Genomic DNA, 114,184 nt, shown 5'->3' on the forward strand with positions numbered 1-114,184 from the left:
CGGGCTTAACTTTCTTGTGATAGCTTTCTCTGAGCTGATCAACTTGCTTTAGCTCAGTTTGCAGTGTTGCCAGGTTTGCCTCGGTTGCTTCTGGCAGTTTACTAACAATGCTTTGTACCTTGTTCAGGCCTTCCAGAGATAATACTTTGCGTTCGGGCGAAAACTCAAAATTTCGGGCGGTTTGCAGTTCGACTAAAAACAGCTGGATATGTTGATTGAATTGCTCCGGCTTGTTGGTTTCAATCGCCTCTTTGTAGTGCAGGCGAATCTCTTTCATGGTTGGTTTAAGCTTACCTGCTGATGCAGGGGTTGTGAGTAACAGGCCCAGCAGAAGAACGGTTAATGGTGTTTTTAACAGAGTAAACATCGACATCTCAAATACCACAACGTCCGGGACAGCCACCACCGGTCATGCAAGGTGGGGCTTCAGCGTTTTTAAGGGTTTTATTGCTAACAACACCACTGGTGCTGAGCAGTTTAGTGACTGGCGTATCAGCAGGGGTCGTACCGCTATCGAAGCCGCCGACATCACAGAGGTCGGCCCAGGTTGAAAGCTTTAGCGCCATCGGGTGGCGTACTTCAAAAACTTCACCGGTGGTGTCGCAACGGTAATCGTAAGTAGGCATAAGGTTTTTCCTGCAATATCTCTTTTTTACACCAGCCTCTAGTTGGAATGTGGGGCTGGTTTATCCCCAGTTTTTGCGGAAGAGTTAACCGATCAACTTTGGTGCAGGGGAATATAGCTTAAACAAAGCGAGTAGCACAGGTTATCTTTCGACAACCCTGCATAAGGGGCCGTCTATACTGTATTTGCTGAGTATACTTATTATAAGTCCAGTTAGCCTAACAAAGCCGGGCCTGAACGGGCATACGACATAGTGATAAAAAACTGAGGGCCTGAGAATGAATGAAGAATCGTTGACTAATCGTTCCTGTCTTCCTTGCGATGGAGGTATGGCGGCGCTGAACCATGATGAAGTTATGCAACTGTTTACCCAGCTGGATTCAGGTTGGCAGCTTGATGCTCAGAATCGTGAAATATTTAAAGACTTTAGCTTTAAAGGGTTTTATCGGACTATGGCGTTTGTGAATGCGCTGGCCTGGATTGCCAATAGTGAAAATCATCATCCCGACTTTGAGGTTGGTTATAACCATTGTCTGGTGCGCTTTAGTACCCATTCGATTGGAGGCTTGTCCGTGAATGATTTCATCTGTGCGGCTAAGGTTGATGCGCTTAACCCCTAAACGTAAGGTTGTTCCTCGTAAGAGAGGGTTGCTTGTTCTCTATTTTGTTTTGGTTCAGTTTGTTTCTGCGATAATGACCCCAGACGTAATTCCTTCATAACGGCGTTCCAATTTCGATAGAGGGCTCATCGGGATATATGAAAAAGACTTTTAAATTATTGCTTAGCCTGGGGCTGAGTTTGAGCTTGGTGGGCTGTGCGACTCTTGACCGAGAAAGCTGCCTGACGGCTGATTGGGAGCTGATCGGGTTTAATGATGGGGTGGTTGGGCGTTCTGCTGAACGGCTAGAGCAACACCGTGAGGCCTGCTCTGACTATGGTATCGTGCCGCAGATGGAGGAATACCTGCAGGGCTATGATCGGGGTATTGTGCGTTATTGTACTGCCACTAATGGTTATAAAAGGGCCCGCGCCGGACAAGCTTATCCACAGGCCTGTACCACTAACTTGTTTCCTGACTTTGAGCGGGGTTTTGAATTGGGCGGTGAGGCTTTCGAGCAGGTTGACCGGCTGAGACGGGCTACCAAGGAGCTTCAGCGATTGGAGAAACAACAGCGTGCGGATGAGCGCGAGGTCAGTGAAAAACGTGATCAACTGATAGCGGATGGGATCTCTTCTGATCAGCGGGCCGGATTATTATTAGACATTGATGAGCTGCAACAGCAGGTCGCTGCCCGCTCTCGGCAGATTAAACAGCACAAAAACAAAGTCGGAATGGAGCGCCGCTACCTTCGACAGTTAGAAACTGATCTTCGACAGCAGTTGTAACGGGATAAAAAAGCCCTGTCGGGGGGACAGGGCAAAAACTTTACTTAAGAGTAAAGGTTCGATGAAAAAGGGGTGATGAAGGTGAAGTTAAATCTTGAAAATGCTCTCCATAGTTAGGTCCAGCTGGAGCCTGATTCAGCCGGACCTCTGGTGTTCATAGTTGTTTCCCTATCTATGTTCGTTTGAGTCTTGAGAGACTATCGACGCATCTCTTGATATTTCTCCTGCTGTTCCGGAGTCAAAATCTCAAACATCGCTTTCTTCTGTTGCGCCCGCATCTGTATCATTTCTGCGGTTTTCTCTTGAGCCTGAGTTACCAATGTAGCAACCTGCTGGTCGTAATCTGAGGCATTTACATCCAGATCACGAAAGGCGTTATGCATGCCTTTCATTCCGCCACGCTGATCTTTCATCTGACCGCGCTTATTTTTCATTAGTTCCTGCATCTGGCTTTTTTGCTCGTCGGTTAGTTCCAGCTTGTCAGCCATTTTGGACATTCGCATATGATGCTTGCCTTCCATCTGCTCATACTTGCCGTGGCGGCCTTCTCCTCCATCGCAACGGTCCCAATCACCTTTAGCTGAAGCGACACCAGCGGTCAGAGCGCCTGCACCTATAATTGCTGCTGTGATACCAATAATGAGTTGTTTACGCATGATCGTTCTCCTGAACATTGTTCGTTTTGATGGATGCAGTATGCGTCGACTCCCTGCTAAGTTGGGTAAAGAGGGTGTAAAGTTTGGTAAAGGCTGTAGTAGGTAGGTGAAATTTATCCGTTGCTTCATTACTCTGACACTATCTGAACAGAGATCTTAATTATGAATGAAACCGTAAAGCTATTACTTGTTGATGATGATCAGGAGCTATGTGAGCTGATGGGCCAGTATTTAGAGTCGGAAGGCTTTAAGGTTACCTTTGCCCACAGTGCCGAGCAGGCACTGCCGTTGCTGCAGGATACAGGTAGTTATGATCTACTTATTTTTGACATTATGATGCCCGGTCAGAGCGGTCTGGATCTGCTGCAGCAGGTGCGACCTCGTATTACCACGCCAGTGATTATGTTGACGGGAAGAGGAGAGGATATTGATCGGATTATCGGCCTTGAGATGGGCGCGGACGATTATTTAGGTAAGCCTTGTAACCCACGGGAACTGGTTGCCCGGATTCGTGCGGTGCTACGACGTAGTGTGCGCCTTCAAGTCGCTGAGTCGGGGCCCGATCATCTTAGTATCCATGGTATAGAGTTGGATTTTGGTAAGCGGCAGGTGCTTATCGCTGATACGGAACTAGAGCTTACCAGTGCTGAGTTTAATGTCCTGGCTGAACTGATGCAGGCAGCAGGCTCGATAGTGAGTAAAAATGATCTCACCGAAAAAGTATTACATCGAAAACTGACGGCTTATGATCGGGCGATCGATGTCCATGTGAGCCGTGTAAGGCAGAAACTGGCAGTAGTGCTTCCAGATAGCGAGCTGATTAAAACCGTGCGAGGAGCCGGCTATATGCTGGTGAAGGCTTAATGAGGTTATCCGACTGATGAAAATTCGCTGGTATAAGCGCCTGTTTCTAAAAATATTTATGACGGTTTGGCTGACTAGTTTTCTGGTTATCGCCCTGACAGCTTTTGTTATTGGACATCTGTCTGAGCAGGAGCGTTACCGTGATGTCCTCAGTGCTAAGGCTTTAGGGCAGGCAGAATTGCTGGTTGATCGTTATGAGCGTACCGGACGGCTACCTTCTCCTAAAAGACCAAAGGACTGGCGGCGCTTCTATAAGGACCGGGATGATCATCACGAAAGACGCTTCTATCCGCCTAAGCTGCAGATTCAGGAAAAGTCGAGTGGCCAGATAATTTATGGGGTTAAGGATGATAGGGGGTTTCTTAACCCACTGATTCTGGGCTTAGTATCAGATAATGGGAAAGAGTATCGCGTCGTTGTTGAGGCGGATATTCGTCCGACATTGGCTGCCAGGTTATTCGGCTTTTTCCTATCGGTACAGGTTATATTGCTGATGTTCGTCGCAGGAATCACTGCCCTGCTGATCAGTTTGATGGTGGTGCGCCCCGTTAATCGGCTTCGCCAGTATACCCGCGATCTCTACACGGGAGATCTTAGCGCCCGAACCGATGATTGTTTGAGTCGCCGAGGTGATGAAATTGGTGAGCTGAGCCGGGAATTTAACCGGATGGCAGAGTATGTAGAGCATACGCTGCAATCGAATCAACACTTGTTACAGGATGTGTCTCATGAGCTGCGTGCTCCTTTGGCGCGGTTGCAGATGGCAGCGGGCCTGGCGGGTCAGCAGGTGCCTGAGGAGGGACAGGAGTTTATCGAGCGGATTAATCTGGAGTGCGATCGGATAAACCGACTGATCGATGAGATTCTTAGTCTGTCACGGTTGGAACAGATGGAAGTGTCTGATCAGGATTTTGCGTTGAAAACCGTCGTGGATACCCTGGTGCATGATTATCAGTTTAGCGCGCCACAGCACCCTTTAATCTGGACGTCTGTGGATTATCGTCTCAAAGGCAATCCAGCACTGTTGGAGAGAGCGCTGAATAATATCCTTGGCAATGCGGTTAAACATACTCCGGATGGCACAGAGATCCGCATTACCGCTGAGCAGTCCGACGGTAAGTTGCGACTATCTATTGTCGATAACGGGCCCGGACTGAATCAGGAACAGCTGGATAAAATGTTTAAACCTTTTGTTCGATTTACCGGGCAGCAGAATGGCTATGGATTGGGGTTAAGCATCGCTCAAAGAGCAGTGCAGCTGTTGGGGGGAACACTGACAGCACAGAGTAAACCCGGTGCTGGGTTGGTGCTGTTACTGGAGTTCTCGCTCTGACTCCTGTTTTGCTTGAGGCGAGCCTTTGAGAATGCTGTCTATGGGCTCAGGGCGACTTATCGCATAACCCTGAGCATAGTCTACGCCGAGTCGCTTCAGTCGTGCCATGATCAGATCGTTCTCTACAAATTCAGCAATGGTTTCCATTTTCATAATGTGGCCTATCTCGTTGATAGAGCGAACCATCGCCTCATCAATGGGATCGGTAATAATATCGCGAACAAACATACCGTCGATCTTAAGTAGATCGACCGGCAGGTTTTTCAGGTAGCCAAAAGATGACAGACCGCTGCCAAAATCATCTAAAGCAAAACGGCAGCCAAGCTTCTTTAATGATTTTATAAATATTTGGGCGTCTTTGAGATTGGCGATCGCGGCGGTTTCAGTGATTTCAAATTTGATCATGCGGGCGGGAACAAGGCCCTGTTCAATACTACGAATAATATATCCAAGCAGTGCATCATCCCCTAGAGACTGGCCTGAAAGGTTGATCGCAAGGGCATCTATATGGTCCAGCTGATCAATATTTTTTGTCATCCATTCAAGCGTATTCCCTATGACCCAGTGGTCGATTTGCACCGCTAGGTTGTATCGTTCTGCGGCTGGCAAGAAAGCACCAGGGGGAACTAGATTTCCTGAGGGGGTTAACAGGCGAATGAGCACCTCGTAACCGATTTTCTTATCCTCTTGCAAAGGAACAATAGGCTGGGCATAAAGTCTGAACCTATTTTCATCCAAGGCGGTATGAATTTCACTGGCCCATTGAATGTACCCTTTATGAATTAGTTGTTGTTCGTCATTGTCATTATGGATATGAATTCTGTTGCGGCCAGCATCTTTAGCGGTATAACAGGCGGTATCGACTTCCTTCATCGCTTCAACGGCCGATTCTGTGTTGTGGTCAACGGCGGTGAGTCCGACACTAATCTCTACCGAGAAGCTATGATCCTCCCACTGGAACCGAAAACCTTTTAAGTTTTTCATAATGGACTGAAGAACACGTTCAGCCTGAGCAAGACTGGCATTCTCGAAAAGTATTAAAAATTCATCGCTACCTGGTCGAGCGAGGATGTCCCGGCTACGTATCTTATCCCGAATCAGGTTACTGACCTGTCGCAGCAATTCATCCCCGGCGATGCGTCCACAAGTGTCATTGATAACCTTGAACTGATCGACATCGATAAAACCGAGGGCATGATGAGAGCGATGCTGCTGCGCCTTTTGTACTGTTAGTTCAAGTTCGTTTTCAAATTGGCGACGATTGAGTAATCCAGTCAATAGGTCATGGGTTGTCTGGAAATTCATCTCGTCTGAAATGCGCCGAACTTCGGTGATATCTTCCTGCTGGGCAATAAAATGAGTGATTTCCCCCTGGGTGTTGGTAATAGGGGAGATGATCTCCTCTGCCCAGTAGAGCTCGCCGTTCTTTTTCTTGTTATGGAAGACCCCCCGCCATTCCTGACCAGCGAGTAGTGTTTCCCAGAGGTTTTCGTAAATTTCTGAAGTGGTTTCGCCAGAGTTTAGTATGCGAGGGTTTTTGCCAATGACCTCCTCAGGGTCGTAGCCGGTTATATCGGTAAACCGATGGTTTACATATTCTATCTGCCCCCCGACATCGGTTATTACTACTACATTCGGACTTTGCTCTACGGCCATGGAAAGTTTTTTAAGGGTGCTGGTGGTGCTTTGTTGCTCCGTGGCATCGTTGAATACCGCCACCCCCCCGCTAACGTTGCCCTGATTATCCCGCATAGGCACAAACTCGGCGATCAGGTAGATCTTTTTATGGCCGGTTACCGTGGTGTAAGGGCCTTCAAATTGGCCTATTTTTCCCTGTAGTGATTTTTGTAACGCGCTGAGGAGTTGCTCGTCCTGTAAGTTTTCGAGCATATTAAAACCGGTCAGAACATCTTCTGTGCTACCTAATATCTCCAAAAACCGCTGATTCATCATGGAAATGACAGAATTCTTGTCGTAGTGAAAAATTCCGGCAGGAGAATGTTCAATGATTGAACTAAGCTGTTTTTCACTGTCGTGGAGCTGTTGCGTTCGTTCGCCAACACTTTTTTCGAGTTCTTTTGCCCAACGCCGTTGGGCCGAAGAAAAGGTGAACATTACCGGGATTAGAAAGAGTAAAAATATGATCGCCAGTCCCATTTGTTGAGTCAGGCGTTGATTTAGCAGGGCTTCAATATGACTTATTTCAATGTCTGCTGCGGTTACATAAAAAGTACCATCAGATGAGTATTTAGGGATAAATACACTGCGGAATCTTCCCCATCTATCCGTGATCTCAAAAAACATCTGCTGACGTTTGGAAAATACGTCTTCTATTCTGGGGTCGACATCATCATAGAGGAGGTAATAGTTGTATAGATCTTTGCTCGCTTCGAGCTCGGTGTTAGTAACATTGGCGCTGGAGAAATAGATTTTATCTTCCTGTTTTACCAGGGTATAGATGTAGATAGCCTCGGAGTTACGGGTGTATTCCGTTAATTTAAGGGTGTTTTCGAGGTCGTCAGCCGGATCAATATCGCCCGGTTGCATGCCTTTGTGATGAAAACCATCTGGTAGTAGAAGAGGGGCTGCCAGAGCATTTGAAATTAACGCACTATCAATCTTTTGATAGATCCGTTCTTTCTCTCGTTGATAATCCCAGGCGAGAAAAACCAATATCCAGGCTATATAGACCAGGACTGCGATGTAAACCCGGTTGCTCATTTTAAAAGTCATAGACGCAGTATAGATTTTAATACAGCAAAAGTTTTCACTCTTATACCTGAAACGGGTAGAGTTTTGGTAGGTCGATAATATTAGTCAGATCATCTAAAGCTGTTTCTATCTCGAGTGGCAGGTTTGGGTCTGCAAGATCATCAGGTTTTAGTTCTTCTCTGTAGTGTTTATTAATCCAGATTTTTAGCTGGGAATAGAGGCTGAAGTCTAGCAGTACAGCAGGATGCAGAGTGCTTAACTCCGCGTCATTCATCGGTACTCGCAAGCGAAGGCAAGCAGGCCCTCCACCGTTATTCATGCTCTGGGTCAGGTCGACATACTCAACGTCTGAAACCGGATTGTCGCCCTGTATTAACCACTCTATAGAGGCTAGCACCCGGCTAGATTGCAGGCAGTTTGTAGGCGCGAGTAGGCGCATGTTTTGATCACCCTGGCTGATCAGCTGGCTATTAAAAAGATAGCTGGATACCGCTTCGCTGACGGTTAATATTTTATCGCTGAATTCGGTAATAATTAGAGGCTGATCGGTACCAGGGTTTAATTGCCGCCATTGTTCCCTAAGCGTTCTCAGAAGTTGTTCTTGGTCAATCAGAGTCTGCTGATGCAGCATTAGAAAGTTTCGATGACCCACGCAAATAACATCATTGTGGAATACGCCTTGATCTATCGCTTCAGGTTTTTGTTGTGCCAGTAGTCGATTGCCAGAAGGTAACAGGTGTTGACGAGCTATAGCCTCACAAGCTTCGCGGGTCTGACGGGCAGGGTAAACCCGAGGTGCGATGTTGCTGTTGTCCCGCCCGTATACGAATAAATTTATACCGGGATGGCTATGATCCGGGCAGAGCCGGGTGTGGTTGGCGGCCCCTTCATCGGCAAAGTTGCTCTGGCTGGGAAGCGGCGGGTGGTGGCAGAAGTAGGCCGGATCATTGAAGATACGCTGTAGCATAGGTGCGGTATAGTTCGCTTCAATTGATCGGTGCAAAGAGGTCGTCAGGTTTGCTGGGGTAAAATGGATTCGGCCGTCTGTGCTGTCTCTACTGGCGGTTATCGTGGCAGCATTGGCCGACCACATGGTCGATGCCGAGTAACAGGCGGCTAATAAGTGCGGAGCTGTTCGGTACGCTTGTCTGACAATATGATCGATAGAACCTGAGAACCCGAGATTGCGCAGTGTTGCTATATCTGGTCGGGGAGCGGGGGGCAGTACGCCCTGAGGTTGTCCGAGTTGAACCAGATGCCACATTTTTTCCAGGCCCTGTAATGCAGCCAAGCGGGGAAAGGCGACCTCTCCTTTATGTTTGTCTGAGGCGATATTCCCCAAAGATAGTCCCGCGTAGTTGTGGCTAGGGCCGATCAGTCCATCAAAATTAACTTCCTGATAGTGCATGGCAAGGCTCCATCATTTCGGCTTAGAGTTTTAGTCCGGGGCTGAGTGTTTCAGGCATTATTAGCGAGGCACTTTCTATGGAGGAAACCGGGTAACTACAGTAATCCGTTGCGTAATAGGCGGAGGGTCGGTGATTACCGCTAATGCCGCATCCCCCGAATGGAAGACCGCTGCTGGCACCGGTCAGTGGTCGATTCCAGTTTATGATTCCTGCAGATATCTGGCGCTGAAAATGCTCATATTGTTCGCGATCATCGCTGAATATCCCAGCTGAGAGGCCAAATGCGGTATTGTTTGCATGGCTTATGGCTGCATCAAAGCTCTGATAGCGGATAACCTGCAGCAAAGGACCGAAGTGCTCAGTATCCGGAGATTCTGAAATGGATGAAACATCCATAATAGCTGGAGACACAAGAGTTCCTGCACTATTGCGGATCTGGCCTTCAAGCAGCACTGAACCTCCGGCCTCTATCATCTGCTGTTGGGTCAGGAGGATAGAGTCAGCAGCTGTTTTGCTAATGAGGGTTCCCATAAAGGGTTGTGGCTCGGCGTTATACTCTCCAATAAGAATCTGGCTACTGGATACTGTGAGCTGTTCAACAAATTGATCGCCCCAACTACTATCAGGCACGAGCAAGCGTCGGGCGCAGGTGCAGCGCTGCCCGGCACTGATAAAGGCAGAAATAATAGTATCGTGCACTGCTGCCTTCAGGTTTTCTACCGGGGTTATCAGCAGCGGATTATTACCGCCCATCTCCAGTGCTAGAATTTTCTCCGGGCGCCCACCAAATTGGCGGTGTAATAGTTGACCCGTGGTGGCACTGCCGGTGAAAAACAGGCCATCAATGTCAGGATCTGAGGCGAGGGCTTTACCGGTTTCACTGTTTCCCTGCACCAGATTCAGAACCCCATCAGGCAGTTCTGCTTTTTGCCAGAGGTGGAGCATGAGTTCGGCGCACCGGGGGGTTAGTTCACTGGGCTTGAAGACCACCGTATTACCGGCCAGCAGCGCCGGAATAATATGCCCATTAGGCAGGTGCAGGGGGAAATTATAGGGGCCGAATATGGCGACGACACCGTGGGGCTTATGGCGTAAGACCAGATCGCCCATGGCGCTATGTTCTATCCGGGTACCACAACGCTCCTGGTGGGCTTTGATAGAGATATCTGCTTTGGCTATCATCGCCGCTATCTCAGTACGGCTTTCCCAGAGGGGTTTGCCGGTTTCCTGACCTATAGTGTCTGCCAACAGCTCTGAATATTTAGTAATCAGTTCTGTGAAGCGTTTAACGTAACTCTGGCGTTGTTCGAAGGCCATTTCTTTCCAGCGGATTGAGGCCTTTTTAGCAGCAGCGATGGCTTGTTCTACCTGAAGTTCGGAAGCGCAGTAGCCCTCCCATATTCGCTGTTTTGATGCAGGGTTAAGTGAGGTGAATTTTTTACCAGTGCCCTGCACCCAGCGACCATTTATAAAGAGTGATGCTGTTGATTTCATCATTCAGCTCCTGTGCTTTAAAGGCACTACCCGTAGCTGGTCACCATCACTCACTTTCAGTCGATGGCAAAGTTCAGCTGGGAGGGTTATTTTTCCTTCAGAGGGCGCGATCTGAACTACAGTGCAGCGAAAGTCTTGCAGTTGAGTGTTACAGACTAGATATGCACAGTTGTGTTCCAGTACCGGCCCTGTATGTACAGAGACAAAAAGGCTTTTTCGTATCGCCCTGATATCTTTTATTTCGCAGGCCAGGGTTGGACCGCCATCGAAGATATCGATATATTTTTCATATCGAAACCCCTCAGTTTCGAGGAGCTTCCTGGCCGGAACTGTATTTTGATGGACCTCACCGATCACCTGCTGAGCTGATTCAGGCAGCAGGTGGATATAGATTGAATGCTTTGGCATCAACTCAGCTATAAAGACCTTGTTACCGCTGCCGGTCAGATAGTCGGCTTCTGAGAACTCCATACTAAAGAAATGTTTCCCAAGGCCGTTCCAAAAAGGTGATCTGCCCTGGTTATCACTGACTCCCCGCATTTCAGCGATGACTTTATCGGGAAAACGTTCTCTGAATTGAGCCATAAAGAGAAAACGGCAGCGAGACAGCAAGGCACCGTTGTTATCCCGCCGGTATTCCGGATCCAGGTAGAGAGTACATACCTCGGCGTAACCGGTGAAATCGTTGCAGAGATAGAGGGTTTGGAAGCTGTTATGTACGCCCAGTTCGCGGGAGGCATGCACAACCGTGCCCAGGCGATAGTGATAGAAGGGTTCACGAAGCCCCACTGCAGATTCAATACCACAGATGCCGATCAATCTTCCACTACAACTCTCTTCCAGAGCAAACAGGTAACTGTCTCCACGGGGATCGGGTGATGCTTGGCTAAAGGCTGTTTCTGAGGCTGAGATCTTTGCTTCTAGCAATGTACGGTTGCTGGGTAGGGAGGTAAATCCAGGTCCGCTCTGGTGCGCTATTTCACAGAGCCGATCCAGATCGGACAGTTTGATTGGGCGAATGATATTGAGGTCGTTCATCCGTCAACTCCTTTGCCTATCAGTACTTTGAAAAATCTTATCGGCTGACTCAGCTACAAACCCATGAAATAGAGCTCCATCCGCCTGTGGATAACGATAGGCAAATTCATAGTAGCAACCGGGTATTCTCTGGATGCCGTCTTCAAACTCAACGGATATAAGGTTTGCCCGGGTGGACGATTGAGCCAGTAACTCAGAGGGGCCGCCTTTGATTAGTCCGCCGCTGTCGTTCAGTTCGAACCCTTGTGCCAATAGAAATTGATTAACCGCACTGAGGTTAGGATGGGATTTCAGACCATTGATCAGCAGCGTAAAGTGATTTGGCTGAAACCCCATCGCATAGACCCAGGCGGCGTAGTCGCTTTCCACTTCCAGTTGTTGATAAGTATGGTAGCTGATTGGCCAGTGACGGCCGGAGTAACTGAATCCTGACTGCCGTGACTCTGAGCTATCAATGTGAGCGGTAAATTGGCGGACTGTTTCTTGTAGCGAAGGAGAGAACTGCCCGGTGAGTAGTTGGGAGATAAAGAGCTTAGGTTGGGCTGGATCAGGATGTAGAAAGTGCTGCGCAAAGAGTTTCTTGTGGGGGAAGTGATACTCACCGGCAGCAACATAACCCCTTTTGATAAAAGGATCTGCAATCCGATGAATATCAATCTGTGGAAGATCAAAGGTGCGCAGAGCGATATGATCATTGATCAACTGAGGGTTACGTTTGGCAAAGAGTTGATAAATCTTCTGGGCATCAGGATTCAGCTGTAGATAATTCTGCCACATCATCTTTAGCGTCTGATTCAATGATTCAGGTTTCATCGGACTGCTCCTGTGCTGTTGCCCTTGGTGCTTGCTTTCGATGCCTGATCCAGCGATTCGGTTGCTTGGCCAGTTGCAGTAGAATCAGTGTGCTGAGTTGGGCTCGGTGAACCAGACTTTCAATTTCGATGAACTCCTGGCTGCTGTGAATCTTTCCTCCCAGGACGCCTAGAGTGTCAACATTAGGTAACCCGGCTGCAGTGAGATTATTGCCATCGCAGCAGCCTCCGGTTGCTTCCCATACTAGCGGGGTACCTAACTGTTTTGAGCAGTCGGTCACCAGCTGAAAAAGAGACAGGTGTGGGTCATCTAAAGACTTAGGTGGGCGGCCAAAATCGCCGTGCAGGTTAAGGCTGATACCTTCTTTGAGATTGATCTGTTGCCGAATTCGTTGTAATTGCAGCTTACACCACTGCTCATCGTCGCTGATCCGGGTGCGGATATTAAAGCGACATCTAGCCTGATCGGGGACCTGATTAGTGGTAACACCACCATTCACTATGCCGACATTAAGAGTGACGCCTTCGCGTTGACCATTGAGTTTGTCTACCTCGGTGATGAATTCAGCTAGAGCGCAGATCGCATTGCGGCCCAGATGATGCTCCCGACCGGCATGGGCGGCAACTCCTTTGACGACTACTGTGAAATTGCCACTGCCTTTGCGCTCTCCGGCAAGCTGGCCATTGGGTAAAGCCGGTTCATAGATCATTCCCAGATCATGATGTGCTGCTTGTTGAGCGATAATGGAGGCAGAGCCCGGTGAGCCGATCTCTTCGTCGGGATTCAACAGGACGGTCCAACCTAAATGCTTTGTCAGAGAGGATCGCTCAAATGTTGAGAGGGCTTCTAACATAACCAGAAGTCCACCTTTCATATCACTGACCCCCGGTCCTCCCAAGGTTCGGTTATCAAGCCAGTCGCACTGTTGAAAATCGGAATCAGGTGGGAAGACGGTATCCAGATGGCCTGTGAGTAATATTTGCAGCGGGGCTTCTGGACGTTTACTCAATAAGTGAAGATTGCCGAGTGGCTGTTTAGTTTCATTGCCGTTGGTGCCGTACATAATATAGGGAGGCAGTTGAATCTGTTTATGTGTGCAATTAAGCCTCTCTTGAAAGGCCTTTGCTAAAATTGCTCCAATGTTATCAACCCCTGCTTTGTTTAGGGTCCCGGAGTTGATCAGAGCCAGTTTAATCAGCGACTCAGTTAGGCTGGTTTGTTGCTCGATTATTGAGCTCAGCAGGGCGTTCATAGAGCAACCACCGGTCAGTAACCTAATTTCAGGGCCAGCATCGCCTGAGCCAAGTGTTGTAGACCTTTATTCATATCAGGGTAGGGAATAATTAGCGAAGGGGCGAGGCGTAATACATTTGGGCCAGCGATAAGCACCATGACCCCCTGTTCTTCTGCCAGCTTTTGCAGTTCTCGAGCTTTACCCTGCCAGGATATTTTTAGTTCACAACCGATAAGTAGTCCTTCAACTCGAATATCGCGGAACAAACCTATTTTTTGATTTAGTTGCGTCAAACCGCTAAGAAACATTCGCTGACGCTGCTTTACACCGGCAAACAGGGTTGGATCATTAATGAGTTCGAGAGCTTTAGAGGCAACCGCGCAAGCCAGCGGATTGCCGCCGTAAGTACTGCCATGGGTACCAACGGTAAAGCTTTCAGCTATCACCTTAGTTGTTAGCGTAGCGCCTATAGGAAAACCACACCCCAGTGCTTTAGCAGACGTCAGGATATCCGGAATAACCTCATAATTCTGGTAAGCGAACAGGCTGCCTGAGCGGCCCATACCTGTTTGAATCTCATCAAAAATAAGCAGGGCGTTATGTTTAGTGCAGAGTGCTCGTACCCCTTCCAAAAAAAGCGGTTCAGCAGCAATAATACCGCCCTCTCCCTGAATAGGTTCGATAATCACCGCACAGGTATGGTCGGATATTTTATATTCCAGAGCGGCAAGGTCATTAAAGGGCAGGTGTGTTATATCACCGGGCAGAGGTTCGTACCCTTCGCAGTACTTAGGCTGGCCTCCGGTTGTAACGGTAAACAGTGTGCGTCCGTGGAAACTGTTATCGAAGGCGATTATCTCGGTTTTATCAGCTCCGAAGTGATCTTTTGCATATTTACGGGCAAGCTTAAGGGCTGCTTCATTGGCTTCAGCACCAGAATTTGAAAAATAAACCTGTTCAGCGAAGGTTGCCTTCGTCAACTGACTAGCAAGTTGGATAGCGGGTTCGTTGGTCCATGCATTGCTCAGGTGCCAGAGCTGCTGGCTTTGTTCCTGAAGCGTTTTGACCAGCTCCGGATGGCAGTGCCCCAAAGCATTAACTGCGATACCCCCAGCGAAGTCGATATATTCCTTTCCTGCTTGATCCCAAAGCCGGGAACCTGAACCACGTACTGGGATTACCTGGCTAGGGGCATAGTTAGGTACCATGACCTCGTCAAACAGCTTTCGGTTAATCGTTTTGTCCATATCCACAGCCTCATAAAGCAAATATATAGACAAGTTTAGACGCTGGAATGGATAGAGCTGTAATTTTGTGGGTTTTTGAAGCAAAAAAAAGCACCTATATAAGGTGCCTTATCACTGAATTAGAGCATCGCTTACAAAGCGTCAGTGCCGGTTTCGCCGGTACGAATACGGATTGCCTGTTCCAGCGGCGTAACAAAAATTTTGCCATCGCCGATTTTACCGGTATTTGCTGTTGCGCTTATCGCTTCAATAACCTGATCGACCAGGTCATCTTCAATAGCGGCTTCAATTTTTACTTTAGGAAGAAAGTCTACAACGTACTCAGCGCCGCGATAAAGCTCAGTATGGCCTTTTTGACGGCCAAAGCCTTTAACTTCAGTAACGGTAATGCCCTGAATTCCTATCTCTGACAGGGCTTCACGCACATCATCCAGTTTGAACGGCTTAATTACCGCGCTTACCAGTTTCATAATTATTATCCTCGCTTGGGTCTGTTATTTCTGCAGGTTATTCCCACAATTAACAGGCAGTTGGAGATCAATCTAATAAACTGGGTCTAGTATACCTAGAATCAATGACTTAATAAAACGGCAGAAGGGGAGCCGAAGCTCCCCTTTAGTTGTAATGTGTTTGCTCTAAGTGGGTAGGATTACTTACCAGACGTGAATTCTGGGTAAGCTTCCATACCACATTCAGCGATATCAACACCTTCGTACTCTTCCTCTTCGGTAACACGAAGCCCGATAACTGCTTTAATGATGCTCCATACAACCAGGCTGGTTCCGAACACCCATCCGAAGATAGTTGCCGCACCGATCAGCTGGCCGCTGAGGCTTACGTCACCGTTGGTAATAGGTACCAACAGCAGACCCAGCAGACCACATACACCGTGTACAGAGATCGCACCTACAGGATCATCAATGCGCAACTTGTCCAGGGTAATGATAGCGAATACAACCAGAACACCACCGAACGCACCGAATAGCGTTGCTTGCAGAGCCGTTGGCGTAGAGGGTTCAGCAGTGATGGCAACCAGACCGGCCAGTGCACCGTTCAGCAGCATTGTCAGGTCAGCTTTACCGAAAAGCATACGAGCGGTAATCAGGGCTGCAATTGCACCACCTGCGGCAGCAGCGTTGGTGTTAAGGAAAACCATTGCTACGGAGTGCGCGCTTGAGATATCGCCCAGTTTCAGAACAGAACCACCGTTGAAGCCGAACCAGCCCATCCACAGGATGAACGTTCCTAGTGTCGCCATTGGCAGGTTAGCACCTGGGATAGCGTTTACGCCGTTCGCAGTGTATTTACCTTTACGAGCACCCAATAGCAGAACACCAGCCAGTGCAGCAGCAGCACCTGCCATGTGAACAATACCGGAACCTGCAAAGTCAGAGAATCCAAGGTCACCCAGGTTGTACATACCGAAAACGTCATCGCCGTTCCAGGTCCATGCACCTTCCATTGGGTAGATAACACCAGTCATGACTACAGCGAAAGCCAGGAAAGCCCAAAGTTTCATACGCTCAGCAACAGCACCGGATACGATAGACATAGCGGTTGCTACGAAGACTACCTGGAAGAAGAAGTCAGAAGCACCAGAGTAGACAGCGCCACCATTGAAGCCTTCTTCAGCAGAATCGGCCAGAACCTGTTCTACATCTATTTCTTCGATGCCGCCTAGGAAGATACCGCCACCGTACATCAGCTCATAGCCGCAAACCAGATACATGATGCAGGCGATAGCATAGAGAGCAACGTTCTTTGTCAGGATCTCAGTGGTGTTCTTAGAGCGTACTAAGCCCGCTTCTAACATGGCGAAACCAGCCGCCATCCACATAACTAATGCCCCGCACACCAAAAAATAAAAGGTGTCCATTGCATACTGTAATTCAAAAATTTGGTTTTCCATCTTTCCCCCTGAAGCCTACGCTTAGAGTTATTGTAAGGTTGTAAAGGTTCTTACAGTGCGCTGTCGCCAGTTTCGCCGGTACGAATCCGGACCACTTCTTCAATAGACATCACGAAAATTTTTCCGTCGCCGATCTTGCCGGTCTGAGCGGTTTTGCTAATCGCTTCAACTACCTGATCAACGATGCCGTCCTCCACAGCCGCGTCGATCTTAACTTTGGGTAGAAAGTCGACTACGTACTCTGCGCCCCGGTAAAGTTCTGTATGACCCTTCTGACGGCCAAAGCCTTTCACTTCGGTAACAGTTATTCCCTGTACACCAATTTCGGAAAGCGCTTCACGAACGTCATCCAGCTTGAATGGTTTAATAATTGCTGAGATAAGCTTCATGGATCTGAATCTCCACTAAGTAAAACTGTTTTAAATAACTGCGCTGACTAAGCCGTGCAGCGGTAAATGGTATGGGCAATACAAAGCACTGCGCGTGCCAATAATTTATTAATCTTTTAACATCAGTGGGTTATTTTGATTTTTTGGTATTTTCTATGACGAATATAAGATTATTATCTATTTCAGGATGATGGGAAGGTGCACAAATTTTGTGCAGGCACTGTTTTGGTGCGAAGGTGTTGATGCTGTTTTTCGGTGCGAGCTAAAAAGCTGGCCATGTTGTTGCTATAGTTTATGTTAATGCTGCAATAACCATTTTTATGGCGGCTTTTAATATGTAACCGTATTAAAATCTTCCTCTCAAGAAATCTGTTGGATTATAAAGTTATATGATCAACCCAAAGTTACTGGAAGGTATTAGCGAACAGATTGGTCAACTGTTTGAACAGACTAAGCAACGCTCAGCTGAAGCTGAGCTTCAGCCTCAGATAAATGCTCTACTTCAGGGGGCCTTTAGACGGATGGAGCTGGTTACCCGAGAAGAGTTTGATGCGCAAAGTGCAGTTTTGGCCAGGACTCGGATTAAGCTGGAACAGCTGCGGCAGCAGTTGGAACAGTTGGAAAATTCCGCCAAACCGGATAGTTAGTCGCTTAAGGACAAACCATGAACCAGCCGATGTATGCCTGTATTGAGTCCGATTTAAGCTATCAGTTTGCTACTCAGGAATACCTGAATATGCTGGGCTGGCAGAGTGATATTACGGGTATTCAGTTGGCACAGGTCCACTCCCGTGAAACGCTGTTTGAGCTTCAACATGGCATGATGCTGGCCAGATCTAATGGCGCATCGACTTTGACCTGGCAGCCTTTTGAAGAGGATAACAGCCTGTGGCTACAGCTTGAAATATGCTGGAATCCGGTTGCTGAACTTTATATTGTCAATGCGATGCGAACTCAGCAAGCTGCTGCCCGGGAGTTAGCGCGGGATCCTGATGATGGATTATTTTTCTATACGCCACAGGCGGTGATGTTGCTCGATGATGAGAACAGAATTTACCGAGTTAACCAGAGTTTCTCAGAAATTAGCGGTTTTTCTCTTGAAGATGTCGTCGGACAGGGGCCGGGAATAGTCACTAATCGCGATATAGCGCCAGAGTTGTTTGACCATCTATGGCAACAGCTAATGCTGCGCGGCTATTGGGAAGGAGAGCTATGGAACCGACATAAAGACGGTCATAGTTACCCGGCCTGGTACAGCCTGATGGCGCTGCGGGATGACAGCTCAGAAATAACCGGATTTGTTGCTCAGTTTTCCGATATAACCAGTTGCTATAGTGATCAGCATCGCTTTACTCACACCAGTTATGATGCCCTTACCGGACTACCTGATGAACTGATGCTGCTGGATCGCCTGAATCAGCAGCTGCTTAAAGGCAACCTGTATAACCAAAGTAGCGGCCTTATTTTGCTGCAACTGGATAGTGAGGGTTGTGAAACCGAACAGGTGATAACCGCTATTGCCGCCAGACTAAGTGCCCAGGTGCGGGAATCAGACCTGTTGGCGATAGATCAGGCGAATAACTTTGTTATGGTACTAGAGCACTGTCCTGATGAGATGATTATGGAACAGTTTGCTGACCGTGTGACGGCTGTTTTACAGGAAGAGATCGACGTGTCCGGTGAGTTGGTTGCGTTTACTTTCTCCTTGGCAGGGGTCTTGGCGGATAGTTCAGGCCTAAGTGCAGAGCTGATGCTTGACCGAGCCAGACTCGTATTAGATTCTTCTGAGGGCGATACCGGCTTCCGGTTGTATGACTCATCGCTGGGCAGCGGAACAGTTCTAAGCCGAGAGGCATTAATAGCGGGTGTCTCCGATGGCGGATTGCAGATACGTTTTAATCCTGTTTATGCGTTAGAAGGACATCATCTAACGGCGGCTGAAGTGACTTTGTCGATGAACCACCCTCAGCAGGGGACTCTCTCGCCGGAGCAATTTATTCCCCAGCTGTCCCGCTATGGCTTGTTGGATGAGTATCATCAACAACTAGAGCGGCAACTGTCTCCCATGATTAAACTTTGGGGGGGCTTTGATCAATTTCACAACCTCTGTATTCGGTTGCAGGATGAAGAGCTATTCTCTGTAGCGGTTATTGGCAATCTTATTCGCTTAATGGTCAAAGCGGGACTGCCTCCGCAACGGCTTATGGTGATCTTAAATTCCACACAGGTTCATCTTTTTCCTGATGAAATTGAAGAGATTAAGGCCAAAGGTGTGCTGCTTCTACTGGATCTGCAAGAAGACTTTTTAGAAGGGCTTCCAGATCAGCTTTTTCCTGATATGTTGCTGTTGAATGCAGAACTGGTTGAACAGCAGATGCGTGATAATAAGTTCATGCGAAATGTTGAACACCTGATCTTTTTGGCCAGAGAAAATGGTCTGGAAGTTATGGCTGAGGGTGTTCGCACAACTGGGCAGATGACCCGGTTAACGCTGCAGGGATGTAGTCGTATGAGTGGTAAATACGTCGGCCGTGATCTCTCATTAGAGCAGCTGATCGAACGGTTAGATCTGGAGCATTAACTCGCCTGGATAAGTTCAGGCATAATAAATAAACGTATTCAAAATTTCCTTAATCCATGGACGGATTATTATGACACTGGCAATAGTTCACACCCGAGCTCAACTCGGAATTCAATCACCTCTGGTTGCAGTAGAGGTTCATCTGTCGGGCGGTCTGCCTAGTTTTGCAATTGTTGGAATGCCTGAAACCGGTGTAAAAGAGAGTCGGGAACGGGTTCGCAGCTCTCTGTTGAATAGCGGTTTTGAGTTTCCTGCACGCCGTATCACCGTGAATCTGGCGCCAGCCGATCTACCAAAAGAGGGCGGCCGTTATGATTTGGCGATAGCGATCGGTATTCTTATCGCCAGCAAGCAACTGCCAGAGCACTGCGCTGATGACTTTGAGTTTCTGGCTGAACTGGCGTTGTCAGGTGCTTTACGTTCTGTTTCTGGTGTTCTTCCGGTTGCTCGTAGCTGTCGGGCGGCGGGACGAAGCCTATGGCTGGCAGTTGAGAGTCTGCAGGAGGCGCGGCTAGTTAATGGGCTTCAGCTGTTTGGTGCAGACTCGCTTTTGGCGGTTAGTAATCACCTTTCAGGTGTCCAGCGGATTGAGCCGGCGGTCGCAAATGAACCAGTAGCGATTGCGTCTTCCGGCTCAGATATGTCTGATGTAAGAGGACAATATCAAGCTAAGCGGGCATTAGAAATAGCGGCGGGTGGAGGGCATAACTTACTGCTTTGTGGCCCGCCAGGTAGTGGGAAAAGTATGCTGGCAAGTCGTTTGCCGGGCATTCTTCCACCACTGGAATCCGATGAATTACTTGATATAGCCGCTATTTATTCTATAGCGGGGGTTAAGGATGTGAGGCTATTTGCCGGTATTCGACCGTTTCGTAATCCTCATCATACGGCCTCGGCAGTGGCGCTGGTGGGTGGTGGGAGTAATCCTCGCCCCGGTGAGATATCTCTGGCGCATCAAGGGGTTTTATTCCTGGATGAATTGCCGGAATACAGTCGTCAGGTGCTGGAAGTAATGCGTGAACCCTTAGAATCCGGCGAGATACATATCTCCCGGGCTGCGTTGCAAGCTAGTTTTCCCGCGCGCTTTCAATTGATTGCTGCGATGAACCCTTGCCCCTGTGGCTATAGAGGGGATCAGAGCGACCGGTGCCGCTGTACGACTGATCAGGTTCAGCGTTATCAAGGTAAAATCTCCGGCCCGTTGCTGGACCGGATAGACCTGCAGAGCTGGGTGCCGGGGTTAACTCCGGAGCAGTTGATGGGACCGGTTGAAGACAGTGAGAGTAGTGTTCAGATAAGGGAGAGGGTTATAAATGCCCGAGTCCGCCAGTTGCAAAGACAGGGGTGTGTCAACGATCAGCTTGGCGTTAAAGAGCTGGAACGATACTGTCCATTGGGTGCAGAGCAGGAGACTCTGTTAATGCAGGCGATGAGCCGAATGGGGTTGTCTGCCCGGGCAACGCATCGGGTGTTAAAGGTCTCAAGAACAATTGCGGATCTGAATGACGAATCAGACATTGGCAGTGCAGCGCTTTTAGAAGCTATTGGTTTACGGCGGTCTCCGCTGTGATCTGATAGCCGTTCTTCAGAAGCTCTTTAAACTCTTCATAGGGGACGGGCTTACTGTATAGGTAGCCCTGGGCTTGGTGACAACCAAAGCTGGCGAGGAAATTAAGTTGCAGCGCGGTTTCTACCCCTTCAGCAATAACTTCTTTGTTCAAGCTGTGAGCCAAGCGAATAATCGCTTTCACTATCTCTCGGTCATCGGGGTTTTTACTCACACCTGAAACAAAAGAACGGTCAATTTTCAGGCTGCTGATAGGCAGTGTTTGCAGTAGCGAGAAAGAAGAGTAACCGGTTCCAAAATCATCCAAAGAGAAGTTTATACCCAGTTTATGAAGCTCTTCGATACCTTCCCGAACATGCAGTTCATTATTGAACAGAGCAGATTCTGTTAATTCAAATTCCAGGATTGAGGTGTCGATAGAGTATTTTTCGATCAGGCGCTGGATTGTTCTGCAGAGATAGCTGTCCTGGAACTGCCTGAAGGAAAGATTGATACTGAGCCTTTCAATCTCTAAACCGCTTGCCTGAAGCTTTTGAATATCTTCGCCAGCCTGCTGAATCACCCAATAACCAATAGGTACAATCAGGCCGGTGCGTTCTGCCGTTGGAATGAAGGCATCCGGGAAAATTAGCCCTTTTTCCGGATGTCTCCAGCGAACCAATCCTTCAGCTCCAATAATTTTGCCACTGGTAATATCAACTCTGGGTTGATAGAAAAGTTCGAACTCATTACGGCGAATAGCGCTGATTAGCTCGGGTTCAATGGCAACCTGAGACTCGTCGGAATGCCGCTGTTTCTGATCAAAAATTACATAGCTGCAACTGCTGGTTTCTTTTGCCTTAACTCTGGCTTGGGTTGCCTGATGAACTAATGTGTCTATTTCGCAGCTGTGCTCTGGTGCCAGAGCGACCCCGATACTACAGGGAAGAATGTTTTCCAGCTCATTGTAGAGGTAAGGTTCAGTTAGACTGTGAAGTATCTGATAGCAGAGCTGGGTCGCCTGATGGGTCAGGTTCTCTTCGACTGGTGATTCTAGTAGCAGAACAAATTCATCATTTCCCAATCGTGATAACTGGCCAGGGATAAGTGCTGCAAGTCGTTGGCTCATCTCTTTAACGATGATATCGCCTGCAGAATAGCCGTTGATATTATTAAACTGTCGGAAACCGTCCAGATCGACGCTAATCAAGGCTAAATGGGTAGACGTTTTTCCATTTCTGATCAGTTTCAGCTTTTGTGCTAGTTGTTTATAAAATTGTTGCCGGTTTTTCATACCGGTTAGCGGGTCGAGCTGGTTCAGCCGGGTTATTTCGCTATTGTACTGGCCAACCATAAGGTTATAGCGAATCACTCTCTTAAGCGTTTCATCGGTCAGCTCTGAAGTGATAATGACGTCATTGGCACGCCAGAGCATAAACTCATCGATACGGTCTGAATTAAATTGATGATCAAACAGAATAACGGGGATAAGGGGGTATTGCTGTCGCAGGAAATGTAATTCTGAAAGGGCGTTAGTATCAGTAAAACAGGTATGTAGGAAAATAAGTTTTAAGTCACCTTGCTCTAGCTTATCGGAGGCTTGGTCAAAACTACAGAGTTGAACATTACAGCGATTTTGTTCCAACCGATCGACGAGCGCAGCGGCGTCAAAGCCACAGCTATCGATGACCAGGCATTGTACTTGTTCTGTATCGCTGCGAGTTACAGATAACATATTTAATATACTTGAGTAAAAACAACCATGTTTATACTCGTTTATTTCTACTGATAAGACAATTCAATCCATGCGATAATTGTCACCCGGTAGGCCTCTTAAGAGTAACACGTCACACCATTCAGTCAAACAAGCGTTCCACTGATTTTTCTAATTAAAACAATGAATTAGTGGTGTTTTGTGTGCGTTATCTTGGGCTTTAACTATATTGTATCGGCTGAATGATAATAAAACTTTAGCTGTATAGGTTTTTATTTTAATGGCAAGACTTAATCCCAAGCAGCGTGAAGCTGTGGACTATATCAGCGGGCCTCTTTTGGTTCTGGCAGGCGCTGGCTCGGGGAAAACCAGCGTTATTACCCGCAAGATCGCCTATCTGATTGAAGTTTGTGGGATCAAAGCACATAACATTGCGGCGGTAACTTTTACCAATAAAGCTTCCAGAGAGATGAAAGAGCGGGTTACCTCGCTGGTTCAAGGCAAGGCTACCCGGGGATTGACGGTTTCGACTTTTCATAATCTGGGACTAACGATCATCCGTAAAGAGCATAAAACGCTGGGCTTTAAAGCGGGCTTTTCGCTGTTTGACGATCAGGACACTAAAGCCCTGATAAAGAGCCTGTTGTTACATGAAGGGGAAGAGACCGATCAGCTGGACTTTGTTCAGAATACCATTTCTAACTGGAAAAACGATATGCTGGGCCCTAAACAGGCTTTAGCGCAGGTCGATGGGCCTGATGAAGTGTTGGCTGCAAGAACTTATGCCGCCTATGAACAGAGCTTGAAAGCTTATAATGCAGTGGACTTTGATGATCTGATTCAGCTGCCGGCTCAGTTGTTTATTAATCACCCTGAGGTGCTTGAGCGTTGGCAGAATAAGATCCGCTATCTGTTGGTTGATGAGTATCAGGATACTAACGTTAGTCAGTACCTGTTGGTTAAGATGCTGGTGGGTACCCGGGGTATGCTGACTGTCGTTGGCGATGATGATCAGTCAATCTACTCCTGGCGAGGGGCTCGCCCGGAAAATTTGGTGCAGCTGCAAGAAGACTTTCCCTCTCTGAAAGTCGTGAAGCTGGAGCAAAATTATCGTTCCACCGGACGTATTCTTAAAGCGGCGAATACGGTTATTGCCAATAATCCACACGTGTTCGATAAAAAACTATGGAGCGATATGGGCTTTGGTGATCCGCTACGGGTCGTTTTTACCCGTAATGAAGATGCCGAGTGTGATCGGGTCGCGACAGAGATATTGGATCTGCACCTGCGCAAACGTTACCCCTTCAAAGATTTTGCCATCCTTTATAGAGGTAACTACCAAGCCCGGTTATTGGAGCTAAAACTAAAAAGCTACCAGGTACCCTATAAATTGAGTGGCGGGACGTCATTTTTTTCTCGTGCAGAAATTAAGGATGTGATGTCCTATCTGAAGGTGTTGGTTAATCCGGATGACGATAACGCTTTTCTGAGAATCATAAATCTACCCAGGCGGGAGATCGGTCCGACCACGCTGCAGAAACTGGGTGAATACGCTTCAGAGCGTGATACCAGTTTATTTAAGGCTTGTAGCGAGCTGGGCCTCGAACAGTTCCTTAAGCCTGCACAGGTAGAGCGCTTACGCCGATTTAATCATTGGTTATTAGGTATCTATGAGCAGTGCGAGCAGGGTAATCCGATCGATGGTGTGCGGAAGATGATCGATGATATCGATTTTGCCGGCTGGATCGCTCAGAACAGCTCCAGTGATGCAGTTGCTGAGCGGCGCATGCAGAACGTCTGGATACTGGTTGAGTCCTTGCAAAGCACATTGGAGCGACTGCAGGAAGATGATCCGGATGCGGGGATTCGTGAAGCGATAGCCCGGCTCATTCTGATGGATATTATGGAGCGCCAAGAGGAAGAAGACGATTCTGACCGGGTGCAGTTGATGACACTACATGCCTCCAAAGGGCTGGAATTCCCCCATGTTTATCTGATAGGTATGGAAGAAGAGATTCTGCCCCACCGTAACAGTATTGAAAACGGAGATATTGAAGAAGAGCGTCGTCTGGCCTATGTAGGCATTACCCGGGCTAAAACAACTCTGACTATGACGCTGGCACGGCAGCGTAAGCAATATGGAGAACTGATTGACTGTCAGCCAAGCCGTTTTCTCGATGAGCTACCAGAAGATGATTTAGTGTATGAAGGTCGGGGCGAGGTCTGCGAAGTAGCCAATAAGGCCCGGGGAAATGCAACGCTAAGTGGATTACGTGGGTTGTTAGATGATCTTTGATTTATACAAGACAATAAAAAGGCCGCGAAAGCGGCCTTTTTTAATCAGTTGAACTTACTTAGCGCTGCTGATCATGTGCTCTATTGACGCTTTGATCTCATCATCTGAACAGCTTGCACAAGTGCCGCGTGGTGGCATTGCATTGATACCGTTGATAGCGTTGCTCACCAACGTCTCAAGGCCTTTGTTGGCACGGTCAGCCCAATCGCTAGTACCAAACTTAGGCGCATCCAGAATACCTGAAGCGTGACATGTTGCACAGCTGGCAGCGTAGACATCAGCACCTGAACGCGCACCACCTCCAGCAGCAGGCGCAACAGCCCCTCCGCAGTCGTCACCTTCTACACAGACAGAACCAACCGGCTTGATACGCTCAGCAATAGCATCGTTATCAGTGTTGGCCATAGTAGAGGTAGCCAGGAAACCCAATGCAACAGCAAACAGGGCAGAAATAGCTTTGGCAGCAAATTTACTCACAGTCACGACCTCATCATCGCTAATTATAGAAAAAGGGTAGCTGTAGGGATGGCCTCAGCAGGCCTGTTACAGCATCAATAAATTAATGTCGGGCGGGATTATAACGGTAAATAGGCACAACGAAAATGGGTGTAGTGCTTATCAGGACTAAATAATTAGTCAAAGGCAGAGAAATATTCTGAAAAAAGACGGAGTGGATCCGTATTTTTGGGGCATATCGGATAGATTTTATGTTGCCGGATAGCGACGTAAAGAGTATTTTGTTCGTCTGTATTTCTTTTCTTTTGCAGGACTGCAAGCCAGTCAGATGTCGCGTGACTTCAATACCGTAAAGGGACTTATTATGGTAACCAGTTACTTTTTGCTTTCTGTTGATACTTCATCTGTCGAATCGGGGCTGAGTGAAGAGGCTGCAAGGGGCTTTTGATGAGTCAGAGGCCTTTTCTTTCTGTTACGCGTAGACTTCACGGTTTATTTGTTACTTCAGCCGCTGTTGTTTTGTTAGTGACTGGGTTAGTGGTGCTCAGCGTCGAGTTGGTCACTAGTCGGAATCACTTGATTGAACGGGCCGGGCTGTTCTCTGGGCTTACATCCCCTCACCTGGCCAATGTGTTGGCAATAGATTCGCCAGTTCTTGCACATAAGCTGCTGGAAAACTATTTTTCAGAGCCGGACCTTTTGGGGATCTATGTTTATCGCAAGGATGGTAGCTTACTTGTAGACCTGAGTCGGCCTGAGTTAATTCTGCATCTTCCTGAGCCTTCTTACGTGCTTAGGTCTCAGCTTCAAACTTCCCATCGTTTTAGTTTTGAACTATTTGAATACAGTACGCCGATCAGGACCAATCTAGGCTTGGAGGGGCAAATCTATCTGCAGTACAGCCTTGCTGGTGTAAAGCAAAAGATTTTGTTTTATCTGTTGTTTGGTGTCGCCTTATATCTGTCGTCGCTGCTGGGTGTGTATTTTCTATCTAAACGTATACAAGCGAGTCTGGCGAAACCGGTTGATCAACTGCTTGATGCGATGGAGCAGGTAAGCGTACACCAAAATTTTGACTTAAAGATTCCTGAAAGTAGAAAGCAGGGTGAGTTAAGTGTTCTTGTCAGTGGCTTTAATCGAATGCTGGGGCAAATAAATAAAAACGCCAGCGAGCTAAAGTCTCACCAGAAAACTATTGAACAACATGTTTATTTTGATCCGCTGACAGGATTGGCGAATCGAAGATTGCTTATTCAGAATATGGAGAGGGAAGTGATACGCGCACGACGCACCAAACAGTTTGGTGCGCTTGTCTACATGGATCTGGATCACTTTAAAACGATCAATGATTCCCTGGGCCATAGTGTTGGAGATGCAATACTCAACAGTGTTTCAGCCAGAATACGACAGGCCATCCGGCAAGCTGATACGCCTGCTCGTCTAGGGGGAGATGAGTTTGTCGTGCTATTACCTGAGCTTGGGCAAAATGAATCGTCCGCTAGTCATAATGCTCTGAGTGTTGCGGAAAAAATTCGCCAGTCGATCTCTGAAGCGCATCCTATCGCCGGGAAGTCATTGCATGTCACGCCCAGTATCGGTATCGCCTTGTTTGATGGTAATAATGATCAATTTGAAAATCTGATTATGCAAGCTGATCTGGCGATGTACCGGGCAAAGGAGGAAGGGCGCAACCAGGTCCAGTTTTTCCTTAAACAGATGCAAGAACATGCGGATCATCGGCAACAGATTGAAGAGCGCCTAAGAGAGGCGATTGATAAGGATAGTCTTTATGTCAGTTATCAGCCGTTAGTCAGGGGGACTGGTAACATAGTAGGGGCCGAAGCGCTGGTTCGCTGGTTAGATGGAGAAAATGGACTGATTAATCCATCTGCCTTTATCCCTATAGCCGAGATGACCGATTTGATCTGTTATCTGGGTAACTGGGTGTTGACCGATGTCTGCCGACAGATGGCAGAGTGGCAGACTCAAGGTCGAAAACTGGTGGTTTCGGTTAATATTAGTCCACGCGAGTTTCAGCAGGAACACTTTGTCGAGCAGGTTCAGGAAGTCATCATTTCAACGGGTGCTAATGCAGAGCATTTAGTCTTTGAGCTGACCGAGGGCGTACTGTTAACTAATATTGATAAGGTACGCACAAAAATGCAGCGCCTGGCTCGGTTAGGCATTCGCTTCTCTCTGGATGACTTTGGTACCGGCTATTCGTCGTTACAATATCTCAAGCAGTTACCGATCGATACTTTGAAGATTGACCAGTCTTTTGTCCGGGATATAACCACGGACAGTAATGATGCTGCGATTGTCGCAACCATTATCGCCATGGCACGTAGTCTGGATATCAATGTTGTTGCAGAGGGGGTTGAGAAGAAAGAGGAGCTGGAGTACCTCTGCAAGTCCGGTTGTAACCTGTTTCAAGGGTTTTACTTCAGTCGCCCGGTAAGGGCGAAACGGATGACAAGTCTGATTCATCCAGTAGTGCAAGAGTCGACGCGAAACGAGCGAATACAGGTGCTACCCACGCACCAGTTTTCCGACTGAAGAGCGTCTATGAATATATTGATCTAACGCTGGAAATATAGGTTGAAAAAAAATGCCTTAGCGATAGACAGTTCATGGTTAGATCGGTAGTATACACGCCCTCGTCATATCAGATGAGTTGCGCGCCTGTAGCTCAGCTGGATAGAGTAGCAGGTTCCGATCCTGTTGGTCGGGGGTTCGAATCCCTCCAGGCGCGCCAAATAAACGTTATTTATAACGTTCTGATTCCATACGGAATTTGCTACACATCCAGCTGAGCTACAAGCGCGCATAACTAGCTTGATGTTCACGAGAATGTGTAGCCGGTCACAGTATGGTCACAGTGCCGCTATAGCTCAGTTGGTAGAGCAACTGACTTGTAATCAGTAGGTCCCGAGTTCGACTCTTGGTGGCGGCACCATTTCTTCTTCTTACATCCTCCGAAATTTTTTGATTGTTCGTCTCCGGTGGAGTTGTGCCTCTGTTGTGCAGTTCATGCTCGCAGTTTGCTTCGTTTTTATTCCTAGATGTCTCTCAGGCTTTGAGCTCTTCGCATCATCGTTCAACAGGGTAGTTATGCTAACCTGTGAAGTATGTGCGGCTTCTTTGAATTCAATAATCATTCTCCTCAGGGAGAGAGTCTGATTCGATCACTTGAGATCGATGAGCAGTCTGACTTGTTTCGAACGAACAGCGGCTCTGGGCCTGCTTCAGTCATCGATGTTGTACTGTCTGACGGAGGCAGTCGATCAGTTGTTCCTGCAGTGTGGTGGCTGCTGTTGGACAGGCAAACTCTCAAGCCTTCACGTTACACCTCATTCAACACTCGGTCAGACAAACTCAACGTTCGTAACTCAGCTGGCTACCAAGCGTACCGGCATCAGCGCTGTATCGTTCCTGCCACAGGTATCGTTGAAGGTGATGGTCCGAAGGGACAGCGTAGTTATCATCTGATTGAGCCTGAGAGCACTGGGTTTGCTTTAGGTGGGCTTTATAGAGAGTGGGTGAGCTCTGAGACAGGTGAGCACGTCTACTCATGCTCCGTCATTACACTGCCGCCTCATCCTGAGTGGCAGAACATACACTCTAAATCGACACCTTTGTTCTTGCCGCATGATGATCCGGAGATGCTTGAGCGATGGTTAGACCCGCACTGTGATGATGTTAGTCAGTTTGACGAGTTGTTGAGTCCGGTGTTTCGCGATCGATTGAGAGTTATACCTGTGGATAGGCCGTTGAGTCGAGCGCAAACAGGTGCTTCTTTCTTCATCTGAATGACAATGAGTGTTTTAAGGTGTTGTCAGAGGGGCTGTGTGTCTCTGAATCAAAAATGGGCCCTTACGGACCCATTGTTAGCGAAGCTAAGCTATTTCAAAAACACCTGCTTCTGGTGCTGCGCGCTTAACTGCGTCAGTGCCAGCCTTAGCCCCTTGGCTCGTCGCATAGCCTTGGCTTGATAGGATCACCTCGTGATTACCAGCCTTAAGATTAAAGTACCACTTCCCGTTTTTTCCTTCGAAGACAGTATAGCGTTCATCCAAAGGCGCGTTTTTGCGAACTGACTCTATACCATTGTTTGCGCTAGCTTTGGCCTTGTAGCCCTCAGAAGCTCCGATGTTCTCACCGTTGCCTGCCTTTAAACGAAAGCGAAACTCTCCAGCTTTGTCAGTGTACAACTCAAATTTTCCGGACATCTCAACACTCCTTGTATCTATATATTGTGGTTTGGTTTATTAAACTTCAGCTGTTTCTTCAGTCACTTCAGGTTCAGAGTCTTCTTGCGAAGATCTAGTAACTGGCTTCGGTGGCGAGGGCTGCCATTGCTTGAGATTCTGACCGACTAAATCATAGAAGGTGACAGCTACCTCTTCGACATCTTCGATGAAGGTGCGAGAGCCTGAAAAGCGAACTGCAGAGTCTTGTTCGAGAATGACTTCAAAGGTATTCGGGGCGTGTTTGGGGTTGTCGCACTGAATCTTTGCTGGGTCGTCGCGCAGCTCTTGGAGTGTGCAACTAGTATCATCAATGATGGATGGCCAAGATGCTTGAACTCGAATGCGGCTATGAACGTCGTCGTCTTTAAGCATTCTTAACAACCAGTTGACGCGAGCTGCAGTAGATTTTTTGTCTTGTGGGGCTTTTAGCTTCATCGACGCGGTAATTGAGCGTGTGGCTAAATTAGCTTCAAGACGAAGATCTGATGCTGCGTCTGGGATTTGAAGAAGAGTAAAGAGTTTGTTTGTGTCACATAAGTCAGATATCCGGTGCTTTAATCTAGCGACTGGATCATCCTTCAATTTGCGATCCATCTTGATCTGAATATTCTTGCCGATGTGCTTCGAGAGTCGCAATGAAACATCTCTTTGTTCTTGTAGCCACGAACCGACTGTCTCTTCTACATCTTGATTGGTCTTCTGTAACTTGATCTGAGATACAGCGTCTTTAACTACAGCCTTCCAGCCTTTGTTCATTTGCTTGAAGCCTTCGACTCCGGTAGATGGGTGTTCGAGGAATCGGATGAACTCATTGAGCATGAATGATTGCTCTTGGTCATCTACGTGGTTATTTGATCGAAGGATTTCAGCTTCAGAGAGAATCCAAGCCCATGGCCAATGATAGAGCTCAATTTTTTGTAGATGCTTCTTGGAAATTGTAATGGGGTGATGGTCGGCTCTGGCAACCATCTGATTGGATACTGTGATAACGGCATCAATATTATGCTGTTTGGCCAGAGTGACATACCGGGATACTTGTTCTTCAGATAGAACGGCTTTACCGATCTTGGCTTCGATTAAAGCAGTCCAGGTGTTCTTGCCGTTAACGACTTGAAGCAAGGCGTCAGGTCTATCTTTACTCGAGTCAGGTGTCTCGAGGGTTACTTCAGTCCATGCGTTGAGTTTGGCGCGTGCTCCAAGACGATAGTTGCAGCTGGCGAGTAAGTTTTTTGATAGGGCTGGAATCTGAGTCATCATTGCAAGACCCACTGACAAGATTCTGGCTTCTTTGTTACTTTCAGCGCCGACGGGGATCAGTCGGACTTCTTCACCTTGAATGAGGTAATCAGGCTTCATAACATGCGGCTCCTTTGCATATTTCCAAACCAGTATATAACCAGATTTTACGATTTGTCACATTGATGATTGAAATATCGGGAGCTGTGATTGGTGAACAACGTAGTTTTACCTGAGCAACAGACTCTTAACCTACGGCTCATCTCTTGAAGAACGAGAGGTCAGCCGTCGATTTATTTTGTGTTGTAGGGGGCGTCTATTTGATTAACTGCACTATGGACTGCATGTGGTTTTACCACGGAGCCAAGTAGGAATGGTTGCATGTGTTAAGTATATGTAATCTGGGGTGGTGCCAGTCGTCGTGATTAATGTTTTATGATCTCTCTGTTTGATCGTCACTGTTCTGCTGAACATGGAGTCTTCAGGCTTTTCTGCTCCGGCGAAGCCAACATAATATACCTCGACTCTTGCTTCTTTTGCGTGAGAGTCAATTTCAGAATAAACATCGTAGCCGTTTCCGAAAAGCCCTTTTCCTGCATAGCAGGCTTTCATTTGTTTAGAAATAATGCGGAATGCTTGTTTATAGCTTATATCAGCCTCTTGTGAGAAAGCTTTATCGTTTTCCATGCCGACTGGAGGTTTAACTGGAGTACAAGCGGATAGAATTGTAGTTGTTAAGAGGACGGAGACGGAGAGAGAGGTTTTTCTAGACATTACTCGTCCTTATATAGGAAATGTTCCATATTTCAATGGGTTAATTAAATCATGTTCATTGTGTTTCTGCCAATCTAAATGTCTGAAAAACTATGCGAATCTGGTTGCCGTTTTAGTTTGAATCCTTAATCAGAAGCTTATTCTGATGGCTTGGTATCTGAGCAACAGAGTTAGACACCGTTGCTCATCTGCTCTACAAACAATGAGGGGAATCAGTAACCACGCTGCTTCCCCTTTGTTTTGTTTGTCACACGATCACTGTGCCGGACGCTCTGGTCACAACCTGATCACATTCAATTCAATTTCTAGCCCGACACCGCATCACCGGCGTCCTATGATCGACATCATACTCAACAACCTTATAGATGTCGGTGATGATCATGGCAACAATCCGCAAACTCAGAAGCAAGTGGCAAGCACAGGTTCGTATCAAAGGACATCAGCCACAAGCCAAATCATTCACCCTGAAGTCAGATGCAGTTGCGTGGGCTCGTCTGCTCGAAGCTGACATTCAGAAGGGTGTGTTTGTTGATATATCTGAGGCTGAGCGTATGACCGTGAGCGCTACGATTGAACGTTATCTTCAGGGTATTGATGATCAGGCTAAACAAGCTAAGGAACGTTCTACAGCGCGTCCAGTGTTGGCGGCATTAGGGGCAGTATCTTTGTTCAATCTGACTAACCAGCACCTTGCAGAATTCCGGGATGAACAACTTAAACAAGTAGGTTCGACTACGGTGGTTCACCGCCTCTCTTTGCTCAACAAAGTACTCAGAATTGCGTACCAAGAGTGGAGCGTACCTTTCCCGAAAGGCATCCCGTCAGTTCGGAAGCCTAAACGCCCAGCCGGACGTGATCGTCGGTTGCAGGATGGCGAATATGATTTGTTGTTAGATTCACTATCAGAGACTCCGGTCGTCCAAAGTGTCGTTATCTTTGCTGTAGAGACAGCCATGCGTCGTGGTGAGCTCGTGAAGGCTAAGTGGGAGCATATAGATTGGCAGAGTCGGATACTTCACATCCCTGAAACTAAGACGGGTGTTCCGCGTGATGTGCCGTTGTCTGAGCGCGCGTTAGCGTTGCTTGAACGTATGGAGCGATCAGAAGAACGGATCTTTGGTGTTCGTCCTGACAGCGTGTCTCAGGCGTTTGAGCGTGCTTGTAAGCGTGTTGGGATCGAAGGTTTGCGCTTCCACGACCTACGTCATGAATCCACCAGCCGTTTCTTCGAGAAAGGCCTGAACACGATGGAGGTAGCGACGATCACCGGACATAAAACTTTGGAGATGTTGAACCGGTACACGCACCTTCGAGCGACAGATCTTGTTAGCCGTATAGGTTGATAGGTGGTTGTCGAAGTGTTGCTGAGAAGTTGATGAAACGGGCGTCTAATGTTGACGTAAGTACGCTTAAATTGTTGATTACAACATAACTAGAAAAATAGAATCCAGCTGCCATACGGCTTTGCCGGGTATCTTGAACTGATATAAGGGGATCTGGCGCCGTACGCGTAAAGAGAGTGAGCCGATCAGGATTCTAACTTAATTCTTATACTAAGAACTCATCCCGTATGTTGTTAAAAAGCCTAAATGTCGACAACATTATCAGACAAAAAACAACATGAGCATGCCGGCTGCTTACTATAAGGGCTTATTAAAATAGTCTCTGACTCACAGGTTTGATCCGGGTCGTTATAGATGTTCTCTACCTAAGACATTGACAGATTGACTTGGGTTTATTGTTTGTCGATTCTCGTGTGGTAGTCTCCCATTATTGTCGGGGGATAAAATGGACTTTTTTGCATCTGATCCAACACTAGAGAGTTATTGGCGTTCGATCATTCTGTTCGGCCGGAACTCTGCATCGTACAAATTCGCATTGGCGAAGTCTTTGATTGAGCTGTCGAGCGAAAACGATAGTGATTTAATTACGCTTGAACAGCTTGCCGAGCCATTCAGTCGGCATCTATGTGAACACCTTCGCAGCGTTGATACGCAAGGTACTCGTTCATCCGGGAAGTTCCTCAATGTATGTCGTGAATTTAATAGCGATAGACTCTCTAAAGATGAACTTCTGGCCCAGACAGCGAAGCTTGGTTTCGTCAATGTAATTGATGCCTTTCATGTTGTGAACAACAGTGATGTGCCGGCACGATTTTTTGTAGATGAGCGTCGAGTTAATAAGGGCGTCAGAGTGACAGAGGCGCTGTATGAACTGTTCTCCAAAGATGGTAACAAATCCCTAATTGATGAGGCTGAGTCTCGCTGGAGGCTTGTGGAGACGGCTTGGGAGTTAAATATTTCCCGGAATCTTATTAGTGTTGAACATGATGACGAAGCCGGTCGATTGATTACTCAGACAAATAACAAGCGAATTGATATAACCAGTAGCCGTGATGCACTGAATGGCTATCAGCGGGGTAAATGTTTGTACTGCTTCGGAGCTATCTCTTTGAGTGCCGGAACAGACGACCTTGCCGATGTAGATCATTTCTTCCCTCATATGTTGAAACATACGGGTGAGTTTCATAATTTGGATGGTGTGTGGAATCTAGCGCTGGCATGTCAGTCGTGTAATCGAGGCGAAGACGGTAAACATGCTCGTTTACCGGCTGTAGCGTTGCTGAAGCGTCTCCACCAGCGAAATGAATATTTAATCACGAGCCATCACCCATTGAGAGAAACACTGATCCGTCAAATTGGCTCTGATGAGCAGAGTCGATCTCGTTTTTTGCAAGACTGCTATGATCGTGCTTGTGGATACTTAAACCCCAGTACATTCTGGGAGCCGGAGTTAAGAGGAGAGCCGTTCGGTGGTTAATTCGACAGATTTTTATGAACAGAATGCGCAGAGCTTTTTCGATAGTACTGTCGATGTTGATATGTCTGAGTTGTATGACCGTTTTCTGCCGTTAGTGCCTGACGGTGGTTTAATTCTGGATGCTGGATGTGGATCAGGTCGTGACTCTTTAACGTTCCAGGATAGAGGCTATAGTGTCATTGCAATTGATGCGTCTGAGAGTCTCTGTGAGCTCGCCTCAGTGCTTCTAGGAAAATCTGTAGATTGTATGAGATTCAATGAGATAAAGCTTCAGGGGGTAGTTGATGCAGTCTGGGCATGTGCCTCGCTTCTTCACGTGCCCAAAAATGAACTGTCGGGCTCAATTTTAGCTTTAATTCGATCTCTGAAGCCTAGTGGTGTGATGTATTGTTCGTTTAAGCTCGGAGATCAAGAACGGCTCGTCGATGGACGATTTTTTTCTGATATGACTGATGAGAGCTTCAGAGCTTTGATGAGAGATGTAAGTCCGGGTGTTGAAGTTGAGACATGGGTCACCGAAGATCAACGACCAGATCGAAATGAGAGCTGGTTGAATGTGTTGATCAAACTAGATGATTAAGAGAATCGCCCTGCTATATCATCACCTTCAATGATTTCAGGAGTTGCGATGGCTTGTGTGTGTACCGGTTCAACCAAAGAGTTGTAACGTTTTATAACGTTGTCCACTGCGTTGCGTGACCACTGAGCACCTTTTTGGGTTGGCACGCCCTCTTCGATTAATCTTTTTGCAATTTGATTGAGGTTTAGTCCAGTCTCAAGATGTTTGCTGATCTCCGGGTATACTTTCTTAGCAAAATCATCGGCCTGATTTTTTACTGCTTTAGCGCCCTGCTGTTGAGCGTTTAAGATGTCTGGATTGCCCATAATTTCACCACGATCTCGCTTTTTCTGGTATGCACTCTGTTGACTGACTCGCTTCTGCTGACGCTCAGCATCGGTTCTATTTAGGTATGAAATCGCACGCTCTTTATTGATGGTGTCGTTGTTCTCTGCTTCATGAATTGTAATGCCCGAATCAAAGATATCTACAGCAACCTCTAGGTCACGTGTAAGACGATCAAGGCGAGCCACTACAATGGGTCGGCCTTCGTCTTTAGCTCTCTGTACAAGCTCTCTCAGAGCTCCGTCACGTGTAAGCTGATTAGGTCTTCTTCCTGAAGCTACTTCAGAGTAACTGTCTGCATGAGACACGTCCCATTCTCTTTGTCGTGAGTATCTATCTATGATTTCTAGTTGAGACTGAAGAGATGTACCTTCGGTCTGTTTACCGGAAGAGACTCGTGTGTAATAAAGAGGCTTAATGAGAGATGACATTGTGTAATAACCATGAGCATGAACTATAGGTTATTATCATATTGTGTCGAGATGGTTAGAGTCAAGATATACGCTGCATATTGAATCTTTTTAAGATTTTGATTTGGGTGTTGATTCAGTTATTCTTCGGCCCATTGATATGGACGAATCAAGGAATCGATATGTCACGGAAACGACGCACAAGCCCCTTCGAAGATCTCATTGAGGTCGCATCATTGCTACCCTACTGGGTTAGCCTCATTATCGCTGTCATCACTTATGTCTTCTTTCATAGCTACGCGGCAGCAGACGCCCAAGCCGTCATTCAACCCGGATCAGCGATGCCTCAGAATTTAGGTGGCATGATGTTCCGAACGTTCTCAGTGTTCTTGCAGTACATCGTTCCAGGAGCTTTCGTGTTTGGGGCGCTGATCTCTGGCTTCAAGGCATTCTCTGGTAAACGTTTAGCCAAGCGATACGTGGAAGTGCCTGAATTCAAAGAACCGTCTCAGGAGTCCTCTCAGAGCGCTCAGAAAGTTATTAAGCCGACAGATGAAATGAACTGGCAGCAGTTCGAATTGCTGGTTGGTGAGGCGTTCAGACAGGCTGGGTACAGAGTCATCGATGGTGGTGATGCCGGTGCTGACGGTGGAGTTGATGTGCATCTGAGCAAAGACGGAAATAAGTACTTCGTGCAGTGTAAACATTGGAAGACTCGTAAGGTTGGCGTGGCTATTGTGCGGGAGCTGTTCGGTGTTATTGCGGGCGCTGGAGTGAAGGGTGGGTTCGTTGTGACATCCGGTGATTTCACAGAAGAAGCCAAAGCTTTTGCTAAGGGTAAACAGTTAGGCCTGATCAACGATACGAAGCTAGATAAGATGATTCGAACCGCACAGAAGACGTTGCCCGAAAGTGCTCTCAGAGAGGCTCAGAGCCCGCCTGAGACGCCGGTTTGCCCGAAGTGTGTATCTACGATGGTTAAGCGCAAAGCGCGGCAGGGGGCACGAGCCGGACAGGAGTTCTGGGGCTGTTCCCAGTTCCCGAAATGTCGTGGAATTGAGCAGGTTTAGTGAGGGATATGATTGCATGAAAAGGTTTCTTAGATGAAGACAACAGTATTTACTTTGACAGACATGACCTCTGAGATGGTTGATCCTCAGTTTCAGATCTTTGATGGCATATTTAAAGTACCCTCACTTCCTGCATATGCTGTTCTTCACCATCACTTGGATTATGATCATTCGGTGTTTGGAGAATCAGCTGAAAAGCCTCAGTTTTATATAAAATATGATGTTGTTCGCATCTGCCGGGTTCCGTCGTTGTGTGTCTCTTTCAATAAAACAGCGACGCTGACAGTGTCGTATTCTGGGATTCGTGATTACGCGATGCTGTTCCCCCATATTAAAAATGAAGGCTTGCAGCAGAGGCTAGGGCAGTTTGCCGAAGAGGCTGAAAAAGCTTTCGATGCATGTGCGTGGATGTCATTTGTTTTGATGGCGGGAGCAGTGATTGAAGGCCTTCTTGTAGGCCGGTTCGGTAATAACAAAAACTTTAAGACACTGATCCAGCTTGCTAATGAAGCCGGAGTGTTGGGCGTAGATGATTTAGAGAGCATCCAAGAGGTGCGAGAAGCTCGTAACCGAGTTCACGCTGAGAGGTTTGATGAGCCTTTTATCGAAAGGTTGCTTGCGATGGATGTGTATGTGATTTTTGACCGGCTATTAAAACGCAGATGGGATTTGGATAAATAAGGAATTAACTATGGATTGGACTTCAAGTGGGCCCTATATAATCGTTTTTCTGGTACTTATCTTCTGGCAGCTACGTAAAATTTCCAACCAATTAGATGCAGCGCATGAGCGACATCGGGCTAATGGTTTGTCTCTCGGAGGCTTGGATCGAAATTGGGAGCCGCATTAAGGCATTATGATATTGATCCTTGGAAATGAATGAATTGGCACGCTCTGGACACAGAACCACTGCATAAATCGTTGTGACAGCCCCAGAGTCGTATTCGTCACTAACAGCCTAGTCGAGAGTTAATTTCTGTGCTGTGCTTCAAACGCGAGGGCAGTTCAAATCCCACAGATGCGTTGACCTGTTCCAGTGATGCTGTTGTCTGGCAATAATCATCATTACGTCCTGCACTTTGTTGCATGATGAAAGCAGCTGTCTTGCCTGACTTATCATAAACAACTTTGAAGTAAGCTGATGGAACTTGATGCTCTTCATCGGCACCGGGCATTGTTGTCATCTGAGTCTCATAAATCGGCCCAGTGATCACGAAGAGAGACTTTCTGAAGCTCACGGCATCACGAACAGCTTCTTCTAAATTCTTCCATGGGCCTTGATTCAGGTCTTTGTCTTGCGGTGTGATGTTGCTCAGATAATTAAGCTCTGACCAGTGGCGGGAGCCTGCAAACGATGCCAGTGGTGCTTGATGGCCACGATCCGCTTGAAGTGCTGACGAGCTTGCTCCCTTATAATCTGAGGCTTCGAGTGTTTCAGTCTTGTCGAGCAGAGGATCAACAGCCCACTTCCGGCCCGGAGTGTCACCAAAGTTAACAACATCGACTTCGTACGAGACCCAGTCAGCAAACTTCGTTTGTGGGTTGTTAGAGAACGCATACAGGTGTCCAAACACCAGATCATTGTTTGTTTGGTTTGACGGACAACCAAGTGGACAGTGAACAGAGAGCACATCAGCTGATGCGTTGAAGGTTACAATTGCGAAGAGTATGGCTGTGTTGATGAACTTCATTAGTGTCTCGGTGTATGAGGTCAGTCGATGTGGGGCGCGCAATCCTGAAGGGCCGGGAGCTAAACGTCAATAGTTGTTTGTGGCACATGTGGGTCGCAGTTTTTTTCCCCAGTTGCTGTGCTCGCTTTATCTTCTGACTGCTGTGTGTTTATCTAAGCTTGATGAGGTCTGGATCGTTGCTGAGAGTACTGCTAGAAAAGGCTCAGGAAGTACCTGAAACGCTGGTTCGCATCTGTGATGGTTAAGCGTAAAGCGCGGTAGGATGCGCGAGCCGAGCAAGAGCCCTGGGGATGCTCAGGGTACTCTGCACGTCATCTTCTTCTCTATGTTCGTTAGTCGATTATATTCATCACCTAAAGCATCCGGCGATGATGCATCGTACGGTTGGTCGATCTTTTTTTGCAGCTTTTGCAGTGCTTCCCGTACCCTGACTTCAACTTCGAATCAGCGAACATCTTTTTCGGTTTGATCTTGTCACACTTCGAGCACTTTTTGTGTGTTCCTTCTTTCAGTCCTTTTATGTTCTCAGTGGACTGCGCCTGAATATGCTTTACTACTTTGTGGCTTGCATCTTTGGCGTCCAGCTCTCCAAATAATTCAGATAAGCGCTGATCGAGGGTTGTGATCGGGTCTTTACCAACGTTAAAGCGATTGATGCGTAGCATTTTGTAGCCAAAGGACTCCAGCACGAACTCACGTTCAACATCACCATCAGTGAGATAACTGCGCCAGTTAGCTGCTTCAACGCTATCTCGATTATCGAAGTGGTACTCAAATCCATCGTATTCGATGATGCACTGCTGGACGCTATCCGCTGTCTGTAAGCGCACAAGGAAATCTACCTTGTAAGCGGGATGTGCATAGGAAGGGTTTAGGGCTTTGAGGTACGCCCCAAGCTCAAATTGGGGGATGATCTCGATAGTACCAGCATGAGTGTTCACAAAGCTCGTCGCCTTGATCCACTCAAGCACTCTCGCCTCCATTGGAGAGGATTGGTCGGTATCCTCTGCTTTTGGCATGTTTGTGGCGCTCTCAAGCACCTGGCTGTAGTGCAGTAGTACCCGCTTGATCGCTCCTCTATATTCTTCGATCGGTTTTGAGAGAACAAATACAAGTTTCTCCTTGCCACGAGAAAAGCCGACATTGAGGCGCTGGAATTTCAGGCTGCCATCGACTTCATCCTCGGACAGTTCGATGTCTTTCGGGAAAATGTAGTTGAGGCTGTCTTGCTGGCGCGTACCAACCATCGAGTAGAAGATCACATCACGCTCTTCACCCTGACAGGTATCGAAGGTAAAGACCGCCAGTTTTAGCCGTTTGAAAAGTTCTTCACGTTTCGAGTCGTCACTCAATCGTTTCTGGATGGATGTTACCTGCTCTCGATGCGGAGTAATAATTGCAACTGATGGCGGCTCATCCATCTCTAACATCGTGTGCAGGCGTTCGATGATGACATTGGCCTCACCCGCATTCGCATTACGTGTCACTTCGAGACGGTCAGGCTCTGGCGTTTCGACAAACTCCAGAACATCTGACAGCGGTTTTCCCCGAATTTTAAGTGCCTGTAGGCCGCCGTCATACATATACTTGCTGGAGAAAGAAATCATCTCTGGATAACCACGGAAATGCTTTTTCAACTGGATGCTAAAGTTTGCGTTGTACTCGAAGAAATCCATCACTGAAGACTTGATGTTGAAGTTTTTTGCGCGGGTACGTTGACTGATATCCTCACCCACCTCAGACTCGAATACGTCCATCACCTGCTTGAAGTAACCGGTATTGATCTGCTTCGACGCATTAGCGGTTTTTACGTTACCAAATTGGCGGCGGTCTCCAAGAACTAATACCTTTTTAGCACGCAGGATCGCGGGTAACGCTTGGGCGATAGAGACTTGTGAAGCTTCATCGATGACCACAAGGTCAAATAGGTCGCGCTCCAACGGGATAAACTCCGCAAAGTCACGAAGGCCGGCGATCATACACGGGAATGCTTCGCGCAAAACATCGAACTTATCGACAGGAAACTTCGCCTTGCTGCGAATAATTTGTTGTAGCGTCTTAGCGTCTGCTTTCTTGTTGATCGCAAAATCGGTCACGCGCTCATCGATGCGATTTACCAGCTTCAGCGTATTCATCGATTCAAGCTGAGTTTTCTCCTGCAGATAGTCGAAGTCAGGAATCTGATCAAACTTCTCCTTGAGTAGTTCTTTGCGCGTCATCAGGTCTTCAAAGTTCTTGAGTAGACTCACTGCACGATCGTTTGCGCCCAAGAGCTCTTTTACTGTTACCGGGAACAGTGATTTTACTCCTGCACTCCACTGTGTTTCGGAGAAATTTCTAACCACTTTTGCAGACGCCTCATCAAGGGGAGTGCCTACTCTCAAAAAATCATAAGTCGTTTGCATGTCGAGATCCGACGAACCGCCAAACGAGTCGATGACAGAGCTCAACGTGTTTGGCAAGTGCGCCAGTGATCGAAGCTCTTCGAGGTTCTGATGAGGCTTGGGGTTAAAAACACAGGTGACTTCCTCAACCCGACGGCCATAGTCCATCAGCATACGTCCTGAAAACAGGTAGCCAATGATCGGTCTGCGAAGCTCAACGATAGAGCTACACAGTTTATTTAGACTGGTTGCAGCATCGAGCTTGAGTTCGGGATAGGCTTTGGCGAGCTTAAACAGTGGTTGTGGAACTTCGCGCAACACGGGTAGCAGACGCAGGTACTCACTGAGTGTGCGATCATTTTTACCAATCTCCGCATATCTAGCTCGATCACTAACAAGCAGGCCATATGCCTTAGCCAGCAAGAGAACCTGTTGGTTGTCTTTCTCATCGATGCTTTCCAGATTTTCAAGACTCTCTAGCAGCTCACGCTCTGCGTTATGAAAGCCGTTAATTTCCTCGAAGGTGATTTTAGCCGTTGAGTTGATTGTGGCCTTAACTCGCGATTTCAGACCTGTCTCCAGTTCAGTGAACTGCTTGTTGAAGTTGTTCTCATTTTCTCTGAACGTGCGGACACTGGTCTTTAGCTTATCGATCGAGTCCTTCTTAGTGATCTTGGAAAAATTAGAGTCAGCTTTTCCCAATCGTAGGATCGGGTTTACAAACACTGTATCGGTACCACGGACTTTGGTGATGACATCATTGAGCTTGCCCTCAACAACATCTAGCGCTTCCTTTTTGTCAGATAGAACTAGTACATTGCGACCACTCAGAATCAACTCAAAAGCAATTGCTGTGATGGTGTGTGATTTTCCGGTACCAGGTGGGCCTTCGACGATAATAAATTTTGATTTGTCGTTTCGGATAGCCGACAAAACCTTGCGCTGCTCTTCGGCTAGCGGCAACGGGCTCTGAAACACTACGCGATCGGATGTCTCTGTCGCATCCCACTCTTTATCGGTTTCAATCTCGATCGAGACGGGGTTCTCGGTAAGAAATGATTCGACAATCTCACGGAACGAATCGAGTAGTGGATTGCCTTCTTCCAAACCGACCATCAGTGCTTCGTAGTCGTTGACTATCGACTCGTCTGACTTATCAAATAGTGAGAAGGTGAGCTCGTTAGTTACAGTGATGCCATGGGCATGTGCTTTGGTTACGGCAGAGCTCAGCAAATCTACATCACCCTCTACGTTTAACGCCGCGAGGACGCTATGAAACGTTTGCATTACCACATTGAGATAGGTTTCATCCTCAGCTTTGTGGAAGATGCGCTCGATGATGGGATTGGTGCCTTGAAGTTGATGCTCTTTTTTGAGTTTCGAGAGTACGAAATCAACCGCCTTCTTATTGGCATAGATCAATGAGCTGAATTCTAAACGAATAGAGTCGCCGTCCACCTCAACCGATACGGGTATGTAGTACATCGGGAACTTAGAACAACCTGAGATTATTTTGCCAACGTTCAAATACACCTGGCTGTTCTCAGTGACCTGGTGAGTCGAGATGATTTCGCGCAGCTCGACGAACGCATCTTTGGCGGCAAAGTCGTTGAAATAGGTGGTTAGTGCTGTTTGGATACGCGAGCGATCGCTCAGAGTAGAGAGTGTTTTAGTCAGCGTATCGGTCGACTTCTCATAAACAGTTTCACTTACGGCCTCGACAAATGTGCTCATCTGATCATTAATCAGAATGGATACGATTTCGTCGGTAAACGTTTCGATTTCTTCGAGCGCAGCAGCGGCTGTGTTATTTTTCAGCACTGGCTTGATGATTGCCAGTACCTTAGAAACAACCGAAGTCTCCACCATTGCCCTGATGTCCAACTCCAGATCATCGAAAAATATTTCGAAGTCCAGAGAGTCTCGTTCACTCGCTGCGACACACTGTTTCTCTATGTCGATCAGGTCGTGTACCAACTCATCCGTGTTGACTGACTTAATGGCTGAGTTGATACCCGTCTGAATTGTGGGAGATAGTCTAGCTGTGTATTTACCGTACTTGATGCTGAATGATGCTGGAGTTGTCTGTTCTAATTTCTCGACAATGAGATGCTTTAACGTTGGGTACGTACTGAGTTGGATGCCGACACGAATGGTTTTGTCGCGCTCTGTGAACCTCCGCTTTGGCTCGCGTGAGGCTTTAAAGTCCGTTTCCAGAAATTGGCTATAGTAACCCGCTAGGCTTTGTAAGAAGCCTGATAGCCCTGATACATTATCGCTTTCTTCCGTTGTTGCTATATCTAACCTATCATCCATTGATCCGTCTCAACACGTAAATTTACGTAGCTATCCTACAATCTTTGCAATGGATTAATAAGGATTTAATTACCGTTTTTACAGTGAGTTCAATAAGTTAATGCGCCACGCTCTGGTCACAGTGCCGTTGTATAAATCGCTGTGGCCGCGTATCCTCCGGTTTTTGGTGTGATCACGGAATAGTGATGAGGTCTGGAGATCGTTGATCTGACGGCTTCTTAGAGCTTTTGATACCCGGTTTCCGATCCTGTTGGTCGGGGGTTCGAATCCCTCCAGGCGCGCCAAATAAACGTTATTTTTAACGTTCTGATTCCATACTGAATCTTTCAGCATGGTCACAGTGCCGCTATAGCTCAGTTGGTAGAGCAACTGACTTGTAATCAGTAGGTCCCGAGTTCGACTCTTGGTGGCGGCACCATTTCTTCTTAAGCTTCCCGTATAAATGACAGTGATTGCTTAATGTCATCACCGGTGGAATGTCTTCATCAGTTCACTCACCAGTTCCATTATCTTCACGATCGTCTCAGCCTGATTTCTGTTGCCCGTTTTTCTGAGAAAACCCCTTCGATGAAAACGAACGGCTGCTTCTTAGTGTTGTTTGTCTTCAGTGGAGGCTTATCGATAAGTGCTGCCTTAGTGAGCTTGAAGCTTTTTGGCTGTGTCTAGGAGTAATAGGTGGGACGTCCTTTGGAATCGATAAGACAGCGGGTTGTTGATCCTGTGCCGCATTTATAGCCTAAGACTGAATGATAGGAGTTTAATGTAGAGTATTAGCTAGAGTGGAGAAGTACCTCACCTAGACGTATAAGATACAGGGTGTCATTTCGGTCGTTCTATCAAGTCTTTGGTTATTTTTATCTGACTATTTGTATGATAATTAAATGTAAGGCTTATGACTTCGTGATCTTGTAATTTAGCTATTTCAAATTCCTTGTAAGGAATTAATCTGTCTTTAGCTTCTGTTTGCAATAGAACGAGCTTAATCGGCGGATTGTCACTGTCATATGGAAGCGCGCAAGCTGGATGGCTGTCATATGGAAACGTATAAGGTGGGTGGCTGTCAGGGGAGAGATTATGTGAGCTTCGGATTACCCAAAACTTCTGATTATGTAATAAGAAGAATAACTGGAATGAGTGTGGCAGTGCGAGTTTAAGGTCCAGCGATTCAGGTACTGTAAGTAGTTTTTTTCGCCCATTTTCACCGTAGTGTGCAAATAAAGTAAGGCTATGGGGTGAAATATCGATCAGGACATAATCCTTTTTATCTCCATTGAGAATAGCGTTCATGCATTTGAGTCCGGCATCAGCCGGGACGTAATTCTTCATCTGGGTTTGGTCAAGGGGTGTTTGTGAAAAACACCCATCAAGCTGGTTATGTAGGAAATCAACCTCGCCATAGATGAAGCTGTGTTTTATATCTTTAGCGTTGAGCTTGTGGGCTGTTAACAGGGTTTTAAGTTGAGAAGCTAATTGATATTTTTCCAGATCCAGAGCGCATGAAATAATCTCAATATACCCTTCAGTGGAGATTTCTCCATGATCATTTTTTTCAGTGTAATCGGAGATTTCTGCAATACAGACATGCACCTTCTCCTGATAGCAGCCGATGATGATGAGAGGGTATTCTCCCTCTCCGAACCAGAGGTGGGCGCCTATTGCTGTTGCGACATTTAGCGACAAGGGCTTTAAACGTAAACTAAGCTCTTCAGCGGCCTGTAATAGTTGATCTAACGCCGCCAGAGAAAAGTCATTTGGTACAAGTACGCTTTGGTTTTTATGCCCGGTGAGCATGGCCTGTTGGAGGATAGGGTACCAATCGTTTGGGTCCTTAAAGAGGTATTCAAACTCCTTCATCTTACTTCTGCCGGCGCTTTGAAAAAAATGGGCGGCTTAACGCGAGGGTGCTAAGTGCTAATGCGATCGCAGGCAATCCAGTACTAAACATTAAGCATCCTTGTCGTTAGATAGGGTAAGTGAATGAAAAATAATGAATCATTAGAACTTAAAGTATTAGTTTAGTTATAGAGCACTTTGGTTGAGATGAAAACAGTATTGTTCTCTTCAAGTGATTATGACTAAAAAGAATAGGCGTACTTAATTTGTTGTAGTGATATGAGAAATCAGATCTGGATAGGTGGGTGGTTTTAGAAGATATGTGCATGAGGAAAAGTCATTAGGAAGAGAGCTTTTGGGGTTGTTTTGCACTCAATGTTTTTAATGTGTTGGTCGGGGGTTCGAATCCTTCCAGGCGCGCCAAATAAACGTTATTTATAGCGTTCTGATTCCATATTGAATTCTTACAGTCTGGTCACAGTGCCGCTATAGCTCAATTGGTAGAGCAACTGACTTGTAATCAGTAGGTCCCGAGTTCGATTCTTGGTGGCGGCACCATTCTTTCTTCTTAAATTCCTCGTATTAATGACAGTGATTGCTTATATCGCTATTGGAAGAATGTGGATAACAATATCTCCCTTTAGGATTGTTGTTGCTCATGATCCCGATTATGATCGCACTAATAAGCCGTGAAAGAATCACTGCGAGCGTGCAGCGACTTTAATCAAACCATGATTAACTCTCTATCCTTAAATAGAACACGATCTTTTTGAGAGAAAAAGTAGCTTACAGACTTGAGTGTATCTTCTACCGCAGTATTCCACTCACACTAGCGATGATGAGCTTATATCCACGCCTTAGGATTCGATGATGGCCATTGCAAAATCCCCGTCTAAATTGACCCTGCCGCAGATCAACCCCGGCGTGACGACTGTTTTAGACTATCTGATAGGCAAGTTCCCGCAGGTCGATGCCCAGGTGTGGCGACAGCGAGCTATCGATGGAAAGCTGCATTGGCATGATGGCACCGTCATCACCTCAGAGTCGCCCTATCGACCGCAGCAGCGTGTCTATTACTATCGCGAAGTCGATCGTGAACCAGTGATTCCGTTCAACGAAACGATCTTATTTGAAGACGCGAATATTCTGGTGGCTTATAAACCGGCCTTCCTCCCCGTCACGCCCGGTGGAGCTTATGTGAATGAATGTCTGCAAAATCGATTGCGGGTGAAAACGGGGATGGAAACTCTACAAGCTGTGCACCGTATCGATCGAGTCACGACGGGGCTGGTGATGTTTTCGGTTAATCCTGAAACCTGCCATCTGTACCACCAGTTGTTTGCCACCCGACAAGTCAACAAAACCTATCAAGCGATCGCCAAGATTGATGCCGGTTGTGACGAGCCTGTGAGTGGTCAGCAATGGGAGGTTATTAACCGACTGCAGCCGGCTGATCCGCGTTTTCTGATGCGGGTGGACGATGGGGCTCCGAACAGTCATTCACGGATTCGCTGTGTAGACCGAATTCAGGACAAGGCACTGTTTGAATTAGAGCCGGTTACAGGCAAAACCCATCAATTGCGGGTTCATATGCAGACGCTTGGATGGCCAATCTTATACGATCGTTATTACCCGGCGTTACAGCCCGAGTCTGTTGATGATTTTGATAAGCCTTTGCAGCTATTGGCTCAACAACTACGTTTTATCGACCCGGTGACGTCGCAGTCCAGATCGTTCCATTGCGGTTATGCATTGAATCTGACAGATTGCTCATTTGAGCAGGTGTGATCTCTAGTTCAAAACTATGGACTGCGCTGCCAGAGGAAGACTGAAAAGATTATGGATTCGGACTTCTGCTTAATGGATGTTTGAAGCCAAGTGTCGCTCCCAGCACTGAGATAACAAAATAGACAGCCCAGAAAGCAAACAAGGTGTCACTGAAGAAGTGTCCTCCCTGAATGATGCGGGTGAAACTCAATACCACTCCGACCATGCAACCCGCCCAGAAGGCTCTGGGTGAAGCAAATAACCATCCCAGAATCATAAAGTAAAACCCCATTGCTGCGTGGCCACTGACAAAAGAACAGTTCTTTTCACACACGCCGGAATAAACAAAGGCTGGCGTAAACTGCTTGTTGCCGCCAAAGTTTTCGACCTGTATTGGGCGGGCGCGGCCAATGGAGTTGTCTTTTAAGACGGTATTGACCAGTAAGCCAGGGCCGATGACTAGAGCCAGCAGCAGAAAGGTGATGCTCCATTTCTTATAATGCTTCAAATTAAGTTTTTTAAATTTGATCAGCACGCCTGCGATAATCAGCCCTAGCAGAAGTGGAAGATGTATCACCGCAAACACCCAGTATATGAGTTTGAAAACTGGGTTATTTTTATAGATAAACTTCTCTGTCAGCGGGTCATAAAACAGCCCAGTTACAAACAGATCTATCTGCGGGAAACTTACTAACAGTACGGCACAGATCAAGAAGAGAAGCACAGCTCTGCTCTGCTTTAACACGGAGAACGTTTTTGTCGTAGGCATGGGTTTATTGCTCAACCTTGCTTGAAAATCCCTTGAATCCGCTAACCTTGTAGAGCTTGGCTGAACGGGCAAAGTTGCTATACAGCTGAAGCTTTTGTTCTGTTAGTAGAGTCACTTCACTGAAATAACTATTTAGTTTTACCTCAATATCTTCCTCAGTGACAAATAGGAATTGCTTCTCTGTGCTCTTGGATAAGGGGTATTTTAGTTCGTAGTGGTCTTCGATATAACTGTCGTCACTCAGCGCTACGCCTTTGAAATCCTGCGGAGAGATGTAATAACCAAAATAAGCCAGTAGTTTGCGAGAATCGCTGGCGAGTTTATAGTCTGGGTTTTGATCAAACCAGGGCTGAAACTTGTTAACAAATTCGGGCCAGCCAAGCAAACGTTTATAAGGATCAGTGCCATGTTTTCGCTCAATGCCCAAAGCATCAGTGACAGCGGCATAATGATAGAAAGAGACCGCCAGCAGAAAGTTAGCCAGCAGTCCGATAATTAATATTCGATAACCTTTTATCTGGCTCAGGTAATAGCCGGTGAGTAGGGATGCGCCGATATAGGCGGGTCCCGCCCAGTTGACGTTAGCCCGGGCCATAAGAGCCTGAATTGATAAAACAGCAAAGGTTGGCCAGAAAAGGCTCCATAAGAGCTTTTCGGTATCACTTCGAGGTTGGCGTTTAAGCCCACGGATGACCATATAGATAAGCAGAACCGGCCCGAAGACGAATAACTGTCCACCCCAAAATTCTACTAGTCGGCTGAAGCTCAGTGAACTGCTGGTCTGATGGGATATTTCTGCGGTGTGTTGGAAACTGATGAAATCATGCTGGTAGTTCCAATAGAGGTTGGGCAGTAGAAAGCTAAGTGCCAGCAGGCAGGTTATCCAAAAACGGGGATTCAACAGTAATTGACGTCCGACAGGGCTGATAGCACCGTAGAGCAGAAATGTTGCAGGCAGCAGAACAAAGGTATATTTCGATAGCAGGCCCAATCCGCCAGCCACGCCGGCCAGTAACCACCAGGCCCAGTTATTGTGAGTTTTAGCCTGGAGAAAAGCGTAGAAGCAGAGGCACCAGAAAAAGATCAGCGGCGCATCGGTAGTGATAAAGAGGCTATTGAAGCCCACCAAAGGCATTAACAGGAAGATTGCCCCAGCGGACAGCGCTGCTTTAGCGCCCGCGAGAAAATCGGCTGTACGGTAGATCAGGACAGCGGCGCTGGAATAAAGCACCGGTGCAGCCAGCTTTACCGCCCACTCTGCGTTGCCAAAGATCGATGTTGTCAGGGCGATTAGCCAGCCAACCATAGGGGGTTTGGAATAATACCCCCAATCAGGAGTTTGAGCCCAACCAAGGTAGTAGGCTTCGTCATAGAACAGTGTTATGGGACTGTCGATAACGACCCAGCCACGGTAAATAAACAGAACTGCAAGCAGGGCTAAAAACCACCTGAATGGATAGGCAGTAAATAGCTTGGAGGATTCTGGCGACGCTGCAGACATTCTGTTGTTCCGGACTGGCGGGTTGGGTGTCCGGCAATCGGCCGGTGCTTACTTAACTTTTAGGGGGCCAAGTTTAACAGACCCCTATAAGCAAGGAAATGTCCGTCGCAGTAAAGGGTAAGGGCGGGATTTAAACCGCTTAAAGCAAACCTTTCGCCAGTAGCATCAGGCGGAGCCGCTCTGAGATCTCTACTTCCAGATGGTGCAGGGCTTAAGGCCCATCTACATGCTGGAAATTCCAGCGAATATGTTGTTGAGCAGACTTTATTTCGGGCAGTGCTATATGGTTTTTATCACGGAGGGTGATGAGGGTATAGCGTAAAATAGGTATGAAAACAGTTACCGCAACAGCAAACAACTACGGTATTAAGCTACAAACATCTATTAGGCAGATTGAGCGGGTTGATCATCAAACTTTTCAGCTACTCCAATGACACTCCATTCATGGGGAACATGGGATAAACAGATCAGGTTATGGCAGCTATTACATACATAGACTGTATCGTTATGAATATGGTTTCGTTCAACCAGGTTGCCATGGCGGTTAATCAATTGCCCGCGAACTAATATAAAACAATCACTGCAAAGACGTTTTTGTTCCATCTATCTACTTCCTTGTTATGTTGAGTATGCATCATGCAATAGAGTCAATAATAGTAGATGTTGTTGCGGGACCGTCAGCGGTTTTTTGGAAAGGAGGCACAAGTCTCTTATGTATTAACACTCTCTCTGGTACTGGCTTTTAGAGAAGTTTTATTAACTTGGGTGGATCATAAGGCTATCTCACACTGGCCCTTACTCAGTTCAATCTTCTGAATCGAAGCTGACTCAGTTGCGGGGAACCACTCCAAAAGAATCGTTGTTTCGGTGACTGAGCTGCTGATAATACGGGTGTTGGTGAGTTCATAGAGTGCTTGGTTCTTCTGACTGTCAGTCGTAAGAGTCGTTGCTGAGCAGACGACTTTGAGCTGTTCGCTATCGTTACAGCTGTTTGCCAGAGAAAGCTTAAATAACAGTTGGCAAGACTCATACCCCAGTGTATTGAGGTTTTTGCGGCAGGTCTTGCTGGATGAATCAATGGGGAGCGGACTATTAACTTTATGCTGAATGCAAATTTGCTGAGCGTTTTTAGTGAGACTTTCTGATAGCCGAGCGTTGTTTGCCTCAGTAGGGGATGGAATCTGTGATTCTATCTCTTCAGGAGGCGCTAATAGCACAGGTGTTTCAGAGAGCACATATACGTAGTTAATTGAGATGAACCCCCTGCCATCATCCAGGTTTAACCAATCACGCATATCTGTTGTTGTAGCGGTGAGTCGGTCTCCCTGATTCAGTACTCCGACCACGGGGCTGATGGTAGATCTGGTTTCTCTGATATTCAGAATGGTGGAGCGGATCTCAACTTCTAGCCGTTCAGCTGCCGATAGCTGATAGGATAGGGTTGTTATCAGTAACAACATAAAGATAATAAAACTGCGTGCAATGATCATAGATTATCTAAGTTAATTAAAGACTATTTTTAGTTATCCCTGCATTGTTTTAATTCTTGTATACAATGCTTTGAGGGCGTAATCAGAATATTGTGCATCAATAGCATGGTCAAACGATAACTACCTAAACTGAGACCTGAGTCATAATTGATTAGTTTTTTATGTAAAGATGGGAATATTAGTTTTTTGCATTGTCCGTTCTTATAGCGGGGCAGGTTGAGTTATACTGACGTAAGTATCTGATTAGGGGATAAGTAGTGAGCAATGTGCTTGATGAGCAGCTGAAAGATGGTTCAGTTTTATTAGCTAGGCAACCTGTCTTTAATAAGAACCAGGATGTAGAAGCCTACAGCCTTCTGTATCGGTCGGATGACGGGACCTTGCCCGAGGAGTTTTCTGATGAACAGGCAACTGCATCGGTAATTCTGAATAACTATGCGGTCGCCTCCTCTGATGGAAAATCCAAGCACTTGCCGCTCTATGTCAAGCTCACTCAGAGTATGTTGCTCTCTGATATGCTGCCGAATTTACCGCGGGATAATGTCATTTTTGAATTGTTGCGCGAAGATGGGATTTCAAAAGAGTTGCTGGCGGTACTTCGTGATCGTAAACAGCAGGGTTATCGGTTTGCACTGACCCACTTTACCGGTGATAAAGCGCAGACCCCGCTGCTGGACTTGATGCATGTTGTTAAAATCGATATTCAACGCCATGACGATGCAGAGCTGAAACAGCTGGTTAACTTCTGTAAGCCATATCATCTGGACCTACTGGCCGATAAAGTCGAGAGTCAGGATGATTTCCGCCGCGCTATTGGCTTTGGTTTTAATCTCTTTCAGGGCTTTTTCCTCTGTCGCCCTGTTTCAATCAAAGGTAAGAGCTTTACCAGTTCTAAAGTATTGCTGCTGCAACTATTAGCCGAGCTAGATAGTTCTACCTCTACAGCTGATTCAGTTGAACAGATAGTGATCAATGATCCAGTGATGGCCTATAAGATCCTCCGATTGGTTAATTCAGCGGCTTTTCGTACACCGAAACAGATTGAATCGATCTCCCATGCCATATCCATGATCGGTATGGATCAGGTGAAGAAATGGGCAACCCTGTTTCTGCTGAGCGGTCAGTCTGGTAAGCCGGTTGAACTGACCCGGATGATGCTGATTCGTGGTCGGATGTGTGAGCTACTAGCGGAAATGCTTAGTTATCCACAGCCGATTAATTTCTTCATGGTTGGGTTGCTGTCGCAGTTGGATGCGATGATGGACATGGAGATGCAAACGTTGATGGATGAAATTCCTCTGAATGATGCGATCAAGCAGGCTATCCTGACTCGGGTTAATCAGATGGGTGAAATTCTGACAGAAGTGCAACACTATGAGAGAGGCGAGTGGGATGATTTGAGTGGTCTGCTGGACCGCCCTTTTTATGAAGTCGCCTATCGCCACAGCTTGCAGTGGGCGGATCAGGTGCTCTCTTCGCTTAACGAATAGGCGCTTCCCAGGGATATGAGACACCGTAACGACGGTGCCTTTTAGTCTCAAATATATAGATCTCCTTCATAAGCCAGATGGCAGGAACATTGATGAACTGGTTACCTGAACTTGTTGGTCTTGATACTGCCCTGTTGCTTATTCTTACCAGTACCCTGACTTCGATGCTGACTGCCGCTATGGGAATAGGCGGTGGTGTGTTATTGCTTGCTGTGATGGCCACGGTCGTTCCAGCTGCCGCTTTGATTCCGGTGCATGGGTTAGTGCAATTGGGGTCAAATGGGAATAGGGCAATACTGACCCGTGAGCATATAGACTGGTCGCTTGTTCGCTTGTTTACGGCCGGTGCAGTGATAGGTGCTTTGATCGCCTTCTTTGTGGTTGTTCAGTTATCCGTTGAGGTGATTCAGCTCTGTGTTGCAGGATTTATCCTGTTTCTGGTCTGGGGGCCAAAACTGGGTAAACAGGAGATGCCGCCAATGGGGCTGGTTCTTGCCGGGGCGGGTACAACGCTGGTAACTATGTTTGTCGGAGCAACAGGCCCTTTGGTCGCAGCGTTTGTCTATCGATTAAGTTATGAAAAATATCGTACGGTTGCCACTTTCGCCGCCTGTATGACGGTGCAGCATCTGCTGAAAATGTGTGTTTTTGGTTTGATTGGTTTCGCCTTCACCGACTGGTTACCGCTGATTTTTCTGATGATTGTCGGAGGCTTCGCCGGTACCTGGGTAGGTTTGCATATTTTAAAGAAAGTGCCTGCTGATCGATTTCAGATAATATTTCGGTTACTAGTGACAGCACTGGCGTTGCGGCTTATCTGGCAAGTATACAGTGGGCACTGAACACTTGATTAAAAAGAACAGGTATAAAAAAGCAGCCAAAGATGGCTGCTTTTTTGTTTCAGGTCGGCGTTTATTTCAGTTGATCCAGATCTCTGACAGCACCTTTATCAGCCGATGTTGCCAGTAACGCATAGGCTTTCAGTGCGGCAGATACCTTGCGAGGACGAGCTTCTACTGGTTTCCAGCCAAGAGCATCTTGCTCAGTACGGCGTTTAGCTAGCTCTTCGTCGGACAGAAGTACGTCAATAGTACGGTTAGGGATATCAATACGGATGCGATCACCGTTACGTACCAGACCGATAGCGCCACCAGCGCCAGCTTCGGGAGATACATGGCCAATTGATAAGCCAGATGTGCCGCCGGAGAAGCGGCCATCGGTTAACAGCGCACACTCTTTACCCAGTCCCTTGGACTTGATGTAAGAAGTCGGATATAGCATCTCTTGCATACCAGGCCCGCCTTTTGGTCCTTCGTAGCGTACGATAACTACATCGCCAGACTTAACCTGATCGTCAAGAATATTGGCTACAGCCTCATCTTGAGATTCAGTAATATGTGCAGGACCTTCAAAGACAAGAATAGAGTCGTCTACACCGGCGGTTTTTACAACACAGCCATCCAACGCGATGTTGCCGCGCAGTACGGCCAGACCGCCTTCAAGTGAGAATGCATTTTCCAATGAGCGGATGCAGCCGTTGGCACGATCACCATCGAGAGTTGGCCATCGTGTTGCCTGACTGAATGCGACCTGAGTTGGAATGCCAGCAGGACCTGCCTTGAAAAATTCCATTACCTCGGGAGTGGGGTTGCGCATAATATCCCACTTATCCAACGCGTCTTTCATCGTTGGTGCATGAACGGTCGGTGCATCGGTATGCAGATTGCCAGCGCGATCCAGCTCACCCAAAATCGCCATAATGCCACCGGCACGGTGCACATCTTCGACATGGTACTGAGGTGTATTAGGTGCGACTTTACAGAGCTGTGGTACGACTTTGGAGAGCCGATCAATATCCTCCATAGTAAAGTCGATCTCAGCTTCCTGGGCGATTGCTAGCAGGTGCAGGATGGTATTAGTTGAGCCACCCATTGCAATATCCAGCGTCATCGCGTTCTCAAAGGCTTTAAAACCCATTGAGCGAGGCAGAAGAGAATCATCATCTTGCTCATAATAGCGCTTAGTTATCTCAACGATGCTGCGACCGGCCTGAAGGAATAGCTCTTTACGGTCTGCGTGGGTCGCCAGCATCGTACCGTTACCTGGTAGAGCCAGTCCTAGCGCTTCCGCCAGACAGTTCATTGAGTTAGCGGTGAACATACCTGAGCAAGAGCCGCAGGTAGGACAAGCCGAACGCTCTACTGCATCAACCATCTCGTCAGAGGCGGTTGGATCAACTGCCATTACCATGGCGTCAACCAGGTCCAGTTTATGCTCAGAGAGCTTAGTCTTACCGGCTTCCATTGGGCCACCGGAAACGAAGATCACTGGAATGTTGAGGCGCATAGCAGCCATCAGCATCCCCGGGGTGATTTTGTCACAGTTAGAGATACAGACGAGTGCGTCGGCACAGTGAGCGTTGACCATATACTCAACAGAGTCTGCGATGAGATCGCGGGAAGGTAGAGAGTAGAGCATCCCGTCGTGACCCATGGCGATACCGTCGTCGATCGCAATGGTATTAAACTCTTTAGCCACGCCGCCTGCTTTTTCTATCTCACGGGCGACCAGTTGGCCCATATCTTTCAGGTGTACGTGCCCTGGAACGAACTGGGTAAATGAGTTGGCGACAGCGATGATCGGTTTTTGGAAATCGTCATCTTTCATGCCTGTGGCGCGCCATAGTGCACGGGCACCGGCCATGTTACGACCTGCGGTGGAGGTCTTGGAGCGATATTGTGGCATGCACAGATCCTCAGCGGCTTCATGTAGTGGTTTTATATAAGACCGGGGATTATAGCAAAACTCTCAACCGGAATACCTACTATTCCGCTGAATAACAGCAGCGATATATGAAATCTATTCAAGGGGGCGGTTTAGTTATCTTATTGTCGGGCTATTGTTTGGCTAATATAAATCGTATTCTTACGCAGTTCATATTTATGGAGGCAGAAATGACAGTCGATAAAAAACAGATACGGGCTGATCGTTGGTTAAAAATGATGGCGCGTACCGGAGTGCCAGTGGGCATTGTCAGTATTCTCTGTCTATGGCTTGGGCACCTTCTTTCTACGCCAGCCTTTGGTAGTGTTTTTCTGATTACGATGCCGATCGCACTGATTTTGGGATTTTCCTACAATATTCGTTATGTGATGTTGGCGGTCAGAGCACAGCGAACGTCTACAGATAACCCGTCTGATAATGAATGATATAAAACAGTTAACAGATCAGTTTCCGGTACTCAGGCAGCTAGATGATACAGGTCTGGCAATACTCAGCCGTGCCAGCAAAGTAGAGCTGCCTGCAAATCAGATGGTGTTCTACCAGGGCGATCCTTGTACCCATTACATCATCGTTGTCTCTGGTGTTGTGAAAGTGCTGGGGCGTAATGTGAATGGTCGGGAGTTGCTGTTATACCGTATCGAAAATCAGGGTTCCTGCGTACTGACGACTTCCTGTTTGCTAGGCGCAGAAGCCTATCCCGCCGAAGGCATCACTGAAACTGATGTCACGGCGTTTATGATTCCGCTGGTTGAGTTTCAACAGGCGCTGGCTGAATCTGAAGGCTTGCGTCGGTTTATTTTTGACTCATATGGAGAGCGGTTAGCTAAGCTGATTGGTCTGGTACAAGATATCGCTTTTGAGCGAATCGAGAAACGGCTGGCCCGTTACCTTATTAAAAATGCAGGCTCGGGGTTTATTTTGTTACGTTCCCATCAGGAAATTGCCGATGAATTGGGCACTGCCCGAGAGGTAGTGAGTCGACAATTAAAGGCTTTTGAGCAGAAAGAATGGGTTGCCCTGAGCCGTAATCAGGTGATGTTTGTAAATAAGGACGCGATACGCGCTGCTGCCCGAAGTGAATGAGTTGTCTTCTGTGTGACTTTGTCACAGACAGGGTTAGCAGGCATCTTCATAATTAGTCTCAATGGTTAATCATATTTGAGGACGGGAAGATGGGAAAAAATATTGGGTCTGTAGATAAAATCATTCGCGTACTGGTTGGTCTGGTGCTGATCGCTTTGGTCTTTGTTGGGCCTCAGACTGTTTGGGGTTGGATCGGTGTGCCGGTGATCGCTATCGCTCTATTCGGCTGGTGTCCGTTGTATCGAATACTGGGTGTGAGTACCTGTAAAAAGTGCGCAGCTGAGTAGCGGATTATAAAAATGCAAAAGCCGGCCCCTGGGCCGGTTTTTTTGTGTCTATAGAAAGCCACACTGAGTGTAAAGATAGGTAAAGTCCTGGTCGGTAGAAGGCAGTTCAGGATCGGTTCAGTCCAGTGGCACGAGAATAGGCTACATACTCCAAAGAATAGAGAAGGGAGAGTAGTCATGAAAAAGATAATTGCAGCTAGTTTGATCTCACTGGGACTTTTTTCCGGTATGGCTGAAGCGGATTCCCGCAATAAGAAAGGCAACCATCACCGTGATTTTGCTAAGGTGACTCATGTTCAACCTATTGTTGTTCAGTCTGAGCGTCGCACACCCCGCCGTGAATGCTGGGATGAGGAAGTGCGTTATGAAACGCCTCGTCACCAGCGTAAATCTTATACAGGGCCTATACTTGGCGGTATTATCGGTGGAGCCATCGGTAATGAATTAGGTGCAGGGCAGGATAATAAAAAAGTTGGAGCGGTTGTCGGTGCCGTACTTGGTGCTTCAATTGGTAACGATATCAGCTATAACCGTACCCATCGTGAGAGCAGAGTGCAGTATCGGACAGAAACACGCTGTAATGTAGAACACGATGTCGAGTATTATGAGCGAGTAACGGGCTACAACGTAACTTATCGTTATAACGGTCGTACTTATCACACCCGGATGGATAATCATCCAGGCAAGCGAGTTAAAGTACGGGTGAATGTTGTGCCGGTCTCCTGATTAGTAGTAATTAAAAAGCCGTGGATTATAAGCGGCTGTTATAAAGGTGATAACAATGCTCAAAGCTTTTTCTCATATGCTCCTAGCCCTGTTGATACTATCTGTAGCCGGTACGGTTACTGCGGCGAGGTTATCGGTTGAGAGAATGCCCGAGCTCAGAATTGAGTCCATGGTGCTTGCCGCAAATAAAGTATCGCTGCAACAGGCCGCAACAAAAGTTAAGCAGAGCCATGGTGGAAAAGTTGTTAAAGCGGAAACGCGGAATCGTGGTAGTCGACAGATACATCATATCCGGTTGATCAATAATGGCCGGGTAAAAACAGTACTGATTGATGCAACCACGGGTCAGGAAGTTTCCCCTTAAAGAGGTGGCGATAGCTACCCAAAGTAATGGAGTAAGGAATGAAACTGCTGGTTATTGAGGATGATATGGATCTGCGCCGTCAGCTGGTGACGGCGTTGACCGATAGCGGTTATACCGTAGAGGAAGCTGAAGATGGCGAGGAAGGGCTCTATCTTGGTAATGAGTTTCCTTACGACCTGGCGATAGTTGATATTGGTTTACCCAAGCTTTCGGGTGTTGAGGTTATCCGCCGCTGGCGGGAGAATGATATTAATTTCCCCATTATTATCCTCACAGCCCGGGGAGATTGGCAGGATAAAGTAGAAGGCCTGGAAGCTGGTGCAGATGATTACCTGGTTAAACCGTTTCACATAGAGGAGCTGATGGCGCGTTTGAACGCATTGCTGCGACGGGCGGCAGGACATGCCAAACCGATGTTGGAATTTGGTTCGATAAAACTGGATAGCAGCGGTCGTAACGTCTTTCTTAATGAGGCGCCGGTAAAACTGACTAGTTATGAGTACCGGACTCTGGAATACCTGATGCTGAACGCTGGCAAGGTGGTCTCTAAGAGCGAGCTGACCGAGCATCTTTACCATCAGGACTTTGACCGAGATAGTAATGTATTGGAAGTCTTTATCCGTCGTCTGCGTCAGAAACTCGATCCGGATCAAACGCTGCAGCCGATAGCGACGGTTAGAGGGTTGGGGTATCGTTTTGATCTGGCAGCCGGAGCTGTAAATAACGCATGATGCCCCGCGCCCTTAGAGCTCGTCTTCTTCTCGCTTCACTGCTTCTGCTGCCGGTTTTCTTTGGCCTGACAGGCTTTGCCCTGCAGCAAGCATTTCACCATAGCCTGGAGGCAGCAGAAGAGGAGCGGCTTAAACTGCAGGTCTATCTGATTCTGGGTGCAGCAGAGTTGAAGGGGGATCGGATAATGATCCCTGATGACATACAGGAGCCTCGTTACGCTCAGGTTGAATCCGGTCTGTATGGTTTTCTGCATGAGGGTGACGAGATGCTGGTGTGGTATTCGGAATCAGCCAAGTTGATCAGTGATACTTTGCTGGAGCAGTTGGCATTTGATGGTCTGAGTACCGGTGATTCCCGATTTGATCAATTGCCAGAGCAGGGGCTTTTCGTTTATCAGTTTGCTCTGCTTTGGGAGATTGCCGGGAAAGAGCATAATTATGTATTCACTGTGCTGGAGTCCGATAGCTCGGTTAAAACGGAACAAAAAGCCTTTAATACCCGTCTCTGGGGTTGGTTGGGCGGGGCAATCTTTTTCTTTTTATTGATAGAAACCGCATTGATTCGCTGGGGGCTTAAGCCGTTGACGCGATTAGCTGAGGATTTGAAGCGAATTGAGATGGGTCAGAGTGATAAGCTGACCGGAGAGTACCCCACGGAGGTTCAGGCGGTCACCGATAATCTTAATCTATTGATACACAATGAGCGTCAGCAGCGAGAACGCTATCGAAATACGTTGGGAGATCTGGCTCACAGCCTGAAAACACCCTTGGCAGTGATCCGCGGTGCCGGACAAGAGAAACTTGATTTTAACGGGTATCAAACACTGGTAACTGAGCAGGCTGGGCGGATGGATCAGATTGTTCAGTACCAGTTATCTCGAGCCGTAAAGAGTCAGGGGCGGACTCTGGCTAAGAAGACACCGGTTGCACCATTGATTCAGCGGATGGTCACTGCGTTGAGTAAGGTTTATCGAGATAAAGATGTTGAGGTAGCACTTGATCTGCAAGGAGAGTATCAGCTTGCAGCAGATGAGAGAGACCTGATGGAGTTACTGGGTAATGTGCTCGAAAATGCGTTTAAATATGGCCGTAGTCAGGTTGCCGTCAGTTTTAGTAATGGCTCTGGCATGCTGCAGATCGATATTGCCGATGATGGGGAGGGAGTCTCCCCAGAGCTACGACAGACCATTCTGAAGCGGGGTGAGCGAGCTGATACTTCCGCTCCGGGGCAAGGTATCGGTCTCTCTGTTGCGGTGGATATTCTCAGTAGTTATGACGGCGAATTGGAGATAAGTGAGTCAGCTTATGGGGGGGCGTTGTTTTCAATAAGATTTCCCTTAAACTGAGCAATAAAAAGCCCTCAATAAGAGGGCTTTTTAGTTAAGTTTTACCTTTAAATGGATTTAGAGAACGCTTTAGAATTTCGCTGGAAGTTATACAGTGCTTGCTTACCATTAGGCAGATTACTGACCTCTGTCTCGACAAAGCCCCGTTCGATAAACCAGTGAGCCGTGCGGGTTGTGAGCACAAATAACCGATTCAGCTGCTGACGACGGGCTGATTCTTCAATCGCCATAAGCAGTTTGTCACCTCGGTCTCCGCCTCGATATTCCGACGCAATAGCAACGCAAGCCAGTTCTGCGGCCTGCTCATCGCTGAATGGATATAGAGCGGCACAGCCGACAATGGCCCCATCAAGGTCGATAACCGTAAAGCAGTTAATTTCAGCTTCCAGCAGCTCCCGAGAACGGCGTACCAGAATACCCGCTTGCTCCATCGGTTGAATCAGCTCGAGAACGCCGCCGACATCTTCAATAGTCGCCGGACGAATTTGCTCGTAAGACTGCTCGATCACCATGGTGCCGATACCATTACGGCTAAATAGCTCAGAAACTAAGGCGCCGTCTTCACGGTAGCTGATAAGGTGGCTGCGGGGTACACCGTTGCGTGAAGCTTCTACCGCTGCCTTTAGGTGGCGTGAAAGCTCAGAGGGAGGCTGGTCAGGATTGTCATGCTTAGCCATATACTGACTAACCAGGCGTTCTGCCGTATCGGCCAGAATTTCAGAGCGCAATGCGTCATTGCTGTCACGAACACCACCATCCTCGCCAAACATAATGAGCTTATCTGCCCCCAGGCTGGCTGCTACCTGAGTGGCAACATCCTCTACGGCGAGATTGAAGATCTCGCCGGTGGGTGAATAGCCCAGGTGTGATAGCAGCACAATGTTATTAATGCTCAGCTGCTGGCGTATCGCCTCGCTATCTACCCGACGAACTTCGCCGGTGTGACAAAGATCAACGCCTTTGTAGATTCCCACAGGTCGTGCGCTAACAAAGTTTCCACTGCAAACTCTGATTTTGGCCCCGTGCATCGGTGAATTTGCTAAGCCCATGGATAGCTTGGCTTCAACCTCGGTACGCAGGCTGGCTGCCGCTTCAATGACACACTGCAGTGTCTCGCTATCGGTTACCCGTAGGTGATGATGAACTTTGTCACTGATGTGCAGTTGCTCAAGTTTGGCTTCGATTTGCGGCCGCGAGCCGTGAATCAATACCAGTTTCACGCCGAGGCTATTGAGCAAGGCGATGTCGTGAATGATGTTGCCAAAATTGTCATCGGCGAGCGCTTCCCCTCCTAACATCAGGACGAAAGTTTTCCCCCGATGCGCATTGATATAGGGAGAGCTGTGACGGAACCAGTTTACGTATTGGTTGTTATCATTAATCACGATTAAAAACAGTACCTTGCAATCAGTTGTTCTAATACTGCTACTGTAGGCTTAATCTGGTCAAAAGCCAAATATTCGTCGGGCTGGTGGGCTTGATCGATTGATCCAGGACCCATGACAATCGTATCCATACCCAGTGATTGCAGGAAGGGAGCTTCGGTGCCAAATGCCACTGCCTCAGCCTGATAGCCCGTTAAACGCTCTGCTGTTGTGACCAGCTCTGAGTGCTTATCGTTGTTGAACGCGGGTATGCCTGGAAATAGCGGTTCTGTGGATATAGACACGCCGAACTGCTGCTCAAGCGGTAGTAATCGCTTATGGACACTCTCACGCAGCAGATCGGCAGACATCCCGGGAAGCGGACGCAGATCATATTCAACTTCACAGGCGCCACAGATCCGGTTGGGGTTGTCGCCGCCGTGGATACATCCCAGGTTTAGTGTGGGTACTGAAACCTTAAAATCACTGTTCTGATAATCGCGCTGCAGCTCTTTGCGGAAGCTGATCAACTCGCCAAGTACTGAATGCATTGCATCGAGGGCACTGGCTCCGAGGCTGGGGTCGGATGAGTGGCCGGCACTTCCCTTCACCTTTACCTGCTCCATCATCATCCCTTTATGCATATAGATTGGCCGCAGGCTGGTGGGCTCTCCAATAACCGCATAGCGGGCTTTAGGATAACCGGCCTCAGCGAGCGCCCGGGCGCCATTCATTGAGCTTTCTTCATCGGCGGTGGCAAGAATGATCAGCGGTTGTTTTAGCGTTTTGTCAGTGAATTTACGGGCCGCTTCGATCGCAATAGGAAAGAAGCCTTTCATATCACAGGTGCCTAAGCCGTAAAAACGGCCATCTTTCTCTGTCAGTTTGAAGGGGTCACTGTTCCAAAGTTCGGCGTTGAAGGGGACTGTGTCGGTATGACCGGACAGAACTAGTCCACCGGGGCCACTGCCAAGTGTCGCGATCAGATTAGCTTTTTCCGGATGGCCGGGGATCGGCATCACTTCTGTCTGAAAGCCTAAACCGGATAGCCAGCTTTCCAGCTTCTCGATTACGCCCAGATTACTCTGGTCCCAATGGGCAGCGGTGCAGCTTACGGAAGGGGTGGCGATAAGCTCTGTCAGCATGGTGAGCAGATCAGGTGGGGAGGATTGCATAGAAAGGTCCGGTTTTTATACGTTATCCGGGTATTGTGCAGCTTTCGAGGGAAATAAAAAAGGCGATCATAGGATGATCGCCTTTTTTTGCCGAGATTTTATTTAACTGAAAATAGCTTTCAGTGAGAAGAAAATGATAATCGACAGGAAGGCGCCGGCAGGTAGTGTGACTAACCAGGAGATGAAAATGGTGCCTACAACTTTCAGGTTAAGGGCTGAAAGTCCCCGTGCGAGGCCTACACCCAGAATCGCACCGACCAAGGTATGGGTTGTCGAAATTGGCAGGCCGGTGCCCGACGCAAATACAACGGTAGAGGCTGCCGCCAGAGTTGCGGCAAAACCACGGCTTGGGGTTAGTTCGGTAATGTTGTTGCCCACGGTTGCGATAACTTTATGACCGTACATAACCAGACCCGCAACAATGCCGCTGCCGCCAAGTAACAGGATCCAGACCGGCATTGCAGACTTTTGCGCTACTTCACCTGCTGACGCAACTACACCAACAACTGCAGCCAGCGGGCCGACGGCATTGGCAACGTCGTTAGAGCCGTGAGCAAACGCCATAGCGCAGGCGGTAAACATCATTAGGACGCCGAAAACTCTTTCTACGCTGGCGAAATGGTAGTCACTGTTGTCTTCAGTTTTTGCGTGGATCTTGCGCAGCATGAAAATGCCCAGAAGCATGGTTATAAACGCGATAGCAATTGAGATCAAAGCGCTGTTGGCAAAACCAGGATTGAGTCCGATATGCTTCAAGCCCTTGGTAAAAGTTACCATTGAGATCATGAAGCCAACGAGGAATATGTACATCGGGACATATTTTTTAGCATTCTTGAATGGGTCTTCAGTATCAAGAATTAATTTTTGTACACTACGGAATAAAAAGAAGGCGATTAAACCAGCAGTCACTGGCGAAACAACCCAGCTGGCAACGATCTTTCCTACTTTTGCCCAGTGAACAGCATCGACGGAAATACCGACTGCAGCGAAGCCGACAATCGCTCCGACGATGGAATGGGTAGTCGATACCGGCCAGCCCATAGCGGTTGCTGCCATTAACCAGATGCCCGCAGCAAGCAGGGCCGAGAGCATGCCGTATACCAGTAGTTCAGGAGAGCCTGACAGTATCGCCGGATCTATAATTCCTTTACGTATTGTTGCGGTTACCGCCCCTCCTGCCAGGTAAGCACCGGCAAATTCAAAGATAATAGCGATTATAATCGCTTGTCTTAAGGTTAACGCTTTGGAACCTACCGAGGTTCCCATAGCATTAGCCACATCGTTAGCGCCCACACCCCAGGCCATAAAGAATCCAAACACACACGCCATGATGACAAGGATATTGCCATATTCCGCAATGATGCTCATGATAACTACCTAATTTTAAGATTCAGAAAAGTTTATTTGAGGTTTATTTCGCTAGCAGCAATTGCAGGCGGCTACCCACTTGCTGTGCTTTGTCAGCGAGATCACCAATCCAACGGATAACCTGGTAAAGGAACATCGCATCGATTGGGTTCAGATCTTGTTCCACTACAAACAGTGCAGAGCGTACTTCGCGTTCCATCTCGTCAGCGTCGTGTTCCATATCATCCAGGTCATGGATCATCTGCTCGACGACCTCAACTTCATGGCCTCGGAAACCTGCAGTAATAAGCTCATCAAGCTCATTCAGGGCGGTCAGTGCCTGGCCTGATGTTTTCAGGGAGGCGCGGATATATTCCGAAATAATCGGCTGTATCTGGGCGGGAATGGACATTTTACGGCCTAGCATTAGACCGGCAATGTCTTTAGCTCTGTTGGCAATTTTGTCTTGCATGCGCAACAGTTCGAGAAGATCGGTACGGGGTACTGGCAGGAAGATACTGTTCGGAAGATTCATACGAATCTCCTTCTTCATGGTATCGGCTTCACCTTCGAGTACCGCAATGTCGTGTTGAATTTTTGCGGCCTGCTCCCAATCCTCTGTCATAACGGCGTCAAAGAAAGGAATCAGTTGAATCGCACAGGCATGAGCTTTAGCAATATGTTCCTGCATAGGCTGGAAAGGCGATCGTGCAAACATCTGCAAAATCGGATTATTAGTAACCATAAAAATCACCGGTCTTAGTGCAAAATTTTCGCGAGTATACGTCGGGCTGACTTCTGTTTGTAGTCAAAATGAAACATAAATGTAACTAATTTGGCATAAGTGGAATTTGTATCCTTGGTAAATTGCATAGGGGGTATTGTAACTAGCTGTTTTATGGCTTTTTTATATATTTAATTTGGAATTGTTAAACTTTTGTTACAGAAGAATCTATCGAGACGAAAAGCACTTTTTGCTAAGCTGAAGGAATATATCGGCCACCGACAGAGTACTTCAATATATGCTCAGCCAATTGATCAAGAAACTTCCATCTCTTATTCAGCCTTGTGTAACACTTAATCTTGAAAAAGTTATAGATTCTGTTGGAGCTCTGACTGAACAGTCCGATAGCTTTCAGGATGATTTGATTCGAGTCCTGACAGGTAGTGATTACGTTGCTGAACAGTTGAGCCGCAAGCCTCAATTACTCGAAGACTTACTACACAACAACGATCTTTATAGTACTTACGGTGCAGGAGAGTACACCGGACGGTTAGCCCAGAGCTTGGCTTCGGTAGAGAATGAAGAGCTGCTTCAGAGTGTGTTGCGTAAGTTCAGACAGCGGGAGATGGTCAGAATCATCTGGCGTGATTTGACCCGTGCTACAGATATGCGAGGGACAACCGCTGACCTTTCTGCTCTTGCGGATGCCTGCATCGATCAGGCTTTACAGTGGCTTTATCGGGATTGTTGTAGCAAATGGGGGACTCCGCATTCTACTGCAACGGATGATATACCTGCGCGGCCCCAGCAATTGGTTATTGTGGGGATGGGTAAATTAGGCGCTTATGAGTTGAATCTGTCGTCAGATATTGATTTGATTTTTGCTTATCCTGAAAAGGGAATGACCGAAGGCGGAAGGCGTGTGCTGGCCAATCAGGATTTCTTTAGTCGACTGGGGCAGAAACTGATTCAGGCGCTAGATAATATAACCGCTGATGGATTTGTCTTTCGTACCGATATGCGGCTGCGTCCCTATGGTGCCAGTGGCCCGCTGGTATGTAGTTTTGCTGCGATGGAAGAGTATTACCAGGACCAGGGACGTGACTGGGAACGCTATGCCATGATTAAAGCCCGTGTAGTCGGGGGTGATCAACAGGCGGGATCTGAGCTTCTGGAAATGTTGCGGCCTTTTGTGTATCGGAAATATATCGACTTTAGTGCGTTTGATTCTCTGCGTTCAATGAAGGAGATGATCAATAAAGAGGTGCGACGAAAAGGCTTGCATGGCAATGTTAAGTTGGGCGCTGGAGGCATTCGTGAGGTTGAGTTTGTTGCCCAGGCGTTTCAGTTGATTCGTGGTGGGCGTGATCCCCGGTTACAGCAGCGCGAACTGCTGAATATACTTCCTTTGTTGCCTGAAACTGTTGGGGTTCCTGAGCAAGCAGTTAGTGACCTGACAGAGGCATATACCTTCCTGCGTAATGCAGAGCATGTGATACAAGCGGTGGCTGACAGGCAGACTCAGGAACTGCCTGTGGATGAAATTGGTCAGGCGCGTATGGCGTATAGCATGGGGTTTGATCAGTGGGATAGCTTTATGGTCGAACTGGACCGCCAGCGAAGTCGGGTTACAGAGCACTTTGCCGATGTTATTGCGCCCGCAGAAGAAGTTGTGGATGAGGATGACTTGAGTAGTGACTGGTTGTTTCTTTGGAATAGTGAGTTCGACGCCGATGAAGGGGAGGTCTTCTTTGCTGAGCATGGGCTGGATAATCCCCAGTTGGCCTGGAAAGCGTTTAGTAATCTGAAGTCCAACCGTTCAGTTCAGGTGATGCAGGCTGTCGGGCATTCGCGTTTGCTGGCTGTGTTGCCGAAACTGATGAATGAAGTGATATCGGTGGAAAATTCAGGCGAAACTCTGGAGCGGGTTTTGTTGCTGATTCAGGCGGTGATACGTCGTTCTGCCTATCTGGTGCTGTTGGCCGAAAATCCAGGTGCGATGCAGCAGTTGGTGAAGCTTTGTTCTGCCAGCGCCTGGTTTAGCGAAACCCTGGCAAAGCAGCCGGTACTGTTGGATGAATTGATTGATCAGCGTACTTTATATGCACCGCCTACCAAAGAGGAGCTGCAATCTGACTTGCGACAGCAACTGCTACGAATTCCTGAAGAGGATGAGGAGCAGCTGATGGAAACTCTGCGCTATTTTAAGAGTGCTCATGCATTGCGGGTTGCCGCCTCTGATATAACCGGAGCGCTACCCTTGATGAAGGTCAGTGATTACCTTACCTGGTTGGCCGAAGCGATATTGGAAGCGGTATTAGAGATTGCATGGCGACAGCTAACTGAAAAACATGGCGTGCCGCAGAAGTCCCCCGGTGTGCCCTGCGATCCTGACTTTATTATTGTTGGCTATGGAAAAATGGGGGGGATTGAGCTCTCGTATGGTTCTGATCTTGATCTGGTGTTCATTCATGATGCCGAAGCGGGTTTGTATACCGAAGGTAAGAAGCCGGTTGCAAACTCAGTGTTCTTTACCCGGTTAGGACAAAAAATTATTCATATTCTCAATACCTTTACCCCAGGTGGACAGCTTTACGAGGTTGATATGCGCCTACGGCCTTCAGGTAATTCGGGGCTACTGGTCAGCTCTCTTAAAGCGTTTACTGAATATCAGGAAAAAGAAGCCTGGACTTGGGAGCATCAGGCGCTGGTACGGGCGAGGGTGATTACGGGGTCAAATACGTTAAAGCAGGCCTTTGAACAGGTGCGTGGAAATATTCTTAGTAAAACCAGAGAGCGTGCAGGGTTAGCCGAAGACGTGGTTAAAATGCGGGAGAAGATGCGCGAACATCTGGGAACCTCTGAAAAAGATAAAGATGAAAAATTCAACCTGAAACAGGACAGAGGCGGTATTGTCGATATCGAATTCTTAGTGCAATACAGCGTGCTTGCTAATGCTGAAACTTATTCGGAACTGATGGAGTTTACCGATAATATTCGCATTATTGATGCGATGCAGACTACTGGAGTGATATCAGCTGATGATGCTGAAACGCTCAGGGAAGCATACAAGAGTTATCGCTCTGTGGGCCATAGGCAGGTGCTTCAGGATCGCTCTGCGACGATTAGCGCTTCTGAACAAGAGGGGAGTCGTCAAGAGATAACCCGGATCTGGAAAGCTAGCTTGAAGGCTTGAATACGGGCAATAAAAATAAAAAAAGCGCCTTAAGGCGCTTTTTTTATTAAGAGTCTAGCTTCAGATACGGGTTAACCATCCGTGTTTATCTTCTGCTTTACCCCATTGAATATCGTTCAGCGCCTGACGCAGTTTAACGGTTGTTGTGCCAGTCTCACCGTTACCGACAGGGTATTCTTTACCGTTATGGATCAGAGTACCTACCGGTGTAAGTACCGCTGCAGTGCCCGAAAGAGCCGCTTCACAACCCGGTTTGGCAGCTCGTTCCAGTAGCTCTTCAATAGTTAACTGACGTTCCTGTACATCCATACCCAGATCGCGGGCGATGGTTAGTATAGAGTCGCGGGTTACCCCGTGTAGGAAACTTTCATCCAGGGCTTTAGTGATTACTTCGTTGCCATCGATCAGTAGGAAGTTGGCTGCGCCGGTTTCCTGTACATCGCCGTCTGGGCAAAAGAGAACCTGGTCAGCGTTGAGCTCTCGTTTGGCTTTCATGATGGGCTGCAGAGCACTGGCGTAGTTACCGCCACTTTTGATCATGCCCATATGGGCGGCACAGCGGGCACCATTTTCTTCTAGCAATAAGCGCAGTGGAGCACCGCCACCGGAGAAATAGTCACCTACAGGGGATAGCAATATATACTGGCAGGATGTCACAGATGGAGATGCCGCCTTACCAATTGCAGGCTCAGTACCAAAGTGAGTCGGGCGGATGTACATAGAGCCTGGAGGCTCAGGTACATCGTTTTTAAAGCGGGTGACGATATCGATGATCATCTTGCCAGTGGTCGCTTTATTGATCTCTGGAAGTGACAGCAGCTCGCTGCTCTGAGTGAAACGATCAATATTACGATCCATCCGGAAAATATTGATCGAGCCATCTTCATGACGAAACGCTTTCAAGCCCTCAAAACAGGTGCTGGAATAGTGCAGTACATGTGCTCCTGGATGCAGTTGCAAGCTGTCACTGCTGACTACTTCAGCATCGCTCCAACTAGTGCCATCAAACCAGGAGATTGCCATTTCAGGCATGAACACAGTTCCAAATGCGGCCATTGAGTACCTCGAAAACATATAAAGTTGAATACTCTGTTACACGTAGCGCGATTCAGAGATTTTTTCAGGTCAATGATTGTAATCAGCTCTGGCTGAAAAGGGAATCCGCTGTAGTAATTAAAGGTTGATAAGCACTAAGAAAATAGCCATTTTGTTGAAACAGTTCAGTGGATGAAGTGTAAATCAGAAATGTTATACTGCGGTCTTAGTTTATTTCCCTCTGGCAGAGATAGGAATCCCCTTGAAAGTTCTGATCGTTAAAACCTCATCCATGGGGGATGTTATTCATACCTTGCCGGCACTGACTGATGCAGCAAAGGCTATTCCAGGTATCAGTTTTGACTGGGTTGTAGAAGAAGGATTTGCAGAAATCCCAGGCTGGCACTTTGCGGTAGACCGCGTTATCCCTGTAGCGATAAGGCGTTGGCGGAAAAATCTCTGGGAAACCTTCAAGAGTGGTGAGTGGAAGCGGTATCGGACGGCTCTCGCTGAGTCTGATTATGATTTGGTTATTGATGCACAGGGCTTGTTGAAAAGTGCTCTATTGGTAACTCGGTATAGCCGGGGTGTGAGTTGCGGCTATGATAAATCCTCTGCTCGGGAACCTCTGGCTGCTCGATTCTATCAACGAACCTTTCAGGTAGATAAACAACAACATGCAGTAGAGCGGACCCGTCAATTGTTTGCCCAGGCATTAGGTTATCAACTGGAAGGTCGAGGCGATTTCGCTATTCGCAACCACTTTATCCAAGGTAGTGATGCAGTATCCGACTATCTGGTGTTTCTCCACAGCACTACGCGCTTTGATAAACACTGGCCGGAAGAGTATTGGCTGGAGTTGATTAAGACTGCGACGGCAGAAGGGTGGAAGATTAAATTGCCCTGGGGGAACCCAGAGGAGAGAGATAGGGCTGGCCGGTTAGCGCAGAAAAATGATGCTGTTGAGGTACTGCCAAAGCTGAATCTGGCAGAGGTTACTACGGTATTGGCTGGCGCAGCTGGCTGTGTGTCAGTGGATACAGGCTTGTCTCATATGGCCGCTGCATTAGATCGACCCAACGTTATTTTGTTTGGATCCACCGATCCCGGACTTGTCGGTGGCTATGGTAAAGATCAATTGTGTCTGGAGGCCAAAGAACAGTCGGAAAGTGGCAGTTCTTTTGAGCCTGCTGTGTTTGCTAACCTGACTCCAGCGATAGTGTGGCAAGCTTTAACCGCTCAGTGCTTACCAGTAAAGGATTAGAAAATGCCTTGCTCTGTTTATTTTGTATCAACGCTTTTGCATCTTTTTACCGCTACGGCAATTTCGGGTGAACGAAAGAATGAACAAGCAATTCTAGTATTCATTGATCAGCCTGAGGGGAAGCCTTCACAGATATTTAACTTGGTTGAACAATGGAAATTATCTCCCTTTACAGAGCAGCACCTATATTATGGGCGTTTGAAAGGTGGGTTGGGAAAACTTAAAAAAAGACGACAACTTTTTCGGGATATTGGTGCACTTATTACAAGGTTACAGCCTGACAATATATTTGTAGGCAATGATCGCCGAATTGAGTTTCAGTATGCAATGCACGTAGCACAAAAATCGAGGAAGCCAGCAATCGGTCATTATATGGATGAGGGTACCTTTACCTATGTTGGCCGGGAAGCATCCAGTGGGTTTGGCGATGTTGTTGTGGATAACTTGCTGAAAAAAGTATTTTACGGCGTCTGGTGGAAAAACCCGGCGACTGTTGGCGCTTCTGCCTGGATAAGCGAGATACATGTCGCATTTCCTGAATTGATTAACCCTCTTCTTCGTCTCAAGTCGATACAATGTCTTAAGGCTTCAAGCTTCCAATCGGCACCCCTGAAACAGCTATCGAAGATGATGCTTCAGGTTAATGCTGTATCAGAAGAGCAAGTGCTGGCGCTAGATGTATTAATAACGCTGCCCCATGAGTCGTTGTTTGAGAAGCAAGCGGGATACAAAGAAAAAATACTAAAGCTCATTGCTGAACTAAAAGGGCGTGTTGCGGTGAAATATCATCCTCGTAATAGCTGTGAAGATGCGCTTGGTATACAGCAGTACGGGGTTGAACTTTTGCCCTCTTCCGTTAGTTATGAAGCTCTTCTTCCTTTGTTAAGAGCTGATGTTGTAGTGATAGGAGATGTCTCTTCTACACTGCTGTTAACCCGTTGGCTCAGGCCTGAAATTAAAACCATTTCTTATCGAAATGGAACGGAAAATAAAAAGTTCGAGCAACTGTTTCGCGATCTTGATATACAGATTCGATAACTTTATAGAGCGCTCTAAGGAAATTCTATGAAACTGGCTATGAACTATCTTATCAAGAATGAAGCCGATATCATTCTTGATAACATCAAGGTGCACTCTCAGCTCGGAGCCGACTGTTTTGTAATTATTGATAACGGCTCCACGGATGGTACCCGTGAGCTGCTCGATTCAGTCAAAGATCAATACGAGATGATAGTGATCGATCGTCCACTTCTGGATTATCAGCAGAGTAACTGGAAAACAGAGATGGCCAAAACTGCTGCCAGGAAATTGGGGGCAGACTGGAGCATCGCTAATGATGCAGATGAGTTTTGGATTCCGAAAGATGGGAACTTGAAAACAGAAATGGTCTCATCGGGGTCAATCCTTGAGTGTCCCCGGTATAACATTCTTTTTGATCGTGAAGCGTTTGATGCCGAAGCGCCTTATTATACGCAGACTAACAGAGTGCAGTATCCTATAAACTATCCTAAGGGGATTCAGTGTGCCCAGCCCAATCTTTCAATAATGATGGGCAATATACACGGAAAAGTGGCGGTCCGTTCGAGAGGACTTCTTCGTGTAAAAGGGGGTAACCACAGAGCATGGCATGCCTTAGGTTGGTTGAATTCAAAGAAGTCTGAAAATATAGAAATATATCACTACCCTATCCGCTCGAAAGAAAAGTTTATTCAGAATATTGAGAATCGTAAGGCGTTGCTGGATGCCGGTGTCTCTAAAATGGGCGATCACTATCGGCGTTGGGTAGCGATGTATCAGGATGGTTCGATTGAGGCGGAATTGGATCGTTTAACCGTAACAGAGAAGAGCAGAGACACTCTGTTTGGTTTGGGCGTTTTAGTAGATGACAGATCGGCGATGGACGTTATCAGTAATCTGTTAGAAGAGACCGCAGAATGATTATCATCGGTTATTACACGACTGACTCCGTTTATCAGGATAGCTATGAGCTACTAGAAAAGTCTCTGGTGCGGGTCGGACATCGCTTTGATTATAAGGCGATACCTCCTTCTGACTGGAAAAGTGTCACCGATCTAAAGCCCCGGGTCGTACTTGAGAAATTGCAGCAGTATCAGGAGCCAGTTCTCTATCTTGATGCGGATGCTTTTGTACATGAGAATCTGGATAAGTATTTTGAAGATAAAAGCTGTGATATTGCAGTTAATTTTCTAAAAAAGAAAAGCGGTGAAGAGGAACTTCTGTCAGGGACTGTGTATTTTGATTATAACGACAAAGTTCTTCAACTCGTTCAGTTATGGATTAAAACCGGACTAGATAATCCTGAATTAAATGATCAGCAGTCATTACAAAAAGCGGTGTCTGAATATGAGGGTGAGCTAAGTGTATTTCGCTTGTCATCAGCTTTTACTTATATATTTGATTGGCAATATCCTGATGTTGAAACCCCCATTATTGAACACATGCAGGCGAGCAGAGAAATCTACTGCCTTAGAAGGATGAGTAGCCTGAAAAATAAGTTAAAGAAAATGCTGGGTCTCAAAGTAAGTAAGGAAGAGATGCTTACACGTCGAAGAAAAAGAGTGGCCGAGTTACAGGGGCTACTCAGTGGAGAATAGTAAAAATATCTATGGTTTGAGAAGTGTAGATTATAAGAGAGTGATTTTATGGGGAATATTACTGACTATTCCTTTATACCTTGTTGCAAATGAGTTGGCAAAAGGGTTATTAGTTGTTTTTGGAATAATAGCCCTGTTTGCTGTTATTTATAGCCCCATACGAAATTTTAAATCGTTAAATGGCTCCGAATTGCTACTGTGCTTTTCTTTACTTTTTTTTCCTCTTTGCTTTGCTATTTCATACTGGAATTTTGGTGCGCCGCGTGATTATGAGTTATCAATTGAGTTTTCTAGGGTGTCGCTGTTAATTGTAGTTTTATTTATGTCTATAAAACGGGTTAATGATCTAGGTTTTGATACGGTAAAAATATCTATCTCTGCTTTTGGTATTCTCAGTGGGCTTGCTGGCCTCTGGTACTTTATAGGAGATGGTAGACGTGTAACAGTAGGGACCGATCTGATTAATATGTACGGGGCAATAATGTCTTGTTCTGCAGGTCTGGCTTTTTACTACCTTTTTAAAGAGCTGAAAATTCGGCTGATGGTCCTTTTCTTTATTGCCGGATTTTTATCGCTGATAGGAGTGATGACATCAGGCTCAAAAATAGCAATTATAGCGGCAGTTTCAGTACTCCTTATTAATATGGTTCTGGTTGCTAGAACTAGGAAAAGATTACTGTTGATAGTTCTATTACCAACCATTGCTATTATGATTTTGATTGGACCTGTTAATCGTTTTGTTGAAATGTTGAGTGTGATCACAGAGCAAACTGCTTATCAACAGGCTGATGAAAACCAGAAGTTAAAACGCAGTTCTGACTTGCCTCGAACAGTCGATGCTTCGGTTGGAGTGCGGGTTCAGATGTACATGGCGGCAATCGAGGCTATTAAGGAAAAGCCTCTGCTAGGCCATGGCTCGTGGCGCTTTAAAGATCTATTTCCCGATGAGCTAATGTCCGGGGAGTTATTGCTAGAGAGTCGGCGGTTTACGCATGTGCATAATGAAATTTTGCAGGCTTGGATGGCTAGGGGGCTGCCTGGCTTATTGTCCCTTGTATTGTTATTGGCTACGCCTATTCTTGTAGCAAGGGGGGCATCGAGCGATATTAAAGTTTCTGTTTGGGTAGTTGTATACACTTTCTCTTTAGTTGGTATGTTTGAAGCCCCCTTTAATGCGAACGTATCCTACGTGTTCTATCTTTTGCTGCTTACCTTAATTTTGTCATTTAACATCAAAAGGCAGCCTGCGGCTGTAGGTGAATCGTAGATGGTTATTGTTCGATTGATTGGTGGCCTCGGAAATCAGCTATTTCAGTATGCATATGCGTTGTCTTTATTAGAGCAGGGGTATGATGTGAAGCTGGATGTATCGGAGTTTGATACCTATACACTGCATGGAGGCTACAGCTTGCAGGAGTATATTGAGCGACTTGAACTTGCTACTGTTGAAGAGGTTGTAGAGACTTCTCGTGTAGGGCTGTTGTCGACTTTGCTGCGTAAACTTCAAGGAAAAAAGAGCAAGCGAGTTATTAAAGAATCAAATTTTTCGTATGATGAAAAGATGCTGACTCCTAACGATAACCACTATCTGGTAGGCTACTTTCAGAGTGAGCAGTACTTTAAAAATATTAGAAGTAAACTGCTGAACAATCTTTCCTTGGAGCATAAGCTTTCCGTTTACTCGGAGTCCGTAGGCTCAGCCATTTCCAGTTCATCTGTGAGTGTTTCAGTACATATAAGGCGAGGGGATTATGTCAGTGATAAGACCGCATCTATTACTCATGGTGTTTGTACACTCGACTACTATTATGCTGCTTTAAAGTTTGTTGAGGATCGTTATTCGGAGGCTGATTTCTATGTTTTCTCTGATGATATTCAGTGGGTTAAAGAGAATTTAAGGATTAAGCGCGCGCAGTACATATCATCAGAGGAGAAACGCTTTGCCGGAGAAGATATTTATTTGATGAGTCAGTGTGATCATAATATCGTCGCTAACAGCTCCTTTAGCTGGTGGGGCGCCTGGTTGAACGATAATGAGCGCAAAGTCGTTATAGCTCCTAAGCAGTGGTATGCGGACTCGTATATGCAAGAGTTGAGCAAAACACTGGTACCGGATAGTTGGATCAGACTCTAGGAGAGCGAAGTGGCAGATTTTCCTCTGGTTTCAGTTATTCTTCCGGTTTATAACGGTGCAGACTACCTTCTTGAAGCGATAGAATCTGTCTTACATCAGACTTATCCTCATGTTGAAATAATTGTCATTGATGACTGCTCTACTGATAACAGTGTTGAGCTTATTGAGAGCGTAGATGCCGATAACCTTACCTTGATAAGGAATAGTAACAACCTGGGTGTAAGTGCTTCTCGGAATAAGGGCATCTGTTCTGCAAAAGGCAAATATATTGCATTTATGGACGCAGATGATGTGAGTTTACCTCGCCGTCTTGAGTGCCAGGTCGACCTTCTGGAAAGAAACTCGGAGATTGGCCTAATTAGTTCTGCCTATGAAACATTTGAAGAAGATCTGAGTAAAGGGAAGCGAAGTTTAAAGAAGCTACCGACTGATCCTGAGGACATTGCTGCACGTCTGTTATTTCAGTGCGTCATTTGCTGTCCGGCTGCTATGTTGCGGGCAGCGCTTATAGAGCCGCATGGACTTTACTTTGATGAATCGTTGTCTATGTGTGAAGACTGGGATTTATGGTACAGAATCAGCAAGGTTTCAAAGGTTTCTAATATCGAAGATGTACTGCTTTACTATCGCAAACATTCCAGTAACTCATCAAAAAAGAGAGCTGAAATGTACAGGAGTAAAATCAGGTTGATACAAAGAAGCCTAAGGGATTATGGAGTGAGTACCGAGGGTCTCTTTAGCGATGAGTTTTATTTGAAAGGAGAGTCTGAATTCTGCTTGTTTGTTGAGAGGGTTGAGCTCTTTGCTAAAAGTAGTGGAACAGTTGCACGGTTTAGTGAGAAGGAAATTGTCAGGGCCTGTGCTTATGCTTTATATGAAATATATAAAACCAATATCCAAATATTGGGGGGTAGCGCGTATGATGTTCTGCGAAGCTCGTGGCTGTACAAACATATGGATATTAGTTGGAAGAACCGGATCAGGTATTTTCTGCGTTGTAAGCTTGCCCGACTGAATTCTTAGTCAGGCTTAGTGGCTTTATAGATATTTTTTTCTCCTGGTGGCGCAGTTTTAAAACGTTTGTGCACCCACATATATTGTTCAGGTGCTTTTCTAATACCTTCCTCTATTACTCTGTTAATCAGAGTCGCATCCTCCTCTTCAGAGCCGGAAGGAAAATTGTCTATACTGGTAATCTCCAGAATATAGCCTGAATTATCCTCTTTTCGCCAGCAGTCCAGCTTTACCAAAGGGGAACCATTCAGTTGATGCATTTTCGTTGTTGCTAAGGTTGTAGCCGCAGGGTGTCCAAAGAAAGGCACAAAGGCTGTGCCTTTGCGGCCTAGGTCTTGATCAGGGGCATACCAGATACAATGGTTATTTCTCATTGCTCTGAGCATTTGACGGGTTTTTTGTCGTTCTACAGGGTGGCTGAACCGTTTTCGGCCATTGGTAAAGAACCACTCAAGCATTGGGTTATCATGTTGCCTGTACAGAGTGCTGCATGGCTTTCCGTGAAGAGAAAAGAGTAGTCCTGCAAGGTCCAGGCAGGAAAAGTGCCAGCCCATCAAAATTACGCCGTTGCCTTTCTCTAACTGCCGATCAAGCAGGTCGAAGTTACGGAACTCGGTTCGGCTACGAAAAAAATTCTCATTTTTCCAGTAGGAAAAGCCTGTTTCGATTAAGCCTATGCCGTTGTTTTCAAAAACTTCTTTTACACGTTGGCGTTGTTCATCAGGGGTGAGTTCAGGAAAACAGAGCTGAATATTGACTGTTGTGACATGCCTGCGTCCGTTCATCAAACGGTACAGAATTCTACCCAGTTGCTTGCCTACCCACAAACCCCAATGATAGGGAAGTGCGCACAGTAGGCGAAGAATCCCAATACTGATCCATAAAGGCCAGTACTTCGGTGTAAGAAAATCTGACCAGTGTGCTTCTTTGTTGTCCACAATTAACCCAGATGCTGTAAAATCAAGCAATTATAGTATCCGTTAGCTTGGAACTCTAGGGTATAGCTAGGTTCAGTTGTCGGGTCTGTCCAAAAAAAAACATTGAGAGTTTTTTCTCTAGTGAAAAATCAGAGCAGTATGCAGGTATATATTCGCCTGCTTCAGTATGTGAAAAAATATTGGCCGGCTTTTCTGGTCAGTGTACTTGGCTTTGCTATTTATGCCGCTTCGCAGACCGCTTCTGCCAAGTGGCTTGAGGCTTTCATTGACTCGGTTGAATCGGGGGAGCTAGATAACCGGGCAGCCCTTGCTTTGGCTGTACTTGGGATCTTTTTTGTTCGTGGTGTCGGAACATTTTTGGGCAATTACGGGCTTTCTTACGTCGCCCGTTATGTGGTGCACAATCTACGCAGTGATCTGTTTCGCCAGCTGATGTTTTTACCTAGTTCATTCTTCCATAAGAACTCCAGTGGAGAGCTCTTAGCAAAACTGACCTACAACGTGGAACAAGTAACGGGTGCCGCGACTAATGCACTAAAAGTTGCGATCCGTGAAGGCTTCACCGTGATCGGTCTGGTTGGCTATATGTTGTATCTTAACTGGAAACTCACCCTGCTTTTTTTGGTTATAGGGCCTGTCGTTGGTGCTGTTGTCGGTATTGCTGCTCGCCGAATGCGGGGTATCAGCCGAAATGTGCAACAGAGTGTGGGAGATGTTACTGCGTCGGCATCCGAGGCGATTAAGGGTTATCAGGTGGTGCGTATTTTCGGTGCAACAGAGCTTGAAACGGACCGGTTTATTAAAGTTAGTCAGCAAAACCGCCGTCAGGTAATGAAAATGGTGGTGACGCAATCAGTAACCACACCTCTGGTTCAGATGATGGTTGCTGGTGTTATTGCTCTGATGACTTTTCTGGCAATGGACCCTGATCTGATACAGTCTATGACTACCGGTCAGTTTATAGCATTTATATCTGCGGCGGCATTGATGGCGAAACCTGTACGCTCGTTAACTGAGATCAGTAGTATGATTCAGCAGGGGTTGGCAGCTTCTGAAAGTGTTTTTGAAGTGCTTGATACCGCTCCTGAAAAAGATAACGGTGAATATCAGGTTGACCGCGTGCAAGGTGCTTTGCAGATTAATCAACTCAGCTTCAGGTATGAGGCTGATGGTAATCAGATTCTTGAAAATATCAGTTGTAATATCGCGTCGGGCGAAACCATTGCTCTGGTGGGTAAGTCCGGTAGTGGGAAATCAACTCTGGCGGGTTTGTTGCCCCGGTTCTACGATGCTACCGAAGGTGAAATTCTACTGGATGGATATAATATTCAGGATTATAAACTGGCGAATCTGCGCAGTCAGATCGCATTGGTAAATCAGCAGGTCATTCTGTTTAACGGGACCATTGCTGAAAATATCGCTTACGGGGCGATGGCCGGTTGTTCCCGGGAGATGATTGAAACTGCGGCGGAAGCTTCCCACGTTGCCGAGTTTGTCCAACAACTGCCAGATGGTCTGGATACCATGGTGGGTGAAAATGGTGTATTGCTCTCAGGTGGGCAGCGTCAACGAATTGCGATTGCCAGGGCAATACTTAAAGATGCGCCGATTTTGATTTTGGATGAAGCGACTTCTGCGCTGGATACCGAGTCTGAACGTCATATCCAGGATGCACTGGAAAATGTTATGCAGGGGCGGACTACCTTAGTCATCGCGCATCGACTTTCTACCATTGAGAACGCTGACCGTATTTTAGTGATGGATGGGGGGCGGATTATTGAGCAGGGTAATCATGCTCAATTGCTTGAACAGGCAGGTGTTTATGCCAATCTGCATAAGCTTCAATTTTCAGAAGTTGCGGCCGAGCCAGCGAGCGAATCAACCACCGATCAGGAACAGAATCTATGAAATTGGTAATGCCCCGCTTAGATAAGGCGCAGGTCTTGGTTGTCGGTGATCTGATGCTGGATCGATATTGGCACGGTCCTACTTCAAGAATCTCCCCTGAAGCGCCGGTGCCGGTAGTCAAGGTGGATCAGCGAGAAGATCGTCCGGGCGGCGCAGCCAACGTCGCTTTAAACATTACCGCTCTGGGTGGCGGTGTCTCACTGGTGGGTATTGTCGGTCAGGATGAGGCGGGGCAGGCGTTGGAGCAACAGCTTAAGTCTGCCCGTGTTAATTGTCAGTTTTGTATTAGTAATCGTGAACCTACGATCACAAAATTACGGGTGCTGAGTCGTCATCAGCAATTGATTCGATTAGATTTCGAAGAACGTTTTTCAGCTGAACACAGTATTGCTTTACAACAGCAAACAGAAGCTTTGTTGAGCAATGTTAGTGCGCTGGTACTTTCTGATTATGACAAGGGTACCTTGAGTGATCCTGGTGTTTTGATTCGGACAGCACGCAGAGCAGATGTACCTGTCTTAGTTGATCCAAAAGGGTCTGATTTTGAGCGTTACCGGGGGGCAACACTGCTGACGCCTAATATGGGTGAATTTGAAGCGGTGGTTGGGAGCTGTGGTTCTGAGCAGGAACTGGTAGAAAAAGCTCAGAGCCTGATTGAGCAACTTGAATTAGATGCTCTATTGGTGACCCGTAGTGAACAGGGTATGACGCTGATCAAGCCTGGCCAGAATGAGGTGCATTTTCCTGCCAGAGCCCGTGAAGTGTTTGATGTGACCGGCGCCGGAGATACCGTGATCTCTACCCTTGCAACCGCGCTGGCTGCGGGGGAGTCCCTGGAAGTTGCGACCGGCCTGGCAAATATAGCTGCGAGTATTGTGGTTGGTAAGCTGGGTACCGCCGCGATCAGTGGTCCTGAGTTACGCCGGGCCGTTAATTTGGAGCAGGGCTCCGAACGCGGGGTCGTTAGTGATGAACAGCTGATGATTGCACTTGAAGATGCGCGAGCGGCCGGTGAGACAATTGTGTTCACTAATGGCTGTTTCGATATTCTCCATGCCGGGCATGTGGGCTATCTTGAGCAGGCCAGGGCTCAGGGAGATCGCCTGGTGTTGGCTATTAACGATGATGAATCGGTGCGTCGACTGAAGGGAGACGGTCGGCCAATTAATCCGGTTGAGCGGCGCAAGGCTGTATTAGCGGGATTGGAAGCCGTCGATTGGGTGGTTAGTTTTAATGAAGATACGCCTGAGCGATTGCTGCAGCAGGTTCGTCCTGAAGTGCTGGTAAAAGGCGGTGATTACGGACTGGAGCAGGTTGTAGGTGGTGAATTTGTTGCTAGCTATGGCGGCGAGGTGAAAGTGCTCTCTTTTCTCGATAACTGTTCAACCACGGCGATTGTTGAGAAAATTCAGGGTAGCTGATCAGCTTAAATAAAACTTGAAACCTTTAAGTAAGTGGATTACATAAACGTTTTTCTCTTGGGTGCAAACACTTCGCTTAAGCGGGTGTCGGCGGGTATTTTCATGGCCTGCACCCGATCCCGAATGAGCTTGTTCAGACTAAAGATTCCATCGCCGTTCACTCTGGCCAGCCAGAGCTCTGAATTCAGTATCACATTCAGCTCATTCGATACCTGGTCATATTGCTCTTCCGCATGCAGCAAAGATAACTCTTCACAGTCAGGTAGTTTCATCCGCAGGGGATACACCAGCTGAGCGGAGCAGGTCTGTTTATGGATATACAGGAAAGGGTTACCTAATAATGGCTGCCGGTTGATATAAATCTGAGCTTGGGGGAATTTGAGTGGGTTGCTGCGTTCACTGTAGAGCTGAAAGATATCCTCACTGTGATATTCAAGTTCTGAATAGGGTTTGATTAATCGCTGAGTGTTTAGCTCCACCCGACAGAATTTCTTTCCTTTCAGTAATAGGCACTCTTCTACTAACTCCTGAGCCAGGGTTAGGTAAGGATTACTAAGTTGCTCCAGGGGCACATAACCCGAAGGGAGTTTCAATAAGGCATGGTCAGCTTTTTGCTGCCGGACTAATATCAGGTACTCTTTTTCAAATAGGGTCAGGTGGATCTGTGCTGAAACACCCAGGTTGGCGTACTTGCCAGGAATGCTGGGTTGGCAAGCTTTACGACGCATCTGCATAGTTTCAAAATCAACAGGAATGCCGACAGGAGTGATATTGATACCGCCAGCGAAAGGTTCGATCTCAATGGCCTGAGTTCGGAATTCGGCCGGATCTATACTGGCTATGAGCATGCTTTCTCCTGTTGTTATAACTGTAATCTTTAAGTGCTTAGCTGTTGCTCCATAGCCGCTGAAGCCGCCTCAACATTCGCACGCAGATGCTCAGGATTAATAGTGCCGATAATGGCGCTGCTGACCCCTTGATGACCTAATACCTGATCAAAACTTGCCCGAACCGGATCAATTCCTGGCCGTTGATTGAGGCTGCCAGAAGCCAGGGCCTTCTTGATAAATACCCCTTTTTCCTCTGCCAGCGCATAATCGATAACCGCCAGCTCGTCCTGGTAATCCAGATTGTAGGTGACCATGGCGATATCAGAGCGTTTCAGAGCTTCAATGCCCCCGGCAACCGTTTTAGTAGACATACCGGCGGCGCGGATCTTTCCTTCCGCTTTTAACAGCTCCAGCTGTTCCAATATGCCGTAACGTTGGATGATCTCAATATCATTGCCGTCAGAGTGCACCAGTAGGATATCTATCACATCGGTCTGAAGTCGTTGCAGGCTTCGCTCTATACTTAATCTCACATGTTCGGGGGTAAAATCAAAGTGTGATTGCCCAGTCTGGTTATTAAACTCCTCACCAACCTTGCTGCATATCAGCCAATGATCACGCTGCCCCTGCAGTAGTGGGCCAAGTCGCTCCTCGCTCCGACCATAGGCGGGAGCGGTATCTAGCAGGTTGATCCCCAGATCTCTGCTCAGATCCAGTAGGCCTCGTGCACTCCGATCATCAGGAATGGTGAAGCTTTCGGGGTATTTTACACCGCGATCGCGGCCCAGCTTGACCGTGCCCAGCCCGATCGGACTGACCATCAGATCGGTACCGGCAATCTTTCTCAGTGTTAGCAAAACAAACTCTCCCATACTGGTTCAGCGATCTCTGGTTTGGCTAATAGTGCCAGAACGGACCTGTCTGCCTTGGCGCAGGGGGTGATGTTTTGCTCACTGAGCATGCCAAGGACCTGATCGGCCAGATCGGGTGCCAATGCCAGTTTAGTGGGCCAGCTGATGACGCAATTGCCGCTTAACTGGGCAAAGGCTGAGTCTGGACGGGTCAGCGACGACTGTTTAGGTTCTGCCCGGTTAATATGAAAACTACCCCAGCGGGCATCGTTCAATTCGACCCAGGGAAGCAGTTTGGCAATCAGTTGTTGGGCTTCCTTAATTTGTTCTTCTGAACTTCGCTTTACGCCGGCTTCGGCCAAATCGCCGCCCAGATACCATACCTGTTCGCCATCCTGGGTTGGGTGTGTGGTGATAGTGACTATGGGCTTGCTACCGCTACTTATGCAATGAGCGAAGGTAGGAAGATCGGAACGATGGCGGATTACGACCATATGCAGTGGCCGGCGCTGCATCTGTGGTTGATCTATGCCGAGTTGCTGCAAGAGCTCCTCGGAACCTTCGCCAGCGGTGGTTATATAACGCTGGGCTTTAATGCGCAGCTGGTTTAGCTGTACCGCCTGAACTTCACCGTTAAGTGTTTCTAGCCGGACCTCGGAGGGATCAACTTTGCAGATCTGCTGCATATTGGGTCTGGCCAAGGCCTCAATGACGGAAGGTACATCCAGGACGATCTCATTTAATTTATACAGATTACCGCGGAATTTTGGATTCTGGAAAACCTGCGGCCGCTCTTTAGCTGAAACTTGATCTACTCGTCCTTTCAGCGCTTTACTGGCCAGGAAGGTCGTCATTTTCGACCCTAGTGAGGCTTTCGACCACATATAATGAGCATCAGACAGAATCCGTGCCTGGCTGAGATTTAGTTCGCCTTCTCCCTCGAGACAGGCGCGCCAGCGGGATGGCATATCAGCAATGCTATTGGATGCCTGGGTTAGAACGCCATTCAAAGCGTATTTTGTGCCGCCGTGAATAATCCCCTGAGAGCGGACGGATTGACGTCCACCGAGGCTATGGGTTTCCAGCAAGATAGCATCAAAACCTTGTTGTCGGACTCGGTTTAACAGCCAGAGGCCGGCGATACCGCCGCCCAGAATAACCAGATCTGTCGTTACTGTTTGCATCTTTATACCTGCGATTAACAGCGGTCATTATACCCTCGGTATCACTCACTGATAATGGTAAACTGATGTTTTACTTATGGAATGCGTATATCTCTATGGCTCGTTGGTTCTATTCGCTGATGTTTTATTGTCTGATACCACTGGTTTTGCTGAAGCTTTGGCTGCGCGGTAAGCAGGCGCCGGAGTATCGACGTCGCTGGTCTGAGCGCTTTGGTTTTGTTCATTCCGTTGAGGGCGCGCGACCTATCTGGGTGCATGCCGTTTCGTTTGGCGAAACGATGGCAATTATTCCTTTGGTAGAAAAACTGCTGGATGAGCACCCGGAGGTGCCGGTACTCATTACCAGCATGACGCCTACTGGCAGTGCCCGGGTGACGGCTCATTTTGGTGATCGGGTTAGCCACTGTTATTGCCCATATGATCTTCCCGATGCTTTGGCCCGTTTTCATAAACGCATCAATCCCCGTAGCTGCGTGATCGTCGAAACTGAACTTTGGCCCAATCTTATCCACAGCTGCGCTCAGCGTAATATCCCGGTGTTGGTAACCAATGCACGGCTATCTGCACGCTCAGCTGCCGGCTATCAACGATTCAGATGGCTTGCTGAACCAATGTTGCAACGTGTCACAGGGATTGCAGTACAGAATGCGCAGGATGGTGAACGCTTTGTCGAGCTGGGGCTGGCGTCTGAAAAGTTAAAAGTGACCGGTAGTATTAAGTTCGATATTGAAGCCCCAGAGGGCGCTGCGTCTGAAGCCAGCAGGTTGAAAAATGCCTGGGGTTCTGAGCGCCCGGTGATTATTGCAGCCAGTACCCATGATGATGAAGAAACGCAGCTGTTGCAGGCTTATCGGAATCTGCAATCGCGATATAACGATCTTGTTTTAGTGCTGGTACCCAGGCATCCGGAGCGCTTTACCAGCATTTATGATCAAAGTGTTAAGGCAGGCTTTCGTACCTGTCGTCGAAGTCTGACTCAGCTACCGGCAGCAGATTGTCAGATCTATCTTGGGGATACTATGGGTGAGTTGATGACGCTGTACAGTACGGCAGATATCGCTTTTGTCGGGGGCAGCCTGGTTGAACATGGAGGTCATAATCCACTGGAGCCTGCGGTACTGGGTAAGCCGGTACTAATCGGCCCCCATGTTCATAACTTTCATCAAATCGTTGAGACGATGGAGCAGGAACTGGCGCTTCAGGTTGTCATCGATACCGAAGAGCTACAGCGGGTTGTTGCTGAATTGATTGATCATCCAGAGCAGGCACGGGCGATGGGCATTCGTGGTCGTAACTGTATTGAAGCGAATCGGGGTGCGCTTGACCAACAGCTGCAATTGGTAAAACAGATGGCTGCTCTTGGCTAAGAGCAGCTTAGGGTCGAACAGTTATTATGGAGTCGACATTCGCCGGTCCATCTCTTCACAGAGCCAATGGCCGATAAATATATGGGCTTCCTGAATTCGGGCTGTTTCACTGCTCGGTGCTTTTACTAAATGGTCCGCAATTGAGGCGAGCTTTCCGCCGCTCTCTCCGGTCCAGGCCCAGCAAACGGCGCCAATATTCTGAGCCGCTTCTATCGCGTTGATAACATTTGCGCTGTTACCTGAAGTGGATAAGCCGATAACCAGATCCCGGGGTTGGCACAACGCCTCTATCTGGCGGGTGAATACCGAATCAAAGCTGTAGTCATTAGAGTGCGCAGTCAGGATAGAGCTGTCTACCGTCAGGGCCAGAGCGGGAAGCGCCCTGCGTTCTGCTTTGTAACGTATGACAAACTCTGCCGCCAAGTGTTGGCAATCGGCAGCACTGCCGCCATTGCCAAAAAACAGTAGCTTGCCGCCGGCAGTGAATGTTGCTGCGACCTGTTCGGCTAGCTGACGGATATCCGTCTCGATCTCTGGCAGACGATTAAAGGTCTGCATATGGCGTTGCAGTGCACTTTCAAATGACATCGGTTATTCCTTATAGATCGAAGCTGAAACTTTCACCGGCCTGCGCTGATAATACTTCAGTCAGAACATCATTCAACAGTGCTCCATCACTGTCACGGGCCCAGGTTTTACCATTAAAATCGAAGTGAAAACCACCGCTGCGGGCTGCTAGCCAGAGCTGTTTAACCGGTGTCTGCCGGGTAAATATCACCTGAGTCTGATTCTCGCAGATCACTGTGAGTACGCCACCGTTATTCATAAAGTCGATGTCGGACTCGGCTTCATCAAGAACTTCTTCGATCTCGAATAGAGTGTCGTCAACCTTCTGGTTAAATTCAGATTCGTTCATTGTAGTACTCATGTGACGGAATATTATCAGTGAGACAGAGTATATAGCAGTTCGTTCAGGTACTCATCATGGCTGCTGCGCTGTATAATCGGGCGATTAACTAAAAATCAGGAATAAAAACGTGAAAGCCTGTTGGATCGCCATTTTTTTCAGTGCTCTGTTGATCAGTGGTTGTGGTCAGAAAGGGGACCTTTATCTGCCCGAAGATGCGCCCAAACAGGCGCAGCAGTAGCCTTTAATTACTTTAACGAATCAATTAGAACTAGTTTCTATTAACAGGCTCAGTTATTCCTGAGCAGTAACCTTATATACAGACAGATAACCATGGATAATTTTCAATACCTGAATGGCCGCCTTTGTGCCGAAGAAGTGCTGGTAAGCCGGATTGCTGAACAATACGGTACGCCAACCTATATCTATTCCCGCGATGCTCTGGAACGCGCTTACCTGGATTACGCTCAGGCACTTGAAGGCCGTGATGCACTGGTATGTTACGCGGTGAAAGCTAACTCAAATATCGGCGTGTTGAATGTGCTGGCACGATTGGGCGCGGGTTTCGATATCGTTTCCCTGGGTGAGCTGGAGCGGGTTATTAAGGCCGGTGGTGACCCTGCGAAAGTAGTTTTTTCGGGTGTAGCAAAGCGTGAAGATGAAATGCGCCGTGCCCTGGAACTGGGTATCCACTGCTTTAATATTGAGTCGGAAGCCGAGTTGGATCGTTTGAACAAAGTGGCGGCTGAACTGGATAAAGTGGCGGTGATCTCATTGCGAGTCAATCCCGATGTGGATGCCGGTACTCACCCATATATCTCTACCGGTCTGAAAGACAATAAGTTCGGTGTGGCTATCGAAGAGGCGGCACGTGTCTACCGTTATGCTCACAGCCTGAGCCATCTCGAAGTACAAGGTGTGGATTGCCATATCGGTTCTCAGCTGACAGAGGTTGAGCCGTTCCTGGATGCGCTGGACCGGTTATTATTGCTGATCGATACCCTGGCAGAACAAGGCATCACTATTAAGCATCTGGATCTGGGCGGTGGCCTGGGGGTTTGCTATACCGACGAAGTGCCTCCTACACCTCAGGAGTATATCGCCGCAGTGCTTGAAAAACTCGGCGATCGGCCACTGAAGCTGATCTTTGAACCGGGGCGATCTATCGCTGCTAATGCGGGCATTATGATTACTAAGGTCGAGTTCCTTAAGTGTAATGAGCATAAGAACTTTGCCATTATTGATGGCGCTATGAATGACCTTATTCGTCCGGCACTGTATAGCGCTTACATGGAGATTATTCCGGTAGAGATTCGTGAGGAAGGCGACGCGCGGAGCTTTGATCTGGTAGGTCCGGTCTGTGAGTCCGGTGATTTCCTCGGGAAAGATCGAGAGTTGAATATCGAGCCGGGTGATCTGTTAGCGGTTTGTTCTGCCGGCGCCTATGGTTTTGGCATGAGTTCAAATTACAATACCCGTAACCGGGCTGCTGAAGTGATGGTCGATGACAATCAGATACACTTGATTCGTAAGCGCGAAACCGTTGTAGACCAGCTACGGGGTGAAACTGTTTTACCGGGTTGATGGTCTTAGTTGTAACAAGGGTTATTGAAAGGACCTGTTAATCAGTCTCGTTAATGAGCCCGACAGAAAAGGCAAAGCACTGTCCGAACAGTGCGCCTAAAGAGAAAACTATGTTAGTTCGATTTACAAAAATGCACGGTCTTGGCAATGATTTCTTGGTGCTGGATACCGTGACACAAAAAGTTAAGGTTAATTCCGCGATGGTTGCGCGTCTGGCGGACCGAAACCTGGGTGTCGGTTTTGATCAGATGCTGATTGTTGAGCCACCCACTAATCCTGAGATGGATTTCCGCTATCGGATATTTAATTCTGATGGTACTGAAGTAGAACATTGTGGCAATGGTGCCCGCTGTTTTGCCAAGTTCGTCCGGGATAAGCGACTTACCGCTAAAGAAACGGTTGCAGTAGAAACCCAGCAAGGGCCTATCTACCTAACGATAACTGCTGATAAGCAGGTGATTGTGGATATGGGCGTGCCGATACTGGAACCCCAGAAGATTCCTTTCAGTGCGGATCAGCAGGCAGCTACCTATTCTATAGATGTGGATGGACAATCAGTCCAGATCAGTGCGGTCTCGATGGGCAATCCCCACGGTGTGCTGGTGGTCGATGCGGTTAGTACCGCTCCCGTTGAGACTTGGGGGCCGGCACTGGAATGCGACCCTAAGTTCCCGGCTAAAGCGAATATCGGTTTTATGGAAGTGATCAGCGGTGCTGAGATCCGTTTGCGTGTTTTTGAACGCGGTGCCGGTGAAACCAAAGCCTGTGGAACCGGTGCTTGTGCTGCGGTTGTTGCGGGTCGTTTACGTGGCCTGTTAGATCAAAAAGTGACAGTGCACCTACCCGGTGGCACACTGTTGGTAGAGTGGGCCGGTGAAGGGGAGCCACTGATAATGACAGGGCCTGCAACTACAGTGTATGAAGGACAAATCTTCCTATGAGCGAAAATAAGCCAACAGCGACTAAGCCTGTAAGTACGATCTCTCAAGAGATTAGTGCCGAGCAGGTTGCTGAGTATTTAACCCAGAATCCGGATTTTTTCACTGGCAATGAATATTTGCTGGAGAAACTTTATGTTCCTCATCAGCGAGGTAATACGGTTTCGCTAGTGGAGCGACAGACGAGCCTGCTGCGCCAGAAGAATCGCGAGTTACACGATTATCTCGGTGATATGATCGGCGTGGCCCGGGAAAACGATATTCAGTTCAGTAAAACTAAGAAAATGATTCTGGCGCTGCTGGATGCCGATACTCTGGATGATGTAGCTGTCGCAATTGATGAGAGCCTTTGTCAGGATTTCAACAGTGATACCACCGCGTTAGTACTCTTCGGTGAGCAGTCTGAAGCGCAGAATAATCTGCGCGTACTGTTACGAGAAGATGCCGAAGCCATCGATGGACTGGTGGATCTGTCACAAACCCGTTGCGGTAACCTGACGGAATTGCAGAACCAGTTTCTGTTTCAGGAGCAGGCTTTCAAAGTAAAATCTGCTGCCGCTGTACCTATAGTGAAGGGCGAAACTCTGGGGCTGCTGGCAATCGGTAGCTTTGATGCGTCTTACTTCCAAAGTAATCAGGGAACCCTGTTTCTCGATTATATTGGTCAGGCGCTGAGCCGGGTGGTTTCTCCCCTGCTACAGGATCGAAAGGCCTGATTTTATGAACACTGGCGATGCTGCACTGGATGGGTTTTATACCTATCTGGTCAGCGAGCGACAGCTCTCCGGCAACACCCTGAGCAATTATCGCCGTGATCTGACCCGTTTGCAGGAGTATCTGCAACACAGCACGCTGTTTCCGAGTGGATGTGTCGATTGGGCTCAGATAGAAACAAAACATATTCGCAATTTTGTTGCCTGGGTTCATCGTGAAGGGCTGGGCGGCAAAAGTATCCAGCGTCTTTTATCGGCTATCCGCAGCTTTTATAAATATCTTCACCGTGAAGGGCTGGTGCAACAAAATCCCGCTCTGGGTATTCAAGCGCCTAAAAGCCCCCGCAGGTTACCTCATACACTGGATGTTGATCAGCTTAATCAGTTGCTTGATACCGACGACAGTACTAAAAATGACCCGCTGGAGTGCCGCGATCAAGCCATTCTGGAGCTGATTTACTCATCCGGACTGCGCTTATCCGAGCTGGTCAGCCTCGATCTGCACAGTATTGACTGGCAGGAGGCGACGCTGAGAGTGGTAGGCAAGGGATCTAAAGAGCGGGTGTTGCCGATTGGCAGAAAGGCGATGCAGGCGCTGGATCGTTGGCTTGATCTGCGCGATAACATGACAAAACCTGAAGAGATGGCACTGTTTGTCAGTCAACGGGGTAGTCGGATCAGTACTCGCAGTGTTCAGCTTCGGATCGACCGCCGGGCTAAGATGCAGCATACTCAAGGCAAGGTCTATCCGCATCGATTACGGCACTCTTTCGCCAGCCATATGCTGGAATCCAGTGGCGATCTGCGTGCGGTGCAGGAATTGTTAGGGCATGCTGATATATCCACGACCCAGATCTATACTCACCTTGATTTCAGACATCTGATGGATGTTTACGATAAAGCTCACCCCCGCGCGCACCGACAATCTGACAATAAGTCTGGGAAAGACGATGATTAAATGTATAACTTTCGATCTGGATGACACCCTTTGGGCGGTTAATCCCGTCATAATCGCTGCAAATAAGACACTTTATCAGTGGCTTAGTGAGAATGCTGAGCTGTTCGTCAAGTGCTATAAATTGCGAGATTTTGAAGTTCTGAAGCAGCAAGCGCTGCAGCAGAGTCCCGATATAGGCCACAGTGTCACCCTGATTCGCCTAAAGCAGCTGGAGATCGGTCTGCTAGAGGCGGGTTATCCACAGGACCAGGCGGTTGCACTGTCTCAACAGGCATTTGAAGTGTTTATCGAAGCCCGTAATCAGGTAGAGCTATTTGAGCATGCACGGGGTGTCCTGGAGAAACTGAGACAGTCGGGTTATCTCATCGGCGCGCTGAGTAATGGTAATGCCGATGTAAACCGAGTGGGCCTGGGAGACCTGTTTGATTTTGCTCTAAATGCTGACGGTGTTGGCAAAGAGAAACCCCACCCTCTGATGTTTGAACAGATGTTACATCGCAATCAACTGCGACCCGAGCAGGTGATTCATATCGGCGATAATCCTCACCATGATATTCTGGGAGCCAAGCATGTGGGGCTTTGGACAATTTGGGTTAATCTTACAGAGGCAGTCTGGCCGGAAGCTGAAACAGCGGACCGGGATGTAACCTGTCTTAGCAATATTCCTGATATGGTCGCTGAAATTGCTTCAATTTCAGGACACAGAGCAACACTTTAGGAAAGCAGATGACAGAAGAAGCTTCGCATAATCAAGCGCCCCAGAGTGAGGCATCTCAGAATCAGATCAATCTGAATTATGATGCAGCGCAAGACCGTATCCTGATACGTGCCAGTGAAGGTGGAAAAGAATATCGGGCCTGGTGGACGCGTCGATTAGCCCTGCGTATCCATACATTGTTCGGCGAACATACTTTTCCGACGGTAAATAACGCCAGTCATCTGCAATCGGAGCAACAGCAAAGCCTGGGCGATTTGGAGAAACAAGGGGCCGTTCAGCAGGCGGATTTTTCGACGCCCTATCAGGAAGATGCCAGTCACTACCCCCTGGGCGAAGAGGGAATTCTGGTACAGCGGATTGATATTAAAACTGAAGGTAAGATTGTCAAAATTATTATGCTGCCTGCTGATGGAGAAGGGATGACGTTGTCACTACCGCCGGGGCAGCGTTACTCCTTTGAACATATGCTACAGCGGGTGATGACGGCTGCAGAGTGGGTCAGTGCGGCTGCACAGGATAGTGCAGGTAGCCCGCAGGCTCCTCGTATCGCACACTAAACTGCATGATCACTGCTGCATAGTTTATGATTTACCAGGACTTCCAGTACTTGGCATTGGTGTTCATCCTCATAGCTACAATTTTCTATCATCCGGTTTAACTCGGTTTCCATCGCTTGTAACTGTGCAATTTTCTGCTGAATATCAGCTAAATGTTGTTTGGCGATCTGATCCGCTTGCAGATGATCATCCAGGCAGCAACTACATAGCTTTTGCAGCTGCTCAATGGCGGGTAGATCAAATCCAAGCTGGCGGGCATGACGGATAAAGCGCAACAATGTCAGATGCTGTTGATTATAGCGGCGCTGATTTCCAGCATTGCGGCTGGCAACAGGTAATAACCCTCGTTCTTCATACCATCGAATGGTGGGGATTTTGCAGTCGGTTAGTTTTGACAGTTGGCCAATGCCGTAACTTTTTTCTTTCATATACAAATAAACCTTGAAGCTCTAGTTACTAGAGACTTTATAGTTTTTGTACTGACAAATATATGAAAGAGGGTTAAGCCATGTCTCACTGCTGTGGAAATACTACATTTACAGGTCTGGATCCGCTGTATTTACGAATTCTCTGGCTGATTATTGCCATTAATGGGGTTATGTTCGGTGTCGAAATTGTGGCGGGTATTGCTGCCCAATCACAGGCTCTACAAGCGGATGCGTTGGATTTTCTCGGCGATACAATGAGCTATAGCATCAGTCTTTGGGTAATAGGCAAGGCTGTTTCTGTACGTAGTAATGCTGCATTGTTTAAAGGGCTGAGTTTGTCACTTATGGCGATATGGGTAACGGGCTCTACTATTTACAGGGTTTTTGTTATGAATGCCCCGGATGCGATGACTATGGGTGGTGTGGCCATCGCTGCTTTTGTAGCTAATATGATTTGTGTATTGCTATTGATGCGTTATAAAAATGGTGATGCCAATATCCGCTCGGTTTGGCTCTGCAGTCGTAACGATGCGATTGGTAATATTATCGTCCTGATCGCCGCATCGGGTGTTTGGTATTCAGATACTCCTTGGCCGGACCTAGTTACGGCATTGATGATGGCTGCGCTATTCCTCTCTTCTGCCTGGCAGATTACCCGGCAGGCTTTGCTGGAAAAAAAAGAAGGCGAAGAGGATAGAATCAGTAGCGGGATTCAGGGTTTATGATGTTAACGCTCGTAGTGAGCTTTTTACGTTTCTTGTACCCTGCAATGGTTGATCCTAATACAATTGCCAGACAGGCCAGGCCCAGTGTTAAGTTCGCTTCGGTTACTCCTGAAATGACTAACAGCAGAGCTGAAATCAGCGGTGCTGAGTAGGCCAGTACTCCGAGTAGCTGCAGGTTGCCGTGTTTAACCCCATAGTCCCAGGTAAAGAAGGCGATACCCACCGGGCCAATGCCTAAGCCAATCACTCCAAACCACTGACCGGCTGATGCTGGCCAGACTGTTGTTTCCCACAGCCAGTGACAACACAATGCCAGTAGTGCGGTGGCGCCGCAAAACCATCCAGCAGCATCGGTGGATACCTGTTTCACCAGGCGACTCAGAACTGAATAGCCTGACCAAATTAAGGCGCAGGTTAACGCCAGTAAATAACCGCTGAGGTATTGCTGATTAAACCCGTCACTTCCCTGGCCGATGAGCAGCCAGCATCCATAAAGTGCGATGATTGCACCGATTATATGCCGTTTAAGTATTGTTTCGCCCGGTAATAAGCCCGCTAGCAGAACAATCAGCAGTGGCCACATATAAGCCAACAGACTAACGGTGATTACCGGGGCTTTGGTCATCGCGAGGAAATAACAGAAGTGATAGCCGAAATAGCCTCCTATACCTAACATCCAGACCCGCTTTGGTTGACGTAGATGCCTCAGCCCTAAGTGTCCCTGACGCCACCAATTCAGGTTCATCAGTAGAAAAGCCAGAGCGAACGTCATTGCCATCAGCTGGAACGGAGGAATCCGGCCCTCAGTCAGGCGAGTCAGTAGAGCCAGAGTGCCCCAGAGAAAGATGGAAACTGAGCCAATCAATGTGGCCCGCAGTGTTGTTGTTAACATTCATATTATCCCGACAAATTATCATGTCAGCATAAGGCGAGGCACCCTGGAGGTCTTTGTCGTGCTAGCGGAATTATTTGCCGGAACGGCGAAAGAAGCTAGGTGGTCTATCAAAATGTTTGCGAAACCGATCGCTGAAAGCTGACAGGCTAGCGTAACCGACCGTCTCTGCGACCTGTTGGATGCTTAACTGACCTATTTCCAATAGCTGCCAGGCTTGCTGCATGCGTTTCTCGATTAGGTATTGCTGCGGCGTCATACCCAATTGCTGACGAAAAAGTTCGCTTAACTGGCGTGGGCTGAGGCTGGCAATACCTGCCAGATACGACAAACTTACCGACTCACAGTAATGTTTATCCAGATAGCTGCGTGCTGTCGTAATACGCCGGTCAAGGTTGAGCGGTTCATCCTGCTGTTCATGTAACAGCTGTATCAGTAGTAACAGCATCTGACGCTGGCTACTGGTTGAATTACTTTGCTGCAGTTGTTGGTGAAGGAAACAGACATATTGAATCAGCGCCGGAGTGAGGCTGATGAAGGCGGGCAATCGTTCCAGTTCAGGGGCCAGGGCATTGGGAATATCTGCTACCACAAAACAGTTATCAGCGGATCCGGCAAAACCATGGGCCTCTCCTGCCGCGACAACCGCTGCATGTTGTGAGGAAACCTTGCCGGAGCTTTGGCCGACGGTCATGTCGAGCAAACCGGAAACGGGCAACACCAGCTGATGATAGTCATGCTGGTGGCTGTTAGTCTCAGCGCTGTAGCTGCGCAGATCCAGAGTAAGGTGCTTATCGGGTGATACCATAGCCGAATTGTAGCAGTCTTACCCTGGGGTTAAACTCTCTTAATTCAGAACAGTATATTTAACTCATATACTCGCCGCCGTTAACCGACAAGTTAGTACCCGTGATATAGCCGGCATCGTCAGCGGTCAGGAATGCCACTGCACGTGAAATCTCTTCAGGCAGGCCCAGACGGCCAACTGGAATTCCGGCAACAATTGATTCCAATACATTTTCAGGTACCTGACGGACCATCGGGGTGTCGATAAAGCCGGGTGATACTGCGTTTACCGTCACTCCTTTGCGTGCGCCTTCCTTCGCGATTGCTTTGGTAAAACCATATATACCCGCTTTGGCGGCCGAGTAGTTAGCCTGTCCAAACTGACCCTGTTCTCCGTTCAGAGATGAGATGTTAACAATGCGGCCGAAGCCTTGGTTACACATAGCATCAAATACCGGCTGGCACATGTTATACATAGAATCCAGGTTAGTACGCATAACGTCCTGCCACTGCTGTGGTTGCATTCGTTTTAAGGGTGCATCACGGGTTATACCTGCATTGTTAACCAGAATATCGATCGGCCCAAGGTCCTTTTCTACCGTGGCAATAAAGCTGCAACAGCTATCATAATCGGCAACATCCAGTGGATAGATGGTTACTTCATAACCTTCAGTCTGCATCGTTTGCTGCCAGGTTTGGGCATCGCTATCCGTGCCGGGAAAGTAGCTTCCGACAACTTTACGGCCCTGATCGAGCATCGCTTTGCACATAGCTTCGCCTAAACCGCCGCTGGCTCCAGTTACTACTGCTATACGTTGTGTCATGTTGATCTCCTGTCGATATTATTTTTATCGGATTATTTAATGAGTAAAAGTACGCTTGTTATAGCTTGAGAAGAGGTTTCAGGCTCGGAGCCAGTGAGACAGAGCCCTGCTGACTGTAGTCCTGACTTCGGGATTCAATCTGCGGTAGCTGGTACAGGTAGTTGACCATGATGCCCGCAGATTGTTGTAACCCTTTAGCAGATGAATCGGCTAGCCAGTTCAGTTGAGCTATCTGGGCGCCGTTACTGAGATGAAAATGGGCTACCGGATCTTTACTGAGATGACCTCTGCCTTTGACCTGGCTAAGGTAGTGGCAAGCTAGACTAAGTAATGGCTCGCGAGCTTCTGCTGGAGGCATATGATCAGAAATGTCTGAGTCAGATTTAAGTTGCAGCCACTGCTTGCCGCCGGATAATTGTTCGAGTTCAGACTCATTCTGCTGTTCCAGCCAACGACAGAAACCGGGCATTGGTGACAAGGTTGAGAACTGTGTCAGATGAGGATATTCCTGCTGTAGCCTGGCGACTACTCGCTTGATGAGAAAGTTACCAAAACTGATACCCGCCAGACCTGGCTGCGCATTAGATATGGAATAGAAAATGGCGGTATCTGCTTGCTGTATATCCTGCAAGGGAGCCGCTTCATCTAACAATGTCTGCACGTTATTGGCCAGCCCCTTCACCAGAGCGACTTCGACAAAAATGAGGGGCTCGTTGGGCATATTAGGATGAAAGAATGCAAAGCAACGGCGATCAGAATCGAGTCGGTTTTTCAAGTCATCCCAGCTTTGGATCTCGTGTACCGCTTCATAGGCGATCAGCTTTTCCAGTCGTTCGGCACTGGATTGCCAGTTAATTTGTTCCAGTTGTAGCAAACCGATATCAAACCAGCTGATTAGCAGACGTTTTAGGTCCGCTTCCAGTTCTGCCAGTTGTGGGTAAGTTTTCTTTAGAGTGAGCAGTTCAGCACGCATGTCCACCAGAAATTTAACCCCTTCTGGTAGGCCGTTAAACTGAGTTAACAGACGAAGTCGAGGTGGGTCCAGAGATTCTCTTAATTGCTGGCCGGCTTTGGCGCGTTCTTCAGCCGGTGCATTTTTCCACAGCTGAAAGCACTCTTCGATCTGCTCATTATTAATCCCATAATGCTCTGCAAGTAACAGCAGGAAGCGGCTACGGCCTTGTTCATTCAGCCTAAGATAGCTGCGCCCCAGAATGACAGCCCGGTTTCTTGCGGTGACTTCATTGCATTCTTGTAACAGGCAGCCGTCCATCCATTGAATCAATTGTTCTGAATCGCCCGGATTTAACTCAGGACTTAGCTGAAGTTCATCGGCGATGGTGTTACTGGAAGGGGTTCGCCAGATGCGTCGCAGGTGGCCAATAGTGCGTCCCAGCAAGGTAGGTGTAGCCTCAGGTATGAGGTTGGTGGTCTGGGTCATCATAATATTCTCCCGGCATTTTTGGGTTCATGCCGTTATATTTCGAGTCAAACTAGCAGGATTAATTATAAAAACCAAGGGTTTTTACTTGGTTTTATAAGTAAAAACCATTACTGTTAGGTTCAGCGCATATCTGAGAGCCCGGTTATAAGGGCGGAAAATAACAACGATTGAGGAAACGAAGATGGATGATTTACATGGCTTTTACATTGAAGATCTGCAGGTAGGCCAGACGGCAAGTTATGCGAAAACCGTGACAGAAGCCGATGTGGTGTTGTTTGCCGGGGTGTCCGGGGATGATAATCCGGTGCATATCAATGCTGAGTATGCTGAGCAGACGATATTTGGCCAGCGGATTGTCCACGGTATGTTTAGCGCAGCGTTGATATCGGCTGTGTTAGGGACCCGTATGCCTGGACCGGGTGCTATCTATATTGATCAGCAGTTGAAATTTAAAGCGCCTGTACATATTGGTGATACCGTTACCGCGACAGCTAAGGTACTGGAAATTAATCTAGAACGCCGTCGGGTAGTGCTGGAAACGGTTTGTACCGTGAAAGGAAAGGTGGTTGCTGAAGGTGTTGCGACTAATATGGTTGACCGTCGTCCAGTCTGAACAGGAGAGATAATATGCTGATTAATAAAGAAAAGAGTGCGCTGCTGGTAATTGATGTGCAGGCAAAACTGTTGCCAGGTGTGCATAAGAGCGAAGAGCTGGTAAAAAATTGTCGCTGGCTGATGGAGTTGGCGCAACTGGTGGGGGTTCCGGTATTAGGCTCTGAACAGTATCCACAAGGTGTGGGACCCACGACTGAAGAGTTGAAGGAGCTGTTACCGGCTGAAGATTTTATCGGTAAGACCTTTTTCTCCTGCGCTGATTCTCCAGAATGTAGCGCCCGTATTGAAGCTATGGGCCGTGAAGAGATTGTGATTTGTGGAATGGAAGCCCATGCCTGTGTGATGCAGAGCGCGCTGCGATTACTGGAGCAAGGTAAAAAGGTTTATGTAGTAGTTGATGCTATCTCTGCCCGTAATCCAGTGGATACCGAGTATGCGATTGCCCGAATGCGTGATGAAGGGGTGAAAATCATTACCCGGGAGATGGTTGGTTTTGAGTGGATGATGCGCTCTGATGTGCCGGAATTCAGGGACTTCAGCATGAAGTTCTTACGTTAATTTGCATCACTCTATTAAGTAGGAGCGAGTATGGAAAACAAGAATAACAATCCGTACGAGATGGGTCTGGAGCAGAACAGTGCGAACTTTTCTGCTTTGAGTCCGATCGGGTTCATTGAACGTACCGCTAGTGTCTACCCTGATCGTGCGGCGGTTGTTTATGGTGATCTGACTCGTAGTTGGGCAGAAACGTATCAGCGTTGTTTGCGACTGGCATCAGCGTTGAGCCAACGTGGTGTCGGCGTGGGAGATACTGTTGCGGCGGTGCTTCCCAACATTCCTGAAATGATAGAGCTGCATTTTGCTGTGCCTATGTTGGGGGCAGTGCTGAATGCCCAGAACACCCGTCTCGATGCTGAAACGATGAGTTTTATGCTGGACCATGGTGAGGCACGGGTACTTATTACCGATCGTGAATTTTCGGCTACCGTCGGTAAAGCGTTGAAAACATCGCAACAAAACCCGCTGGTAATCGATGTTGATGATCCTCAGTTTGATGGCGGTGAGCTGCTCGGTGAACTGACCTACGAACAGTTGCTGGCTGAAGGTGACAGCGATTTCGTCTGGCAACCTCCAGAAGATGAATGGCAGGCTATCGCGTTGAACTACACCTCAGGGACCACCGGTAACCCCAAAGGGGTGGTATATCATCACCGGGGTGCCTATCTGAATGCCATGAGTAATATTCTGGGACAGAATCTACCTCCGCATGCGGTATATCTCTGGACCCTGCCGATGTTTCACTGCAATGGTTGGTGTTATCCCTGGGCGGTGACAGCTGTTGCCGGTACTCATGTATGCCTGCGCCACTTGCTACCAGCGAAAGTATTTCAGGCGATAGATTCTTATGGTGTGACCCACTTCTGTGGTGCGCCGGTAGTACTGAACATGCTGCTAAATGCACCAGAAGAGGAGAAACTGGAGATTAATCATCCGGTCACAGTAACCACTGGGGGGGCTCCTCCTCCTGCGTCAATTATTGAAGGGATTGAACAACTGGGTATTCAGGTTGTGCATGCTTATGGTCTGACTGAGACCTATGGTCCTAGTGTGTTCTGTTCATTCCAGGAAGAGTGGGCGCAACTGCCGTTGCCAGAAAAGGCTGCCAAGATGGCACGTCAGGGAGTGCGGGCACCAGCGATGGAACGATTGATGGTAGCTGACCCTACAACACTTAAGCCGGTTGCTATGAATGGTCTGGCGATGGGAGAGGTCTTTATGCGGGGTAATACCCTGATGAAAGGCTATTTAAAGAACCCATCAGCGTCGGCAGATGCCTTTGAAGGTGGCTGGTTCCATACCGGTGATCTGGCGGTATGGCATACGGACGGCTACATCGAAGTTAAAGATCGTTCTAAAGATGTCATTATCTCCGGCGGAGAGAATATCTCAACGATAGAGGTTGAGGACATGCTGTTCCGGCATCCGGCCATTATGGAAGCTGCAGTGGTGGCCCAGCCTGATGACCATTGGGGTGAGGTCCCTTGTGCCATCGTTACCCTGAAGCCGGAAGAAGAGGTAAGCGCAGCAGATATTATCAGTTTCTGTCGCGATAATATGGCGCATTTCAAATGTCCGAAACGGGTGGTTTTTGCCGACCTGCCAAAAACCTCCACCGGTAAGGTTCAGAAATATTCGTTGCGCAGTATGTTGCAACAACTGGATGATTAAGTCCGGCTTATTACTGGAAGTTTTGCCGTTAACTGAACTGTCCGGGCAGGCTTGGTATGATTGGGAGGAACGATAATGCTAATGAGTCAGCCACCGGAGAGCGCCCGGGTGAAAAAGCCAGATAGCAATAAACAATCTTCCTCTTCTGGAGGATTGATACAGTCCACCGATGTTGAGCGTAATCGGCTGTTGGCTGAGATGGCGGAACAGTCTACCGATATGATCTCCCGGCATACGCCGGGTGATTGGCGTTTTATCTATGCCTCTCCTGCGGTAACGCACCTGTTGGGCTACAGCGTCGAAGAGATTGTCGGTATGTCTGCCTATGAGTTGTACCACCCCGATGATGTCGAAGATTTTAAGCGGCGTTCGCCCAGTGTCAGCTATGAAAGGGGGCTGTACACCCATAATTATCGATTTCGCTGTAAAGATGGCCACTATACCTGGTTAGAAAGTACCAGCCGCTCGATTCGAGATGCGGCTACTGATGAACTGAAAGAAATTTTAGTCGTTTCCCGGGATGTTAGTCAGCGTATCAATGCTGAACAGGCTAATCGTCGCCTGGCCAGGGTGCTGGAGCACAGTAGTGATCTAGTGGCTTTCGTTACTCCGGATCACCGGGTCAGCCAGTTAAATGAAGCGGCCAGAGATGCTTTGGGACTCGAGGTTAGCGGTCATGATCCTCTACAATTAAAAATGCTATTTACCCCTGAAAGTTACTCGCTGTTACAGCAACAGGCCTTTCCTGAAGCCCATGATCAGGGAAGCTGGCGAGGAGAGGCGGACATGTACAGCAGGATTCATCAGCAGGCTATTCCTGTGATGTTAGAAGTGCTGGCACATCGGACCTTGGATAACCGGCTGGAATATTTTTCAACCGTAGCGAGGGATATGACGGCGATTAAGCAGGCTGAAGCGAAACAGCAGCAATATCAGCAGGAGATTGATCATGCTGCACGGCTGATTACGATGGGAGAGATGGCGACGGGTCTGGCCCATGAGATTAACCAGCCTTTGACCGCTGTGGTGAATTACGTACGGGGCATTCAACGGCGTTTGCAAACGGATCGTGAATCTGCCCTTGATGATATCGAACAGCCATTGGAACGGATAGGGAATACGGCATTGCGGGCCGGTGAGATTGTTCGCCGGATGATGGATTTTACCCGTAAAAGCGACCCGAAATGGGAGCTGTTGGAGCTGAACTCTTTAGTTAACGATCTAATCGGTTTCTGTGGCAGTGCGGCTAAACGGCATAATGTGGTGCTGGAAAATGGCTTGCCTGAAAATATACCCGCGGTATACGCTGACCGGATTCAACTCGAACAAATACTACTGAATCTTCTGCTCAATGGTATAGAGGCTTGTCACCGTGCAGATCATCGGGCACCACTTAAGGTGTGGCTTGAGGCTTCTACGGATAAAACAGATCAGGTTATAATCTCGGTGCTGGATCAGGGGCCGGGCTTGCCGGTGGATGATCCGGAGCAGTTGTTTGAGCAGTTTTTTACCACTAAGGCTGACGGGCTTGGTATGGGACTGGCGATAAGTCGTACTCTGATAGAACGGCATGGGGGACAACTGCAGGCAGAAAACCGTGCTGATGATGGTGCGAAGTTTAGCTTTATTCTGTCCACAACATAGTAGAATTGATAACCAACGTTATTAGCAAATGATAAGAGTGAAATGGCTGAGCAGACTGTATACGTAGTTGATGATGATTGGGATGTACGGGATTCCCTGCAATGGTTACTCGAATCGGTAGGCCTGAAAGTGGTCTCGTTCGAAAATGCGCAGGCTTTTCTGGATAGCTTTGAGCCTGGTTCAAGTGGCTGTATTCTGATGGATGTACGGATGCCGGGTTTGAGTGGTATTAGCGCACAGAAGAAGCTTCCCGATTACCATGTCGATATCCCCCTGATTATGATCTCCGGCCATGGCAGTGTGGATATGGCGGTAACGGCCATGACTCAGGGTGCCCGCACCTTCATCGAAAAGCCTTTTAATGATCAGTTACTGCTGGATCATGTTCAGCAGGCACTGGCGCAGGATCTGGCTCAACGGGACGGACAACAGAAGCTACAGTCGGTACAGCAGCACTTTGCGGCGTTGACTAAACGTGAACGTCAGGTGTTTGAGCAGGTTGCTCAGGGCCTTGCGAATCAGGATATCGCCGAGGTGTTGGGCATTAATCGCAAAACAGTCGAAGGTCATCGGGCTAATCTGATGAGCAAGATGGCGGCGCAGTCTCTGCCTGAATTAATCCAGATGGCGATTAGCCTGGATTTAATTTCGGGTTATACCGGGCAGTAAGCACTGTTCGGACGCTATTGTGTGCTGATTTCTGTGTCTGTAGCTCTATTCTGAGCTGCGGGTTAGTATGATTAGTTATCTCGGAGAGGGTGCGGCGCTTTCCCAAGCGTGAATCGCCTGTTTTCGTTCAGCCCCCCAGCGATAATTTCCACTTACTCCACTCTCCCTGATTACCCGGTGACAAGGGATCAGAAATCCAATGTTATTGGCACCCACTGCGCTACCGATAGCCCGCTGTGCTTTAGGGGATCCGGCCGTTTTAGCTAGCTGAGAATAGGAAATAAACTGCCCCTGTGTGGTTTGTAACAGGGCTTCCCAGACTTTCATCTGAAAATTAGTGCCCCGCAGTAACAGATGTAATTTTCCAGGTTGTGGCGTAGTGGGAAAAATCTGTCCGGTTAGCAGCATTGCCTGCTGTTTATCTTCCTGAGTGGTGGCGTTAGGCCATTGGTTAAACAGTTCTTCAAGTCTGCTTTGCAGGTCATCATCACAGAAGGCCAGATAGCAAACCCCCCGGTCGGTCCAACCAAATAGCGCCAGACCAAATGGCGTAGGCGCTGAACCATAATACAAAGTAACGCCCTCGCCTCCTGATTTGATCTCTCCCGGTGTCATCGCTTCACAGCTGATCATCAAATCATGCAGTCGACTGCCCCCGGAGAGCCCGGCAGCTAACGCAGCATCAAGGGTATTAGCTGACTTTTTTAATGCGACCAGGGCGTGTTCTTTAGTGAGGTATTGAAGAAAACGTTTCGGAGATATGCCCGCCCAGGCACTAAAGAGCCGCTGCAAATGATGCTCGCTAAGGTTTACAGCGGCTGCTACCTCGGCCAATTCGGGCTGGTTTTTCGCATGGCAGCGAATATAACGTATCGCAGCGGCGATGGTCTCATACTGCTGTATTGATTTGTCAGACATTGGCAGGCCTCCGTTTACGCCAGAGATTGAGGGGATTGAATCCGGTGACCAATGCAACACCACCCAGCACGATCAGCGCGCCGGTAATCGTATGCCAACCGATCGGCTCATCGAGAAACAGGTGTCCCCAGAGTACACCGAATACGGGGACCATAAAGACGACGGTGAGTGCGGAAGCCGCGCCAATATCTGCGATCAGTTTGAAGTAGAGCAGATAAGCGATACCGGTACAGAAAATACCCAGTAGCAACACCGAACCGATAATCTGGGGTTCGTTACTAACTTGGGCCGGAAACAGAGGCAACAATGGGAGCAGTAGAAAAGTGCCAGCCCACATGCTGCCGTGGGCATTGGCGAAAGGCTCAACACTGTCCGCTCCCTGGGCGTAGCAGGTGGCGACGCCATAGCTGACTGCGGCGCTAAGCGCTGCTGCAATAGCCACCCAGGAGCCCTTTTCTAACAGTGCTGGATCGAAACCAAGTAGCAGGCCAACGCCGCAGATACCGGCTAATAGTCCGGTAACTACCTTCAGGGTCATCGGCTTGTTGAAACGTAATGCGATCAACAGAGTTCCCCAGATCGGAGCGGTAGCGTTGAGGATTGAGAGCAGTGAAGCGGATAAAGTCTGGGCGGCATAGGCGAGCAAGAGAAAGGGGAGTGCGGAGTTAAACCAGCCAAGCACGCAGTAGTGCTTCCAGTGTTGTCGGATGTTGAGGTTGCGCTTTAATAACAGAGCAATTACCAGCAGAAATAGGGCTGCCAGTAACAGGCGCAGCTCTATCAGAATAGCCGGACCGATAACGGGCGCTGCAATTCGCATAAACAGAAACGAGGCACCCCATAGGGCGGCAAGAAGCAGAAGTTGCAGCAGGCTTTTGAAATTCATATCCCTAGTCCATTCGATTCAACAGGGATAGTTTCGGTGTTTTAATCGGGTGACGCTACCCGATTCTTGCTCTATCTTCTCAAATCTTCATCTTTTGACGCAGATTACTTCTACGCAGGGAGGGTTAATCGAGAAACTGTTCGAGCAGATCATTGAGGAACAGACGTCCCCGGGGGGATGGCGCAAGAATACCGGAATCGGTTTGCATCAGCCCTGCGTGACGGCTTTTATCTAACAGACTGGATATGGAGTCCAGTGATAACCCGGTACGCTGACTGAAAAGGTCGCTGTTGACGCCATCGGTCAGGCGCAGGGCGTTCATCATAAATTCAAAAGGGCGTTCCTGTTGACTGATATCCTGTTCGCCGGAGATCGGATTCAACGCATCCATATAAGCTTTAGGTTGGCGTTGCTTCCAACGGCGGGTAATCCGGTTCTGTTCGGGCCAGGTTATTTTTTGGTGGGCGCCGGCACCGATTCCCAGATAATCACCAAACTGCCAGTAATTAAGGTTATGTTGCGACCGTTGCTCGGGCTGACTGTAGGCGGAGATCTCATACTGCTGATAACCGTGATCGGCTAGCAACGCTTGCCCCTGTTCCTGAATTGCCCAGAGTGTTTCATCTTTTGGCAATTTAGGCGGCCGGCTAAAAAACTCGGTATTGGGTTCGATGGTCAGCTGATACCAGGATAGGTGGCTGGGTTGTAGATCTATCGCTTGTTGCAGGTCTGTCAGTGCGGTTTCCGGAGTCTGGTCAGGTAAACCGTGCATCAGATCCAGATTGAAATTATCAAAGCCTATCTCGCGTGCTTTACCGGCGGCATGCAGGGCGTCGTGACGGTTGTGTATCCGTCCCAGCTGCTGCAGCCGGGCACTGTCAAAACTCTGCACGCCGATTGAGAGGCGGTTAACCCCTGCTTCTCTGAATCCGGCAAAGCGTTCCTGCTCGAAAGTCCCCGGGTTTGCTTCCATGGTGATCTCAGCAGAGGCCGATAGGGGTGTAAGACTAGCAACGCCGTTGAGGATCTGTTTGATCCCCTGAGCATCAAACAGGCTTGGGGTGCCGCCGCCAATAAAGATGGTCTCAATCTGGCGGCCCTGTACGCCGGGAAGTTCTGCCTCAAGATCGCGCAGCAGCGCGTCAATATAACGCTGTTGAGGGATCTCACCGGTTACTGCATGGGAGTTGAAATCACAGTAGGGGCACTTACGCACACACCAGGGGATATGGAGATAGAGCGATAGCGGCGGTAGGCTGAACATCTCAGACTTTCTCAAAGGTAATTTGGAATCATCTTGATCAGCTGCTGTACAGCCTGGCCCCGATGACTGATTCTGTTTTTCTGTTCAGAGGGGAGCTGAGCCGATGCGATATCAAGCCCGGGCACTAGAAACAGAGGGTCATAGCCGAAACCATTTTCCCCTTGCGGATGAGACAAAATCTGTCCTTCCCAGGTTCCCTGACAGATTAACGGAGTTGGGTCTTCAGCGTGGCGCATGAATACCAGAACACAACGGAATCTGGCGCTACGTTCTTCCGGCGACATCCCTTCCAGTAAGCGTAGAAGTCTGGTGTTGTTTTCAGCATCGGAGGCACCGGCACCGGCAAAGCGAGCGGAATAGATTCCCGGAGCGCCTTTAAGCGCATCCACTTCCAGTCCTGAATCATCCGCCAGGGAGGGTAAGCCAGTTAACTGGCAGGCGTGGCGGGCTTTAAGGATAGCGTTCTCAACAAAGCTCAGTCCGGTCTCTTCGGCATCCGGTACATTGAATTCTGATTGCGGCAGTACTTCAACGCCGAGCTCTCCCAGGACCTGATTAAACTCTCTCAGTTTGCCTTTGTTACCGCTGGCAAGGACGATTTGACGGGACATAAAGTATCCTTAGTTCAAATTCTTTTTTAACTATCAGTGGGTAGCGAACAGCTAGTCGACGTAAAAACGCTGCTCAAAATTGATGCTGTAAGCTGGCTGATTTGGATCAGGTTGTACCTGCAAGCTAAAGCGCAGAACCTGATCGTCGGTAAAACCAAAGTCGCCGATATAATAGAGCGCGTTAGTTTCATCTACTTTCAGAAAGCTCAGTTCCTGCTTTTGTGAGATCAGGTTGACCACCTCGCCTTTGACAATAGCCGAAACTGGCTTGGTCGTGCCGTCGGCCTGTTTTTGCAGTACAGATATGTTCAGCAAACCTTTAGTTTTACTACGCTTGATGCCATAGGATTGTGCTACGTCCGGTTGGATGAAGCTGCTGTTAAAGGCGTTATAGTGAATCATGTAATCGCCGTGGGAGACCATCTGCTCGGCACTACTAAGGGGTGAAACGAGCAAGCCGGCAATGACTACCAGCGTGGCACAAAACCTTTTACTAAAGCGTTTGCATAAGGTTGATACTTTCATTATTTGCTCCCTATCGGGTGATTCGGTAAATGGCGACTTCGCCCAGCATATTGGGCCACAAGCGGATCGACCAGTGATGCTTATGTTCGTTGTCCACTACGGTTCGTTCGAGGATATGTATGTTGCGCTCAACGCACAGCTGCTCAAAATCTTTGAACGTACAGAAGTGAATATTAGGTGTGTTATACCAAGTATAGGGCAGGAACTTAGAAACCGGCATTCTGCCACGAAAAGCAAGATAGCCCCGTGCGCGCCAATGGCCAAAGTTAGGAAAAGTGACAATACACTCTTTACCGATACGCAGCATTTCGTCGACGATCTGGTCCGGGTGGTACATGACCTGAAGCGCCTGGGTCATAATGACGGTATCGAAACTGCTGTCCTGGATGCTGGCCAGTCCTTCATCGATATTTTTCTCGACTACATTAATACCTTTCTCAATACAGGTCGTAATATTGTCGTGATCAAACTCGACACCATAGCCCGTAATGTTTTTTTCCTGTTGCAGATATGCCAATAACTCGCCATCACCGCACCCCAGATCCAACACTTTGCTGTTGGGGGTTATCCAATCCTGAATAATGTCCAGATCAGCACGCATCAGTTATTCTCCTTGCCAGTCTGAGGAATATCAGCAACGACCTGTTTCATATAGGCTGAAAAAATATCCATATAGCGGGGATTGGGTATCAGGAATGCATCATGACCGTTATGGGAGTCGATCTCTGCATAGCTGACTCGTTTTTCAGCAGTGACCAAAGCGTCGACAATTTCCCGGGAGCGTTCCGGTGAGAAACGCCAGTCGGTGGTAAATGAGATCACCATAAACTTGCATTGTACGTTGCTAACTGCCGCCGCCAGATTGTGATCGTGGTCCGCCGCGGGATCGAAGTAATCCAGCGCTTTAGTCATCAATAGATAGGTATTGGCGTCGAACGCTTTGGAGAACTGCTCACCTTGATAGCGAAGATAGGATTCAATTTCGAACTGTGGATTAAAATCATAACTGATTTTTCCCTCACGAAGTTCGCGGCCGAATTTTTCTCGCATGCCGTCATCGGACAGGTAGGTGATATGGCCAAGCATCCGAGCCAGCATCAGCCCCGTTTTCGGCACCTTGCCGTTTTCGTAGAAGTGTCCATTATTAAAATCTGGGTCACGGGAAATTGCCTGCCGGGCTACCTCATTAAAGGCGATGTTCTGGGCGCTGAGTTTTGGCGCGGCGGCGATAACCATGCAGTGGCGTAATCGTTGTGGATAGTCGATTGCCCATTGCAGTGCTTGCATTCCCCCGAGGCTGCCGCCAACGATCGCTGCCCATTGGTGGATACCGAAGTGATCTGCTAGTCGTGCCTGGCTTTCAACCCAGTCAGCGACAGTCATAATTGGGAAGTCCGGGCCAAAAGGTTTATCGGTTTCCGGATTGGTACTCCGAGGGCCGGTTGAACCATGGCAACCGCCCAGATTATTCAGGCCGATGACAAAGAACTTGTCGGTGTCGATCGGCTTTCCAGGCCCTATAGCCGAGTCCCACCATCCGGGTTTTTTGTCATCGGGGCTGTGATAGCCAGCTAAATGGTGGTTGCCAGACAGTGCATGGCACACCAGTACGGCGTTAGATGCATCCGCATTCAGGCTGCCATAGGTTTCAATGACTAAGTCGTAGCTGTCTAATTGTCGACCACAGGCCAGTGCCAGGGGCTGGTCAAAATGGATAGTCTGCGGTGTGACGATACCGACAGAATCTTCAGGAATGGATTGAGGCATAATTCTCACTTAACGCTGATAACTCGAAAAAAGATGTTGCTGAAAGACCGGGTCAAGCTTCACATTTCGTACAGCAAAGCCTGGCTATCTAAAATCAGATAACCAGTAGGGCGGTAGTCATGTTGAGGTCTCAGTATCACTTTAGTTGTGCTCAATCGTTAATATTTGGGGAATCTTTTTGGGGCTTTCGATCCGAACCCTTTTCTGCCGGCCCAGCTCACCACTGAGTATGCTGACTGCACTTTTGGCTACGCCAAATTGCTTTGCCAGGAACTTTACCAGATGGACGTTGGCTTTGCCCTCTATTGGCGGCGCGGTGATGCGAATTTTAACACTCTCATCATGCAGACCAACAATAGCATCATTACTGGCTTTGGGTTGCAGGTGGCAATTGAGTATCAGATTGCCGTCCTGCCAAGTATAAAAGCTTCCCATCTACGATCTCAGAGGAGAAATTGAGTCAAATTACTCAGCTGCGAACGGGCGATTTGAATAGTAATAAAGATCAGAATAGGCGACAGATCTAACCCTCCCAGCGAAGGAATTACTCTGCGCGCAAGTCCAAATACTGGTTCAGTCAGTTGGGTAATCAGCTGAGGCCCCGGGTGATAACTACCGGGAGCAACCCAGCTGATAATCACGGAACCGATAACCGCATAAAAATAGATATTCAGAATCGTATCAAATACACCAACACCGGAAAGCACCAGCATAGCGGTTAGATTGCTACCGATACCTTGCCCTTTAAGCAGCAGTATCAGGCTCCAGGTTGCCAGATTGATCAGAAAGGCCAGCACCAGCGGAGACAGATCGATATTAGCGGGTCGTGGAATAATACGCTGTAGTGGTACTAATGGCGCCGAAGTAACCTTTACCACTGCTTGTGCAATCGGGTTGTAATAATCAGCTTTGGCCAGCTGAAGTAGAAAGCGCAGAACTACAATAAACACATAAAGCTGACCGAACAGCTGGATTATTGAACTGATAGGATCCTGTCCCATTGTTTCAGTACCTGTTGGATAAAATTTATGGGTTGGTTTGTCTTAATGCCTGAATAGATAGCACCAGAGTCTTTAAACTATAAGTACAACAAGAGTATAGAGCCTTTCCCGGTGACTATGAACCTGAGAAAGGCTTTTTATATCATCTGGTTATTGGTTGGGTTATTTCCCGAACTTATTTTCCGAGCTCTACAGCCAATGCTTCAGCACGGTCGCTACAGGCTTGCATGCCGTTGGCGATAATCTCTGGTAGCCCCTGATCAATAAAGGTCAGTATTGCTTGCTCGGTAGTGCCTTTGGGTGACGATACCCGGCGGCGCAGTTCGGCCGGCTCTACATCACTCTGGCGAGCAATCTCAGCAGCGCCAAGCGCTGTTTGAATTGTCAGCTGTTTAGAAATTTCACGGCTGAGACCGAGTTTTTCTCCGGCAGCCACCATCGCTTCCATCATCAGGAAATAATATGCGGGGCCACTTCCGGATACGGCAGTTACCGCATTCAGTTGGACTTCGGTGTCTACCCAGAGGGCGATACCGGTTGCCTGCATAATTTGTTCTGTCTGATTGCGTTGTGATTCAGTCACCCGCGGATTGGCATAAAGCCCTGATGCTCCCTGTTTTACCAGTGCCGGGGTATTTGGCATGCAGCGTACTAGCGCAATATCCCCACCTAACCAGGTATCCATGCTGTCACACATAATACCCGCAGCAACAGAAACAATCAGGGGTTGATGTTGCTGAACCGCTGCTGCCATATCCATCGCTACCGCTTTCAATATCTGCGGTTTAACTGCCAGAATGACGATATCGGCAGCCGCTACAGCAGCGTTGTTATCGGTTGTGGTGTGCAGGCCTTGCCGTTTAAGGTCATCCAGCTTTGCTAACTGAGTACCAGTAGCCCAGATGTTTTCAGCAGGGAATTGGTTGCTGATCAGCCCGCCGATGATTGCGCGGGACATGTTGCCCGCGCCGATGAATGCCAGTGTTGGTTGTGTGCTCACGTGTAATTCCTGATCTTAAAATACTGATTATTTAGCGCTTGGATGTTACTTGCCAGTTTTACTTACCGGTCTTACTTACTATAGTCACGGGGGCCAAACAGGGCGGTTCCGATTCGTACAATCGTTGCGCCTTCATGGATGGCAGCTTCCATATCACCAGACATTCCCATGGATAGAGTGTCCAGCGTCTCATTCGGTAGTTGCTGTTGTAAAGTTTGCAGTAAAGAATTCATTTCAGCAAAAGGTTGTCGTTGTAACTCCGGATCATCGCTACTGATGGGAATAGCCATCAGACCGCGCAGTTGAACGTTTTCCAGTTTAGTTATCTGTTCAGCCAATGCTGGTAGTTCTTCCGGCAAAATGCCGGCCTTACTTACTTCTCTGCTGATGTTGACCTGTAAGCATATGTTTAACGGAGCCAAATCGTTGGGACGTTGGTCGCTTAGGCGCTGGGCTATTTTAAATCGGTCTACACTGTGAACCCAGCTAAAGCTTTCTGCGATCGGCCGGGTTTTATTTGACTGAATAGGTCCAATAAAGTGCCAACAGAGATCAAGATCGGCTAATGCTGCAATCTTATCCAGCGCTTCCTGTAGATAGTTTTCACCAAAGTCCCGCTGGCCTTCGGCCCAGACCTGGCGAAGCTCATTTTCATGACGGGTTTTACTGACGGCCAGCAGTTTCACGCTATCAGGTGGGCGATGTGCGATCTTTGTGGCAGTAGCGATGCCCGTGTGAATAAGGTTGAGGTTATTTGCTATGTCTGTCATATAGTTATAACTAGCGATTGGCTATGGTGGGCTATTCTGATAAAACTGATATATATACTTAAAATCATTTGAATTCAGCCGTTATAATAACAGAGATTATTTGCCAGCCTGCGAATATTTCCCGCTAGGTTTTAAGTTTTTGGAGTAGTTTTGAGCCTTTTTAAGGAATAAATCTACTCAAAGCTGCCCAAAGTAGGGGCTCAGCCCTTTATATGCTGGGTTACAGCTTTTATGATGGTTAATGGTTGTTCGCAGTATGCCGGGCCTGTGATAGTTAGGTTGGCGCATACAGTTAATCAACGGAACATGTTTGCCGGTTCCTTACTACACCAGAGAAGCTATGGATATTACAGAACTCTTATCTTTTACCGTTCAGCAGGGAGCATCCGACCTTCATATAACCGCAGGTATGCCGCCCGTCATCCGGGTTGATGGTGAAGTGAAGAGAATCAAGCTGCCCTCTCTGGAGCATAAGCAGGTTCAAACGCTGATTTACGACATTATGAACGACAGGACGCGTAAGGATTATGAAGATCGGTTAGAAACTGACTTCTCTTTTGAGGTGCCAGGCTTGGCGCGTTTTCGTGTTAACGCCTTCAACCAGAACCGCGGTGCCGCTGCCGTTTTCCGTACCATCCCCAGTAAAGTGTTGACCATGGATGATCTGGGCATGGGGCAAGTGTTCCGTAACCTTTCTGATAATCCCCGTGGGTTGGTTTTGGTGACAGGGCCGACCGGTTCCGGTAAGAGTACCACCCTGGCGGCGATGGTTGACTATGTGAACGAGACTCGCAACGATCACATCCTGACCATCGAAGACCCTATCGAGTTTGTTCACGAAAGTAAGAAATGTCTGGTTAATCAGCGGGAAGTTCACCGAGATACGCTAGGGTTTGAAGAGGCGTTACGTTCTGCTCTGCGTGAAGACCCCGATGTCATTCTGGTGGGTGAGATGCGAGATTTGGAAACTATCCGCTTAGCGCTAACCGCGGCAGAAACCGGGCACCTTGTGTTCGGTACGTTGCATACAACATCCGCCGCTAAAACGATCGACCGTATTATTGATGTATTCCCTGCGGCAGAAAAGGCGATGGTGCGCTCGATGCTTTCAGAGTCTTTGCAGGGTGTAATCTCTCAGACGTTATTGAAAAAGCCGAAAGGGGGACGTATCGCCGCCCATGAAATTATGGTCGGCACGCCAGCTATTCGAAACCTGATTCGTGAAGATAAGGTCGCACAGATGTATTCTGCGATTCAGACCGGCGCAGGCTTTGGTATGATCACCTTGGATCAGTCGCTGACAGATCTAATGCAGAAAGGCTTGATCACTCGTGATGTCGCTCGTAGTAAAGCGTTGAATCCAAAGAATTTCTAATAGGGAGCGTATAGTATGGATATTACTCAACTGCTGAAGGTTATGACCGACCGCGACGCTTCTGATCTATTTATCACTGCCGGAGCCCGGCCTAGTATTAAGATTGACGGCACAATGAAGCCGTTAACAAAAGAATCCCTGAAGCCAGCTCAGGCCCGCGCTCTGACCTACAGTACTATGAATGATAAGCAGTTGTCAGAATTTGAAGGTACCCGCGAGTGTAATTTTGCGATCAGTGCCCAGGGTATTGGTCGATTTCGTGTCAGTGCTTTCTTTCAGCGAAACTCACCCGGTATGGTGCTGCGTCGTATTAATACCTACATCCCCAGTCTGGAAGAGCTAAATCTACCGTCGGTGTTGAAGGATCTGGCGATGACTAAACGGGGATTGATCCTATTTGTGGGTGGAACCAGTACGGGTAAATCGACCTCTTTGGCGTCGATGATCGATTACCGAAATGCTAATACTGCTGGCCATATCATCACTATTGAAGACCCGATTGAGTATATTCACGAGCATAAGCAGAGTGTTATTACTCAGCGGGAAGTCGGTCTGGATACCGAATCTTTTGAAGTTGCACTGAAAAACACTCTGCGTCAGGCCCCCGATGTAATTCTGATGGGGGAGATTCGTACAGCTGATACTATGGGTTATGGTCTGACTTTCGCTGAAACCGGCCACCTTTGTATGGCAACGTTGCACGCGAATAATGCTAACCAGGCACTGGATCGAATTATTAGTTTCTTCCCGCCGGCGCATCATGCTCAGATTTGGATGGATCTCTCGCTTAACCTTAAGGCGATTGTGGCGCAGCAACTGGTGCCGACAAAAGATGGTAAAGGCCGTCGGGCGATTGTTGAAGTTCTGATCAATACGCCACTGATGCAGGATTTGATTCGTAAGGGTGAGGTTCATGAGCTGAAAGAGGTGATCAAGAAGTCCACTAATCTGGGTATGCAAACCTTTGATCAGGCGCTTTATACTGAGTACAAGGAAGGCAACATTACCTACGATGTGGCGATAGCTCATGCTGATTCGCCAAACGATCTACGACTGATGATAAAGCTTAATGCAGAAACTAATCCGGGTCTTGATGGAGGGACGGAAGAGGATTCTGGCTTTTTCCTACAAGATGACACTGACTTCCTGCAGAATGAAGGCAGCATTGATGTGAAAGGGATGTAACTCTTCCTTATACAAAAACGGCGCTGCAGGTTTTCTAAAACCTGCAGCGCCGTTTTTTGTTGTATCTATTTCGATTATTGAGTTTTTAGGCCAGTTGGAAAACCACATTCCCTTCTAACAGGGTAAAGCACACCTGACCTTTCAATGGGAAGTTCAGGAATGGCGTGTTGCTGCCGGCTGAGCGATGATTCTCTTCGGTCAGCGTCCACTCTTGCTCGGGGTCGAAGATACAGATATCCGCACTACGGCCGGTACCCAGGGTTCCCAGACCTGTACCCAAAACGCTGGCGGGGCCAGAGGTCAGTTTTTCGATCATCTGCGGTAATGAAATTAGCTCTTGCTGAACCAGCATCAGAGATAAAGGAAGCAGGGTTTCCAGACCTGTCATTCCGGGCTCAGTGGCTGCAAATGGAGCCTGCTTTGCCGCTAGTTCATGGGGTTGATGGTCAGAACAGATTGCCTGAAACCCATCAGCCAGTAATGCGTGCCGCAGCCCCGCCCGATCCAGCTGGCTGCGCAGCGGTGGAATTAGATGGAAATTAGGATCAAAACCGCTGACATTCTCGTCGGTCAGCAGAAGGTTTTGAATCGCTATGTCGGCAGTGACTCGCAGGCCTCTGGTGCGGGCATCCATGACCATTTTCACCGAACGTTCACAAGAGAGCTGGCCAAAGTGGGCTTTGACGCCGGTCTGCTCAATAAGTAGCAGGCAACGGGCGACTTCGATGGTTTCGGCGCTTTCAGGAATGCCGCTCAGGCCCAGACGGGTACAAGTAGTGTCGTCATGCATAGTGCCGCCGTCAGCGAGCTCAGCATCCTGAGGCTGAAAAATCACCAGCAGATCGTGGGTGGCTGCATATTCAAGACAGCGTACCAGTGTTAGCGAACTGCGAATTGGCTCCCGAACATTGGTAAAACCGATGCAACCGGCTTTGCTTAGAGCGTACATTGGACTCAGTTGTTCGCCCTTCAATCCCTGGGTCAACGCCCCCATCGGTAATACCCGGGCATTACCCGCCTGTTTTGCCCGGTCTTCAATCAGGTCGATAACGGCGGAGTTATCGGCAATCGGTTTGGTAATAGGGGGCATGCACAGAGTTGTGACTCCACCGGCAGCGGCGGCAGCGGTTTCGCTGGCAATACTACCTTTTCGGGTATACCCCGGCTCACGCAGATGGGCACAGAGGTCGATTAGCCCCGGGCTGACGATTAGATTAGTGGCATCAATCTCCCGGTCGACAGTGAAGCCCTCAGGGGCCTGACCAATGGCGGCGATCTTGCCTTCGCTGATAAACAGATCAGTAACCTTGTCCAGATCATTGGCAGGATCAATAACACGACCGTTTCGGATTGCAATATTCTTTGTCATTAGCTTATTCGCCCTCTTTCTCAGCTTGATACTCAGTCATCTGCCCACTCATTGACATCGACATGACGGCCATTCGCACCGCAATACCGTTGGTAACTTGCTTCAGTATCAGTGATTTTGGACCGTCAGCAACGGAGGTTTCTATCTCCACCCCCCGATTTATTGGTCCTGGGTGCATCACGATTGAGTCCGGATGGGTTAGCTTTAGCTTCTCTTCGGTGAGGCCGTATAAACGGTAGAACTCTGATTCGCTGGGTAGTAGTGCGCTCTGCATCCGCTCCTTCTGTAGCCGTAACATCATTACCACATCGATATCTTTCAGGCCCTGGTTCATATCGGTATAGACCTTTACGCCCAGTGCTTCAATATGGCGGGGTAATAGCGTTGTTGGGGCGATTACCCGGATCTCTGCAGCCCCCAGTGTGCGTAAAGCATGTATCTGTGAGCGGGCAACGCGGGAATGGAGTATATCCCCGACAATGGCTACTTTTAGCGGCTCAAAGCTACCTTTGTGCTGACGAATAGTCAGCATGTCCAGCATCGCCTGAGTCGGATGAGCATGGCGGCCATCACCGGCATTGATTACCGCAACGTGGGGCGTTACCTGACTGGCGATATAGTGTGCAGCGCCACTGTCTGAGTGGCGGACGACGAACATATCAGAATGCATCGCTTCCATGGTCATCAGGGTGTCTTTAAGCGTTTCACCCTTAGATGTAGATGAGGTTTTGATATTCAAATTAAGCACATCGGCAGAGAGACGCTTAGCCGCTAACTCAAAGGTGC

The 114,184-nt window shown here is 47.9% G+C and carries 108 protein-coding genes and 4 tRNA genes (2 of these 112 running past the window's edge); 56 read left to right on the top strand and 56 right to left on the bottom strand.

Features of this window, described 5'->3' with window-relative positions; translation table 11 throughout:
- Together QZZ54_RS01065 and QZZ54_RS01070 are read right to left on the bottom strand one after the other, a co-directional pair.
- Positions 1 to 373: the 5' portion of a cytochrome b562 gene (locus tag QZZ54_RS01065; RefSeq protein ID WP_290697361.1), read on the bottom strand. 50 nt of this gene lie to the left of the window's left edge; 373 of the gene's 423 nt are visible here — the first part of the coding sequence; the start codon lies at positions 371 to 373; the stop codon falls past the left edge of the window.
- 1 nt (position 374) lies between these two features.
- Entirely contained in the window at positions 375 to 626 is a 252-nt protein-coding gene (locus QZZ54_RS01070; protein WP_290697364.1) for a zinc ribbon domain-containing protein, read from the bottom strand.
- Positions 627 to 903: 277 nt separating this feature from the next.
- Here QZZ54_RS01070 and QZZ54_RS01075 point away from each other — a divergent pair, with 277 nt between their 5' ends.
- Positions 904 to 1,245 (top strand): 4a-hydroxytetrahydrobiopterin dehydratase, encoded by a 342-nt coding sequence (locus QZZ54_RS01075; protein ID WP_290697367.1) that lies wholly within the window; start codon positions 904 to 906, stop codon positions 1,243 to 1,245.
- Between the two features lie 137 nt (positions 1,246 to 1,382).
- Positions 1,383 to 2,012, top strand: a complete 630-nt coding sequence (locus QZZ54_RS01080; protein ID WP_290697370.1) for a DUF2799 domain-containing protein — start codon at positions 1,383 to 1,385, stop codon at positions 2,010 to 2,012.
- A gap of 197 nt (positions 2,013 to 2,209) precedes the next feature.
- Here the strand turns inward: QZZ54_RS01080 and QZZ54_RS01085 are convergent, their stop codons facing one another.
- The gene (locus tag QZZ54_RS01085) at positions 2,210 to 2,668 is read right to left on the bottom strand and encodes a Spy/CpxP family protein refolding chaperone (protein WP_290697372.1); all 459 of its coding nucleotides are present in this window, start codon (positions 2,666 to 2,668) and stop codon (positions 2,210 to 2,212) included.
- A gap of 162 nt (positions 2,669 to 2,830) precedes the next feature.
- Between QZZ54_RS01085 and QZZ54_RS01090 the strand changes: the two genes are divergently transcribed.
- Positions 2,831 to 3,532, top strand: coding sequence for a response regulator transcription factor (locus tag QZZ54_RS01090; RefSeq protein ID WP_290697375.1), 702 nt, complete (start codon positions 2,831 to 2,833; stop codon positions 3,530 to 3,532).
- A 16-nt stretch (positions 3,533 to 3,548) separates the two neighbouring features.
- The gene (locus QZZ54_RS01095) at positions 3,549 to 4,865 is read left to right on the top strand and encodes a HAMP domain-containing sensor histidine kinase (protein ID WP_290697378.1); all 1,317 of its coding nucleotides are present in this window, start codon (positions 3,549 to 3,551) and stop codon (positions 4,863 to 4,865) included.
- Here QZZ54_RS01095 and QZZ54_RS01100 read toward each other — a convergent pair.
- The 10 genes from QZZ54_RS01100 to glnK (QZZ54_RS01145) all read right to left on the bottom strand — a co-directional run bounded on the left by QZZ54_RS01100 (position 4,845) and on the right by glnK (QZZ54_RS01145) (position 17,110).
- A complete protein-coding gene (locus QZZ54_RS01100) occupies positions 4,845 to 7,586 on the bottom strand; it encodes a bifunctional diguanylate cyclase/phosphodiesterase (RefSeq protein WP_290697381.1) in 2,742 nt (913 codons plus the stop codon). The genes QZZ54_RS01095 and QZZ54_RS01100 overlap by 21 nt on opposite strands.
- 52 nt (positions 7,587 to 7,638) lie before the next feature.
- Positions 7,639 to 8,985 (bottom strand): N-succinylarginine dihydrolase, encoded by a 1,347-nt coding sequence (gene astB, locus QZZ54_RS01105; RefSeq protein ID WP_290697384.1) that lies wholly within the window; start codon positions 8,983 to 8,985, stop codon positions 7,639 to 7,641.
- 22 nt (positions 8,986 to 9,007) lie between these two features.
- Positions 9,008 to 10,483, bottom strand: a complete 1,476-nt coding sequence (astD, locus tag QZZ54_RS01110) for a succinylglutamate-semialdehyde dehydrogenase (RefSeq protein ID WP_290697387.1) — start codon at positions 10,481 to 10,483, stop codon at positions 9,008 to 9,010.
- Positions 10,484 to 11,518 carry an arginine N-succinyltransferase gene (gene astA, locus QZZ54_RS01115; protein WP_290697390.1) on the bottom strand — a complete coding sequence of 345 codons (1,035 nt, stop codon included), beginning with the start codon at positions 11,516 to 11,518 and terminating at the stop codon, positions 10,484 to 10,486.
- Between the two features lie 3 nt (positions 11,519 to 11,521).
- Positions 11,522 to 12,331, bottom strand: a complete 810-nt coding sequence (locus QZZ54_RS01120) for a DUF1338 domain-containing protein (RefSeq protein ID WP_290697393.1) — start codon at positions 12,329 to 12,331, stop codon at positions 11,522 to 11,524.
- Positions 12,321 to 13,583 (bottom strand): hydrolase, encoded by a 1,263-nt coding sequence (locus QZZ54_RS01125; protein WP_290697396.1) that lies wholly within the window; start codon positions 13,581 to 13,583, stop codon positions 12,321 to 12,323. The genes QZZ54_RS01120 and QZZ54_RS01125 overlap by 11 nt, the downstream gene beginning before the upstream one ends.
- A gap of 14 nt (positions 13,584 to 13,597) precedes the next feature.
- The gene (locus QZZ54_RS01130) at positions 13,598 to 14,812 is read right to left on the bottom strand and encodes an aspartate aminotransferase family protein (protein ID WP_290697399.1); all 1,215 of its coding nucleotides are present in this window, start codon (positions 14,810 to 14,812) and stop codon (positions 13,598 to 13,600) included.
- Between the two features lie 131 nt (positions 14,813 to 14,943).
- Positions 14,944 to 15,282 (bottom strand): P-II family nitrogen regulator, encoded by a 339-nt coding sequence (glnK, locus tag QZZ54_RS01135; protein WP_290697402.1) that lies wholly within the window; start codon positions 15,280 to 15,282, stop codon positions 14,944 to 14,946.
- Positions 15,283 to 15,461: 179 nt separating this feature from the next.
- On the bottom strand, positions 15,462 to 16,721 hold the full coding sequence (locus tag QZZ54_RS01140) for an ammonium transporter (protein ID WP_290697405.1): 1,260 nt from the start codon (positions 16,719 to 16,721) through the stop codon (positions 15,462 to 15,464).
- Positions 16,722 to 16,771: 50 nt separating this feature from the next.
- The gene (glnK, locus tag QZZ54_RS01145) at positions 16,772 to 17,110 is read right to left on the bottom strand and encodes a P-II family nitrogen regulator (RefSeq protein ID WP_290697407.1); all 339 of its coding nucleotides are present in this window, start codon (positions 17,108 to 17,110) and stop codon (positions 16,772 to 16,774) included.
- Positions 17,111 to 17,499: 389 nt separating this feature from the next.
- Between glnK (QZZ54_RS01145) and QZZ54_RS01150 the strand changes: the two genes are divergently transcribed.
- The 3 genes from QZZ54_RS01150 to QZZ54_RS01160 all read left to right on the top strand — a co-directional run bounded on the left by QZZ54_RS01150 (position 17,500) and on the right by QZZ54_RS01160 (position 21,261).
- Positions 17,500 to 17,757, top strand: a complete 258-nt coding sequence (locus QZZ54_RS01150) for an accessory factor UbiK family protein (RefSeq protein WP_290697409.1) — start codon at positions 17,500 to 17,502, stop codon at positions 17,755 to 17,757.
- Positions 17,758 to 17,774: 17 nt separating this feature from the next.
- Complete coding sequence (locus QZZ54_RS01155) at positions 17,775 to 19,691, top strand: EAL domain-containing protein (RefSeq protein ID WP_290697411.1); 1,917 nt, start codon at positions 17,775 to 17,777, stop codon at positions 19,689 to 19,691.
- 70 nt (positions 19,692 to 19,761) lie between these two features.
- Positions 19,762 to 21,261 carry a YifB family Mg chelatase-like AAA ATPase gene (locus QZZ54_RS01160; RefSeq protein WP_290697414.1) on the top strand — a complete coding sequence of 500 codons (1,500 nt, stop codon included), beginning with the start codon at positions 19,762 to 19,764 and terminating at the stop codon, positions 21,259 to 21,261.
- On the opposite strand, the gene QZZ54_RS01165 is transcribed toward QZZ54_RS01160, so the two are convergent.
- Positions 21,233 to 22,972, bottom strand: coding sequence for a GGDEF domain-containing response regulator (locus tag QZZ54_RS01165; protein ID WP_290697417.1), 1,740 nt, complete (start codon positions 22,970 to 22,972; stop codon positions 21,233 to 21,235). The genes QZZ54_RS01160 and QZZ54_RS01165 overlap by 29 nt on opposite strands.
- A gap of 259 nt (positions 22,973 to 23,231) precedes the next feature.
- Between QZZ54_RS01165 and rep the strand changes: the two genes are divergently transcribed.
- Positions 23,232 to 25,247 carry a DNA helicase Rep gene (gene rep, locus QZZ54_RS01170; RefSeq protein ID WP_290697420.1) on the top strand — a complete coding sequence of 672 codons (2,016 nt, stop codon included), beginning with the start codon at positions 23,232 to 23,234 and terminating at the stop codon, positions 25,245 to 25,247.
- Positions 25,248 to 25,301: 54 nt separating this feature from the next.
- Here the strand turns inward: rep and QZZ54_RS01175 are convergent, their stop codons facing one another.
- Entirely contained in the window at positions 25,302 to 25,724 is a 423-nt protein-coding gene (locus QZZ54_RS01175) for a c-type cytochrome (protein ID WP_290697423.1), read from the bottom strand.
- A 426-nt stretch (positions 25,725 to 26,150) separates the two neighbouring features.
- Between QZZ54_RS01175 and QZZ54_RS01180 the strand changes: the two genes are divergently transcribed.
- The 4 genes from QZZ54_RS01180 (at position 26,151) to QZZ54_RS01195 (ending at position 29,512) form a co-directional block, all read left to right on the top strand.
- Entirely contained in the window at positions 26,151 to 28,259 is a 2,109-nt protein-coding gene (locus QZZ54_RS01180; protein ID WP_290697426.1) for an EAL domain-containing protein, read from the top strand.
- A 122-nt stretch (positions 28,260 to 28,381) separates the two neighbouring features.
- Positions 28,382 to 28,458, top strand: a tRNA-Arg gene (locus tag QZZ54_RS01185).
- A 125-nt stretch (positions 28,459 to 28,583) separates the two neighbouring features.
- Positions 28,584 to 28,659, top strand: a tRNA-Thr gene (locus QZZ54_RS01190).
- A gap of 172 nt (positions 28,660 to 28,831) precedes the next feature.
- Entirely contained in the window at positions 28,832 to 29,512 is a 681-nt protein-coding gene (locus tag QZZ54_RS01195; protein ID WP_290697429.1) for an SOS response-associated peptidase family protein, read from the top strand.
- 87 nt (positions 29,513 to 29,599) lie between these two features.
- Here QZZ54_RS01195 and QZZ54_RS01200 read toward each other — a convergent pair whose 3' ends face one another.
- From QZZ54_RS01200 to QZZ54_RS01210, 3 genes are all read right to left on the bottom strand, one after another.
- Positions 29,600 to 29,932 carry a YegP family protein gene (locus QZZ54_RS01200; protein WP_290697432.1) on the bottom strand — a complete coding sequence of 111 codons (333 nt, stop codon included), beginning with the start codon at positions 29,930 to 29,932 and terminating at the stop codon, positions 29,600 to 29,602.
- A 39-nt stretch (positions 29,933 to 29,971) separates the two neighbouring features.
- Positions 29,972 to 31,309 carry a hypothetical protein gene (locus QZZ54_RS01205; protein WP_290697435.1) on the bottom strand — a complete coding sequence of 446 codons (1,338 nt, stop codon included), beginning with the start codon at positions 31,307 to 31,309 and terminating at the stop codon, positions 29,972 to 29,974.
- A gap of 213 nt (positions 31,310 to 31,522) precedes the next feature.
- Positions 31,523 to 31,963, bottom strand: coding sequence for a hypothetical protein (locus QZZ54_RS01210; RefSeq protein ID WP_290697438.1), 441 nt, complete (start codon positions 31,961 to 31,963; stop codon positions 31,523 to 31,525).
- A gap of 380 nt (positions 31,964 to 32,343) precedes the next feature.
- Between QZZ54_RS01210 and QZZ54_RS01215 the strand changes: the two genes are divergently transcribed.
- From QZZ54_RS01215 to QZZ54_RS01225, 3 genes are all read left to right on the top strand, one after another.
- Positions 32,344 to 33,306 (top strand): site-specific integrase, encoded by a 963-nt coding sequence (locus tag QZZ54_RS01215; protein WP_290697441.1) that lies wholly within the window; start codon positions 32,344 to 32,346, stop codon positions 33,304 to 33,306.
- A gap of 445 nt (positions 33,307 to 33,751) precedes the next feature.
- Entirely contained in the window at positions 33,752 to 34,783 is a 1,032-nt protein-coding gene (locus QZZ54_RS01220; protein WP_290697444.1) for an HNH endonuclease domain-containing protein, read from the top strand.
- Positions 34,776 to 35,363: a class I SAM-dependent methyltransferase gene (locus QZZ54_RS01225; protein ID WP_290697446.1), complete on the top strand. Its 588-nt coding sequence runs from the start codon at positions 34,776 to 34,778 to the stop codon at positions 35,361 to 35,363. Before QZZ54_RS01220 ends, QZZ54_RS01225 begins: the two co-directional genes overlap by 8 nt.
- On the opposite strand, the gene QZZ54_RS01230 is transcribed toward QZZ54_RS01225, so the two are convergent.
- Positions 35,360 to 36,118, bottom strand: coding sequence for a recombinase family protein (locus QZZ54_RS01230; RefSeq protein ID WP_290697448.1), 759 nt, complete (start codon positions 36,116 to 36,118; stop codon positions 35,360 to 35,362). The genes QZZ54_RS01225 and QZZ54_RS01230 overlap by 4 nt on opposite strands.
- 161 nt (positions 36,119 to 36,279) lie before the next feature.
- Here QZZ54_RS01230 and QZZ54_RS01235 point away from each other — a divergent pair, with 161 nt between their 5' ends.
- The 3 genes from QZZ54_RS01235 to QZZ54_RS01245 are packed head-to-tail and all read left to right on the top strand — an operon-like array spanning position 36,280 to position 38,017.
- Entirely contained in the window at positions 36,280 to 37,167 is an 888-nt protein-coding gene (locus QZZ54_RS01235; RefSeq protein WP_290697450.1) for a restriction endonuclease, read from the top strand.
- Between the two features lie 33 nt (positions 37,168 to 37,200).
- On the top strand, positions 37,201 to 37,848 hold the full coding sequence (locus QZZ54_RS01240) for a hypothetical protein (protein WP_290697452.1): 648 nt from the start codon (positions 37,201 to 37,203) through the stop codon (positions 37,846 to 37,848).
- A 10-nt stretch (positions 37,849 to 37,858) separates the two neighbouring features.
- Positions 37,859 to 38,017 carry a hypothetical protein gene (locus QZZ54_RS01245; protein ID WP_290697453.1) on the top strand — a complete coding sequence of 53 codons (159 nt, stop codon included), beginning with the start codon at positions 37,859 to 37,861 and terminating at the stop codon, positions 38,015 to 38,017.
- A 100-nt stretch (positions 38,018 to 38,117) separates the two neighbouring features.
- Here the strand turns inward: QZZ54_RS01245 and QZZ54_RS01250 are convergent, their stop codons facing one another.
- The gene (locus QZZ54_RS01250; protein WP_290697456.1) at positions 38,118 to 38,858 is read right to left on the bottom strand and encodes a DNA/RNA non-specific endonuclease; all 741 of its coding nucleotides are present in this window, start codon (positions 38,856 to 38,858) and stop codon (positions 38,118 to 38,120) included.
- 353 nt (positions 38,859 to 39,211) lie between these two features.
- Complete coding sequence (locus QZZ54_RS01255) at positions 39,212 to 43,558, bottom strand: AAA domain-containing protein (RefSeq protein ID WP_290697458.1); 4,347 nt, start codon at positions 43,556 to 43,558, stop codon at positions 39,212 to 39,214.
- Positions 43,559 to 43,900: 342 nt separating this feature from the next.
- Here QZZ54_RS01255 and QZZ54_RS01260 point away from each other — a divergent pair.
- Positions 43,901 to 43,976 (top strand) — tRNA-Thr (locus QZZ54_RS01260).
- Between the two features lie 401 nt (positions 43,977 to 44,377).
- Here the strand turns inward: QZZ54_RS01260 and QZZ54_RS01265 are convergent.
- Positions 44,378 to 45,412 (bottom strand): hypothetical protein, encoded by a 1,035-nt coding sequence (locus QZZ54_RS01265; protein ID WP_290697460.1) that lies wholly within the window; start codon positions 45,410 to 45,412, stop codon positions 44,378 to 44,380.
- 461 nt (positions 45,413 to 45,873) lie between these two features.
- Here QZZ54_RS01265 and QZZ54_RS01270 point away from each other — a divergent pair.
- Both QZZ54_RS01270 and QZZ54_RS01275 read left to right on the top strand, forming a co-directional pair.
- A tRNA-Thr gene (locus tag QZZ54_RS01270) sits at positions 45,874 to 45,949 on the top strand.
- Positions 45,950 to 46,261: 312 nt separating this feature from the next.
- Positions 46,262 to 47,179: a pseudouridine synthase gene (locus QZZ54_RS01275; RefSeq protein WP_290697462.1), complete on the top strand. Its 918-nt coding sequence runs from the start codon at positions 46,262 to 46,264 to the stop codon at positions 47,177 to 47,179.
- 49 nt (positions 47,180 to 47,228) lie between these two features.
- Here the strand turns inward: QZZ54_RS01275 and QZZ54_RS01280 are convergent, their stop codons facing one another.
- The 4 genes from QZZ54_RS01280 to QZZ54_RS01295 all read right to left on the bottom strand — a co-directional run bounded on the left by QZZ54_RS01280 (position 47,229) and on the right by QZZ54_RS01295 (position 50,918).
- Positions 47,229 to 47,882, bottom strand: coding sequence for a phosphatase PAP2 family protein (locus QZZ54_RS01280; protein WP_290697464.1), 654 nt, complete (start codon positions 47,880 to 47,882; stop codon positions 47,229 to 47,231).
- A 49-nt stretch (positions 47,883 to 47,931) separates the two neighbouring features.
- Complete coding sequence (locus QZZ54_RS01285; protein ID WP_290697466.1) at positions 47,932 to 49,428, bottom strand: glycosyltransferase family 39 protein; 1,497 nt, start codon at positions 49,426 to 49,428, stop codon at positions 47,932 to 47,934.
- Positions 49,429 to 49,812: 384 nt separating this feature from the next.
- Positions 49,813 to 50,031: a hypothetical protein gene (locus QZZ54_RS01290; RefSeq protein WP_290697468.1), complete on the bottom strand. Its 219-nt coding sequence runs from the start codon at positions 50,029 to 50,031 to the stop codon at positions 49,813 to 49,815.
- Between the two features lie 167 nt (positions 50,032 to 50,198).
- On the bottom strand, positions 50,199 to 50,918 hold the full coding sequence (locus tag QZZ54_RS01295) for an SH3 domain-containing protein (RefSeq protein WP_290697470.1): 720 nt from the start codon (positions 50,916 to 50,918) through the stop codon (positions 50,199 to 50,201).
- A 257-nt stretch (positions 50,919 to 51,175) separates the two neighbouring features.
- Here QZZ54_RS01295 and QZZ54_RS01300 point away from each other — a divergent pair, with 257 nt between their 5' ends.
- The gene (locus QZZ54_RS01300; protein WP_290697472.1) at positions 51,176 to 52,408 is read left to right on the top strand and encodes an HDOD domain-containing protein; all 1,233 of its coding nucleotides are present in this window, start codon (positions 51,176 to 51,178) and stop codon (positions 52,406 to 52,408) included.
- Positions 52,409 to 52,500: 92 nt separating this feature from the next.
- Positions 52,501 to 53,250, top strand: a complete 750-nt coding sequence (locus tag QZZ54_RS01305; RefSeq protein WP_290697474.1) for a sulfite exporter TauE/SafE family protein — start codon at positions 52,501 to 52,503, stop codon at positions 53,248 to 53,250.
- A gap of 70 nt (positions 53,251 to 53,320) precedes the next feature.
- Here QZZ54_RS01305 and ilvD read toward each other — a convergent pair whose 3' ends face one another.
- Positions 53,321 to 55,153, bottom strand: coding sequence for a dihydroxy-acid dehydratase (gene ilvD, locus QZZ54_RS01310; RefSeq protein WP_290697476.1), 1,833 nt, complete (start codon positions 55,151 to 55,153; stop codon positions 53,321 to 53,323).
- 209 nt (positions 55,154 to 55,362) lie between these two features.
- On the opposite strand from ilvD, the gene QZZ54_RS01315 reads away from it, so the two are divergent.
- The 7 genes from QZZ54_RS01315 to QZZ54_RS01345 all read left to right on the top strand — a co-directional run bounded on the left by QZZ54_RS01315 (position 55,363) and on the right by QZZ54_RS01345 (position 59,729).
- On the top strand, positions 55,363 to 55,617 hold the full coding sequence (locus QZZ54_RS01315) for a hypothetical protein (RefSeq protein ID WP_290697478.1): 255 nt from the start codon (positions 55,363 to 55,365) through the stop codon (positions 55,615 to 55,617).
- Positions 55,610 to 56,275: a Crp/Fnr family transcriptional regulator gene (locus QZZ54_RS01320; protein WP_290697480.1), complete on the top strand. Its 666-nt coding sequence runs from the start codon at positions 55,610 to 55,612 to the stop codon at positions 56,273 to 56,275. Before QZZ54_RS01315 ends, QZZ54_RS01320 begins: the two co-directional genes overlap by 8 nt.
- An 89-nt stretch (positions 56,276 to 56,364) precedes the next feature.
- Positions 56,365 to 56,562, top strand: a complete 198-nt coding sequence (locus QZZ54_RS01325; protein ID WP_290697482.1) for a DUF2892 domain-containing protein — start codon at positions 56,365 to 56,367, stop codon at positions 56,560 to 56,562.
- A 177-nt stretch (positions 56,563 to 56,739) separates the two neighbouring features.
- The gene (locus tag QZZ54_RS01330) at positions 56,740 to 57,288 is read left to right on the top strand and encodes a glycine zipper 2TM domain-containing protein (RefSeq protein WP_290697485.1); all 549 of its coding nucleotides are present in this window, start codon (positions 56,740 to 56,742) and stop codon (positions 57,286 to 57,288) included.
- Between the two features lie 55 nt (positions 57,289 to 57,343).
- Positions 57,344 to 57,652, top strand: a complete 309-nt coding sequence (locus QZZ54_RS01335) for a PepSY domain-containing protein (RefSeq protein WP_290697487.1) — start codon at positions 57,344 to 57,346, stop codon at positions 57,650 to 57,652.
- A gap of 38 nt (positions 57,653 to 57,690) precedes the next feature.
- A complete protein-coding gene (locus QZZ54_RS01340) occupies positions 57,691 to 58,383 on the top strand; it encodes a response regulator transcription factor (protein WP_290697489.1) in 693 nt (230 codons plus the stop codon).
- Positions 58,380 to 59,729, top strand: a complete 1,350-nt coding sequence (locus tag QZZ54_RS01345; RefSeq protein WP_290697492.1) for an ATP-binding protein — start codon at positions 58,380 to 58,382, stop codon at positions 59,727 to 59,729. Before QZZ54_RS01340 ends, QZZ54_RS01345 begins: the two co-directional genes overlap by 4 nt.
- Positions 59,730 to 59,776: 47 nt before the next feature.
- On the opposite strand, the gene argA is transcribed toward QZZ54_RS01345, so the two are convergent.
- The 4 genes from argA to QZZ54_RS01365 form a co-directional block, all read right to left on the bottom strand.
- Positions 59,777 to 61,114: an amino-acid N-acetyltransferase gene (argA, locus tag QZZ54_RS01350; RefSeq protein ID WP_290697494.1), complete on the bottom strand. Its 1,338-nt coding sequence runs from the start codon at positions 61,112 to 61,114 to the stop codon at positions 59,777 to 59,779.
- 2 nt (positions 61,115 to 61,116) lie between these two features.
- The gene (gene argE, locus QZZ54_RS01355) at positions 61,117 to 62,268 is read right to left on the bottom strand and encodes an acetylornithine deacetylase (RefSeq protein ID WP_290697497.1); all 1,152 of its coding nucleotides are present in this window, start codon (positions 62,266 to 62,268) and stop codon (positions 61,117 to 61,119) included.
- A 102-nt stretch (positions 62,269 to 62,370) separates the two neighbouring features.
- Entirely contained in the window at positions 62,371 to 63,636 is a 1,266-nt protein-coding gene (locus tag QZZ54_RS01360; protein ID WP_290697500.1) for an inorganic phosphate transporter, read from the bottom strand.
- A gap of 43 nt (positions 63,637 to 63,679) precedes the next feature.
- A complete protein-coding gene (locus QZZ54_RS01365; protein WP_290697503.1) occupies positions 63,680 to 64,360 on the bottom strand; it encodes a TIGR00153 family protein in 681 nt (226 codons plus the stop codon).
- A 277-nt stretch (positions 64,361 to 64,637) separates the two neighbouring features.
- Between QZZ54_RS01365 and glnE the strand changes: the two genes are divergently transcribed.
- Entirely contained in the window at positions 64,638 to 67,535 is a 2,898-nt protein-coding gene (gene glnE / locus QZZ54_RS01370; protein WP_290697505.1) for a bifunctional [glutamate--ammonia ligase]-adenylyl-L-tyrosine phosphorylase/[glutamate--ammonia-ligase] adenylyltransferase, read from the top strand.
- A gap of 60 nt (positions 67,536 to 67,595) precedes the next feature.
- Here glnE and QZZ54_RS01375 read toward each other — a convergent pair whose 3' ends face one another.
- Positions 67,596 to 68,591, bottom strand: a complete 996-nt coding sequence (locus tag QZZ54_RS01375) for a branched-chain amino acid aminotransferase (protein ID WP_290697507.1) — start codon at positions 68,589 to 68,591, stop codon at positions 67,596 to 67,598.
- 241 nt (positions 68,592 to 68,832) lie between these two features.
- On the opposite strand from QZZ54_RS01375, the gene rfaC reads away from it, so the two are divergent.
- From rfaC to QZZ54_RS01410, 7 genes are read left to right on the top strand one after another with little or no spacing between them, the layout of a single operon-like run.
- Positions 68,833 to 69,834, top strand: a complete 1,002-nt coding sequence (gene rfaC / locus QZZ54_RS01380) for a lipopolysaccharide heptosyltransferase RfaC (protein ID WP_290697509.1) — start codon at positions 68,833 to 68,835, stop codon at positions 69,832 to 69,834.
- 3 nt (positions 69,835 to 69,837) lie between these two features.
- The gene (locus QZZ54_RS01385; RefSeq protein WP_290697511.1) at positions 69,838 to 70,872 is read left to right on the top strand and encodes a polysialyltransferase family glycosyltransferase; all 1,035 of its coding nucleotides are present in this window, start codon (positions 69,838 to 69,840) and stop codon (positions 70,870 to 70,872) included.
- A 27-nt stretch (positions 70,873 to 70,899) separates the two neighbouring features.
- A complete protein-coding gene (locus QZZ54_RS01390; RefSeq protein WP_290697513.1) occupies positions 70,900 to 71,772 on the top strand; it encodes a glycosyltransferase family 2 protein in 873 nt (290 codons plus the stop codon).
- Positions 71,769 to 72,449 carry a putative nucleotide-diphospho-sugar transferase gene (locus QZZ54_RS01395; RefSeq protein ID WP_290697515.1) on the top strand — a complete coding sequence of 227 codons (681 nt, stop codon included), beginning with the start codon at positions 71,769 to 71,771 and terminating at the stop codon, positions 72,447 to 72,449. Before QZZ54_RS01390 ends, QZZ54_RS01395 begins: the two co-directional genes overlap by 4 nt.
- Positions 72,439 to 73,716, top strand: a complete 1,278-nt coding sequence (locus QZZ54_RS01400) for an O-antigen ligase family protein (protein ID WP_290697516.1) — start codon at positions 72,439 to 72,441, stop codon at positions 73,714 to 73,716. Before QZZ54_RS01395 ends, QZZ54_RS01400 begins: the two co-directional genes overlap by 11 nt.
- Positions 73,717 to 74,583, top strand: coding sequence for an alpha-1,2-fucosyltransferase (locus QZZ54_RS01405; protein WP_290697518.1), 867 nt, complete (start codon positions 73,717 to 73,719; stop codon positions 74,581 to 74,583).
- A 9-nt stretch (positions 74,584 to 74,592) separates the two neighbouring features.
- The gene (locus QZZ54_RS01410; RefSeq protein WP_290697521.1) at positions 74,593 to 75,606 is read left to right on the top strand and encodes a glycosyltransferase; all 1,014 of its coding nucleotides are present in this window, start codon (positions 74,593 to 74,595) and stop codon (positions 75,604 to 75,606) included.
- On the opposite strand, the gene lpxL is transcribed toward QZZ54_RS01410, so the two are convergent.
- Entirely contained in the window at positions 75,603 to 76,535 is a 933-nt protein-coding gene (lpxL, locus tag QZZ54_RS01415) for an LpxL/LpxP family Kdo(2)-lipid IV(A) lauroyl/palmitoleoyl acyltransferase (protein WP_290697523.1), read from the bottom strand. The genes QZZ54_RS01410 and lpxL overlap by 4 nt on opposite strands.
- Before the next feature lie 138 nt (positions 76,536 to 76,673).
- Between lpxL and msbA the strand changes: the two genes are divergently transcribed.
- Entirely contained in the window at positions 76,674 to 78,443 is a 1,770-nt protein-coding gene (msbA, locus tag QZZ54_RS01420; RefSeq protein WP_290697525.1) for a lipid A export permease/ATP-binding protein MsbA, read from the top strand.
- Positions 78,440 to 79,864: a bifunctional D-glycero-beta-D-manno-heptose-7-phosphate kinase/D-glycero-beta-D-manno-heptose 1-phosphate adenylyltransferase HldE gene (hldE, locus tag QZZ54_RS01425; protein WP_290697527.1), complete on the top strand. Its 1,425-nt coding sequence runs from the start codon at positions 78,440 to 78,442 to the stop codon at positions 79,862 to 79,864. Before msbA ends, hldE begins: the two co-directional genes overlap by 4 nt.
- Positions 79,865 to 79,902: 38 nt before the next feature.
- On the opposite strand, the gene QZZ54_RS01430 is transcribed toward hldE, so the two are convergent.
- Genes QZZ54_RS01430 through QZZ54_RS01440 form a run of 3 tightly spaced genes read right to left on the bottom strand, consistent with a single transcriptional unit; the run spans position 79,903 to position 82,729 of the window.
- Positions 79,903 to 80,712, bottom strand: coding sequence for a hypothetical protein (locus QZZ54_RS01430; RefSeq protein ID WP_290697528.1), 810 nt, complete (start codon positions 80,710 to 80,712; stop codon positions 79,903 to 79,905).
- 29 nt (positions 80,713 to 80,741) lie between these two features.
- The gene (locus QZZ54_RS01435; RefSeq protein WP_290697530.1) at positions 80,742 to 81,566 is read right to left on the bottom strand and encodes an aldo/keto reductase; all 825 of its coding nucleotides are present in this window, start codon (positions 81,564 to 81,566) and stop codon (positions 80,742 to 80,744) included.
- A complete protein-coding gene (locus tag QZZ54_RS01440) occupies positions 81,545 to 82,729 on the bottom strand; it encodes an FAD-dependent oxidoreductase (protein WP_290697532.1) in 1,185 nt (394 codons plus the stop codon). Before QZZ54_RS01440 ends, QZZ54_RS01435 begins: the two co-directional genes overlap by 22 nt.
- 65 nt (positions 82,730 to 82,794) lie before the next feature.
- Here QZZ54_RS01440 and waaA point away from each other — a divergent pair, with 65 nt between their 5' ends.
- The gene (gene waaA, locus QZZ54_RS01445) at positions 82,795 to 84,096 is read left to right on the top strand and encodes a lipid IV(A) 3-deoxy-D-manno-octulosonic acid transferase (RefSeq protein WP_290697535.1); all 1,302 of its coding nucleotides are present in this window, start codon (positions 82,795 to 82,797) and stop codon (positions 84,094 to 84,096) included.
- A 24-nt stretch (positions 84,097 to 84,120) separates the two neighbouring features.
- Here waaA and QZZ54_RS01450 read toward each other — a convergent pair whose 3' ends face one another.
- Complete coding sequence (locus QZZ54_RS01450) at positions 84,121 to 84,684, bottom strand: SIS domain-containing protein (RefSeq protein WP_290697537.1); 564 nt, start codon at positions 84,682 to 84,684, stop codon at positions 84,121 to 84,123.
- A gap of 10 nt (positions 84,685 to 84,694) precedes the next feature.
- The gene (gene cyaY / locus QZZ54_RS01455) at positions 84,695 to 85,012 is read right to left on the bottom strand and encodes an iron donor protein CyaY (RefSeq protein WP_290697539.1); all 318 of its coding nucleotides are present in this window, start codon (positions 85,010 to 85,012) and stop codon (positions 84,695 to 84,697) included.
- A 121-nt stretch (positions 85,013 to 85,133) separates the two neighbouring features.
- On the opposite strand from cyaY, the gene QZZ54_RS01460 reads away from it, so the two are divergent.
- The 7 genes from QZZ54_RS01460 (at position 85,134) to QZZ54_RS01490 (ending at position 90,471) form a co-directional block, all read left to right on the top strand.
- Positions 85,134 to 85,244: a lipoprotein gene (locus tag QZZ54_RS01460; protein ID WP_290697541.1), complete on the top strand. Its 111-nt coding sequence runs from the start codon at positions 85,134 to 85,136 to the stop codon at positions 85,242 to 85,244.
- 92 nt (positions 85,245 to 85,336) lie between these two features.
- Positions 85,337 to 86,587 (top strand): diaminopimelate decarboxylase, encoded by a 1,251-nt coding sequence (gene lysA / locus QZZ54_RS01465; RefSeq protein WP_290697543.1) that lies wholly within the window; start codon positions 85,337 to 85,339, stop codon positions 86,585 to 86,587.
- A gap of 110 nt (positions 86,588 to 86,697) precedes the next feature.
- On the top strand, positions 86,698 to 87,528 hold the full coding sequence (gene dapF, locus QZZ54_RS01470) for a diaminopimelate epimerase (RefSeq protein ID WP_290697545.1): 831 nt from the start codon (positions 86,698 to 86,700) through the stop codon (positions 87,526 to 87,528).
- The gene (locus tag QZZ54_RS01475; protein WP_290697546.1) at positions 87,525 to 88,241 is read left to right on the top strand and encodes a DUF484 family protein; all 717 of its coding nucleotides are present in this window, start codon (positions 87,525 to 87,527) and stop codon (positions 88,239 to 88,241) included. The genes dapF and QZZ54_RS01475 overlap by 4 nt, the downstream gene beginning before the upstream one ends.
- A 4-nt stretch (positions 88,242 to 88,245) precedes the next feature.
- On the top strand, positions 88,246 to 89,196 hold the full coding sequence (xerC, locus tag QZZ54_RS01480; protein ID WP_290697549.1) for a tyrosine recombinase XerC: 951 nt from the start codon (positions 88,246 to 88,248) through the stop codon (positions 89,194 to 89,196).
- Positions 89,189 to 89,914 carry an HAD family hydrolase gene (locus tag QZZ54_RS01485; RefSeq protein ID WP_290697551.1) on the top strand — a complete coding sequence of 242 codons (726 nt, stop codon included), beginning with the start codon at positions 89,189 to 89,191 and terminating at the stop codon, positions 89,912 to 89,914. The genes xerC and QZZ54_RS01485 overlap by 8 nt, the downstream gene beginning before the upstream one ends.
- Positions 89,915 to 89,922: 8 nt before the next feature.
- On the top strand, positions 89,923 to 90,471 hold the full coding sequence (locus QZZ54_RS01490) for a hypothetical protein (protein WP_290697554.1): 549 nt from the start codon (positions 89,923 to 89,925) through the stop codon (positions 90,469 to 90,471).
- On the opposite strand, the gene QZZ54_RS01495 is transcribed toward QZZ54_RS01490, so the two are convergent.
- A complete protein-coding gene (locus tag QZZ54_RS01495; RefSeq protein ID WP_290697557.1) occupies positions 90,468 to 90,899 on the bottom strand; it encodes a helix-turn-helix domain-containing protein in 432 nt (143 codons plus the stop codon). The two genes, QZZ54_RS01490 and QZZ54_RS01495, sit on opposite strands and share 4 nt — an antisense overlap.
- 80 nt (positions 90,900 to 90,979) lie before the next feature.
- Between QZZ54_RS01495 and QZZ54_RS01500 the strand changes: the two genes are divergently transcribed.
- Positions 90,980 to 91,624 carry a cation diffusion facilitator family transporter gene (locus QZZ54_RS01500; RefSeq protein WP_290697560.1) on the top strand — a complete coding sequence of 215 codons (645 nt, stop codon included), beginning with the start codon at positions 90,980 to 90,982 and terminating at the stop codon, positions 91,622 to 91,624.
- On the opposite strand, the gene QZZ54_RS01505 is transcribed toward QZZ54_RS01500, so the two are convergent.
- The 4 genes from QZZ54_RS01505 to QZZ54_RS01520 all read right to left on the bottom strand — a co-directional run bounded on the left by QZZ54_RS01505 (position 91,599) and on the right by QZZ54_RS01520 (position 95,570).
- A complete protein-coding gene (locus QZZ54_RS01505) occupies positions 91,599 to 92,516 on the bottom strand; it encodes a DMT family transporter (protein ID WP_290697563.1) in 918 nt (305 codons plus the stop codon). The two genes, QZZ54_RS01500 and QZZ54_RS01505, sit on opposite strands and share 26 nt — an antisense overlap.
- Positions 92,517 to 92,589: 73 nt before the next feature.
- Positions 92,590 to 93,324, bottom strand: coding sequence for an AraC family transcriptional regulator (locus tag QZZ54_RS01510; protein ID WP_290697566.1), 735 nt, complete (start codon positions 93,322 to 93,324; stop codon positions 92,590 to 92,592).
- 58 nt (positions 93,325 to 93,382) lie between these two features.
- A complete protein-coding gene (phbB, locus tag QZZ54_RS01515; protein WP_290697569.1) occupies positions 93,383 to 94,126 on the bottom strand; it encodes an acetoacetyl-CoA reductase in 744 nt (247 codons plus the stop codon).
- A gap of 58 nt (positions 94,127 to 94,184) precedes the next feature.
- On the bottom strand, positions 94,185 to 95,570 hold the full coding sequence (locus QZZ54_RS01520) for a malonyl-CoA decarboxylase (RefSeq protein ID WP_290697572.1): 1,386 nt from the start codon (positions 95,568 to 95,570) through the stop codon (positions 94,185 to 94,187).
- Between the two features lie 181 nt (positions 95,571 to 95,751).
- Between QZZ54_RS01520 and QZZ54_RS01525 the strand changes: the two genes are divergently transcribed.
- The 5 genes from QZZ54_RS01525 to QZZ54_RS01545 all read left to right on the top strand — a co-directional run bounded on the left by QZZ54_RS01525 (position 95,752) and on the right by QZZ54_RS01545 (position 100,727).
- Complete coding sequence (locus tag QZZ54_RS01525; protein WP_290697574.1) at positions 95,752 to 96,183, top strand: MaoC family dehydratase; 432 nt, start codon at positions 95,752 to 95,754, stop codon at positions 96,181 to 96,183.
- Positions 96,184 to 96,197: 14 nt separating this feature from the next.
- Positions 96,198 to 96,743, top strand: coding sequence for a hydrolase (locus QZZ54_RS01530; protein WP_290697577.1), 546 nt, complete (start codon positions 96,198 to 96,200; stop codon positions 96,741 to 96,743).
- 30 nt (positions 96,744 to 96,773) lie between these two features.
- Positions 96,774 to 98,414 (top strand): acyl-CoA synthetase, encoded by a 1,641-nt coding sequence (locus QZZ54_RS01535; RefSeq protein WP_290697580.1) that lies wholly within the window; start codon positions 96,774 to 96,776, stop codon positions 98,412 to 98,414.
- Positions 98,415 to 98,495: 81 nt separating this feature from the next.
- Positions 98,496 to 100,058, top strand: coding sequence for a PAS domain S-box protein (locus tag QZZ54_RS01540; RefSeq protein WP_290697583.1), 1,563 nt, complete (start codon positions 98,496 to 98,498; stop codon positions 100,056 to 100,058).
- A 42-nt stretch (positions 100,059 to 100,100) separates the two neighbouring features.
- Positions 100,101 to 100,727 (top strand): response regulator, encoded by a 627-nt coding sequence (locus QZZ54_RS01545; RefSeq protein WP_290697585.1) that lies wholly within the window; start codon positions 100,101 to 100,103, stop codon positions 100,725 to 100,727.
- Between the two features lie 75 nt (positions 100,728 to 100,802).
- Here QZZ54_RS01545 and QZZ54_RS01550 read toward each other — a convergent pair whose 3' ends face one another.
- The 11 genes from QZZ54_RS01550 to QZZ54_RS01600 form a co-directional block, all read right to left on the bottom strand.
- The gene (locus QZZ54_RS01550; RefSeq protein ID WP_290697587.1) at positions 100,803 to 101,645 is read right to left on the bottom strand and encodes a methylated-DNA--[protein]-cysteine S-methyltransferase; all 843 of its coding nucleotides are present in this window, start codon (positions 101,643 to 101,645) and stop codon (positions 100,803 to 100,805) included.
- Entirely contained in the window at positions 101,638 to 102,531 is an 894-nt protein-coding gene (locus tag QZZ54_RS01555; RefSeq protein ID WP_290697590.1) for a DMT family transporter, read from the bottom strand. The genes QZZ54_RS01550 and QZZ54_RS01555 overlap by 8 nt, the downstream gene beginning before the upstream one ends.
- Before the next feature lie 124 nt (positions 102,532 to 102,655).
- Positions 102,656 to 103,795, bottom strand: a complete 1,140-nt coding sequence (gene hemW / locus QZZ54_RS01560) for a radical SAM family heme chaperone HemW (RefSeq protein ID WP_290697594.1) — start codon at positions 103,793 to 103,795, stop codon at positions 102,656 to 102,658.
- Positions 103,796 to 103,806: 11 nt separating this feature from the next.
- Complete coding sequence (rdgB, locus tag QZZ54_RS01565; RefSeq protein ID WP_290697597.1) at positions 103,807 to 104,406, bottom strand: RdgB/HAM1 family non-canonical purine NTP pyrophosphatase; 600 nt, start codon at positions 104,404 to 104,406, stop codon at positions 103,807 to 103,809.
- A 51-nt stretch (positions 104,407 to 104,457) separates the two neighbouring features.
- Positions 104,458 to 104,931: a DUF4426 domain-containing protein gene (locus tag QZZ54_RS01570; protein WP_290697600.1), complete on the bottom strand. Its 474-nt coding sequence runs from the start codon at positions 104,929 to 104,931 to the stop codon at positions 104,458 to 104,460.
- A 10-nt stretch (positions 104,932 to 104,941) separates the two neighbouring features.
- The gene (gene metW, locus QZZ54_RS01575; RefSeq protein WP_290697603.1) at positions 104,942 to 105,532 is read right to left on the bottom strand and encodes a methionine biosynthesis protein MetW; all 591 of its coding nucleotides are present in this window, start codon (positions 105,530 to 105,532) and stop codon (positions 104,942 to 104,944) included.
- On the bottom strand, positions 105,532 to 106,698 hold the full coding sequence (locus QZZ54_RS01580) for a homoserine O-acetyltransferase (RefSeq protein WP_290697606.1): 1,167 nt from the start codon (positions 106,696 to 106,698) through the stop codon (positions 105,532 to 105,534). Before QZZ54_RS01580 ends, metW begins: the two co-directional genes overlap by 1 nt.
- A gap of 141 nt (positions 106,699 to 106,839) precedes the next feature.
- Positions 106,840 to 107,133 carry a DUF167 domain-containing protein gene (locus tag QZZ54_RS01585; protein WP_290697609.1) on the bottom strand — a complete coding sequence of 98 codons (294 nt, stop codon included), beginning with the start codon at positions 107,131 to 107,133 and terminating at the stop codon, positions 106,840 to 106,842.
- Positions 107,134 to 107,141: 8 nt separating this feature from the next.
- Entirely contained in the window at positions 107,142 to 107,699 is a 558-nt protein-coding gene (locus QZZ54_RS01590; RefSeq protein ID WP_290697611.1) for a YggT family protein, read from the bottom strand.
- 175 nt (positions 107,700 to 107,874) lie between these two features.
- On the bottom strand, positions 107,875 to 108,699 hold the full coding sequence (proC, locus tag QZZ54_RS01595; protein ID WP_290697614.1) for a pyrroline-5-carboxylate reductase: 825 nt from the start codon (positions 108,697 to 108,699) through the stop codon (positions 107,875 to 107,877).
- 71 nt (positions 108,700 to 108,770) lie between these two features.
- Positions 108,771 to 109,469 (bottom strand): YggS family pyridoxal phosphate-dependent enzyme, encoded by a 699-nt coding sequence (locus QZZ54_RS01600; RefSeq protein WP_290697617.1) that lies wholly within the window; start codon positions 109,467 to 109,469, stop codon positions 108,771 to 108,773.
- A gap of 340 nt (positions 109,470 to 109,809) precedes the next feature.
- On the opposite strand from QZZ54_RS01600, the gene QZZ54_RS01605 reads away from it, so the two are divergent.
- Positions 109,810 to 110,844, top strand: coding sequence for a type IV pilus twitching motility protein PilT (locus tag QZZ54_RS01605; RefSeq protein WP_290697620.1), 1,035 nt, complete (start codon positions 109,810 to 109,812; stop codon positions 110,842 to 110,844).
- A gap of 15 nt (positions 110,845 to 110,859) precedes the next feature.
- Positions 110,860 to 112,029, top strand: a complete 1,170-nt coding sequence (locus QZZ54_RS01610) for a PilT/PilU family type 4a pilus ATPase (RefSeq protein ID WP_290697623.1) — start codon at positions 110,860 to 110,862, stop codon at positions 112,027 to 112,029.
- 85 nt (positions 112,030 to 112,114) lie between these two features.
- Here QZZ54_RS01610 and QZZ54_RS01615 read toward each other — a convergent pair whose 3' ends face one another.
- Positions 112,115 to 113,398 (bottom strand): dihydroorotase, encoded by a 1,284-nt coding sequence (locus tag QZZ54_RS01615; RefSeq protein ID WP_290697626.1) that lies wholly within the window; start codon positions 113,396 to 113,398, stop codon positions 112,115 to 112,117.
- A gap of 4 nt (positions 113,399 to 113,402) precedes the next feature.
- Positions 113,403 to 114,184: the 3' portion of an aspartate carbamoyltransferase catalytic subunit gene (locus QZZ54_RS01620; protein WP_290697628.1), read on the bottom strand. It continues 220 nt past the right edge of the window; only the last 782 of its 1,002 coding nucleotides appear in the window; its start codon lies off the right edge, out of view — the gene reads right to left on this strand; its stop codon occupies positions 113,403 to 113,405.

It is taken from the genome of Amphritea sp. (assembly GCF_016744155.1).
In the GTDB taxonomy this organism is placed as follows: Bacteria; Pseudomonadota; Gammaproteobacteria; order Pseudomonadales; family Balneatricaceae; genus Amphritea.

Bases quoted from the DNA above. Each gene is read 5' to 3' on its own strand.
- ilvD (WP_290697476.1), bottom strand. From the start codon at position 55,153: ATGCCACAATATCGCTCCAAGACCTCCACCGCAGGTCGTAACATGGCC.
- QZZ54_RS01125 (WP_290697396.1), bottom strand. From the start codon at position 13,583: ATGAACGCCCTGCTGAGCTCAATAATCGAGCAACAAACCAGCCTAACT.
- QZZ54_RS01495 (WP_290697557.1), bottom strand. From the start codon at position 90,899: ATGAAAGAAAAAAGTTACGGCATTGGCCAACTGTCAAAACTAACCGAC.
- QZZ54_RS01540 (WP_290697583.1), top strand. From the start codon at position 98,496: ATGAGTCAGCCACCGGAGAGCGCCCGGGTGAAAAAGCCAGATAGCAAT.
- glnK (WP_290697402.1), bottom strand. From the start codon at position 15,282: ATGAAACTGGTAAGCGCGGTAATTAAGCCGTTCAAACTGGATGATGTG.
- QZZ54_RS01080 (WP_290697370.1), top strand. From the start codon at position 1,383: ATGAAAAAGACTTTTAAATTATTGCTTAGCCTGGGGCTGAGTTTGAGC.
- argE (WP_290697497.1), bottom strand. From the start codon at position 62,268: ATGCAATCCTCCCCACCTGATCTGCTCACCATGCTGACAGAGCTTATC.
- QZZ54_RS01255 (WP_290697458.1), bottom strand. From the start codon at position 43,558: ATGGATGATAGGTTAGATATAGCAACAACGGAAGAAAGCGATAATGTA.
- QZZ54_RS01525 (WP_290697574.1), top strand. From the start codon at position 95,752: ATGGATGATTTACATGGCTTTTACATTGAAGATCTGCAGGTAGGCCAG.
- QZZ54_RS01220 (WP_290697444.1), top strand. From the start codon at position 33,752: ATGGACTTTTTTGCATCTGATCCAACACTAGAGAGTTATTGGCGTTCG.
- QZZ54_RS01140 (WP_290697405.1), bottom strand. From the start codon at position 16,721: ATGGAAAACCAAATTTTTGAATTACAGTATGCAATGGACACCTTTTAT.
- QZZ54_RS01130 (WP_290697399.1), bottom strand. From the start codon at position 14,812: ATGGACAAAACGATTAACCGAAAGCTGTTTGACGAGGTCATGGTACCT.
- QZZ54_RS01360 (WP_290697500.1), bottom strand. From the start codon at position 63,636: ATGAGCATCATTGCGGAATATGGCAATATCCTTGTCATCATGGCGTGT.
- QZZ54_RS01075 (WP_290697367.1), top strand. From the start codon at position 904: ATGAATGAAGAATCGTTGACTAATCGTTCCTGTCTTCCTTGCGATGGA.
- msbA (WP_290697525.1), top strand. From the start codon at position 76,674: ATGCAGGTATATATTCGCCTGCTTCAGTATGTGAAAAAATATTGGCCG.
- astB (WP_290697384.1), bottom strand. From the start codon at position 8,985: ATGCACTATCAGGAAGTTAATTTTGATGGACTGATCGGCCCTAGCCAC.
- QZZ54_RS01510 (WP_290697566.1), bottom strand. From the start codon at position 93,324: ATGGTATCACCCGATAAGCACCTTACTCTGGATCTGCGCAGCTACAGC.
- QZZ54_RS01600 (WP_290697617.1), bottom strand. From the start codon at position 109,469: ATGACAGACATAGCAAATAACCTCAACCTTATTCACACGGGCATCGCT.
- QZZ54_RS01275 (WP_290697462.1), top strand. From the start codon at position 46,262: ATGGCCATTGCAAAATCCCCGTCTAAATTGACCCTGCCGCAGATCAAC.
- QZZ54_RS01235 (WP_290697450.1), top strand. From the start codon at position 36,280: ATGTCACGGAAACGACGCACAAGCCCCTTCGAAGATCTCATTGAGGTC.
- QZZ54_RS01265 (WP_290697460.1), bottom strand. From the start codon at position 45,412: ATGAAGGAGTTTGAATACCTCTTTAAGGACCCAAACGATTGGTACCCT.
- QZZ54_RS01450 (WP_290697537.1), bottom strand. From the start codon at position 84,684: ATGTCATTTGAAAGTGCACTGCAACGCCATATGCAGACCTTTAATCGT.
- QZZ54_RS01365 (WP_290697503.1), bottom strand. From the start codon at position 64,360: ATGGTTACTAATAATCCGATTTTGCAGATGTTTGCACGATCGCCTTTC.
- QZZ54_RS01120 (WP_290697393.1), bottom strand. From the start codon at position 12,331: ATGAAACCTGAATCATTGAATCAGACGCTAAAGATGATGTGGCAGAAT.
- QZZ54_RS01435 (WP_290697530.1), bottom strand. From the start codon at position 81,566: ATGGGAGAGTTTGTTTTGCTAACACTGAGAAAGATTGCCGGTACCGAT.
- QZZ54_RS01485 (WP_290697551.1), top strand. From the start codon at position 89,189: ATGATTAAATGTATAACTTTCGATCTGGATGACACCCTTTGGGCGGTT.
- hldE (WP_290697527.1), top strand. From the start codon at position 78,440: ATGAAATTGGTAATGCCCCGCTTAGATAAGGCGCAGGTCTTGGTTGTC.
- QZZ54_RS01155 (WP_290697411.1), top strand. From the start codon at position 17,775: ATGAACCAGCCGATGTATGCCTGTATTGAGTCCGATTTAAGCTATCAG.
- glnE (WP_290697505.1), top strand. From the start codon at position 64,638: ATGCTCAGCCAATTGATCAAGAAACTTCCATCTCTTATTCAGCCTTGT.
- xerC (WP_290697549.1), top strand. From the start codon at position 88,246: ATGAACACTGGCGATGCTGCACTGGATGGGTTTTATACCTATCTGGTC.
- QZZ54_RS01610 (WP_290697623.1), top strand. From the start codon at position 110,860: ATGGATATTACTCAACTGCTGAAGGTTATGACCGACCGCGACGCTTCT.
- QZZ54_RS01405 (WP_290697518.1), top strand. From the start codon at position 73,717: ATGGTTATTGTTCGATTGATTGGTGGCCTCGGAAATCAGCTATTTCAG.
- QZZ54_RS01555 (WP_290697590.1), bottom strand. From the start codon at position 102,531: ATGAATTTCAAAAGCCTGCTGCAACTTCTGCTTCTTGCCGCCCTATGG.
- QZZ54_RS01375 (WP_290697507.1), bottom strand. From the start codon at position 68,591: ATGGCCGCATTTGGAACTGTGTTCATGCCTGAAATGGCAATCTCCTGG.
- QZZ54_RS01520 (WP_290697572.1), bottom strand. From the start codon at position 95,570: ATGATGACCCAGACCACCAACCTCATACCTGAGGCTACACCTACCTTG.
- QZZ54_RS01320 (WP_290697480.1), top strand. From the start codon at position 55,610: ATGAATGATATAAAACAGTTAACAGATCAGTTTCCGGTACTCAGGCAG.
- metW (WP_290697603.1), bottom strand. From the start codon at position 105,532: ATGCGTGCTGATCTGGACATTATTCAGGATTGGATAACCCCCAACAGC.
- QZZ54_RS01315 (WP_290697478.1), top strand. From the start codon at position 55,363: ATGACAGTCGATAAAAAACAGATACGGGCTGATCGTTGGTTAAAAATG.
- QZZ54_RS01325 (WP_290697482.1), top strand. From the start codon at position 56,365: ATGGGAAAAAATATTGGGTCTGTAGATAAAATCATTCGCGTACTGGTT.
- QZZ54_RS01240 (WP_290697452.1), top strand. From the start codon at position 37,201: ATGAAGACAACAGTATTTACTTTGACAGACATGACCTCTGAGATGGTT.
- QZZ54_RS01095 (WP_290697378.1), top strand. From the start codon at position 3,549: ATGAAAATTCGCTGGTATAAGCGCCTGTTTCTAAAAATATTTATGACG.
- dapF (WP_290697545.1), top strand. From the start codon at position 86,698: ATGTTAGTTCGATTTACAAAAATGCACGGTCTTGGCAATGATTTCTTG.
- glnK (WP_290697407.1), bottom strand. From the start codon at position 17,110: ATGAAGCTTATCTCAGCAATTATTAAACCATTCAAGCTGGATGACGTT.
- waaA (WP_290697535.1), top strand. From the start codon at position 82,795: ATGTTTTACTTATGGAATGCGTATATCTCTATGGCTCGTTGGTTCTAT.
- QZZ54_RS01395 (WP_290697515.1), top strand. From the start codon at position 71,769: ATGATTATCATCGGTTATTACACGACTGACTCCGTTTATCAGGATAGC.
- QZZ54_RS01490 (WP_290697554.1), top strand. From the start codon at position 89,923: ATGACAGAAGAAGCTTCGCATAATCAAGCGCCCCAGAGTGAGGCATCT.
- QZZ54_RS01250 (WP_290697456.1), bottom strand. From the start codon at position 38,858: ATGAAGTTCATCAACACAGCCATACTCTTCGCAATTGTAACCTTCAAC.
- QZZ54_RS01570 (WP_290697600.1), bottom strand. From the start codon at position 104,931: ATGAAAGTATCAACCTTATGCAAACGCTTTAGTAAAAGGTTTTGTGCC.
- QZZ54_RS01150 (WP_290697409.1), top strand. From the start codon at position 17,500: ATGATCAACCCAAAGTTACTGGAAGGTATTAGCGAACAGATTGGTCAA.
- QZZ54_RS01385 (WP_290697511.1), top strand. From the start codon at position 69,838: ATGCCTTGCTCTGTTTATTTTGTATCAACGCTTTTGCATCTTTTTACC.
- QZZ54_RS01340 (WP_290697489.1), top strand. From the start codon at position 57,691: ATGAAACTGCTGGTTATTGAGGATGATATGGATCTGCGCCGTCAGCTG.
- hemW (WP_290697594.1), bottom strand. From the start codon at position 103,795: ATGTTCAGCCTACCGCCGCTATCGCTCTATCTCCATATCCCCTGGTGT.
- QZZ54_RS01195 (WP_290697429.1), top strand. From the start codon at position 28,832: ATGTGCGGCTTCTTTGAATTCAATAATCATTCTCCTCAGGGAGAGAGT.
- QZZ54_RS01585 (WP_290697609.1), bottom strand. From the start codon at position 107,133: ATGGGAAGCTTTTATACTTGGCAGGACGGCAATCTGATACTCAATTGC.
- QZZ54_RS01500 (WP_290697560.1), top strand. From the start codon at position 90,980: ATGTCTCACTGCTGTGGAAATACTACATTTACAGGTCTGGATCCGCTG.
- rep (WP_290697420.1), top strand. From the start codon at position 23,232: ATGGCAAGACTTAATCCCAAGCAGCGTGAAGCTGTGGACTATATCAGC.
- astA (WP_290697390.1), bottom strand. From the start codon at position 11,518: ATGAACGACCTCAATATCATTCGCCCAATCAAACTGTCCGATCTGGAT.
- QZZ54_RS01530 (WP_290697577.1), top strand. From the start codon at position 96,198: ATGCTGATTAATAAAGAAAAGAGTGCGCTGCTGGTAATTGATGTGCAG.
- rdgB (WP_290697597.1), bottom strand. From the start codon at position 104,406: ATGTCCCGTCAAATCGTCCTTGCCAGCGGTAACAAAGGCAAACTGAGA.
- QZZ54_RS01210 (WP_290697438.1), bottom strand. From the start codon at position 31,963: ATGTCTAGAAAAACCTCTCTCTCCGTCTCCGTCCTCTTAACAACTACA.
- QZZ54_RS01545 (WP_290697585.1), top strand. From the start codon at position 100,101: ATGGCTGAGCAGACTGTATACGTAGTTGATGATGATTGGGATGTACGG.
- QZZ54_RS01100 (WP_290697381.1), bottom strand. From the start codon at position 7,586: ATGAGCAACCGGGTTTACATCGCAGTCCTGGTCTATATAGCCTGGATA.
- QZZ54_RS01615 (WP_290697626.1), bottom strand. From the start codon at position 113,398: ATGACAAAGAATATTGCAATCCGAAACGGTCGTGTTATTGATCCTGCC.
- QZZ54_RS01335 (WP_290697487.1), top strand. From the start codon at position 57,344: ATGCTCAAAGCTTTTTCTCATATGCTCCTAGCCCTGTTGATACTATCT.
- QZZ54_RS01390 (WP_290697513.1), top strand. From the start codon at position 70,900: ATGAAACTGGCTATGAACTATCTTATCAAGAATGAAGCCGATATCATT.
- phbB (WP_290697569.1), bottom strand. From the start codon at position 94,126: ATGACACAACGTATAGCAGTAGTAACTGGAGCCAGCGGCGGTTTAGGC.
- QZZ54_RS01160 (WP_290697414.1), top strand. From the start codon at position 19,762: ATGACACTGGCAATAGTTCACACCCGAGCTCAACTCGGAATTCAATCA.
- QZZ54_RS01590 (WP_290697611.1), bottom strand. From the start codon at position 107,699: ATGGGACAGGATCCTATCAGTTCAATAATCCAGCTGTTCGGTCAGCTT.
- QZZ54_RS01200 (WP_290697432.1), bottom strand. From the start codon at position 29,932: ATGTCCGGAAAATTTGAGTTGTACACTGACAAAGCTGGAGAGTTTCGC.
- QZZ54_RS01085 (WP_290697372.1), bottom strand. From the start codon at position 2,668: ATGCGTAAACAACTCATTATTGGTATCACAGCAGCAATTATAGGTGCA.
- QZZ54_RS01605 (WP_290697620.1), top strand. From the start codon at position 109,810: ATGGATATTACAGAACTCTTATCTTTTACCGTTCAGCAGGGAGCATCC.
- QZZ54_RS01345 (WP_290697492.1), top strand. From the start codon at position 58,380: ATGATGCCCCGCGCCCTTAGAGCTCGTCTTCTTCTCGCTTCACTGCTT.
- QZZ54_RS01290 (WP_290697468.1), bottom strand. From the start codon at position 50,031: ATGGAACAAAAACGTCTTTGCAGTGATTGTTTTATATTAGTTCGCGGG.
- QZZ54_RS01070 (WP_290697364.1), bottom strand. From the start codon at position 626: ATGCCTACTTACGATTACCGTTGCGACACCACCGGTGAAGTTTTTGAA.
- cyaY (WP_290697539.1), bottom strand. From the start codon at position 85,012: ATGAACGAATCTGAATTTAACCAGAAGGTTGACGACACTCTATTCGAG.
- QZZ54_RS01505 (WP_290697563.1), bottom strand. From the start codon at position 92,516: ATGTTAACAACAACACTGCGGGCCACATTGATTGGCTCAGTTTCCATC.
- QZZ54_RS01295 (WP_290697470.1), bottom strand. From the start codon at position 50,918: ATGATCATTGCACGCAGTTTTATTATCTTTATGTTGTTACTGATAACA.
- QZZ54_RS01205 (WP_290697435.1), bottom strand. From the start codon at position 31,309: ATGAAGCCTGATTACCTCATTCAAGGTGAAGAAGTCCGACTGATCCCC.
- astD (WP_290697387.1), bottom strand. From the start codon at position 10,483: ATGATGAAATCAACAGCATCACTCTTTATAAATGGTCGCTGGGTGCAG.
- lysA (WP_290697543.1), top strand. From the start codon at position 85,337: ATGGATAATTTTCAATACCTGAATGGCCGCCTTTGTGCCGAAGAAGTG.
- QZZ54_RS01475 (WP_290697546.1), top strand. From the start codon at position 87,525: ATGAGCGAAAATAAGCCAACAGCGACTAAGCCTGTAAGTACGATCTCT.
- QZZ54_RS01305 (WP_290697474.1), top strand. From the start codon at position 52,501: ATGAACTGGTTACCTGAACTTGTTGGTCTTGATACTGCCCTGTTGCTT.
- QZZ54_RS01330 (WP_290697485.1), top strand. From the start codon at position 56,740: ATGAAAAAGATAATTGCAGCTAGTTTGATCTCACTGGGACTTTTTTCC.
- QZZ54_RS01430 (WP_290697528.1), bottom strand. From the start codon at position 80,712: ATGCTCATAGCCAGTATAGATCCGGCCGAATTCCGAACTCAGGCCATT.
- QZZ54_RS01550 (WP_290697587.1), bottom strand. From the start codon at position 101,645: ATGTCTGACAAATCAATACAGCAGTATGAGACCATCGCCGCTGCGATA.
- QZZ54_RS01285 (WP_290697466.1), bottom strand. From the start codon at position 49,428: ATGTCTGCAGCGTCGCCAGAATCCTCCAAGCTATTTACTGCCTATCCA.
- QZZ54_RS01580 (WP_290697606.1), bottom strand. From the start codon at position 106,698: ATGCCTCAATCCATTCCTGAAGATTCTGTCGGTATCGTCACACCGCAG.
- QZZ54_RS01180 (WP_290697426.1), top strand. From the start codon at position 26,151: ATGAGTCAGAGGCCTTTTCTTTCTGTTACGCGTAGACTTCACGGTTTA.
- QZZ54_RS01215 (WP_290697441.1), top strand. From the start codon at position 32,344: ATGGCAACAATCCGCAAACTCAGAAGCAAGTGGCAAGCACAGGTTCGT.
- QZZ54_RS01535 (WP_290697580.1), top strand. From the start codon at position 96,774: ATGGAAAACAAGAATAACAATCCGTACGAGATGGGTCTGGAGCAGAAC.
- QZZ54_RS01245 (WP_290697453.1), top strand. From the start codon at position 37,859: ATGGATTGGACTTCAAGTGGGCCCTATATAATCGTTTTTCTGGTACTT.
- QZZ54_RS01440 (WP_290697532.1), bottom strand. From the start codon at position 82,729: ATGCAAACAGTAACGACAGATCTGGTTATTCTGGGCGGCGGTATCGCC.
- QZZ54_RS01230 (WP_290697448.1), bottom strand. From the start codon at position 36,118: ATGTCATCTCTCATTAAGCCTCTTTATTACACACGAGTCTCTTCCGGT.
- QZZ54_RS01165 (WP_290697417.1), bottom strand. From the start codon at position 22,972: ATGTTATCTGTAACTCGCAGCGATACAGAACAAGTACAATGCCTGGTC.
- QZZ54_RS01090 (WP_290697375.1), top strand. From the start codon at position 2,831: ATGAATGAAACCGTAAAGCTATTACTTGTTGATGATGATCAGGAGCTA.